The sequence below is a fragment of the Pseudomonas sp. NFPP07 genome (assembly GCF_900115645.1).
GTDB classification, from domain to species: Bacteria; Pseudomonadota; Gammaproteobacteria; order Pseudomonadales; family Pseudomonadaceae; genus Aquipseudomonas; species Aquipseudomonas chlororaphis.
In genome coordinates, this window is sequence record NZ_FOXG01000006.1 from 283,925 (window position 1) to 399,267 (window position 115,343).

The following is a 115,343-nucleotide window of genomic DNA, read 5'->3' on the forward strand; positions in this document are numbered from 1 at the left end:
GACCAGTAGATGGCACGGTTTTCGGCAGCGGTCAGGCTCAGCGCCTCGCGGTTCATCCAGGCCATCATCAGCACGCGCCCGGTCTTGTGATCCTGGGCGATGGCTGGCACCAGGCCGTCAGCGTCCCATTTGATCTCGTCCAGCCAATCTTTCATCTTCGACTCCGACAACAGGGCTCGACGCGCTCGTCGAGCCTCGGCGATGGGAAACAGTGTGCCAGCCGCTAGCCCGGCTGGCTATCGGCGCACGACCAGATACAAGCCCACGGCAATCATGATCCCAGCCGGCCAGTGACCCAGCCCGTTCAGCGGTCCGCCGGCCGCGAGGATCGCCCCACCGCCCAGGTGTGCCGCGCCGAGAAGACGCAGGAACCAGTCGTCCTTGCGCCGTTTCCAGGGGGGAGAAGGGTCCTGGGCATGGGGCTGGGACATGCGCTCGAGCAGGTCGCGGGTCATGTTGGCCAGGTGCGGCAGTTGCTCGACCTGGCTATGCAGGTTGCCCAGCAGGGCTTTGGGGCTGACGCGCTCGCGCATCCAGCGTTCGAGGAACGGCTGGGCGGTGTTCCACAGGTCCAGCTCCGGGTACAGCTGGCGGCCCAGGCCTTCGATGTTCAGCAGGGTCTTTTGCAGCAGCACCAGCTGCGGCTGCACTTCCATGTTGAAGCGGCGAGCGGTCTGGAACAGGCGCATCAGCACCTGGCCGAAGGAAATATCCTTTAACGGTTTTTCGAAGATCGGCTCGCACACGGTACGGATCGCCGCTTCGAATTCGTTGAGTTTGGTCTCTGCCGGCACCCAGCCCGAATCGATGTGCAACTGCGCCACGCGCCGGTAATCGCGCTTGAAGAACGCGAACAGGTTGCGGGCCAGGTAGTCCTGGTCTTCCGGGGTCAGGCTGCCGACGATGCCGCAGTCGATGGCAATGTACTGCGGGCTCCAGGGTTGCACGGTGCTGACGAAGATGTTGCCCGGGTGCATGTCGGCGTGGAAGAAACTGTCGCGGAACACCTGGGTGAAGAAGATCTCCACGCCGCGCTCGGCGAGCATTTTCATGTCGGTGCGCTGGTCGGCGAGGGTGGCCAGGTCGGTCACCTGGATCCCGTAGATGCGTTCCATGACCAGCACTTTCGGCCGGCACCAGTCCCAGTAGACCTGCGGCACGTAGAGCAGTGGCGAGCCTTCGAAGTTGCGCTTGAGCTGGCTGGCGTTGGCCGCTTCGCGCAACAGGTCGAGTTCGTCGTAGATGGTCTTCTCGTAATCGCTGACCACGTCCACCGGGTGCAGCAGGCGGGCGTCGGCCGAGACCTTCTCGGCGGCGCGGGCGAGGATGAACAGCCAGGCCAGATCCTGCGCGATGACCGGCTTGAGGCCCGGGCGGATGACCTTGACCACCACTTCTTCGCCGCTCTTGAGCTGGGCGGCATGGACTTGCGCCACCGAGGCGGAGGCCAGGGGCTCGATATCGAAGCGGCTGAACACCTCGCTGATTTTCTTGCCCAGTTGCTCCTCGATCAGCGCCACCGACTTCTTCGAGTCGAAGGGCGGTACGCGGTCCTGCAGCAGCATCAGCTCGTCGGCGATGTCTTCGGGCAGCAGGTCGCGGCGGGTCGAGAGAATCTGCCCGAACTTGATGAAGATCGGTCCCAGGTCCTGCAAGGCCAGGCGCAGGCGTGCGCCGCGGCTCAGTTCCAGCGGCTTGCGCGGGAACCAGCGCCAGGGCAAGGCGTAGCGCAGCGCCAGGAGGAACCAGGGCAGTGGCAGGGCGAACAGCAGGTCATCGAGGCGGTAGCGGATCACGACGCGCTGGATGCGCAACAAACGGCGGACGGCAAGCAGCTTCATGCGTTATCGCTTGGGTCAAGGGATCGGGAAAGGCGCTCGAAGCGCGCCTCGAGACGTTCCAGGTCGAGCTTGACCCGGTCCAGTTCGCTGAAACGGGCTTCGGCTTCGCGCTGGCCCACCAGGGTGCGCGACTCTTCGGCCAGGTATTCGGCAAGGTTCTGGTTCAGGCTGGCGAAACCCTGGCGGTACCAGCGCGCGCGGCTACGGATATGGCCGCTGAACAGCTGGGTGGCCACCGGGCCGAGCCAACGCGAGAGTTCGTATTCCCAGTCCAGCTCCAGGTCCTGGAGGACGGCCGCCAGTTCCAGCAGCACGCCGCTGTCGCCTTCCAGCTCGACCTCGGGACCGTGCAGCACCGCGGTCTTGTCCTGGCTCAGGGCCAGGCGCACCAGGCTCGAGGCCGGCGCCCGCAGGGTGCAGTCGGCGTCGGCGGCCCAATGCGCGGCGAGGGTCAGGCCCTCGTCGCCGGGAATGACGAACAACTGCACGCTCGGGCTGCGGCAATCGACGGCGATGACCTTGCCGTTCAAAGGCTGCAAGCGTGGCAAAGCCGTGCTGTCGAGACGCAGTACACGGTTGAGGCCGTGTTCGACGCTGGCGAGCAGGCCGCTGAACAACATCAGGGTTTGATGCCGCGGTGCAGGGCGACGATGCCCGCGGTCATGTTGTGGTAGGTCACGCGATCGAAACCGGCCTCGATCATCATCGACTTCAGGGTTTCCTGATTCGGGTGCATGCGGATCGATTCGGCCAGGTAGCGATAGCTTTCCGAGTCGTTGGTGATCAGCTTGCCGGCCAGTGGCATGAAGGCGAACGAGTAGGCGTCGTAGACCTTGGACATCAGGGCGTTGGTCGGCTTGGAGAATTCCAGCACCAGCAGGCGGCCACCGGGCTTGAGTACCCGCAGCATCGAGCGCAGGGCATCTTCCTTGTGGGTCACGTTGCGCAGGCCGAAGGCGATGGTCACGACGTCGAAATGGTTGTCCGGGAACGGCAGTTTCTCCGCGTCGGCCTGAACGAACTCGATGTTGCCGGCCACGCCCTTGTCGAGCAGGCGGTCGCGACCGACCTTGAGCATGGAAGCGTTGATGTCGGCCAGCACCACCTGGCCGGTAGGGCCCACCAGATGGGAAAACTTGCGGGTCAGGTCACCGGTGCCGCCGGCGATGTCCAGCACGCGATTGCCGGGGCGAACGCCGGACAATTCGATCGTGAAGCGTTTCCACAGGCGATGCATGCCACCGGACAGTACGTCGTTCATCAGGTCGTACTTGGCGGCTACCGAGTGGAACACCTCAGCGACTTTTTCCGCCTTCTGGCTTTCCGGAACGTTTTTGAAGCCGAAGTGAGTGGTGGGTTCGGCATCGCTGCCTTTGCGCTGATCAGTCATATCGCTGTCACCAAAAGAGAATGCGGGACATTCTAATCCCGGTGGCGGTCTTTGTCTTGGCAAGGCTGAATGTAAGATAGTGAAGCGCCGGGGCGTTTTGACGCAGCGCAGCTCAAGACGCTCAAGGCAAGTCCCGATAAATCAGGAGTCATTCAATGGCCCGTATAAGTGTTGAGCGTGCCCACGGCCTGGGTAAGGAGGCAGCCCGCGAAAAGGCTGACCAGTTGGCGCAGAAACTGGCCGATCAGTATGGCCTGGAGCCGCAATGGTCGGGCGATACCCTGAACCTCAAGCGTTCGGGGGTCAAAGGTGCGGTGCAGGTGGGCGACGATTCGATCAGGGTCGATGTCGAGCTGGGCCTGTTGATGTCCGCCATGAGCGGCATGATCAAGTCGGAAATCGAAAAGGCGCTGGATAAAGCCCTGGTCTGAGGCGCTTTCGCGGAAGTCGGCTTGCCGGCGATTTCGGGTGTTGTCATGACGCCTGGGAAAGCATCGCTGGCGAGCTGGTTTCTCCAATAATCGTCCACTCTTTTATGACATTGGTTAGGGTGCCGATTCTAATTTTTCTCACTACTTTGTGCCTGAGCCCACTTTCCTGCGGGCAGTTCCTCAAACCTTCTGCGCGTGAGGTGCACTATGGCCAAAGTAATTCTGAAGAAAAAAGTTGATGCCGCATCAACCACTCTGAGTGAAGTCAAATCCTATGCCCGCAAGATCTGGCTGGCAGGCCTGGGTGCCTACACCAAGGTTGGCCAGGAGGGCAGCGAGTACTTTCAAGAGCTCGTCAAAGCCGGTCAAACTATTGAAAAGAAAGGCAAAAAAGTTGTGACTGAACAACTTGAGGCCGCCAACAGTCAGATTGATAGCGTGAAGGGGGATGTCACCAGTCTCAGAGGCAAAGTCGAAGTGCAGCTGGATAAAGTCGAGAGGGCTTTTGACACGCGCGTCGCAAGTGCCTTGAATCGCATCGGCATTCCGTCTAAACATGACGTTGAGACACTCTCTGCTAAGCTCGATGAGCTGACGGCATTGCTCGAACGTGTCGCGCGTAAACATTAAGGAGAACGGGATGGCTGGTAAAAAGAATACTGAAAAAGAAGGCAGCTCGTGGATCGGGAAGGTCGAAGACTACTCCCGTAAAATCTGGCTTGCTGGTTTAGGCGTGTACTCGAAAATCGACACTGACGGCAGCAAGCTTTTCGAGTCGCTGGTCAAGGATGGCGAGAAAGCCGAGAAGCTCACCAAAAGCGCTGTCGGCAAGAAAGTCGACGCCGCCAAGGACTCCGCGAGCTCGGCAAAATCGCGCATCAGTGGCGTCAAGGACCGCGCGCTGGGCAAGTGGGACGAGCTGGAAGGTGCATTCGACAAACGCTTGAACAGTGCCATTTCGCGTCTGGGCGTGCCTAGCCGTAATGAAGTCAAGGCGCTGCACAGCAAGGTCGACACCCTGACCAAACAGATCGAAAAGCTCACAGGCGCCAAGGTGGCTCCGATCGCGGCCAAGACTGCAGCGGCCAAACCGGCGGCCAAGCCTCTGGCTAAAGCAGCGGCCAAGCCGGCAGCCAAGGCTCCGGCCAAGGCAGCAGCCAAGCCTGCGGCGAAACCGGCAGCCAAAACAGCGGCGGCCAAGCCGGCTGCAAAACCTGCCGCCAAGCCAGCGGCAAAACCAGCGGCCAAGCCCGCCGCGAAACCGGCAGCGAAAAAACCAGCAGTGAAGAAGCCGGCAGCACCCAAGGCCGCTGCACCGAAGCCTGCGGTTGCCGCCAAGCCGGCAGCACCGGTCAGCCCTGCGAATTCCGCAGTGGCGCCAACCCCTGCCGTCACCCCGACTGCCGCGCCAGCACCCGCGACGCCAACCAGTCAGTCCTGAGTTTTTCGGGGCATACAAAAACGCCCGGCCTGCAAAGGTCGGGCGTTTTTGTTCGTGGGGCTCTTGTGGCGCCGCTCAATCGTGCTCGTCGAGGTAGCGCAGGGCCATTTGCTCGGTGGCCAGTTTCGCCGGTGGCAGCAAGTGCGGCGCCACCAGCATCATGATCTGGTAGACCACCACCCGTACCTCGCCCTCGCGATCGAGAATGCGCTGATAGTCCAGCGAGAACAGCAGGGTCATGGTGATCTGTTCCACCAGTTGCCCCAGTGCCTGGGTATCGCTGACCAGTTGGCCCGAAGCCTTGAGCCTGGCCAGCAGCGAGGCCAGGGTGCGCTTCAGGGCGTTGAGCAGGTTGCGAATTCCCTTGGCCAGCTTCGGCAGGCGTCCGGCCAGGTTGGACAGGTCCTGGAACAGGAAGCGGTAGTGCGCCAGGCGCTCGACGATCAGGTGCAGGAACAGCCAGTAGTCTTCGGGAGCCAGGTGCACATCGGCGGGCGGATCGAGCAGGGGCGCCAGCTCATTCTGAAAGCGCTCGAACAACCCGAGGACCAGCGGCTCCTTGCCGTGAAAGTGGTAGTAGAGGTTGCCGGGGCTGATCCCCATTTCGTTGGCAACTTCCATGGTCGAGACATTGGGTTCGCCCTTGTGATTGAACAGCTGCAGGGCACATTCGAGTATCCGGTCGCGGGTTTTCATCCAGTCTTCTTGGTTGTTCAGTCAGGCCGCGACCCCTAGGGCCGCGGCGCGGGGAAATTCAGCGGACGCGCACGTAGGTGCCAGGCGCCGCCTCCATCGGTGGGTAGTTCTGGTTGCCCAGGGTCATCAGGGTTTCGCGCTGGGCGCCGGAACGCTGCTGGATCCACTCCAGCCATTGCGTCCACCAACTGCCGTCGACGTGCTTGGCGTCGTAGTACCAGGCCCGCGGGTCGCTGCTGAGCTTGCCGTTTTCGACGTAGTTGGCCTTGGGGTTGCTCGGCGGGTTGAGGATGCTCTGCACATGCCCGCTGTTGGACAGCACGAAGCGCTTGTCGCCGCCCAGCAGCAGGGTTGAGCGATACACCGCATCCCAAGGGGTGATGTGGTCGTTGATGCCGGCGACGCTGAAGCTGTCGACCGTGACCTTTTGCAGGTCGATTGGCGTGCCGCACACTTCCAGGCCCCCGGGATGAGTCATCGGGTTGTGCTTGAAGAAATCCAGCAGATCGCCATGAAAGGCAGCCGGCAGCCGGGTGTTGTCGTTGTTCCAGTAGAGGATGTCGAACGCGGGCGGCTCCTTGCCCAGCAAGTAGTTGTTGACCCAGTAATTCCAGATCAGGTCGTTGGGCCGCATCCAGGCGAACACCTTGGCCATGTCACGACCGTCAAGCACGCCGCGTTGATAGGAGCGGCGCTTGGCTGCCTCCAGGGTCTGTTCGTCGGCGAACAGGGTCGCCGGGCTGTCCAGCTGGCTATCCAGCAGGCTGACCAGGTAGGTGGAGCTGGCGACCCGGCGCAGTTGTCGCTTGGCTTGCAGGTGGCCTTGCAGGGCGGCAATGGTCAGGCCGCCGGCACAGGCACCCATCAGGTTCACGTCACGACTGCCGGTGATCGCCCGGCAGGCATTCATGGCTTCCTCCACGGCCTCGACATAGCTCGACAGGCCCCATTCACGATGCCGGACATCGGGGTTGCGCCAACTGATCATGAAGGTCTGCAGGCCGTTTTTCAGGGCGAACTGCACGAAGCTGTTGGTGGGGCTGAGGTCGAAGATATAGAACTTGTTGATCTGCGGCGGCACTACCAGCAGGGGCCGGGCGTACTGTTTTTCACTCATCGGCTTGTACTGGATCAGTTCCAGCAGCTCGTTGCGAAACACCACCGAACCGGGAGTGGTGGCCAGGCTCCTGCCGACCTCGAAGGCCTGTTTGGTGACCTGGCTGGGCAGGCCGTTGTTATGCAGCAGGTCGTCGACCAGATGACTGATGCCGCGGATCACGCTGTTGCCGCCGGAGTTGAAGATTTCCTTGATCGCCAGCGGATTGAGCAGGGTGTTGGACGGTGCCACCGCATCGTTGAGCAAGTTGAAGGCAAAGTGCGCGCGGGCCCGGTCGTCCGCGCTCATGCCGCTGTCGTCGATCCAGCTTTTGATCTGTTTCTGCCAGCTGAGATAGGCCTGCAGGCCGCGTCGGTAAAACGGGTTCAGGCTCCAGGTCGGATCGGAGAACCGGTTGTCCTGGGGGTTGGGTTTGTGCAGTGTTTCGCCCAGCAGTACACGGCCCAATTGGCCACCTAGCGCCAAGGCATGGCGCGCGCTGTGTACCGGGTTACGCAGGCCGTAAGTGGCCACGCTGCGCAGAGTCGACAACAAGTCACGGCCACGCAGGCCGGTGATGGCACTCTGGGCAGTGATGTAGGTGGCGGGCGTGGGCAACGAGCCCGCCGTTGGTTTGTCTCGCATGCTTCAACACTCCTTCGTCAAGCCATCAACAAGCACACCAAGACAAACACCATAGTCGGTCCTGAACCATCCTGCGCGCGCGACGATCCTGTCGGCAGACGCTTTTTGCTACGCACCGCTGAACGGCGTCGGATGCGGGTGCATCACTGCCCGTTGTCGTTCCTCCTCGAGGAATTTCATGATGATCGGCGCCACGGCCTCGGCCCGGGTAATCAGGAACAGATGCCCGTCGTCGATGATGTGTAGCTGGGCATTGGGAATTCGCCACGCCAGCATGCGCATGTTGATCAGTGGGATCAGCGGGTCGTCGTCGCCGGCCAGCACCAGGGTCGGCTGATGGATCTTGTGCAGCCAGTGGATGCTGGTCCAGCCGAGGCCGGCGAACAATTGCCAGTAGTAGCCCAGCTTGCCCGCCGAGCGGACCTTGCTGGCATGTTCGGCGGCGAGGTTGGGATCACGGCGGAACGAGCCGCCGTAGATCAGGGGGGCGATGCGGATCACATGGGAGGGCTGGATGTAGCGCCGTGGGCTGGCCATCATCCACAGCACCTTGGGTTTGCCCGGCACCATGAAGGCGCCCGCGGCGGTGGCGGCCAGCACCAGTTTCTTGCAGCGTTCGGGGTAGTCGTAGGCGAACTGCTGGGCCAGTGCCCCGCCCCAGGACACCCCGACCACATTGACCTGCCCATAGTCGAGGTAATCGAGCATGCGCGCGGTCAGCTTGGCCAGGCCGGGAAACCGGTAGGGGCGACTCGGCGTCGAGGAGCCACCAACGCCCGGTACGTCGAAGGCGATGACTTCCAGGTCCGGGTCCAGAGCCTGGACGAATGGAAACACCAGCTCCAGGTTGGCGCCGATACCATTGAAGATCAGCAAGGGTGTCAAGTGAGGCTTGCCTGGGCGTACCGCGGTGCGGATGGTCTGGCCATCCAGGTCGACGGTGCGAAAGATGAACGGTTGAGGCATGCCTTGGCCCTGTTGGTGGAATCGTTGCCTGTAGGGGGGAGTCGCTTGCGCAGCAGCATGCTCGCAAGCGGCTCGATCCTACAGGCTTGCTATCGGTTAACGTTCATGGACATAAGTACCCGGCGCCGCCTCGGCCGCTGGATACGCCTTGTTGCCGAGAATGCTCGGCGTCTTTTTCAGTTTGCCCGAACGCTCCGCCTGCCAGGCCTGCCAGTGCAGCCACCAGGAGTCGGTGTGCTTGGTCGAGTTTTCCTGCCAGGCGTCGGCGCTGGACGGCATCTCTTCGCTGGTCATGTAGCGCGACTTGGGGTTGCCCGGCGGATTCAGGATGCTCTGGATATGCCCGCTGCTGGAGAGGACGAATTCGACCTTGCCGCCGAACAGTTGGGCCGACTTGTAGCAGGACTTCCACGGGGTGATGTGGTCGTTGGTACCGGCCAGGGAGAAGATGTCGGTGGTGACCTGCTTCAGGTCGATCGGCGTGCCGCACACTTCCAGTGCATTGGGGCGGATCAGCGGATTGTTTTTGAACATTTCGATCAGGTCGCCGTGGAAGGCCGCGGGCAATCGGGTGGTGTCGTTGTTCCAGAACAGGATGTCGAACACCGGCGGCTCGTTGCCCAGCAGGTAGTTGTTCACCCAGTAGTTCCAGATCAAGTCGTTGGGCCGCATCCAGGCGAAGACCTTGGCCATGTCGCGGCCCTCCAGCACGCCGGCCTGATAGGAGTGACGCTTGGCGGCCTCCAGGGTCTGCTCGTCGACGAACAGCGCCACCTGGGTATCGAGGGTGGTATCGAGCACGCTGACCAGCAGGGTCAGGGCATTGACCTTCTTCTCGCCCAAGGCTGCGTAGTGCCCCAGCAGCGCGGTGCAGGTGATGCCGCCGGAGCAGGCACCGAGCATGTTCACGTCCTTGCTGCCGGTAATGGCAGTGACCACATCGACCGCTTCTTTCAGCGCTTCGATGTAGGTCGACAGGCCCCACTCGCGCTGCGCCTTGGTCGGGTTGCGCCAACTGACGATAAAGGTCTGCACGCCATTGCGCAGGCAGAAGCGCGCCAGGCTCTTGTCCGGGCTGAGGTCGAAGATATAGAACTTGTTGATCTGTGGCGGGACCACCAGCAGCGGGCGCTCGTGCACCTGTTCGGTTACCGGGCGGTACTGGATCAGTTCCAGCACGTCGTTGCGAAACACCACTGCGCCTTCACTGGTGCCCAGGTTCTTGCCGATCTCGAAGGCGTCCATGTTGACCTGGCTCGGCATGCCGCCGTTGTGCACCAGGTCCTTGGCCAGATGGGAGAGGCCATCGAGCAGGCTTTTACCGCCGGTTTCGAAGAAGCGCTTGACCGCCGCGGGGTTGGCGGCGGTGTTGGTCGGCGCCATGGCTTCGGTCATCAGGTTGATGACGAAGTGGCCGCGACTGATGTCCTGTTCGGAGAGGTTGCTCTGGCCGATCCAGTCGTGAAGCTCCTTGCGCCACGCCAGGTAGGTTTGCAGATAACGCTTGTACAGTGGGTTCTGGCTCCAGGCCGGATCGTTGAAGCGACGGTCATCGCTCTCCGGCTGCAGCGTCGATTTTCCGAATATCACGTTCTTCAATTCGACGCCGAAATGGGCCACATGTTTGGCGCTGTGCAGCGGTTGTCTGATGGCCTGGGTCAGCACCATACGAGCAGAGGTAAGCAGATCTTTCCGACGTAAACCGATGACAGGATTCAGGCCCAGAGTGTTTTCCGAGGCTTGGCGTTTCAGGTCATCGTTATTCTTGTTACTCATCTACGACGCTCCATTGTCCTGAGACGAGTACCGGACCTGCTGTGTAGTCACACAGCAAAAATGCCAGGTACTACTGCTCGGGTGACCGTTGATTCTGCATTACTGCTTTTTTGTTCAGAGAACACTGCAGGGAACTTGCCAGCTCCATTGGTTACCCGAGTTTAATTTTTTTCGCAAGCAGGCCAATCGTTGGCCATGCAGCCCAGCATTCAAACAGATGAATCTAGAAAATGCCCTCTAAAGCTTCAGAGGTCTGATCTAGAGCATCAGCTTGACGATAGACTCATTTGGATCGCGGGACTTTCCGGCTGCTTGAAGTTCGGCAAGATAATCCTTCCACAGATCGTCCTGACGCACCGCCAACTGGTACAGGTAGTCCCAGGTGAACAGGCCGCTGTCATGCCCGTCGTCGAAGGTCAATTTCAGTGCGTACTGACCGGCCGGTTCGACCTTGGTCAGGCCGACGCCCATCTTGCCAAATTGCAGGATGGGTTTGCCGTGGCCCTGGACCTCGGCGGAGGGGGAGTGCACCCGCAGGAATTCGGCGGGCAGGTGATAGACCTCGTCTGGCGCGTAGGTCAGCGTCAGGGTCTTCGAGGCTTTGTGCAGGTTGATGGCGGTGGGAAGTCGAGTGGTCATGGGGCAGCCTGCGGTCCGTCTGTACAAGGAATCCCCGCGGCAGCGAGCTTGCTCGCTGCCGCGGGAACGTGCTCGTTACAGGATATAACGGGACAGGTCTTCGTTCTGCGCCAATTCGCCCAGGTGGCTGTTGACGTAGGCGGCGTCGATGCGGATCGGCTCTTCGTTGTGGGCGCTGGCCAGGTCGCCGGCGCTGAACGACACCTCTTCGAGCAAGCGCTCGAGCAGGGTGTGCAGGCGACGGGCACCAATGTTCTCGGTCTTCTCGTTGACCTGCCAGGCGATCTCCGCCAGGCGCTTGATACCGTCCGCCTGGAACTCGATGACCAAGCCTTCGGTTTTCAGCAGCTCGCGGTATTGCTCGGTCAGGGAGGCGTGAGGCTCGCTGAGAATCCGCTCGAAGTCTTCCGGCGACAGCGCCTTGAGCTCGACGCGGATCGGCAGGCGGCCTTGCAGCTCGGGCACCAGGTCGCTTGGCTTGCTCAGGTGGAACGCGCCGGAAGCGATGAACAGGATGTGGTCGGTCTTGACCATGCCCAGCTTGGTGTTGACGGTGCAGCCCTCGATCAGCGGCAGCAGGTCGCGCTGGACGCCTTCGCGAGAGACGTCGACGCCACCGGAGTTACCGCGCTTGGCAACCTTGTCGATTTCGTCGATGAACACGATGCCGTGCTGTTCGACCGCTTCAAGGGCCTTGGCCTTGAGTTCTTCATCGTTGACCAGGCGGCTGGCTTCTTCGTCGCGGATCAGCTTGAGCGCGTCCTTGATCTTGAGCTTGCGGTTCTTGCGCTGGCCCTTGCCCATGTTGGCGAAGAGGCTCTGCAGCTGGTTGGTCATCTCTTCCATGCCCGGTGGCGCGGAAATGTCGACGCCGCTGACTTCAGCCACTTCGATCTCGATTTCCTTGTCGTCCAGCTGGCCTTCACGCAAGCGCTTGCGGAACAGCTGGCGGGTGTTGGAGTCCTGGGCCGGGGCGGCGTCCTCGTTGCTGAAGCCCATGCGCGCCGGCGGCAGCAGGGCATCGAGGATGCGTTCTTCGGCGGCGTCTTCGGCGCGATGGCGCACGCGGGTCATTTCCTGTTCGCGGAACAGTTTGATCGCGGCATCGGCCAGGTCGCGGATGATCGATTCAACGTCACGGCCGACATAACCGACTTCGGTGAACTTGGTCGCTTCGACCTTGATGAACGGAGCGTTAGCCAGCTTGGCCAGGCGCCGGGCGATCTCGGTCTTGCCGACGCCAGTCGGGCCGATCATCAGGATGTTCTTCGGGGTCACTTCGACACGCAGCTCTTCAGGCAGCTGCATGCGGCGCCAGCGGTTACGCAGCGCGATGGCGACGGCGCGCTTGGCATCGTCCTGGCCGATGATATGGCGGTTGAGTTCGTGGACGATTTCGCGGGGGGTCATGGGCATAGTAATTGGCGGTCCTCAAGCAAGAATGAATGCCGTGGCGCGATGGCCGAAACAGGCTTATTCCGCGAGATCCTGCTCCTCAATGGTCTGGGTGTGGTTGGTGAATACGCAGATGTCGCCGGCGATGCCCAAGGCGGTTTCGACGATTTCGCGGGCCGACAGGTCGGTTTTCTTCAGCAGGGCGCTGGCCGCGGCCTGGGCGTAGGCGCCGCCGGAGCCCATGGCGATCAGGCCGTCTTCCGGCTCGACCACGTCACCGTTGCCGGTGATGATCAAGGAGGCGTCCTTGTTGGCGACCGCGAGCATGGCTTCGAGGCGGCTGAGGGAGCGATCGGTACGCCATTCCTTGGCCAGTTCGACGGCGGCGCGTACCAGATGCCCCTGATGCTTCTCAAGCTGGCCTTCGAAGCGTTCGAACAGGGTGAAGGCGTCAGCGGTGGCCCCGGCAAAGCCGGCGATGACCTGGCCGTGATACAGGCGACGAACCTTTTTTGCGTTGCCTTTCATCACGGTGTTGCCGAGGGAAACCTGGCCGTCGCCGCCCATGACGACTTTGCCGTGGCGGCGGACTGAAACGATGGTGGTCAAGGGGAGAGTCTCCACGCTGCGGGGCGAAAATGCCCTGATGGGAACTCATATGGGGGTGACGCGGGTTTTTTCAACTGCGCTGGGGGTTGTGGGACGAGCGGTCTTTGCTGCTGGGGGAGGCGGTGTCAATGAGGACGTCATCGCGAGCAAGCTCGCTCCTACAGGTTTGACGCAGGCCTTGTAGGAGCGAGCTTGCTCGCGATCGGTCGTTTTAGCGGCTCTGGCGCTGTTGTAACAGCAGGTTGCTGAAGCCGGCGCCGGCCAGTTGCTTCTGCGCGGTGGTCAGCTGTTCGCGGTTGCTGAACGGGCCGACCAGTACGCGGTACCAGGTCTCGTCCTTGACGGTGCCGGACTCGACGGACACCGATTGCCCCAGCAGGATGATCTGCGCGCGGACCTTGTCGGCATCGGTCTGCTTGCGGAACGAACCGGCCTGCAGGAAGAACCTGGTCACCGGCGCGGCCTTCGCTACCTGCGCCACCGGTGGTGCGGGCGGCGGGGTGATGCCGGCCAGGGCCGCCTGGGCCCGCGCGGTGTCGATCTTCGCCGCTTCCGCCGGGGTTACCGGCGTGGTCGGAACCACCGGCGCGGTCTGCGGCGTTGGCAGGGTTTTTTCCGGCACCGCTTCCGGCGGCACTATCACTTCCGATTCCGGCAGCAGGGTGTAGAAGTCGTACTTCGGCTTCACCGGTTGCTGCGGGCTCGGCGGGGTCTTGTTGGCCTCGGCGATCTTGGTGGTTTTCTGTTGCTCCAGCCGCTCGCGCTTGACGCTGTCACCGCCCTTGCCCGGCTCCAGCTTCATCAGGAACACGATGAAGGCGCCCACGGCCAGGCCGATGGCCATCCACAACCAACCCGGGATCGGTTGCTTCGCAGGAGCTTGGTAACGGCTGGCGCCACGCTTGGGTGCAGGTTTTTTCTTGGCAGCCAACTTACATTTGCTCCAGAACTTTCAGGCCCAGCAATTCCAGACCTTGCTTGAGGGTACGACGGGTCAGCTCGGTGAGGCGCAAGCGACTCTGCATCTGCGTCGGCGATTCGGCACTGAGGATCGGGCAGTTCTCGTAGAAGCTGGAGAACAGCCCGGCCACGTCGTACAGGTAAGTGCACAGGATGTGCGGCGTACCCTTGTCGGCCACGTTGTTCAGCACTTCGCCGAACTGCGCCAGCTTGGCCGCCAGCTCCAGTTCCTGGGCGGCTTCGAGGGTGATCTGGCCCTGCACTTCGCTGAAGTCCTTGCCCAGCTTGCGGAACACACCGGCGGCGCGGGTGTAGGCGTACAGCAGGTAAGGCGCGGTGTTGCCTTCGAAGTTCAGCATCAGGTCGAAGTTGAAGCTGTAGTCGCTGGTGCGGTGCTTGGACAGGTCGGCGTATTTCACCGAGTCGATGCCCACCACCTTGGCGATGTTGCGCAGATCGGCCTCGGCCAGCTCCGGGTTCTTTTCCTTGACCAGGCTGTAGGCGCGCTCTTCGGCTTCGGTCAGCAGGTCGATCAGCTTCACGGTGCCGCCGTCGCGGGTCTTGAACGGACGGCCGTCGGCGCCGTTCATGGTGCCGAAGCCCATGTGCTCCATGTCCATCGGGTGGGTCACGAAGCCGGCCTTGCGGGCCACCGCGAACACTTGCTGGAAGTGCAGGGCCTGGCGCTGGTCGACGAAGTACAGCGCGCGGTCGGCCTTGAGCTTGCCGCTACGGTAGCGCACGGCCGCCAGGTCGGTGGTGGCGTACAGGTAGCCGCCGTCGGCCTTGACGATGATCACCGGCAGCGGCTCGCCTTCGGCGTTCTTGAACTCGTCGAGGAACACGCACTGGGCGCCGTTGCTCTCGACCAGCATGCCCTTGGCCTTGAGGTCGTTGACCACGTTGATCAGGTCGTCGTTGTAGGCGCTTTCGCCCATCACGTCGGCCATGGTCAGTTTGACGTTCAGCAGTTCGTAGATCTTCTGGCAGTGGGACAGGGAGATGTCCTTGAACTTGGTCCACAGCTCCAGGCAGTCCGCGTCACCGGCCTGCAGCTTGACCACCAGGCCGCGGGCACGGTCGGCGAACTCTTCGGATTCGTCGAAGCGCTGCTTGGCGGCGCGGTAGAAGTTTTCCAGGTCCGACAGCTCGTCGCTGTTGATCGGGTTTTCCTGCAGGTAGGCCATCAGCATGCCGAACTGGGTACCCCAGTCGCCCACATGGTTCTGGCGGATCACGGTATCGCCGAGAAACTCCAGGACCCGCGCCACGCCGTCGCCAATGATGGTCGAGCGCAGGTGGCCGACGTGCATCTCTTTGGCCAGGTTCGGTGCCGACAGGTCGACCACGGTGCGCTGCAACGCGCCGGCCTTGCGCACGCCGAGGTGGGCGTCGGCGAGGGCGGCATCCAGGCGGGTGGCCAGGGCCTGGGTGTTCTGGAAGAAGTTGATGAATCCGGGGCCAGCGATCTCGGCCTTGCTGACCTGTTCGTCGGCGGGCAGGGCGGCGATGATTTTTTCCGCCAGGTCGCGTGGTTTCATGCCGGCCGGCTTGGCCAGCATCATGGCGATGTTGCTGGCGAAGTCGCCGTGGGTCTTGTCGCGGGAGTTTTCTACCTGGATCGCCGGCGTCAGGCCTTCTGGCAACACACCTTCGGTGACGAGTTGGGTGATGGCTTGCTGGATGAGCTGGCGAATGGTGTCTTTCATGGTCTTCTCTTTCAACCGCTGGCGCGGCGGCGCTTCGATGCGCAGGTGGAAAAACTGGGCATTATCCGTTGCGAAGACGGGCTTGCCAACTATAGCGGGCCGCTTGTGGATATGCGGTGGCTATTCGGGCCACATCGCGGGCAAGCCTCGCTTACAGAGGTGTGCTTGCCTGAGATGGCCGTTCTTCTATCAATACAGGTCCACAGGGTCAACATCCAGCGACCAGCGTACCTGGCGCCCGCTGGGCATCTGTTCCAGCACCAGCAGCCAGTGACTCAACAGCTTGTGCAGCGGCGCCCGCGCATTGGCCTGTAACAGCAGTTGCGCGCGATAACGCCCGGCGCGGCGCTCCATGGGCGCCGGTACCGGCCCCAGCAATTCGATACCGCCCAGGTTCATCTCGGCTAGCAAGCGCTCGGCCTCGCTGCAGGCTTCGTCGAGGAAGCCTTCGGCCTGTCCCGGCTTGTGCGCCTCGGCGCGCAGCAGCGCCAGATGGGCGAACGGCGGCAGGCCGGCGGCGCGGCGTTCGCTCAAGGCCTGTTCGGCAAAGGCGAAGTAACCCTGCTCGGTCAGCTGCACCAGCAGCGGATGGTCGGCCAGGTGGGTCTGAATGATCACCTTGCCCGGCTCTTCGGCCCGCCCGGCCCGTCCGGCGACCTGGACGATCAGCTGCGCCATGCGTTCGCTGGCGCGGAAGTCGCCGGAGAACAGGCCGCCGTCGGCATCGAGGATCGAGACCAGGGTCACCCGCGGGAAGTGGTGCCCCTTGGCGAGCATCTGGGTGCCCACGAGGATGCAGGGCTGGCCCTTCTGGATAGTGGCGAACAACTGGTTCATTGCGTCCTTGCGCGAGGTGCTATCACGATCGACCCGCAGCACCGGGTAGTCCGGGAACAGGATTGCCAGCCGCTCCTCGGCGCGCTCGGTGCCGGCGCCGACCGGGCGCAGGTCGACCTTGCCGCATTTCGGGCAATGTCGCGGCACGCGCTCGGAGTGACCACAGTGGTGGCAGCGCAGCTCGCCGTAGCGCTGGTGCACGGTCATCCGCGCGTCGCAGCGTTCGCACTCGGACATCCAGCCGCAGTCGTGGCACAGCAGGGTCGGCGCGAAACCACGGCGATTGAGGAACACCAGCACCTGCTGGCCTGCCGCCAGGGTCTGGCCGATGGCTTGTTGCATGGGGCCGGAAATGCCACTGTCCAGCGGCCGGCTCTTCACATCCAGGCGCAGGAAGCGCGGCTGCTTGGCGCCGCCGGCCCGCTCGTTCAGCCGCAGCAGGCCATAACGGCCGGTGTAGGCGTTGTGCAGGCTTTCCATCGACGGGGTGGCGGAGCCCAGCACGATAGGAATGTTTTCCTGGCGGGCGCGGACCAGGGCCAGGTCGCGGGCGTGGTAGCGCAGGCCTTCCTGCTGTTTATAGGAGCCGTCGTGTTCTTCATCGATGATGATCAGCCCGGGGTTCTTCATCGGCGTGAACAGTGCCGAGCGGGTGCCGATAATAATGTCGGCCTCGCCGTCGCGGGCCGCCAGCCAGGCATCCAGGCGCTCGCGGTCGTTGACCGCCGAGTGCAGCAGGGCGATGCGGGCGTTGAAACGTTGTTCGAAGCGCGCCAGGGTCTGCGGGCCGAGGTTGATTTCCGGGATCAGCACCAGCGCCTGCTTGCCGGCTTCCAGGGTTTCGTGGATCAGCTGCAGATAGACTTCGGTCTTGCCGCTGCCGGTGACCCCGGCCAGCAGGAAGGCGTGATAGCTGTCGAAGCCGGAGCGGATGGCCTCATAGGCGGCGCGCTGTTCGCTGTTGAGCGGCAGTTCCGGCTGGGCCAGCCAATGTTCATGGCGTTCGCCCGGGGCGTGCCGACGGACTTCCACCTGCACTAGCTCCTTGGCCAGCAACAGGTCCAGGCTGTCTTTGCTCAGCATCAGCTTGCTCAGCAATTGGTGGGCGACGCCGTGAGGGTGCTGGGCCAGGGTCGCCAGGGCTTCGCGCTGGCGTGGGGCGCGGGCGATGCGTGGGTCGTCGAGACTGGCGCCGGGGCTGACCGACCAGAAGCGTTCCTGCCGGGCCTCGGCCGGCTCGCCCTGGCGCAGCAGGACCGGCAGCGCCCAGCTCAGGGTGTCGCCGAGGCTGTGCTGGTAGTACTGCGCGGTCCACAGGCACAGCTTGAACAGCGCGGGCGGCAGCGGCGGGGTGGCGTCCAGCAGGGCCAGTGCCGGTTTGAGTTTCTCGGCCGGGACTTCGCTGCTGTCCGTGACCTCGACCAGGATGCCGATCATTTCCCGGCGACCGAACGGCACTCGCAGGCGCATGCCCGGATGCAGCTGGGTGCGCAGTACGCCGGCAGGGGCCCGGTAATCGAACAGGCGGCGCAGGGGGGAGGGCAGGGCGAGGCGCAAAATGGCGTCGGGCACGCGGGGAAATCTCATTGAACGGGCGGTGAAGAAGGCCCGGAGCCTAGCAGACGGTCGGTGCAAGGGACAGCTTGCGTGATCGCAAAGGTCTGGTAGAATCCGCGGCCTAATTACGTGCGGTATTCAACAATAGTGTTGGGTGGCGGCACGCTAGCCTGAGGAAGACACCATGAAAGCCGATATCCATCCAGAATACCCAGCAGTTGCCGTAACCTGCAGCTGCGGCAACAAGTTCGAAACTCGTTCGACCTTCGCTAAGCCGCTGGCGATCGACGTTTGCAACGAATGCCACCCGTTCTACACCGGTAAGCAGAAGACTCTGGATACCGGCGGCCGCGTTCAGAAGTTCGCCGACCGTTTCGGCGCTTTCGGCGCGAAAAAGGCCTAAGGCTGATCAGTCTGGAAAGCTGTTTCAGCTTCTCCTCGCTGATGAAAAAGGCGTCCCTTGCGGGCGCCTTTTTTGTGTCCGCGATTTGGCTCTCCAGCGCCCAGGCGTTCTGCCCGGCGCCGGTCGGGCTGGCCTCTGTGCAGGTCCAGCGGGTGGTCGATGGAGACACCTTGCGTCTCGTCGATGGCCGCAGCGTGCGCATGATCGGCCTCAATGCGCCGGAACTGGGTAAGAAAGGCCGCACCGACGAGCCCTTCGCGGTTGCCGCCCGCCAGCGCCTGCAGGCGTTGGTGAAGGCCAGCAACGGTCGGGTCGGCCTGCTTCCCGGTCGGGAAAGCAGGGATCACTATGGGCGGACCCTGGCCCATGTCTATGGTGCCGATGGCGCCAACCTTGAGGCGCAATTGCTTGCCGAAGGCCTGGGCTACCAGGTGGCGGTTGCGCCGAACGTCGATTTGTTCAGCTGCCAGCAAGCCGCCGAGCGTAGCGCCCGGCAGGCCCGGCTGGGGCTGTGGCGGCAATCGTCTGTACTGAAAGCGGATCAGATAAAGGCCTCCGGATTTGCGCTGCTCAGTGGTCGGGTGAGCAAGGTGCAACGCAATCGGGGCGGTGTCTGGATCGAATTGCAGGATTCGGTTGTATTGCGCATTGCACCCAATCTGCTTGGCCAATTCGCTGGCGTGCAGCTGGATCGCCTGCCGGGGCGGCAGATCGAGGCGCGCGGCTGGGTGCTCGATCGTTCACGCAAGGGTGGCTTGAAATCGGGTCAGGCGCGCTGGATGTTGCCGTTGACCCATCCCGGAATGTTCCAGCTGGTTCAATAAATAAAAAATTGTAGACATTTTTTATTTCGATTGTGAACAGTCTATCCCTTGTGTTCCGTGGCTCTTGGCCCAAAGTCGTAGCCTGCGGGCCTTGACAGGGGTGACTGGTCAGTCTTGTAGGGACTTTGCGACACGCGTATCCTCGGCGGTCCGTCTGTCCAACAGTAAAAAGCGGAATGCCCACATGTCTGATTTGAAAACTGCCGCTCTCGAATATCACGCCAATCCCCGTCCAGGGAAACTGAGTGTCGAGCTCACCAAGGCCACCGCTACCGCCCGCGACCTGTCGCTGGCCTACAGCCCCGGCGTAGCCGAACCAGTACGCGAAATCGCCCGCGATCCTGAGCTGGCCTACAAATACACCGGCAAGGGCAACCTGGTTGCAGTCATTTCCGATGGCACCGCGATTCTCGGCCTGGGTAACCTCGGCCCGCTGGCCTCCAAGCCGGTGATGGAAGGCAAGGGCGTGCTGTTCAAGCGCTTCGCCGGCATCGACGTATTCGACATCGAAGTCGACTCCGAAAGCCCGCAAGCCTTCATCGACACCGTCAAGCGCATCTCCATCACCTTCGGTGGCATCAACCTGGAAGACATCAAGGCGCCAGAGTGCTTCGAGATCGAGCGCGCCCTGATCGAGCAGTGCGACATTCCGGTATTCCACGATGACCAGCACGGCACCGCTATCGTGACCGCAGCCGGCATGATCAACGCCCTGGAAATCGCTGGCAAAACCCTGCCGGACGCGAAGATCGTCTGCCTGGGCGCCGGTGCCGCCGCCATCTCCTGCATGAAGCTGCTGGTGAGCATGGGCGCCCAGATCGAAAACATCTTCATGGTCGACCGTACCGGCGTGATCCACTCCGAGCGCGACGACCTGAACCAGTACAAGGCGGTCTTCGCCCACACGACCGACAAGCGCACCCTGGCTGACGCCCTCAAAGGTGCCGACGTGTTCGTTGGCCTGTCCGGCCCGAACCTGCTGAGCGCCGAAGGCCTGAGCTCCATGGCTGCCAACCCGATCGTGTTCGCCTGCTCGAACCCTGATCCGGAAATCGCCCCGGAACTGGCGCACGCCACCCGTAGCGACGTGATCATGGCCACCGGCCGTTCGGACTATCCGAACCAGGTCAACAACGTGCTGGGCTTCCCGTTCATCTTCCGTGGTGCCCTGGACGTTCGCGCCAAGCGCATCAACGAAGAAATGAAAGTGGCCGCGGCCAACGCCCTGCGCGAACTGGCCAAGCTGCCGGTGCCTCAGGAAGTGTGCGACGCCTACGGCGGCATCAAGCTGGAATTCGGTCGTGAGTACATCATTCCGAAGCCAATGGATGCCCGTCTGATCACCGTGATCTCCGATGCCGTGGCCAAGGCCGCGATCGAGACCGGCGTGGCGACCCTGCCGTATCCGAAGAACTACCCGCTCAAAAGCGTGGATGACGTGTTCAACGGCTAAGCCGAAGACGTGTTGAAAAAAAGCCCCGGCTCGCGAGAGTCGGGGCTTTTTTGTGGGTGTCGTTTTGGATCGGGGGAGATCCGTGGCGGCTTTGCCGCGGGTAGGCCTCGTTCCAGTGGAGAGGCCTGCCCGCGAGGGCGGTCAGAACAGATCGATCGGCGCCGACTCGTCCGCCGGCAGCGGGCTGCCAGGAGCGTAGCCATTGCCCAGTTCGTTGACCGAAGGCGGGGTGTCTTCGCTCTTGAACAGCTCGAAGTAGGCGTTCGGCGTGCCCGGTGTCGCGGCGCGGCCGCTGACCGGATCGACCCGCAGGCTGAGAATGCCTTCCGGTTCGGCCTGGGTATGGGCCGGCTTGTCCTTGAGGGCGGCGCCCATGTAGTTCATCCAGATCGGCAGGGCCACGGTGCCGCCGTACTCGCGGCGTCCCAGGCTTTCCGGCTGGTCGAAACCGGTCCAGACCGTGGTCACGTAGTCGGCGTTGTAGCCGGAGAACCAGGCGTCCTTGGATTCGTTGGTGGTCCCGGTCTTGCCGGCCAGGTCGGTGCGGCCCAGGGCCAGGGCGCGTCGCCCGGTGCCGAGTTTGATCACGTCTTCCAGCATGCTGTTGAGGATGTAGGTGGTGCGGCCATCGATGATGCGTTCGGCCACCGCAGGTGCCTGTACAGGGGCCTGGCTCGGGGTTTCGCCAGGAACGTTGTTCACCGTGAAGCTTTGCTCTGTCGGTGCCGCGATCCCGCTGCTGGCCGTGTCGCCAGCCGGTACGCTCGGCGGGTTGGCGGTGAACAGGGTTTCGCCGTTGCGGCTTTCGATCTTGTCGATGATGTACGGCGTGACCTTGTAGCCGCCGTTGGCGAACACGCTCCAGCCGGTGGCGATCTCCATCGGGGTCAGGGTCGCGGTGCCCAGGGCCAGCGACAGGTTGCGCGGCAGGTCCTGTTTGTTGAAGCCGAACTTGCTGATGTAGTCGATGGTGCGGTCCACGCCCAGGCTTTGCAGGAGGCGGATCGAAACCAGGTTGCGCGACTTGTACAGCGCCTCGCGCATGCGGATCGGGCCGAGGAAGGTATTGGTGTCGTTTTTCGGACGCCAGACCTTGTCCAGGTACTCGTCGACGAACACGATCGGCGCATCGTTCACCAGGCTGGCGGCGGTGTAGCCATTGTCCAGCGCGGCGCTATAGACGAACGGCTTGAAGCTGGAACCGGGTTGGCGCTTGGCCTGCAGCGCCCGGTTGTAGTTGCTCTGCTCGAAGGCGAAGCCGCCCACCAGCGAGCGAATGGCGCCGTTTTGCGGATCGAGGGACACCAGCGCGCCCTGAACGACCGGGATCTGGCGGAACTTGAGCGAGTTGTCTGCCTGGCGCTGCACGCGAATCAGGTCGCCGACCTGGGCGACATCGCTCGGCTGCTTGGGAGCGGCGCCCATGCTGTTGGTGTTCAGGAACGGGCGCGCCCATTTCATGCTGTCCCAACCTACGTGCTCTTCGCCGGTGCGGGTCAGTACCTGCAGGCCGTTCTTGTCGACCTGGGTGACGATCGCCGGTTCCAGGCCGCTGATGCTGCGTTGCTTGGTCAGTTCCTGGGCCCAGGCGGCGTGGGTCTTGCCGGGCAGGCGCGACTCGGGGCCGCGATAGCCATGGCGCTGGTCGTAGGTGATCAGGCCTTCATGGACGGCGGTGTTGGCCAGTTCTTGCAGATCGCTCGGCACCGTGGTGGTGACGCGGAAACCTTCGGTATAGGCGTCGCTGCCGTAACGACCGACCATCTCGGCGCGAGCCATTTCGGCGATGTACGGTGCGTTCACTTCCGGCGTCGGCACGTGATAGCTGGCGTTCAGCGGCTCGTTGATCGCCGCGGTGTAGTCCGCCTCGCTGATCTTGCCGAGCTTGTACATGCGCCCGAGGATCCAGTCGCGACGCTCTTTACTGCGCGCCGGGTTGGCCAGCGGGTTGAAGCGCGACGGGGCTTTCGGCAGGCCGGCGATCATCGCCATCTGCGCCAGGCTGACATCGCGAATCGACTTGCCGTAATACACCTGGGCCGCGGCCTCGATGCCGTAGGCGCGGTTACCCAGGTAGATCTTGTTGACGTACAGCTCGAGGATCTCGTCCTTGGTCAGTTGGCGCTCGATTTGCAGGGCCAGGAGGATCTCGGTGGTCTTGCGCGAGAAGCTGCGTTCGCTGCTCAGGAAGAAGTTCTTCGCCACCTGCATGGTGATGGTGCTGCCGCCGGACTGGATGTGCCCGCTCTTGACCAGCTGAGTTGCGGCACGCATCAGGCTGCTGGGGTCGACGCCGTAGTGGTTGGCGAAATTGTCGTCTTCAGCACTTAGTAACGCATTAATGAAGTTGGGGGGAATGTCGGCGAAACGGATTGGAGTGCGGCGCATTTCGCCGAATTCTGCAATCAACTTGCCGTCGCTGCTGTACACCCGCAGGGGAATCTGCAACTGGATACTTCTGAGCGCCTCTACCGACGGTAACCCAGGACTAAGATAGAGAAACGCGCCGGAGAGAGCGAGGAGCAGCCCGCAGAACACAGCGACGATGGACCACCCGAAAAACTTCAGCAGACGAATCAAGGCTTTTGGATTTCCAGAGAAAGGAATGAATTGGGCGTCAGGTATTCACAGTCAGGAATCGGCTCACGCAGCAGATAAATCGCGGAAAAATCGCTGGGCATTATAAGCATTTTTCCGCCAAGGGCGTCATTTGCCCGTCTGTCAAGACGTGGTGATTGAACGCAATGGACATTCCAGAGTCCGTAAGTCACGGATAGTCATAGGGAATTGGTAGTGCTAGGACTCTTCAGTAAAAAGGCGAGTTCCCTTCTGGGGATCGATATCAGCTCCACCTCGGTCAAGCTTCTTGAATTGAGCCGTGTCGGTGGCCGCTTTCGGGTCGAGGCCTATGGCGTGGAGCCGTTGCCGGCCAACGCCGTGGTCGAAAAAAACATCGTCGAGCCTGAAGGGGTCGGGCATGCCCTGTCTCGCCTGCTGGCCAGGGCCCGGCCGGGTGCGAAGCACGCGGCACTGGCGATGGCCGGCTCGGCGGTGATCAGCAAGGTCATCGAGATGGAGGCCGGGCTGTCCGACGACGATCGGGAAAGCCAGCTCAAGGTCGACGCCGACCAGTACATTCCCTACCCGCTGGACGAGGCCGCCATCGATTTCGACGTCCTCGGCTATTCGGCCCGCAATCCCGAACGCGTCGATGTGCTGTTGGCGGCCTGCCGCAAGGAGCACATCGAAGTTCGCGAGACGGCGCTCGAACTTGCGGGCCTGACTGCGCGGGTGGTGGACCTGGAAGTCTGCGCGCTGGAGCGCTCGTTCGCCCTGGCGGCCGGCTCGCCGCCTGCCCGGACTGTGGCGCTGGTCGATATCGGCGCCACCCTGACCACCCTGAGCGTCGTGCATGAAGGGCAGATCGTCTATTCCCGTGAGCAGTTGTTCGGCGGACACCAACTGACCGAACACATCCAGCGCCGCTACGGGCTGTCGAAAGAAGAGGCCGGCCAGGCAAAAAAGCAGGGCGGCCTGCCGGACGATTACGCCAGTGAGGTGCTGCAACCCTTTCAGGAGGCGGTTGTGCAACAGGTTTCGCGCTCGTTGCAGTTTTTCCAGGCCTCCGCCCCGCAACACCGGGTCGATTCCATCCTGTTGGCGGGTGGCAGCGCCTCGGTTCCGGGGCTTGTCCCGTTGATCGAGCAGCGCCTGGGCTTGCCTGCGCTGATCGCCAACCCCTTCGTTGGCATGAGCATCGGCGCCAGGGTCGACGCCGCGGCCCTGGCCAGCGAGGCCCCATCCTTGATGATCGCCTGCGGGCTGGCCTTGCGGAGTTTCGACTGATGGCGCGGATCAATCTTCTTCCCTGGCGCGAGGCGCGGCGCGAACAGCGGCGTCGCCACTTTTTCCTGGCCCTGGCGGCGGCTGCGGCGGTGGCCCTGGGTGTGTTGTTCGCGGGCGACAGGATCATCGACCGGGCGATCGACAGGCAACTGGCGCGCAACAATCACGTCGGCGCTCAAATCACCTTGCTCGATCAACGGATCGCCAAGATCGGTGAGCTGAAGCTGCATCGCGAGCAACTGGTGGAACGGATGAAGATCATCCAGGACCTGCAAGGCAATCGCTCCACCAGTGCGCGGGTGTTCGACCAATTGGTCCGCACCCTGCCGGACGGGGTGTATTTCACCGATGTCAGGATGAGCGGGCAGACTCTTTCCATCACCGGGGCGGCCGAATCGAACCATCGTGTTTCGGACCTGATGCGCAACCTGGACGCCTCGGACTGGTTCGATGCGCCGAGCCTGACAGAGGTCAAGGCCGCCGGGGCGGACAACGCCGATCAGGTCAATGTGTTTCAACTGACCGTTCATCAGACCCGGCCCGCCCTGGGCGAGGAAGGGCAATGAGCCTGTCCGGCGGGTGGGCGCAGATGCGCCGGATCGATCTCGGCGAGCTGGAAATGAGCAACATGGGGGCGTGGCCGACGCTGGTCAAAGGCGTGGTCGTGGCGCTGCTCATGCTGCTGGTACTGGCCCTCGGCTACAACCTGTACCTCAAGGACCTGTTGCTGCAACTCGACCAGCGCCGGGCGGACGAGGCCGTGCTGAAACAGCAGTTCGCCAGCAAGGCGCGCCTGGTGGCCAACCTCGGGCCTTATACCGAACAGATGAAGGCCATGGAAACCGCCTTTGACCTCATGCTGCGCCAGTTGCCCAGCGATACCGAGGTGCCGGGCCTGCTTGAAGACATCAGCCGCACCGGGCTTGGCAGCGGGCTGGAGTTCGAAGAGATCAAGCTGTTGCCGGAGGTGGTCCAGCCGTTTTACGTCGAATTGCCAATCCAGATCAGGGTTACCGGCGGCTATCACGCACTGGCGACTTTCGTCAGCGGCGTGGCCGGTTTGCCGCGAATCGTCACCCTGCATGATTTCGAGATCAAACCGGTCACGCCACAGGTCGGTTCGAAGCTGCGCATGAACATTCTGGCCAGGACTTACCGCTACAAGGGGCCACGCTCATGAAGCGCGTTCACGGCTTGTTGCTTGTGCTGGCATTTGTCGGGCTGGCTGGCTGTGGCAACGATGACGACTTCAATGATCTGGATGCCTACATGAACGAGGCGCGCTTGCAGTCGCCCGGCGAGATTGAACCAATGCCGGCATTCGGGTCTTACCCAACGTTCACCTATAACGCCGCACCCTTGCGCAGCCCGTTTCAGCCTGCGGTTCGGGTGGACCTGGCGGCACGTCGGGCAGGCTCGCCCGCGGTCAAGCCGGATCCGAACCGTAGCAAGCAGTATCTCGAGGGTTTCAGCATCGAACAGTTCGAGATGGTGGGCACCCTTTCCAATGCGTCCGGCTTCTTTGCGCTGTTGCGTGGTGCTGGTGGCGTGCATCGGCTGAAGGTCGGCGATTACCTGGGGCGTAACGACGGGCGGATTGTCGCGATCAGCGATTCACAGGTCGACGTGGTCGAGATTGTTCCCGATGGAGCGGGAGCGTGGCTGGAGCGACCACGGACCATTCCATTAAAAGAACACTCATAGTGGAACTCGCATCATGAACAGGATCTTTTCAGCCTTCGGTATTGCGCTATGGATGGCGTTGCTTTCACCGATGGCCATGGCGGCCAGCCTCAAGGCCCTGGATGTCGCGGCACTGCCGGGGGATCGCCTGGAGTTGAAGCTGACCTTCGATGGACCGGTGCCCGAGCCGCGCGGCTATACCACCGACCAGCCGGCGCGGATCGCCCTCGATCTGCCCGGTGTCGTCAGCCAGCTGGCAGACAAGAGCCGTGACCTGGGCAATGGCAATGCGCGCAGTGTGACGGTGGTCGAATCGGGGCAGCGTACCCGGGTTGTCGTCAATCTGGTCGCGCTGGCGCCCTACAGCACTCGGGTCGCTGGCAATCAGCTGTTTGTGGTGATTGGCCAAGGGGCGACGGCGGCGCTGAGTGCGCCGGGGCAGCCGGCTGTCGCGTCGGGGCGGGCCAAGGCCGTGGCTTCCGTGGGGCGGTCGATTCGCAGCGTGGATTTCCAGCGCGGCGAGCAGGGCGAGGGTAATGTACTGATCGACCTCTCAGACTCGGGAATGAGCCCGGACATACAGGAGCGCGACGGCAAGCTCGTCCTCACCTTCGCCAAGGCCCGCCTGCCCGAGCCCCTGCGGGTCAGGCTGGACGTCAAGGATTTCGCCACCCCCGTGCAGTTCGTCAACGCCCGGGCGGAGTCCGGCAAGGCCATCGTCACCATCGAGCCCGGTGGCACTTTCGATTACTCGACCTACCAGACGGACAACAAACTCACGGTGAGCGTCAGGCCGATGACCTCTGGCGACCTGCAGAAACGCAACGCCGAGCGCTCGGCCTACAACGGCGAAAAGCTCTCGCTGAATTTCCAGGACATCGAGGTCCGCTCGGTGCTGCAACTGATCGCCGACTTCACCAACCTCAACCTGGTGGCCAGCGATACGGTGCAGGGCGGCATTACCTTGCGCCTGCAGAATGTGCCGTGGGACCAGGCCCTCGATCTGGTGCTCAAGACCAAGGGGCTGGACAAGCGCAAGGTGGGCAACGTGTTGCTGGTGGCGCCGGCCGATGAAATCGCTGCCCGCGAACGCCAGGAACTGGAGTCGCAGAAGCAGATCGCCGACCTGGAACCATTGCGGCGCGAACTGCTGCAGGTCAACTACGCCAAGGCCGCGGAGATCGCCAAGTTGTTCCAGTCGGTCACCCGCGCCGAGGACAAGTCCGACGAACGCGGGTCGATCACTGTCGATGAGCGGACCAACAACATCATCGCCTACCAGACCCGGGAGCGCCTGGACGAGCTGCGGCGGATCGTCAGCCAGCTGGATATCCCGGTGCGCCAGGTGATGATCGAGGCGCGGATCGTCGAGGCCAACGTCGACTACGACAAAAGCCTGGGCGTGCGCTGGGGCGGTTCGATCCAGAATCAGGGCAACTGGAATGCCTCGGGGGTCAGCAACGGCACCAACGGTTCCTCCACCATAGGCACGCCGGGCAGCACCAGCAGCAACTCACCGTTCGTCGACTTGGGCACTACCGCCAATACCTCCGGCCTGGGTATCGCCTTCATCACCGACAATGTGTTGCTGGACCTTGAGCTGACAGCCATGGAAAAGACCGGTAACGGGGAAATCGTCTCCCAGCCCAAGGTCGTCACGTCCGACAAGGAGACGGCGAAGATCCTCAAGGGCACGGAAATCCCCTATCAGGAAGCCGCCTCCAGCGGGGCGACCTCGGTGTCGTTCAAGGAGGCTTCGCTGTCCCTGGAGGTGACGCCACAGATCACCCCGGATAACCGCATCATCATGGAGGTCAAGGTCACCAAGGACGAGCCGGACTACCTGAACAAAGTCCAGGACGTGCCGCCGATCAAGAAGAACGAGGTCAACGCCAAGGTCCTGATCAACGATGGAGAGACCATCGTCATCGGTGGAGTTTTCTCTAATACGCAAAGCAAGGTTGTAGATAAGGTGCCATTTCTCGGCGATGTGCCGTATCTTGGCCGCCTTTTCCGGCGTGACGTGGTGTCGGAGAAAAAATCCGAGCTGCTGGTATTTCTCACTCCGCGTATCATGAACAACCAGGCGATTGCTGTGAGTCGTTGATTCTGTGCGAAATTTGATTCTTGTTGGGCCAATGGGGGCTGGAAAAAGCACCATTGGTCGCTTGCTGGCCAAAGAGCTGCGCCTGCCATTCAAAGATTCCGATAAGGAAATTGAGTTGCGCACGGGTGCCAATATCCCGTGGATCTTCGATAAAGAAGGTGAGCCGGGCTTTCGTGATCGGGAACAGGCCATGATCGCCGAGCTGTGCTCCGCCGATGGCGTGGTCCTGGCGACCGGCGGCGGCGCGGTGATGCGCGAAGCCAACCGTCTGGCGCTGCATGCCGGGGGGCGTGTGGTCTATCTGCATGCGTCGGTGGAGCAGCAGGTCGGTCGCACTGCACGGGATCGCAATCGACCGCTGCTGCGCACGGCCGATCCGGCGAAGACCCTGCGGGACCTGTTGGCGATTCGCGATCCGCTTTATCGGGAAATCGCCGACCTGGTGGTTGAAACCGATGAACGGCCACCGCGCATGGTGGTGCTGGATATACTGGACCGCCTGCAGCAACTGCCTCCCCGTTAATGCGCAGCGTGAAATGCGCTATCCTCGGCGCCTTGCCATGATCGCTCGCGGTTGTGGCGCATGGCTATTGCGCGGCGTCATAAAGCCAGGCGATGCCAGTCGTTAATGCAAGGCAGGACACCAGCTTCCATCTTCACTGTGGGGACACATGCAGACACTTAAGGTCGATCTAGGCGAGCGCAGCTACCCGATTCATATTGGCGAAGGTTTGTTGGACCGGCCCGAGTTGCTGGCTCCGCACATCGCCGGGCGACAAGTGGCGATCGTTTCCAATGAAACCGTAGCGCCGCTGTACCTTGAGCGTCTGAAACGCAGCCTCGCCCAGTTCTCGGTGATCTCGGTGGTTCTTCCCGACGGCGAAGCGTTCAAGAACTGGGAAACCCTGCAACTGATTTTCGATGGCCTGCTGACCGCACGCCACGACCGCCGCACCACGATCATCGCCCTCGGCGGCGGGGTGATCGGCGACATGGCCGGCTTTGCCGCCGCCTGCTACCAGCGTGGCGTCGATTTCATCCAGATTCCTACCACCTTGCTGTCCCAGGTCGACTCGTCGGTCGGGGGCAAGACCGGTATCAACCATCCGCTGGGCAAGAACATGGTCGGCGCCTTCTATCAGCCGAACGTGGTGCTGATCGATACCACCTCGCTCAATACCCTGCCGCCTCGCGAGCTGTCGGCCGGCCTGGCGGAAGTCATCAAATACGGTCTGATCTGCGACGAGCCCTTCCTTACCTGGCTCGAAGACAACGTCGACCGCTTGCGAGCCCTGGACCAGCAGGCGCTGACCTATGCCATCGAACGCTCCTGCGCGGCCAAGGCGGCTGTGGTGGGCGCCGACGAGCGTGAGTCCGGCGTGCGCGCCACGCTGAACCTGGGGCATACCTTCGGCCACGCCATCGAAACCCACATGGGCTATGGTGTCTGGCTGCATGGTGAAGCGGTCGCCGCTGGCACCGTAATGGCACTGGAGATGTCCGCACGCCTTGGCTGGATCACCGCCGAGGAGCGTGACCGCGGCATTCGCCTGTTCCAGCGCGCAGGCTTGCCGGTCATTCCGCCCGAGGAAATGACCGAAGCGGATTTTCTCGAACACATGGCAATTGACAAGAAAGTGATCGATGGTCGTTTGCGTCTGGTGCTGTTGCGCCGCATGGGCGAAGCCGTAGTGACCGACGATTATCCGAAAGAGGTTTTACAGGCCACGCTGGGAGCGGATTACCGCGCCCTGGCTCAGCTTAAAGGTTAATAAGATCCCCATGACTAGTTTGCATGCCGACGAGGCTTTCCTCGGCCACTATCAATTGAGCCATGACCCTTTCGCTCCACGGGTGCCTGGCTTCAAGTTTTTCCCCGCCCAGCGCAAGCCGGTGCTGGGGCAGCTGCATCACCTGGCGCGCTACAGCCAACTGCTGCTGGTCGTGACCGGCCCGCAGGGCAGCGGCAAGACGCTGCTGCGTCAGGCGCTGGTAGCCAGCACCAACAAGCAGTCGGTACAGAGCGTGGTGGTTTCCGCCCGTGGTGCCGGCGACGCGGCGGGCGTGCTGCGGCAGGTGGCCCAGGCGCTGAACGTCGAGCAGGCCGAAATCGGCCCGATCCTGGCGCAAGTGGTGCAACTGGCCCTGACCGGCCAGGAAGTCTATCTGCTGGTGGATGACGCCGAGCAGCTCGACGAGTCGGCGCTCGAGGCACTGCTGGCGCTCGCCGCCGGCGCACCGGAAGGTCGTCCGCATGTGTTCCTGTTCGGCGAGTCGTCGCTGATTGCCGGCCTGGAGCAGCTGAGCGCGGAAGAAGAGCGCTTCCATGTCATCGAACTGCAGCCTTACACCGAAGAAGAAACCCGCGAATACCTGGCGCAGCGTCTCGAAGGCGCAGGACGGGGTATCGAACTTTTCTCCGCGGATCAGATCAGTGATATTCACGAAGGCTCCGATGGCTGGCCTGGCAACATCAACCAGGTCGCCCGGGATGCAATGATCGAAGCCATGATTGCCAGCCGCTCAGCGGTCAAGCGTCCAAGTATGGGGTTCAACATGCCGAAGAAACACGTATTGGCGATATCCGCAGTCGTAGTGGTGGCCGTTGCCGCTGCCTGGCTGATGCCGGGTCGCAGCAAGGCACCAAGTACTGCTGGTGCGCCAGCCAACGAACAGGCTCAGCTGCCGCTGGGCCAGACGCCACAACCGAACGGCAATGGCAGCCCGGCTGTCGAGTTCGCCGGTTCTTCCCAGCCAATGCCGCTGCCATTGGTCGGCCAGTCGCAACCGGTGATGCGCGGCCCTCTGGCCGAAGCCGCCGGCGGGATCACCGAGGGGGACGATGGCGTGCCGGTGGAAGGCTCCAGCGCCACGCCGCCGACCGTGACTACCATTGCACCGCCAGCCGGCGTGCCGGCCGGTCCGGCGCCGACGCCTGAAGCCCGTCCGACCCCGGCACCGACCCAGGTCGCTGCCGCCAAGCCGGCTCCGGTGGTCAAGCCTGCGCCTGCTCCGGTCAGCAAGCCGGCTGCACCGGCCGCCAAGCCAGCCGAGAAACCTGTCACCGTAGCCAAGGCCGCCACCGGCGGTAGCTGGTACGCCGGTCAGGCGCCAGGCAACTACGTCGTACAGATCCTGGGCACCAGTTCCGAAGCCGCGGCGCAGAGCTTCGTCAAGGAGCAGGGCGCTCAGTACCGTTATTTCAAGAAAGTCCTCAACGGCAAGCCGCTGTATGTGATCACTTACGGCAGCTTCAGCAGCCGTGATGCAGCCGTTACCGCTATCAAGGCCTTGCCAGCGAAGGTTCAGGCTGGTAAACCTTGGCCTCGCACTGTCGCCAGCGTCCAACAGGAACTGGCAGCAACTCGCTGAAGATTCGGCGGCCTTACCCAGGCCGCCTCTCCCAGCACCTCAAAAAAAACCGCATGCGCATGCTGCCTTCAAGGCCGCGTGCCTTGTGGTGTCTGCGTCACAGTAGCTTTTGAGTCGTCGCGGTCCGAACTAAAAAAGTTTTGACTAGCACAGCATATCGCTTTAAACCTTTCATAAATGCGACATAGATTTGCGACATTTCGTCGCCAAATTTGTGAGCGTCTGTGTCGGTGTGTACAATGACCTCCCTTTTGCCCCCGCAAAGCCGGCGTACGTTCGGCGTGGATGGTAACTGGTTGAATTGAAAAGAAATTTGTCTCGATAAGAGGCAGCCTGGTGAGAAAGTGTCTATGAAAGCAGGTCTGTACCAACCAGATGAATTCAAGGATAACTGCGGTTTCGGCCTGATAGCCCATATGCAGGGCGAACCCAGTCATACCCTTTTGCAAACGGCCATCGAGGCCCTGACCTGCATGACCCACCGCGGTGGGATCAACGCGGACGGCAAGACCGGCGACGGTTGCGGTCTGCTGATTCAGAAACCTGACGCGTTCCTGCGAGCCATTGCCCAGGAAACCTTCAGTGTCGAATTGCCCAAGCAATATGCCGTGGGCATGGTCTTCTTCAACCAGGATCCGGCCAAGGCCGAAGCCGCTCGCGAGAACATGAACCGCGAGATCCTGGCCGAAGGCCTGCAACTGATCGGCTGGCGCAAAGTGCCGATCGATACCAGCGTTCTCGGCCGTCTGGCCCTGGAGCGCCTGCCGCAGATCGAACAGGTCTACATCGGCGGCGAAGGCCTGAGCGACCAGGACATGGCGGTCAAGCTGTTCAGTGCCCGTCGTCGTTCGTCGGTAGCCAACGCCGCCGATACCGACCACTACATCTGCAGCTTTTCCCACAAGACCATCATTTATAAAGGCCTGATGATGCCGGCGGACCTCGCCGCCTTCTATCCGGACCTGGGTGACCCGCGCCTGCAAACCGCGATCTGCGTGTTCCACCAGCGCTTCTCCACCAACACCCTGCCGAAATGGCCGCTGGCGCAGCCGTTCCGCTTCCTCGCCCACAACGGCGAGATCAACACCATCACCGGCAACCGCAACTGGGCCCAGGCCCGGCGTACCAAGTTCACCAACGACCTGATGGATCTGGAAGAACTCGGCCCGCTGGTCAACCGCGTGGGTTCCGACTCCTCGAGCATGGACAACATGCTGGAGCTGATGGTCACCGGCGGCATCGACCTGTTCCGTGGCGTGCGGATGATCATTCCGCCTGCGTGGCAGAACGTCGAGACCATGGACGCCGACCTGCGTGCGTTCTATGAATACAACTCCATGCACATGGAACCGTGGGACGGCCCCGCGGGCGTGGTCATGACCGACGGCCGCTACGCCGTCTGCCTGCTCGACCGTAACGGCCTGCGCCCGGCGCGCTGGGTCACCACCAAGAACGGTTTCATCACCCTGGCTTCGGAAATCGGCGTCTGGAACTACCAGCCCGAAGACGTGATCGCCAAGGGCCGAGTCGGCCCGGGCCAGATCTTCGCCGTGGACACCGAAACCGGGCAGATCCTCGACACCGACGCTATCGACAACCGCCTGAAGTCCCGTCATCCGTACAAGCAATGGCTGCGCAAGAATGCCCTGCGCATCCAGGCGACCATGGAAGACAACGACCACGGTTCGGCGTTCTACGACGTCGACCAGCTCAAGCAGTACATGAAGATGTACCAGGTCACCTTCGAGGAGCGTGATCAGGTGCTGCGTCCCTTGGGCGAGCAAGGCTATGAGGCGGTCGGCTCCATGGGCGACGACACGCCGATGGCCGTGCTGTCCCAGCGTGTGCGCACGCCTTACGACTACTTCCGCCAGCAGTTCGCCCAGGTCACCAACCCGCCGATCGACCCGCTGCGCGAAGCCATCGTCATGTCGCTGGAGATCTGCCTCGGTGCCGAGCGCAACATCTTCCAGGAATCGCCTGAGCACGCTTCCCGCGTGATCCTCAGCTCGCCGGTGATCTCGCCGGCCAAGTGGCGCTCGCTGATGAACCTCGACCGTCCGGGCTTCGAGCGTCAGGTCATCGACCTGAACTACGAGGAAAGCCTCGGCCTGGAAGCGGCGATCCGCAACGTTGCCGACCAGGCCGAAGAAGCCGTGCGCGCCGGTCGTACCCAGATCGTCCTCAGCGACCGCCATATCGCCCCGGGCAAGTTGCCGATCCACGCGTCCCTGGCCACCGGCGCGGTGCACCACCGCCTGACCGAGAAGGGCCTGCGCTGCGACTCCAACATCCTGGTGGAAACCGCCACCGCGCGCGATCCGCACCATTTCGCGGTGCTGATCGGTTTCGGCGCCTCGGCGGTCTATCCGTTCCTGGCCTACGAAGTGCTGGGCGACCTGATCCGTACCGGTGAAGTGCTGGGCGACCTCTACGAGGTGTTCAAGAACTACCGCAAGGGCATCACCAAGGGCCTGCTGAAGATCCTGTCGAAGATGGGTATCTCGACCATCGCGTCCTACCGCGGTGCGCAGCTATTCGAGGCCATCGGCCTGTCCGAGGAAGTCTGCGAGCTGAGCTTCCGTGGCGTGCCGAGCCGCATCAAGGGCGCGCGTTTCGTCGACATCGAAGCCGAGCAGAAAGCCCTGGCTGCCGAAGCCTGGAGCCCGCGCAAGCCGATCCAGCAAGGCGGCCTGCTGAAGTTCGTCCATGGTGGCGAATACCACGCCTACAACCCGGACGTGGTCAACACCCTGCAAGCCGCCGTGCAGCAGGGCGACTACGCCAAGTTCAAGGAATACACCGCGCTGGTGGACAACCGCCCGGTGTCGATGATCCGCGACCTGTTCAAGGTGAAGACCCTGGACACGCCGATGGACATCAGCGAAGTCGAGCCGCTGGAATCGATCCTCAAGCGTTTCGACTCCGCCGGCATCTCCCTGGGCGCGCTGTCGCCGGAGGCCCACGAAGCCCTGGCCGAAGCCATGAACCGCCTGGGTGCGCGTTCCAACTCCGGTGAGGGCGGCGAAGACCCGGCGCGCTATGGCACCATCAAGAGCTCGAAGATCAAGCAGGTGGCCACCGGCCGTTTCGGCGTGACCCCGGAATACCTGGTCAATGCCGAAGTGCTGCAGATCAAGGTGGCCCAGGGCGCCAAGCCCGGCGAAGGCGGCCAGCTGCCGGGCGGCAAGGTCAACGGCCTGATCGCCAAGCTGCGTTACGCGGTACCTGGCGTGACCCTGATTTCGCCACCGCCGCATCACGACATCTATTCCATCGAAGACTTGTCGCAGTTGATCTTCGACTTGAAGCAGGTCAACCCGCAGGCGCTGGTTTCGGTGAAACTGGTGGCGGAAGCCGGCGTCGGCACCATTGCCGCTGGTGTGGCCAAGGCCTACGCCGACCTGATCACCATCTCCGGCTACGACGGTGGCACCGGCGCCTCGCCGCTGACCTCGATCAAGTACGCCGGTGCGCCGTGGGAACTGGGCCTGGCGGAAACCCACCAGACCCTGCGCGGCAACGACCTGCGCGGCAAGGTCCGGGTGCAGACCGACGGCGGCCTGAAAACCGGCCTCGACGTGATCAAGGCGGCGATCCTCGGCGCCGAAAGCTTCGGCTTCGGCACCGCGCCGATGATCGCCCTGGGTTGCAAATACCTGCGTATCTGCCACCTGAACAACTGCGCCACCGGCGTCGCCACGCAAAACGAGAAGCTGCGCAAGGACCACTACATCGGCACCGTGGAGATGGTGGTGAACTTCTTCACCTATGTCGCCGAGGAAACCCGTGAGTGGCTGGCCAAGCTGGGCGTGCGTTCGCTGGAAGAGCTGATCGGTCGTACCGATCTGCTGGAAATCCTCGAAGGCCAGACCGCCAAGCAGCATCACCTGGACCTGACCCCGCTGCTGGGCAGCGACCATATCCCGGCGGACAAGCCGCAGTTCTGCCAGGTCGATCGCAACCCGCCGTTCGACCAGGGCCTGCTGGCCGAGAAAATGGTCGCCATGGCCAAGCCTGCGATCAACGACCTCAGCGGTGCCGAGTTCGCGCTCGACATCTGCAACTGCGACCGTTCCATCGGTGCGCGGATCTCCGGCGAAATTGCCAAGGTCCACGGCAACCAGGGCATGGCCAAGGCGCCGATCACCTTCCGCTTCAAGGGCACTGCCGGTCAGAGCTTCGGGGTGTGGAACGCCGGCGGCCTGAACCTGTACCTCGAAGGCGACGCCAACGACTACGTCGGCAAGGGCATGACCGGCGGCAAGCTGGTGATCGTTCCGCCCAAAGGCAGCGCCTACAAGACTCAGGACAGCGCGATTATCGGCAACACCTGCCTGTACGGCGCTACCGGCGGCAAGCTGTTCGCCGCCGGCACCGCGGGCGAGCGTTTCGCCGTGCGCAACTCCGGTGCCCACACCGTGGTGGAAGGCACTGGCGATCACTGCTGCGAATACATGACCGGTGGTTTTGTCTGCGTGCTGGGCAAGACCGGTTACAACTTCGGCTCAGGCATGACCGGCGGTTTCGCCTACGTGCTCGACCAGGACAACACCTTCGTTGACCGGGTCAACCACGAGCTGGTGGAAATCCAGCGGATCAGCGGCGAAGCGATGGAAGCCTATCGCAGCCACCTGCAGCGCGTGCTGGACGAATACGTCGAGGAAACCGGTAGCGAGTGGGGCCGTAACCTGGCCGAGAACCTCGATGACTACCTGCGTCGCTTCTGGTTGGTCAAGCCGAAGGCTGCCAGCTTGAAATCGTTGCTTTCCAGCACCCGTGCCAACCCGCAGTGATATGCGCCTGAAGAGTTTGATGAGGTTTTAACTATGGCTGAACGTCTGAATAATGACTTCCAGTTCATCGAGGTCGGGCGCAAGGATCCGAAGAAGAAACTGTTGCGTCAACGCAAGAAAGAGTTCGTGGAGATCTACGAGCCCTTCAAACCCCAGCAGTCGGCCGACCAGGCCCACCGTTGCCTGGGTTGCGGTAACCCGTACTGCGAATGGAAGTGCCCGGTGCACAACTTCATTCCCAACTGGCTCAAGCTGGTGGCCGAGGGCAACATCCTCGCCGCCGCCGAGCTGTCGCACCAGACCAACACCCTGCCGGAAGTCTGCGGCCGGGTGTGCCCGCAGGACCGTCTGTGCGAGGGTGCCTGCACCCTCAACGACGGCTTCGGCGCGGTGACCATCGGTTCGGTGGAGAAGTACATCACCGACACCGCCTTCGCCATGGGCTGGCGCCCGGACATGTCCAAGGTCAAGCCGACCGGCAAGCGGGTCGCGGTGATCGGCGCGGGCCCGGCGGGCCTGGGCTGTGCCGACGTGCTGGTACGCGGTGGCGTGACCCCGGTGGTGTTCGACAAGAACCCGGAAATCGGTGGCCTGCTGACCTTCGGCATCCCCGAGTTCAAGCTGGAAAAGACCGTGCTGAGCAATCGTCGCGAAGTCTTCAGCGGTATGGGCATCGAGTTCCGCCTCAACACTGAGGTGGGCAAGGACGTGACCATGGAGCAACTGCTCGAAGAATACGATGCGGTATTCATGGGCATGGGCACCTACACCTACATGAAGGGCGGCTTTGCCGGTGAGGACCTGCCGGGCGTGCACGACGCGCTGGACTTCCTGATCGCCAACGTCAACCGCAACCTGGGCTTTGAAAAGTCGCCGGAAGACTTCGTCGACATGAAGGGCAAGAAGGTCGTGGTCCTCGGTGGCGGCGACACGGCGATGGACTGCAACCGCACGTCGATCCGCCAGGGCGCCAAGGCGGTGACCTGTGCCTATCGTCGTGACGAAGCGAACATGCCCGGCTCGCGCAAAGAGGTGAAGAACGCCAAGGAAGAAGGCGTGAAGTTCCTCTACAACCGCCAGCCGATCGCCATCGTCGGCGAAGACAAGGTCGAAGGCGTGAAGGTGGTCGAGACCCGTCTCGGCGAGCCGGACGCCCGTGGCCGTCGCAGCCCCGAGCCGATCCCGGGTTCCGAAGAGATCATCCCGGCCGACGCCGTGGTCATCGCCTTCGGTTTCCGCCCGAGCCCGGCGCCGTGGTTCGAGCAGTTCAGCATCCAGACCGACAGCCAGGGCCGCGTCGTGGCGCCGGAACAGGGCCAGTACAAGCACCAGACCAGCAACCCGAAGATCTTCGCCGGTGGCGACATGGTGCGCGGTTCCGACCTGGTGGTGACGGCGATCTTCGAGGGCCGCAACGCCGCCGAAGGGATCCTGGATTACCTGGGCGTCTGATGACGCCAGCGACAAGCTTCAAGCTATTAGCTGCAAGCTCAAAGCCACGGCTCTTGGGGCTTGCAGCTTGAAACTTGGCGCTGCTCTCCCTGCGACCAATTGACCCGATAGATAAAAGGCACGGCTCTCGCCGTGCCTTTTGCGTCGCGCTCTGAGAAAATGCCCGCACTTTTTTTCCGGATGCCGACATGACTGCCCTGAAGAACGACCGTTTCCTTCGTGCCCTGCTCAAGCAACCCGTAGACGTCACCCCGGTGTGGATGATGCGTCAGGCTGGGCGCTACCTGCCTGAATACCGCGCCAGCCGTGCCAACGCCGGTGACTTCATGAGCCTGTGCATGAACCCGGAGTTCGCCTGCGAAGTCACGCTGCAACCGCTGGACCGCTATCCACAACTGGATGCGGCCATCCTCTTCTCCGACATCCTGACCATCCCTGACGCCATGGGCCAGGGCCTGTACTTCGAAACCGGCGAAGGCCCGCGTTTCAAGAAGGTCGTCAGCACCCTGGCCGATATCGAGGCCCTGCCGATCCCGGATCCGCACAAGGACCTGGGCTACGTGATGGACGCGGTCAGCACCATCCGCCGCGAGCTCAACGGCCGCGTGCCGTTGATCGGCTTCTCCGGCAGCCCCTGGACCCTGGCCACATACATGGTCGAGGGCGGCTCGTCGAAAGACTTCCGCAAGACCAAGGCGATGCTCTACGACAACCCGCAAGCCATGCACCTGCTGCTGGACAAGCTGGCGCAGTCGGTCGTCAGCTACCTCAACGGCCAGATCAAGGCCGGCGCGCAAGCGGTACAAATCTTCGACACCTGGGGCGGCAACCTGTCGGCGGCGGCTTATCAGGAGTTCTCCCTGGCCTATATGCGCAAGATCGTCAGCGGCCTGATCCGCGAGCACGAAGGGCGCAAGGTGCCGGTGATCCTGTTCACCAAGAACGGCGGCCTGTGGCTGGAAAGCATCGCCGACGCGGGTGCCGACGCCTTGGGCCTGGACTGGACCTGCGACCTCGGCGAAGCGCGCCGGCGGGTCGGCAGCAAGGTCGCCCTGCAAGGCAACATGGACCCGACCGTGCTCTACGCCAAGCCGGAGGCGATCCGTGCCGAAGTCGGGCGCATCCTCGCCAGCTACGGCAAGGGCAGTGGCCATGTGTTCAACCTCGGCCATGGCATCACCCCGGAAGTCGACCCAGAACATGCCGGCGCCTTCCTGCGCGCGGTGCACGAACTGTCGGCGCAATATCACCAATGATCGCGACCCGATAACCAGGCCCGGCATTTGCCGGGCCTTTTTTTTGCGCCCGGGAAACGGCCTGGCGGATTAAGTTTCAATTCAGTCTGACTGGTTAATCTGGCGCTATCGAAACCCACATTGGATCACTGCCATGAAAACCCGTTACCTCGTTCTATTGCTCGCTCCGCTGTTCAGCACTGCTGCCCTGGCTGTCGGCTACACCGGTCCTGGCGCCCAAGCCGTCACCAGCGTCGCGGCGGCCAACGATGCCGCGGACGATACGCCGGTGGTGTTGCAGGGCCATGTGGTCAAGAAGCTGAACAATGACGACAAGTACGAATTCAAGGATGCCAGCGGCACCATCACCGTCGAGATCGACGACGAAGACCTGCCGCCAGTGGCGTTCAACGAGAAGACCCAGGTCAGGCTGACCGGTGAGGTCGAGAAGGGGCTGATGAAGCGCGAGATCGACGTCGACCTGGTGGAGATCGTCAGGTAAGCCGATCGACCGCCTCGGTTATCGCTCATGCCGGCGACCGGCCCCCGCACATGGATCGCGGGGGTTGGTCGCCGGCATGTTCGTTTGGCGACTACCGAGTGGCCAGCGGCGGCAGCTTGGCCAGCTTCAACGCCACCAGCAGCGCCACCACCAGCAGGGCGCTGATAAACAGGCCGATGCCGTTCCACCCGGCCATGTGCCAGAACACCCCGCCCGCCGTCCCGGCGATGCTCGAACCGGCGTAATAGCTGAACAGGTACAGCGATGAGGCCTGGCCTTTGGCCTTGAGGGCGCGCCGGCCGATCCAGCTGCTGGCGACCGAGTGGGCGCCGAAGAAGCCGAACGTGAAGATCAGCATGCCGATGATCACCACCGGCAACGGGCTGAGCATGGTCAGGGCGAGGCCGGCGAGCATCAGCGAGATGGTGGCCCAGAGCATTTTGCGCCGCCCCAGGCGGTCGGCCAGGGCGCCGATTTTCGCCGAGCTGTAGATCCCCGACAGGTACACCACCGACAGCAGGCCGACGAAGGCCTGATCCATGTGGTACGGCGCGGCCAGCAGGCGATAGCCGATGTAGTTGAACAGCGTGACGAACGCGCCCATCAGCACGAAGGCTTCGAGGAACAGCAGCGGCAGGCCGGCGTCGCGAAAGTGCATGACGAAGCCGTCCAGCAGGCTGCGCGGGTGCAGCGAGCGGGTGCGGAAGTTGCGCGATTCGGGGAGGATTCTCCAGAACACCGCCGCCGCGATCAGTGCCAGGCCACCGATCACCAGCATCGCCGTGTGCCAGCTGACGAAGTCGATCAGCACCCCGGTGATCAGGCGTCCACTCATGCCGCCAATGGCGTTGCCACCGATGTACAGGCCCATGGCCAGGCCGATGTGCTGCGGATGGATCTCTTCGCTCAGGTAAGTCATCGCCACCGCCGCCAGGCCGCTCAGGGACAGCCCTACCAGCGCGCGCATCAGCAGCACCCCGTGCCAGCTCGGCACCAGGGCGCTGGCAATGGTGCACAGCGCGGCGGCGAACAGGGCGGCCACCATCACCGGCTTGCGGCCGATGCAGTCGGAAATCGGCCCGGTGACCAGCAGACCGATGGCCAGCAGGCCGGTGGCGACCGAGAGGATCAGGCTGCTTTGCGCGGCGTTGATGGAAAATTCCCGGGACAGCAGCGGCATCATCGGTTGTACGCAGTAGAGCAGGGCGAAGGTGGCGAAACCGCCGCTGAACAGCGCCAGCACCGTGCGCATGAACATCGGCGTGCCTTTTTCGATGTAGACCTCGTTCAGTTGCGCGACCACCCCATCGAGGGCGGTGGGAGGGAGTTCGTGGGCGAGTGGAGCGACAGCGGTTTTCACGGGGGACCTCGGGGGGAGCGCGGCCGGTCAGGCAATGGAAAAAAGCATATAGCTGGCTAATGTTTCTTTCCAATATATTGTTCGACCTGATTGATATGTTCTACGACCTAATGAGGCGATCATGGAATTGCGTCACCTGCGTTACTTCATCGCGGTGGCCGAAGAGCTGCATTTCGGCCGCGCCGCCCAGGTCCTGGGCATCTCCCAGCCGCCCTTGAGCCAGCAGATCCAGGTGCTGGAGCAGGAGGTCGGCGCGCGTTTGTTCGAGCGTACCAATCGTCGGGTCGAGCTCAGCGAGGCCGGCAGGCTGTTCCTCGATGAGGCACGACAGGTGCTGGCCCAGGTCGACAAGGCCGCGGATGTGGCCCGCCGGGCGCAACGTGGGGAGCTGGGCGAGCTGAAGATCGGTTTCACCTCCTCGGCGCCCTTCAACTCAAGCATTCCCCAGGCGATATTCGCCTTTCGCCAGCGTTTTCCCGACGTGCACCTGAAGCTACGCGAGATGAGCAGCACCCAGGTGGCCGAGGCGCTGCTGGACGAGTCGATCCAGGTCGGGATCATGCGGCCGTTGCCGCTGCCGGATTCCCTGAGCGTGGTGGAGTTGCTGCGCGAACCGCTGGTGGCGGTGCTGGGCTCCAAGCACCCGCTGGTGGCCGGCAGCGAAGCCGGCCTGGCGCTGTCGGCCCTGGCCCACGAGCCCTTCGTGTTCTTCCCGCGCAGCTACGGCAGCGGCCTGTATGCGCAGTTGCTGACCCTGGCCCGGGATGTCGGCTTCACTCCGCACTTTGCCCAGGAAGCGGGCGAGGCCATGACCATCATCGGCCTGGTGGCGGCGGGGCTGGGTGTCTCGGTGTTGCCGGCGTCCTACCAGCGCATGCGCATCGACGGCGTGGTCTACCGACCGCTGCTCGACCCCGAGGCGGTCTCGGCGGTGTGGCTGGCGCAGCGTACCGACCAGCGTTCGCCAATGGCCAAGGCCTTTGTCGAACTGCTGACCCGCAAGGCGGAGTTGTAAGTGAAAGGGCGCCGAAAGGCGCCCTTTGTCGTTTCCGGGGGATGGAAACTGTGGATCAGGTCATGCCGATTTCATCGACAGGCGCCTTACTCCACCTTCGCCAGATCGCCGCGCAGCGCGACGCCTGCCATCAGGGCGCCCGCGTGGCATTCGTAGGTTTTCGCGTCCTTGCGCTCGTTGCTCTTGTAGAAGCTGGCGATGTCGGTCACGGCATTGGCGCCGACTTTCTTGGCTGCCTGGTGCAGGGTGATAAGCGCCGATTGCAGGACCCATTCGCAGGCCACTTCGTCGCTCTTGTTGAAGGCGTTGGTCTTCTTGTTGGTGACCGCACCGGCGCTGACCACCGTGACCTTGCCGGCTGGCTTGTTGCCGGCCAGGTAGAACTTCACGCTGCCGTCGATCTTGCCGGTGCTGATGGCTTCGGCGACGACCTTGTCGAACGGCAGGTACAGCGCGGTATCACGGGCCTGGCTGACGCCGGGCAGGGTGCAGAGCAGCAGGGTGGCGGCAGCGGCCAGGGTCTTCAGTTGCATGGTGGTCTCCTTGACGTAGAAAAGGGGGCGGCTGGCGCTCAATTAGGCGCGGCAATCGCCTGGGCCGAGCTGGACAGCTGTTGCGCGGTCCGCTCGTTCTGGTTGTCCTTCAGCTCGCGCAGGATGCCCTTGTCCAGCAGGCGCACCCAGCGGATGTAGTTCTTGTGGATCTTGCCGTCCGCGTAGTTCATGCCACGGCTGTCGCGGTAGAGGATCTTGTAGTGGGTCGGTGTGTACTGGATGTCGATTTCCACGTGGTACTGCTCGCGCACGGTGATCTCGGCCTGGATCAGCTCCGGGCTGATCCGCTGCACGGTCCACTTGCGGGCGACCAGGTTTTTCAGGATCGCCTGTTTCATTTCCTCGTGGTCGGCCTTGAGGGTGGGGGGCAGGACCCGGTCCGGGGTGTACATGCGCTTGCTGGTGCACGAGACACAGGTCAACAGGGCCAGCACGATCAGGCAGGCGCGAAGCAGGGAAGACATTCCATTTTCTCCGGGGGGTAACGTCATTGAGGCCAGCGGCGGAAAATCAGCGAAGTGTTGACGCCGCCAAAGGCAAAGTTGTTGTTCATCACGTATTCGCAGCTCATCTGCCGGAATTCGCCGCGCAGGTAATCCAGCTCGCCGCAACGCGGGTCCACCGTGTCGAGGTTGAGGGTGTGCACGTAGAGGTCGCGGTTGAGCATCTCGATGCTGAACCAGGACTCCAGCGCGCCACAGGCTCCCAGGGTGTGGCCGAGGAAACTCTTCTGCGAACTGATGGGCATCCGGCTGCCGAACAGGCTGCTGGTAGCCAGTGTTTCGGCAATGTCGCCCTGTTCTGTAGCGGTGCCGTGGCCGTTGACGTAACCGATGGCCGAAGGCTCGAGGCTGGCGTCTTCCAGGGCCAGCTCCATGGCCCGGCGCATGGTGGCCTGCTCCGGACGGGTGGTGTGCTGGCCGTCGGCGTTGCTGCCGAAGCCGACGATCTCGGCATGGATATGCGCACCACGGGCCAGGGCGTGCTCCAGCTCTTCGAGCACCAGCATGCCGCCGCCCTCGCCGATCACCAGGCCGTCGCGGTCGCTGTCGTAGGGCCGCGGGCTGGTGTGCGGGGCATCGTTTTTCAAGCTGGTGGCGTAGAGCGCGTCGAACACCATGGCTTCGGTCGGGCACAGCTCTTCGGCGCCGCCGGCGAGCATCAGCGGCAGGCGGCCGAACTTGATCGCCTCATAGGCGTAGCCGATGCCCTGGCTGCCGCTGGTGCAGGCGCTGGACGTCGGGATCAGCCGGCCGGTGAGGCCGAAGAAGATGCTGATATTGGCCGCGGTGGTGTGCGGCATCATGCGCACGTAGGAGTTGGCGTTGAGGCCTTCGGCCACCGAGTTCAGCAACATGTTGCCGAACGCCTTGATCTCGTCGGTGCTGCCGGTGGACGAACCACAGGCCACGCCCATGCGCCCATCCTTGATCGACTCGTCGCCCAGCAGGCCGGCATCGGCCAGGGCTTGCTCGGCGGCCCCCACCGCGAGCCGCGACACCCGGCCCATGCTGCGCAGCTGCTTGCGGGTCCAGTGCGCCGGTACCTTGAAGTCGTCCACGGGGCCGGCCAGGCGGGTATTGAGCTCGCTGAAGCGATCCCATTCGTCCATCCGGCGAATGCCGCTGCGGTTGGCGCCGAAGTTGGCGACGATGGTGTCCCAGTCGCTGCCCAGCGAAGTGATGCCGGCCATGCCGGTGACGACCACACGTTTCATCAGACCAGGCCTCCGTTGACCGCCAGCACCTGACGGGTGATGTAGGCGGCCTCGGCGGACATCAGGAAGTTCACCGCGCCGGCGACTTCCTCCGGGGTGCCCATGCGCTGGGCCGGGATCATCTTCAGCAACTCGTCCACCGGCACGTTCTCGTCGAGCATGGCGGTGTCGATCAAGCCTGGCGCCACGCAGTTGACGGTGATCTTGCGTTTGCCCAGCTCGATGGCCAGGGCCTTGGCGGCGCCGATCAGGCCGGCCTTGGAAGCGCTGTAGTTGACCTGGCCACGGTTGCCGACCTGCCCGGACACCGAGGCGATGCAGACGATGCGCCCGGCCGCGCGGCGCCGGATCATCGGCATGATCAGCGGGTGCAGCACGTTATAGAAACCGTCGAGGTTGGTACGCAGCACGGTGTCCCAGTCGTCTTCGCTCAGGGCCGGGAACGCGCCGTCGCGGGTCAGGCCGGCGTTGAGCACCACGCCGTAGTAGGCGCCATGGGCTTCCACGTCGGCTTCGAGAACGGCCTTGCAGCTGGCGCGGTCGGTCACATCGAATTGCAGGATGCGCGCCTGGCGTCCCAGGGCCTCGACTTCGGCCTGCACGGCCTCGGCTTCGCCGCGACCACTGCGGCAATGCAGGATCAGGTCATAGCCGGCCTGGGCCAGGCGCAGGGCGATGGCACGGCCGATACCACGGCTGGAGCCGGTGACCAATATGGATTCAGTCATGGCTGGACTCCTGTTGATAAAACGGGTGATTCGTTCAGGTAGCTGTCCGCCTGGGGCGGACAGAACACGTTGAGGCGGGCGACGGCCTGAATGCCGGGGGCACTCAGGTGGCATTCGAATACGCCCATGCCGTTGTCGTCTTGCAGGGAGCGCAAGGCGTGAATCTGCAGTTCGCTGCCGACGGGGAAGTGTTCCACATTGCATTCGAACTTGCGCGTGCCGAGCAGGAACCCCAGCTCGACGGCCTGGCCTTTCTGGCGCGCATGGCAACCGGCGTAGGCGGCGACGCTCTGGGCCATCAGTTCGATGCCGACCCAGGCTGGCAGGCTGCCGTCGGCACGGTTGAACAGGCCATCGGGCTTGACGGTGAGGCGGGTGCGGATCTGCTCTTCATCGAACCCCAGGACCTGATCGATCAGGATCATGTCGCCCGCGTGGGGCAGCAGTTCGGCGAGCGGCCAGTCAATCATGGGGCGTCTCCGATAATCAGGCTGACGTTGTTGCCGCCGAAGGCAAAGGAGTTGCTCATCAGGCAGCGCGGAGCGTTCTGCTCCAGACGTGTGGTGGCGGTGACCCAATGCAGCGGCGGCAGTTGCGGGTCGGCCTGGGCGTCCCAGACATGGGGCGGCAGGGCGTGCGCGGCGTTGTCGCTGGACAGGCTCAGCCAGCAGAACGCCGCTTCCAGGGCACCGGCGGCGCCCAGGGTATGGCCGCTCATGGGTTTGGTCGACGAGCAAGGCACGCCGGCCGGGAACAACTGGTCGACCGCCAGGCTTTCCATGGCGTCGTTGTGCTGGGTGGCCGTGCCATGCAGGTTCAGGTAGCCGATCTGTGCGGCGTGCAGGCCGGCGTTGTGCAAAGCCTTCTGCATCGCTTGCAGGGCGCCGCGGCCACTGGGTTCGGGGGCGGAAATATGGTGCGCGTCGGAGCTGGCGCCGCCGCCGAGCAAGGCGATCGGTTGCGCGCCGAGGGTTTCCTTGCTCATCAGGAACAGCACGGCGGCTTCGCCGATATTGATGCCGTCGCGGTTGACCGAGAACGGATTGCAGCGCTGCTCGGACACCGCTTCCAGGGCCGAGAAACCGTTGAGGGTCAGCTTGCACAGGCTGTCGACGCCGCCGCACAGCACCGCGTCGCACAGGCCCAGGTCAAGCAGGCGGCGGGCGCTCATCAGGGCGCGGGCGCTGGAGGTGCAGGCGGTGGAAATCACATAGGCCGGGCCGCTGAGGTCGAGCCAGTCGGCGAGAAAGTTCGCCGGCGCGCCGAGTTCCTGCTGCCGGTAGTCGTAATCGGCCGGGAAGTGCCGGTCGCGCAGGTAATGGGCGATGCCGCGGCTGGCTTCGTCGATGCCCGAGGTGCTGGTGCCGAGGACGATGCCGATGCGGCTGTGGCCGTAGCGGGCGATGGCCCGGTCGATGTCGCCACGGATCTGCAGGGCGGCCTCCAGCAGCAGCTGGTTGTTGCGGCTGCCCTGTTGCCTCAGCGGCGGCATGCTCGCCAACGGCCCCTGGACGGCGGCCACGGGCACGCTGCGTTCCGGCACCCAGCCGGCTGCGGCGCGCATGCCGGAGCAGTCGCCGGCAAACAGGCTGCGGGCCACTTGCTGCTTGTCGCGCCCAAGGGCACAGATCACCCCGAGGGCATTCAGGTAGGCCGTCATGAGGCGTTCTCGGCGGTCAGCGGGCTGATGTGGTAGTGCAAGCCACGAGGCAACTCCAGACGGAAGTCCAGAGCCTGGCGATAGCGGACCTGCCAGTGCGGGGCGAGGTCACGCTGCGCGCCGTGCTGCCGGGCGGCTGGATAATTATCTCGCAGTTCGCCCGCGGGCGTCAGGGCGAACAGCAATGCGGCGAACAGTTCGCGGGCCTCCGGGTTCGGCGGCAACAGGCCGTCGGCCTGCCAGCGACCGGCGATCAGTTGCTGGCGCGCCAGGGGAATGCCCAGCGGGTCAATCAGCGACCAACGGATGCCCGGCCCTTCGGCCTGGATCACCAGCAGCCAGTCCTGGCGCTGCCCGGCCTGTTGCCGCTCGACGTGCAGTTGCAGCGGCAGGGCCAGGCTCGGGGTTTTCTCGGGCAGCGGCGGCTGGCTGGCGCAGGCGCTCAGCAACAGCAGGCAGCCGACGAGCAGGGCACGGATCATCCAGCGGCACCTTCGTGCAGGGGTTTGCGGGCAACCACATTGACCAGGGTTTCTTCCCGTTGGCCAAAGGGTTTCGGGCGGCGCAGGCCGAAGCGTTCGAGCAGCCCGAAATCCTTGGCACGGCTCCACCACAGATAGGGATAAGACACATTGCGCGGGGTGAATGCAAAACCCTGTCGACGGATCATTTCCAGGTACTGCGCGGCGTTTTTCTGCACATGCATCGGGTGGCGGAACAGCCAGCGGATCACCCAGGTGTCGATATAGGCCTCGGTGGATTCGGCGAACAGCAGGTAACCGCCCGGCTTGAGCACGCGGTAGAACTCGGCCAGGGCTTTTTCCTGTTCCACCAGGTGGTGAAAGGTCTGGTGGCAGAACAGCAGGTCGACGCTGGCATCGGCCACGTCCAGGGTCGCGCAGTCGCTGCCGATCAGCTCGACCTGCAAGCCCTGGCGCGCCGCTTCTTCACTGCTGAGCCTGAGGCTGTGCGGGTCGGCGTCCAGGCCGATCAGGCGCCGCGGGGCGAACACCTGGCGCAGGTACTGGAACGACTTGCCCTGGCCGCAGCCGGCATCCAGCAGCACCGGGTTGCTCGGCGGCTGGTTGTCGAACAGGCGGCGCAGGTCGTTGATCGCCACCCGCAGCACATGGTGCTGCCAGGTATGGCTGCGCAGGAACCAGAAGCCGAAGCGGGTTTCCTCGACGTAGCTGGCGCTCAGGTACTGCGGCTGGGCGTCGTTCATGGAGCCTCCATGGCGCAGATTTCCGAGAGCATGCGCAGGCGGCGCTTGGGTTCGCTGACGAACGGGTTGCGTTCGTCCCAGGCATACCCGGCGAGGATCGAACTGATCATCCGGCGAATCTCCGGCGAGCTGCCGGGGTGGTAGATCACGTCCTGGAAGGTGCCGGCGTACCAGCCTTCGACGTAGCAGCGGAAGGTGTCGACGCCGCGCTTGAGAGGGATGGCGAATTCGCTTTCCCAATCCACGCTTTCGCCCTGCAACTGCCGATGCAGTACGGCGGCGGCCATGCTCGCCGAACGCATGGCGATGGTCACGCCGGAGGAGAACACCGGGTCGAGGAATTCCGCGGCGTTGCCCAGCAGCGCGAAGCCCGGGCCGTGCAGGCTCTTGACGTTGGCCGAGTAGCCGCCGATGGCCCGCGCCGGGGTGTCCCAGACGGCGTTGTGCAGGACCTTGGCCAGGCTCGGGGTTTCCTCGATGAAACCGCGCAGGCACTGGTCCAGGTCGTCGCCACGGCCGTCGAAATGCTCCTTGGCCGCCACCACGCCGACCGAGCAGCGCCCGTTGCTGAACGGGATGGTCCAGAACCACACGTCGCGTTTGCTGGGGTGAGTGGTGATGAGGATCTTTTCCCGCTCAAAGGCCGGGCTGTCGATACGGTCTTCAACATGGGTGAACACCGCCTGGCGGACCGGGAAGTTCGAGGGCGCCTCCAGGTCCAGCAGGCGTGGCAGCACGCGGCCGTAGCCACTGGCGTCGAGGACGAAGTCCGCTTCCACGCGGTACTCGCTGCCGTCTTCGCGCAGCACCTGCAGCTGTGGCCTGGCCAGGTTGAAGTCGGCGCTGACGATGGCCTCGCCATAACGCACTTCAACGCCTTGCAGGGCGGCCTGATCGGCCAGCAGCTTGTCGAAGTCGGCGCGTTGCACCTGAAAGGTGGTGGGCTTGCCTTCGCTGAAGGTGTCGCCGAAATCAAAAGCGCTGTAGCGCTCGCCCCAGGCGAACGCGGCGCCGTTCTTACGCTGGAAGCCCGCAGCCTTGACCGCCTCGAGCATGCCGGCCTCTTCGACGAAATCCAGGCAGTGGGACAGCAGGCTTTCACCGATCGAAAACCGTGGGAAATGCTGGCGCTCGACGATCAGCACGTCGTGGCCTTTGCCCTTGAGCAGCGCGGCGGCAATGGCGCCCGATGGGCCAGCGCCGATCACCACAATCTGGCGGCGTTCCATTTCAACTGTTGGCACTGGGGCTCCTTGCCGGTTCGGCGATGTTCGGGTTCAAAGGGACCAAAGGTGTTCGGTGCAGCCCGGCCAGGGCCGGCATCAGGGTGGCGATCAGGCCCATGAGCATCAGCGCGAAGTACAGCGCCGGGCTGATCAGCTGTTGTTGCAGCAGCAGGTTGAGAAAGACGATCTCGCTCAGCCCGCGAATGTTCAGCAGCAGGCTTTCCCGCCAGCGGCTGGCGCCCTTGAAGGAGGCGCCGGCCCAGCCCAGGCCGAGCCAGTTGCCGAGCAGCTTGCTGGCAATCGGCAACAGCAGCAAGGCCCCCAGCTGCACCCAGCCGAGGCTGTCCATGGCGCTGTGCACGTTGATCTGCACGATGCCGAACGTAAGGATCAGCGGGATGGCGATAAAGGTCTGCAAACGGCTCATCCAGGCTGCCTTTAACGGCAGCACCAGCGGCACCTTGAGGGCGGCCATGCACAGCAGGTAGCCGATACCGAAAATCAGCGCGTTGAGCTTGTAGTGCTCGGCCACCACCAACAGGCCGAAGAAACCCAGGCTGTGCAGCAGCGGCTGGCGCAGGCCGAGGCCGCGCAGGAGCAGCGGCAGGCAGGCTGCGGCCAGTGGTAGCAGCAGGCTGCTCAGGTGCAGGCTGCCCTGGGCGACGCCGAACAGGGTCCAGCAACTGAGGTCGATGAGGATCGCGGTCTGTACCAGGCGCCGCGTGGCCAGCGGCGGGTAGTCGATGTGCCGCAGGTACAGGTACAGCACCGGAATCGCGGTAATGGCGAACAGCAGGCCGACCGCCAGGGAGCTCAGCCAGGGTTGCGCCGGCAACAGCCAGACCGCCGTGGCCAGGCCGCAGGCGAAGGGAATGGCGAAGCTCGGCAGGGCGATCTTCAGGCTCTGGCGGTCCAGGCGCAGGTCGATCACGTCGCTGAGGATATGCCCCAGCAGCAGGGCGAAACTCAAGCCGTACAGGTTCTTCAGCCAGGTCGGCGAGACCAGTTGGGCGCCACTTAGCTGCCAGTGCGGTTCGATCCAGAACAGCATCAGCAGCGGCAGGCCGAAGGTCGCCAGCAGCAACTGGCTGACGATCGGGATCAGGCCAAAACGGCTGCCGATACGGGTGGCGAGCGCAAACAGCAGCAGCGCCATGAGCCAGAACAGGGCGGTCATCACAGGACGGGCTCCGTAACGGGCTGGCGATGGCGCTGGCGACCGGCCCAGGGCGCCAGGATAAAACTGAAGGCCAGGCCCAGGCTCACCGACAGGCCGAAGTTGCTGACCGCCGGGGTGCTGGAAATCGCCAGCAGGCCGAACGACAGCCAGGTGGTCAGCGCTGCAAGTAAGGTGCCGAGCAGGCTCACGGCGGCCCCGCCGACCTGTTCACGCATGAGGATGGCGTAGTCGACGCTGATGGCGGTCACCAGCAACAGGCCGAACAGGCTGAACAGGGTCAGCGGTTGCCCCAGCCAACCCAGGCTGGCGAGGCTGCACAGGGCTGCCAGCAGCGGCAGGGCGACGAGGCGCAGGGCGCCACCGAGGCCGAACGGCAGGATCAGCAGCACAACGATCAGCACGCAGGAAGCGAGCTTGAGCTCGGCGGCGCTGACCTGGGTGGCGGCGAACACTTGGTTCAGGTCGCCCAGGCGGTCCACCAGTTGCACCCCCGGCAGATCCTGCGCCTGTATCCGCAGCAACTGTGGGTTGTTCAGCCCCTGCAGGCTGACCATCGCCGCCACGCCGTTATCGGTGGGGCCCAGCCACAGGGTGCGGTAAGGCTCGGCCAGCGGGCCTTGCAGGGCCGCGTCGATGTCTTCGCTGGGCAGCGCGCGCAATTGCGCGAGTTCCGCGTTCAGGGCCGCCACCGGTACTCCGAGATCCAGCAGCGGCTGCCAGTGCCGCGGCAGCTCGTCCAGGGCCTGGCGCAGGCGCTGTTGCTCGCTGGGCAGGCTCACCAGCTGGTTGAGCGATAGATAGCCCTGGAGTTTCTCCAGGTTGACCAGTTGCTCCAGGCGCTCGCTCAGGGCGCCGAGGCGTTCGAGCAGCTGTGGCTGATCGGCGCCGCGCACCAGGAAGAACTGGCTGGTGGGCTGGTAGCCGGTGATCCGCGCGATGGCCTGGGCTTCGTTGAGCAGTTGTGGCGGCGCGCCGATCCACTGGCGGATATCGTTTTTGCTCTCCAGCTGCCACAGGCCGCCGGCGCAGAAGGCGATCACCAGCGCCAGCAGCCAGGGGCTGGACACGCGCTTGAGCAACTGGGTGCGCAGGTTCAGCAACCACTCGGCTACCCGCAGCGGCCATTGCGCCGGTTGCAGCTCGACGCCGCGCAGCAGCGCCGGCAACAGGCAGACCGCGCTCAGATAAGCACCCAGCAACCCGGCGGCGGAGAACACGGCGATCTGGGTCAGGGCCGGGAACGGTGTCCAGGCCAATGCCAGGTAGCCGATGCAACTGGTGGCCAGGCTCAGGCTCAGCCCCGGCAGGGTCAGGCGCAGCGCCGGCCAGCTGTGCCAGGGGCGCAGGCTCCAGCTCTTGGACAGGTAGTGCAGTGGGTAGTCGACGGCGACGCCGATCAGGCTCGAACCCAGCACCAGGGTCATCACGTGCATATGGCCGAAGAGGGCGACGCAGGCCACCGCGCCGAACAGCATGCCCACCAGCACCGGCACGAACGCCAGCAACACCCGCCAGCGCCGGAAAGCCAGCAACAGCAGCAGGAGGATGCCGACGGTAGCGCCGCCGCCGACCCAGGTGATCTCGCGGGAGGCCTGTTGCTGGCCGTTGGCGGCGTAGAGCAGGCCGCTGGCGGCCAGCAACTGGACGTCGGCCTGGGCGGCCTGTTCGCGGCTGTGCTGGAGCAGGGCCGCCACCTGCAGCGGCAGCTGCATGTCGAAGGCGTTGCCGGTGGTGCGCGCCCGCAGCAGCACCCAGTTCTTGCCATCGGCATCGGCGACCAGGGTGCCGCTGCCGATGTCCAGTTGCACCGCACCATGTTGCGGCTGGCTGTTCTGGATGCGTCCGGTCAGGCCCAGCCAGTCGTCCTGGCTCGGAACCAGGCTGAAACTGCTGAAGGGGTCGAACAGCGCCTGGACGCGTTGCTGGATAAAGGCGTCGGGGTGCTCGATCAACTGCTGGCGGTCGGCGGCGCCAAGCATTGCCAGGCGCCCTTGCAGCAATTGCGTGCGCAGCGCCGGCAGGTCGGCCTGTAGGTTCCACTGGACCTTCTCGAACAGCCCGCTGGCCTGCCATTGCTCACCCAGGCGCTGGGCCATGGCGATGGCCTGCTGGCGCTCGGCGTGGCCCACCAGCACCAGCATTTCGCGGTTCAGCGGCTCCTGCATGCGCTGCTCGGCCTTGAGCTCCAGGGCATCGGGGTCGGTGCCCGGCACCAACTCCATGAGGTTGGCCGACAGCGGCGCGCCATGACGCCATTGCCAGCCGGCCAGGGCCAGCACGGCCACCAGCAGGAGCAGGAACAGCCGTGGCCACCAGCGTTCACTCGGCAAAGTCATGTTGCTCCGCGTCGCTCAAAGGCTGGTTGCTGATGCTGTCGTGCATCTTCAGCACAGTGCTGTCGCCCTGGGTTTCCAGCAGCTCGATGCGCTGCACCAGTTCGCCACCGTCGATGTTGATCTGGTTGAATACCTGCTTGAGCAGCAGCGAACGTGGGGTCAGGGTCAGTTTCCAGGCCTTGGCGTCGCCGGCCAGGGCCAGCTCGAAGTCGCGTTGCAGGCCGCTGCTGTCGCCTTGCAGCACGGCGAGGAACAGGCGGTTCTGTTCGGCCCCGGCGCTCTTGTTCGGCAACATTTGCCAGCCGCTGCCGTCCCGGCGGGCGATGCCTTGGGCGGTGATGCGGTAGTCCTGTTGCAGCGGTGTTTTCAGCAGCCACAGCAGGCCATGGTTTTTCGCCAGGACGAAGCTGCCCTTGCTGGTCAGTGGCTGGGGCAGGGCGCGCAGGTGTTTCTCCTGGACGAAGCTGCCGTGGATCACCTCGGGCTTGGCCAGCTGGTCGCTGAGCTGTTGCAGGTCGAAAGCATTGGCCAGGCCCGGCATCCCCAACAGCACGAACACTGTAGGAGCGAGCTTGCTCGCGAAAGAACGCAGGGCGCCGCGGGGTGTCAGGTAATGTGCGTAAGGATTGACGATTTTCGCGAGCAAGCTCGCTCCTACAGGAAGCGGACGCGTCATGGCAGCGATCTCTCGACGGCATCGGTGAACACCTTGGGCGAGGCCAGTTGCATCTCGCGGCTGGCGATCTCCACCGCCACCTGCACCGAGCTGGCGCGGGTCAGGCGTTCGCCGGTTTCCAGGTCGCTGATCAGGTAGTTGATCTTCAGGCGGTTTTCCCATTCCACCAGGCTGGCGCGGACCTTGAGCTTCTGGCCGAATACCGCACCGCGCACATAGCGCAGTTGCAGGTCGATCACCGGCCAGGCGTAGCCGGATTCGAGCATCTGGTTGTAGTTGTGGCCGAGCTTGTCGAGCAGGGCGCAGCGCGCCACTTCCAGGTACTTCACGTAGTGCCCGTGCCAGACCACATGCATGGTGTCGACGTCGAAAAACGGCACCTGGATCTCGGTGTCCGCGTGCAGCACGCCCCGACTACGCATGCAGCCTCCAGTGTTGCTCGGCAATGCGTTGCAGGCACAGGCGCAGTTCGCCTTCCAGGGCGCGGTCCTCGATCACCGGTGGGAAGTCCTTGGCCAGCTCGCCGTGCATGGCCGCCAGGGCCGGCGGCAACGGCCGCGCGTCCTCGGCTCGGCCACGCAGCCAGACGCCTTGGTTGGCGGCCAGCAAGGTAGCGGCGGCGACCTGTTCGGTCAGCTCCAGCACGCGGATCGCATCGCGGGCGGCGATGGTGCCCATGCTCACCTTGTCCTGGTTGTGGCATTCGGTGGAGCGCGAGAACACGCTGGCCGGCATAGTGTTTTTCAGCGCTTCGGCGGTCCAGGCGCTGGTGCCGATCTGCACCGCCTTGAAGCCGTGGTTGATCATGGCGCGGTCCGCCGGGGCGCCGGACAGGTTGCTCGGCAGGCCGTGGTTGTAGCGCTCGTCCACCAGCAGCGCGAGCTGGCGGTCCAGCAGGTCGGCGACGTTGGCCAGCAGGTTCTTCAGGCTGTCCATGGCGAAGGCGATATGCCCGCCGTAGAAGTGCCCGCCGTGCAGCACGCGTTCGGCTTCGGCGTCGATGATCGGGTTGTCGTTGGCGCTGTTCAGCTCGGTCTCGATGAAGCCGCGCAGCCAGCCCAGGCTGTCGGCCAGCACGCCCAGCACATGGGGTGCGCAACGCAGCGAGTAGCGGTCCTGCAGGCGGTGCAACGGCGCGGTCGGCGCGTCGATGGCCAGGTCCTGGCGCAGCCAGGCGGCGACTTGCATCTGCCCCGGGTGCGGCTTGGCGGCGAACAGGCGCTCGTCGAAGTGCTCCGGGTTGCCCTGCAAGGCGACCACGTTCAGCGCGGTGATGCGCGTGGCCAGTTGCAGCAGGTAGTCGGCGCGGGCGAAGGCCAGGCAGGCCAGGCCGGTCATCACTGCGGTGCCGTTCATCAGTGCCAGGGCTTCTTTCGGCCGCAGCACCAGCGGCTCCCAGCCCAGCTCGCGGTGTACCTCGGCCGAGGTCCGGCGCTCGCCGCGGAATATCACCTCACGCTCGCCGGACAGGGTCGCGGCCACGTAGGACAACGGCGTCAGGTCGCCGCTGGCGCCCACCGAACCCTCTTCGGGGATCAGCGGCAGGATGTCGTGTTCGAGGAACGCCTGCAGGCGCTCCAGCAGTTCCACGCGCACCCCGGACACGCCATGGCACAGCGACTGCAAGCGCGCCGCCAGTACCGCGCGGGTGGCTTGCGCGTCCAGCAGCTTGCCCAGGCCACAGCCGTGGAAGGTGTACAGATGACGGGGCAGCGCCTCGACGTGCTGCAGCGGCACCGCGACCACGCAGGAGTCGCCGTAGCCGGTGGTCACGCCGTAGATCACACCTTCCTTGTCCAGCAGCGAATCGAGGAATTGCGCGCCCTTGGCGATGCGCTGGCGGAATGCGCTGTCGCCTTGCAGTCGGGTCGGCGCCTGACGGTTGGCCAGGGCCAGCACGTCTTCGATGCGCAAAGGGAGTTCGCCGAAGGTTACCGGCTCAAGCGGATGCGTCGTCATCGGTCTTCCAGAAAGGGTAAAAGTTGAACCATTGTTGGGGCGCTTCGAGGCAGTACTGGCCCAGGCGCTCGGCGTAGCGGGCAGTCCACTGGGCGATGACCTGTTCGCGGTCGCTGCGCTTCCACGCCACGGCCTCGGTGAAGGGTTCGAGGAACACTCGATAGCGGCCATTGTTTTTCAGGCACAGCAGCAGGTTGACCGGGCATTTCAGCAGGCCCGCCAGCAGCCACGGCCCTTGTGGGAAAGGGGCCGGATGGCCGAGGAAATCCACCCGCACGTTGCGCCCGCCATGCAGCGGTACACGGTCGCCGGCAATCGCCAGCCATTCGCCGCGATCCAGGCGCTGGCTCAGTTGCAGCATGACCGCCGGATCCAGCTCGCTGACCTGGACCAGCCGCAGGTTGGTGGCTCCGGCCTCGCCCAGCAGGCGATTGAAACGCTCGGCGTGCTTGGTGTGCACCAGCACGTTCATGGTGACCTTCTCGCCCAGCTCGGCCAGGGCGCGGCAGACTTCCAGGTTGCCCAGGTGCGCGCCCACCAGCATCTGTCCGCGGGTGCCGCGCAACTGGTCGCGCAGCCGGGCCGGGTCGACGATCTCGATCTGTTCCAGGCGCAGCTTGCCGTTCCACACGTCGAGCTTGTCCAGCAGGGAGTCGGCGAATGCCATGAACTGGCCGAATACCCGCCAGTGGCTGGGACGCAGTTCGGCCTTGCCGCTCCAGTCGGCCAGGCGCTGCTGGTACAACCAGGCGCTGCGGCGGGCACCGCGGCCGAACAGGAAGAAATAGAACACGATGATGTACAGCACCGGGCTCAACACCCGGCGGCCGAGCACGCGCACGCCGAAGGCGGTGAGCTTCATCAGCCAGAAGCTGCCGCGCTCTTTGTGCTCGGCCCAATGTTGCTTGTCCTGCTTGTCGTGTAGCGCCGTCATGCTTGCCACCGTCGCCAGAGGATCAGCGGCGCGCGCAGCAACATGCCGAAGAACAGCCGGGCGTGCATGCTGGAAATCAGCAGGTTGTCGTGGAACAGGCGAAAGTGCGAAAGGCCATCCGCCGGGTAACGGACCTGGGTCGGCAACCAGCGCATCGGCTGGTTGCGCCAGGCCAGGCGCACCAGGATATCGGTGTCGAAATCCATGCGCTGGCCGATCTTCACCGAGTCGATCAGCGCCAGGATGGGCGGCAGGGGGTAGACCCGGAAGCCGCACATGGAGTCGGGGATCTGCAACGACAGGGTATTGATCCAGACCCAGACGTGGGTCAGGTAGCGCGCGTAAAAACGGCCCTTGGGCACGCTGGCGTCGTACTGTGGATAACCGCAAACCAGCGCTTCGGGGTGGGTGCGGGAGGTGGCGATAAAGTTATCCACATCGCGCAGGTCGTGCTGGCCGTCGGCGTCCACTTGCAGGGCGTGGCTGAAACCCAGGCGCGAGGCTTCGCGCAGCCCGGCCATGACCGCGCCGCCCTTGCCCTGGTTGACCGCAAGCTTGACCAGGAATACCTGTTCGCGCTCGGCCAGTTGCTCCAGCACGGCGGCGCAGGCCGGGCTGCTGGCGTCGTCCACCAGCACACAGGGCAGGCCGCTGGCGAGCAGGGCCTCGACCACCGCCGGCACGGCGGCTTCATGGTTGTAGACCGGGATGACGGCGCAAGGGTTATGCATGGGCGTTGCCTCCCGGGCGTCCGCTGCGCGGCCGATCGCAGCCTTCGGCAGCGACTACAAAAAGCCGCTGGGGGCTGCGCTCGCCTGGCGCCCATAACTTATCCACAGGCGTTCTCCAGCAGGATGCGGCCGCTGGAGCAGGCGGCGGTGTCATTGCGATAGGCGAAGTAGAGTTTGCCGCGCTCATGATCGAAGCGCAGGTGCAATTGCACCTGGTCGCCGGGGCGCACCAGTTGCTGGAACTTCAGCACTTCCATGCCGGCAAAGCGCCCCGGCAGATCGAGCAACTGCTGGCCCAGCGCCAATGCCCAGTCCACCTGGACCACGCCCGGCAGCACCGGGGTCTGGGGGAAGTGGCCACTGAAGTAGGCCAGGTCCGGTGGGATCGCCAGTTGCAGGCTCCATTCGCCGTCGGCCTCGAGCTGTTCCAGCACTTCCGGCGCCCGTGGGCGCGGGGCCAGCAGCAGGGCTTCGATGTCGGCCTGGGGCAGCTTGCCCTGGCTGTTCAGGGGCAACTGGCGCAGCAGGCGCCAGCGGCGCGGCAGCGCCAGGGCCTCGCAATGCTGGCTCAGGTGCTGGCGCAGCGCTTGGGTGAGGGCCCTGCGACCCTGATTGCGCAAGGCGTGCAGGCCTTGTTCGCTGAGGACCAGCAGCGCGCCGAGGGAAGCGCGGTTTTCCCGGACCACCCCAAGGCGCGCTTCGGCGACCCAGGCATGCTCGGCCAGGGCCTGTTCCAGCATCGGCAGGGAAATGCGTTTTTCTTCCAGCTTGACGATCCGGTCCAGACGCCCGAGCAGCTCGAAACGCCCATCGGCGGCGATGCGCGCGGCATCGGCGGTGTGTTCGACATGCCCGGTCGGCAGGTAGGGCGAGGCGATCAGCAGGGCGCCGTCGCTGTCCTGGCTCAGCTCGACCCCGGCGAAGGCTTGCCACAGGCTGTCGCCCTGGCGCCAGGCGATGCCGCCGGTTTCCGAGCTACCGAGGATTTCCGTTGGCCATTGTCCAAGACGCTGGTGCAGGCCTTGCGCGGCGTCGGCAGGCAGCGCGCCGCCAGAGGAAAACACCCGGCGCACCGGGCTCAGGGCCGGCCAGTCGAGGTTGTCGCCCATGCGCTTGAGCAAGGCCGGGCTGGCGACCCAGGCAAAGGCCGGGTGTTCGCGGCTGGCGCGCTGCAGGTCTTCCGGGAACGGCAATTGCCGACGGACGAAGGTGCGCCCGGCGCAGAGCGGCCAGAGCACACGGAACAGCAGGCCGTAGATATGTTGGGTGGCGACGCTGCCGATGATGCAGGCCTGGCCCAATCCCTCGCCCCACAGTTGCTCCAGGGCCTCGACTTCGTTGGCCAGCTGGCGCAGGGATTTGTCGATGCGCTTGGGTTCGCCGCTGGAGCCGGAGGTGCACAGGCTCAGGCGGCAGCCGTCGAGATCAAGTTCGACGGCGGGCAATGGCGGCTGGTCGAAGTCGGCCAAGTGGGCATCGCCCGGCTGGTCGGTCAGCCACAGATCGACCTGGGTCGCCCAGCGTTGCCGGGTCTGCGGTTGCAGGTCGGCGGGCAGCAGTACGCTGACCCCGGCGCGCCAGGCACCGAGCAGGGCGATGGCCAGTTCGGCTGCATCTTCCAGGTGCAGGGCCAGGCGCTGTACGCCCCTGGCCTGCAAACCCGCGGCCAGGCTCAGGGCCTGGTGCCGCAGGTGGCTGTGATCGAGTGCCGGTTCGAGCGTGACGGCCCGTTCCGGCAACGACTTGAGCAGCAGTTGCTCAAGCTTTATCCAATTCATGCGCGGCCTCGTACGCGTTGTCGTAACAGCCATTCAATGGCAAACAGCAAACCCATCAACCCGTAGGAGATCAGGCCGTTGTACAACGTCCACCAGCTCAGCGGCGCCCATAGGGTCAGGGCCGCGGCGAGCAATCCGTTACAGAGGAAAAACACACTCCAGGCGACAGTCACCTGGCGGGTATAGCGAATCGCCTTTTCCGGCAGCGCAGGCTCGCTGAGGCGAGCCAGGCGTTCAGCCACCGGCGGGCCGTATTTCAGGCTCAGGCCGAACAGCGTGAGCATGAAGCCGCTGATCAGCACCGGGTACCAGCGCAGCAACAGCGGGTTATCGAATAGCGCCAGCAGCAGGCAGAAGACCAGGGCGGCGCCCGCCATCCACAGGCTGCCGGGACGCCGTTCGCCGGTCAGCGCCCGGGCCAGCCACAGGCCGCCGAGCAATAGGCCGAACTGCCAGGGAGCGAAATGCTCCATGCCGAAATACACCGCAAAGGGATACAACAGGCCCGCCAGCAGCAGGCCAAGGCCGATCAGCCGGCTCATGCGGCCGGCTGGACCAGACGGTATACCGCCTCGACCACGTCATTGACGGTACGCACCGACTTGAATTCCTCGGCGGCGATTTTCTTGCCGGTCTTGCGCTTGATGTGATCGATCAGGTCGACGGCGTCGATGCTGTCGATTTCCAGGTCCTGATACAGATTGGATTCCAGGCTTACGCGTTCCGGTTCCAGTTCGAAGAGTTCCACCAGGGCATCACGCAGGGTGTTGAAGATGTCGTCACGAGTTTGCATGGTCCGGTCTCAAGCTGCCTGTTTTGCAGTGACGAACGCCGCAAGGCTCGCCACGTTGGTGAAGTGATTGCGGGTGTCCTTGGCGTCGGCGTCGATCTTGATGCCGTAGCGTTTCTGGATCGCCAGGCCCAGCTCCAGGGCGTCGACCGAGTCCAGGCCCAGGCCTTCACCGAAGAGCGTCTGCTCGTTGCCGATGTCTTGCACGCTGATGTCTTCGAGGCCCAGGGCATCGATGATCAGCATTTTAATTTCCTGGTGCAGATCGCTCATCTTCGGCGAGCTCCTTAATGAAGTAGTGATGCAAATAATCGTTGAGCTTGCGCGAGGCCTGCGGCGCGGGGCCTTGGGCGGCAAAGGCATACGGGTCTATATCGGCTCCGACGCGAAAACTGAAGTGCACGCGGCGCATCGGGATGCGATACCAGGGTTCGGCCTTGGTCAGGGTGGTCGGGCTGACCTTGATCACCACCGGGGTGATGATTCTCGCACCCCGCAAGGCGATTGCCGCGCCCCCCCGATGAAAGGCCGGCGCCTGGCCCGGCTGGGTTCGGGTGCCCTCGGGGAAGATCACCAGGGTCTGGCCGTTGCGCAGGGCTTCGCCGGCGGCGTCGAGCATGTCCATGCTGCCGTCGTTGCTGATGTATTCGGCTTCGCGTATCGGGCCGCGAGTGAACGGGTTCTGCCACAGGCTCTGCTTGACCACGCAGTTGGCGTTGCGCACCAGGCCGATGAGAAAGACCACGTCGATCAGCGATGGGTGGTTGGCAATGATCATTTGTCCGGGGCGGCCGAGCTTTTGTGCGCCTTCGACTTCATAGGTCAGCACGCCGCTGCGGGCCATGAAACGGATGAACAGCCAGAACAGCCGGCCGATGGTACGACGCGCGCGCTGGCGATGCGCTTCGGCGTCGCCGGGCAGGCAGGCGAGCAGCGGGAAAATCACCAGGCGCAGGCACAGGCCACCGAGGCCGAACAAGGCGAAGCTTGCCGCGGTGGCGATCAGACGCCAGTAGTAGGCGTCGCGGGGCTTTGTATTTACAGGTTGCGTTGCCAGTTCCATACACGGTTCTTCCAGGCATGTTGGCAAAAGGTTTGCTCGCCGAGCAGGGTACGCAAGAGATTCAGGGCATGGGGCCACTCGGCGCGCGGCGCTCCCTCGGTGGCGGTGCCGAGCGTCAGTTGCCACTGCTGGCCGGGGGTCAGCAACAGGCCGACCGCATAGGGGAAGGGCACGTCGTCGATCCAGGTGGCATAGGCGGCGGGCGGCTGCTCTTCGGTGACCACCAGCAGCACCGCCGGGGCGCCTTCCTCAAGCAGCGCCGCGGCCTCTAGCATGCCGTGTTCGAGGCCGTCGCCGGCAGCGGCGAGGGCGGTCATTTCGCTGGTTTCGCCACGCATGATCGACCACAGGCCGATCACCGCGTTGTGCACCGAGAGGCTGAACTGGGTCGGGGACAACGGCTGGTCGGCCGCCAGGTCGCTGAGGATGTCGAAGGTGCGCGGCGTTTCGCCATGCCGGGAAATAAAGACCAACGGTAGCTGTTCCAGGCCTTCGGCCAGCGGCCAGCCCACGCTGAAGGCCATGCGCGCCAGACGGCTGAGGCGCCGGCGCTGCATGGCCGGTAGAAACGACACGTCCGGGGCCGCATCACTGCTCTGGAGCACGACCGGTTGTCGGCTCCAGGCCTGCCAATCGTCCACGCTTTCGAGCCCAGGGGCCCACGCGCGCCATTGGGCGATGTTGAAGTTGATCACTTGAAAATTCATCCCGCCCCTGCGGGCTTACTTGACGTGGTCAGGCGTTTCGATCGCAGACTCACCTGGCACGGAGCTACAGCCGAGTGGCGCGCATTATCCCGGTGTGACTGGCTTGTAGCAAACATTGGTTATGTTTTGTCCAGTGAAAGTGACAAATCTGATAGCTGGAAAATGACAAATCCGACAGATGAAAAGTGTCATTTGGCCATTATCGGAGAGTGCAGGTCGGGAGCACGGAGACTTTACAAGAAAGCCTAGGCCGATTCTGGCCGCTGGAACTGGTTTGGCGGTCTGCCGTCAGCGAGGTAGCGAAGCGGCGGTACTGGCTACTACACTCGGTGATCTTTGATGCAGGGAGGTTCTGACATGCGGCGCGTGGTGTTCAATCAGAAAGGGGGAGTCGGCAAGTCGAGCATTGCCTGCAATCTGGCGGCCGTAAGCGCCAGCGAGGGGTATCGCACGTTGCTGGTGGACCTGGATGCCCAGGCCAACTCCACTCAATACCTCACCGGCCTGACCGGCGACGACATCCCCATGGGGATCGCCGACTTCTTCAAGCAGACCCTGTCTTCCGGACCGTTCTCGAAGAAGAACCAGGTCGATATCTACGAAACGCCGTTCGACAACCTGCATGTGGTGACGGCCACCGCCGAGCTGGCGGATCTGCAGCCCAAGCTTGAGGCGAAGCACAAGATCAACAAGCTGCGCAAACTGCTGGACGAGTTGGCCGAGGACTACGACCGGATCTACCTGGACACCCCGCCAGCCTTGAATTTCTATGCGGTTTCGGCGCTGATTGCCGCCGATCGCGTATTGATTCCTTTCGACTGCGACAGCTTTTCCCGTCAGGCGCTGTACGGCCTGCTGGCGGAAATCGAAGAACTCAGGGACGACCATAACGAGGATTTGCAGGTCGAAGGCATCGTGGTCAACCAGTTCCAGGCTCGCGCCAGCCTGCCCCAGCAAATGCTCGATGAACTGATCGCCGAGGGCCTGCCGGTATTGCCGGTGTACCTGGCCAGTTCGGTGCGCATGCGCGAATCCCACCAGGCCAGCCTGCCGCTGATCCACCTCGACCCCCGGCACAAGCTGACCCAGCAGTTCGTCGACCTACACAACCTGCTGGAAAGCGCCTGACCTTCTTCCTAGGGTTCAAGGCACTTTTGAAATAGCGGTCAGATGCCCTGGCTGCGCAGCCAGCTCATCAGTTGCGGTAACGGGAAGGCGCCACTCTGGCGTGCCACTTCCCGTCCGTTCTTGAACAGAATCAGGCTCGGGATCGAGCGAATTCCCAACTGCGCCGACAATTGCTGGTTGGCCTCACTGTCGAGCTTGGCCAGCCGGCACTTGCCTGCCAATTGCGCCGCCGCCTGCTCGAACACCGGCGCGAAGGATTTGCACGGCCCGCACCAATCCGCCCAGACATCCACCAGCAACGGCAGGTCGCCCTTGATCTGGCTGGAATAGTCGCCTTGTTTCAGCTCGAAAGGCTGGTTCAGCAATACCTGGCCTTTGCAGCGTCCGCATTTGGGCTGGTCGCCCAGGCGCTCGGCGGGGATGCGGTTGAGGCCGTTGCAGTGAGGGCAGGGGATTAGCAGTGGATCGGACATGAGGGGGCTCCAGGAGAGTGGGCGATGGGCGTTATCTGGAGTCTGGCGCGGGGTTTATCAAGCGAGGGGCGGGTCTGTTGCATTCCTTCATACATCTTTGAGCTGCGTGGCGGCTGGCGAATCTAGGCTGAAACGGAGCCGCGGGTTTATGCCGTTGGTCTGTTCAGGCGCATAGCAACTTGCTATGGCGCGCTTCCGACACTACCGTCTATAGCAATATGCGATAGGGACATTGCATGCATATCATCACCGCCAAACGAATCTGGGAGGCCAAGAGCCGCTGGCCACAATCGGCCAATGCTCTGGAAACCTGGTACAGAAAAGTCAAAAGCCTCAATCCGGTCGATTTTGCAGCCATCAAGGCGGTATTTCCGGCCACCGACAAAGTGGGGGCGTTTCACGTCTTCGATATTGGTGGCAACAAGTTACGAATCATCGCCGTGGTGCGTTATGAAGTACGACGTCTCTATATCAGGCACGTGCTGGACCATCACGAATACGACAAAGGCAGGTGGAAGGAGGAAACCAGATGAACGTTCTGGTGAAGCAGGCGGCGGATCATTGGCATTTCGTGGCGCCTGTGTTGCGTAAACCCAAGACCGAAGCCGATTACGATGCATTGGTCGCGGCGCTGGATGAACTGCTGGATCTCATGGGAGAGGACGAGAACCATCCAGTGACTTCGTTGGTGGACATCATCGGCGACTGGATCGAAGCCTACGACGAAGAGCATCGACCGATGCCGATAGCCAGTGGTGTTGACGTCTTGCGCTCCCTGATGCGCGAACATGGCCTGACCCAGAGCGATCTGCCAGGCGTAGGCGCGCAGTCGGTGGTTTCCGAAGTGCTGAGCGGCAAGCGCCAGCTCAACCTGCGGCAGATCCGCTGGCTGGCCGAGCGCTTCGGTGTTTCGGCCGAGGTCTTTATCTGAGGGTCAGGACGAGCAACTGATTTCCAGGTGCTTGCCCCATTCGGGCGGTCGTTCGGCGTAGCTGTCCATGCCGGCCTGTTGTTCGAACGGCTTGCTCAGTACCGCGTGCAGGCGGCGCACCTCGGAGTAATCCCCTTGTTCGGCGGCGTCGATAGCCTTCTGTGCCAGGTAATTGCGCAGGATGTACAGCGGGTTGACGGCGTGCATGCGTTCCCGGCGCAACTCCTGACCCTGGACCGGATCACGGGCGACCCGGGCCTTGTACAGATCGGCCCAGGCATCGAAGCCCTGGCGGTCGACGAAGTCGTCGCGCAGCCGGGCCACGGCCAGTTCCGTCGACTCATCCCCCAGGTGGCGGAAGAACAGGCTGTAGTCAACACCGCTGCCCTGCATCAGTTGCAGCAGCCGTTCCACCAGCTTCTGATCCTCGTCTTCGGCGCTGGTCAGGCCGAGGCGGCGGCGCATCAGGTCCAGGTAATGGGCCTGGAACAACGGCAGGAACAGGCCGAGGGTTTCCCGCAGGGCCTCGACACTGATGAAAGGCGTCAGCGCCTGGGCCAGGGCGCTGAGGTTCCACTGGCCGATCGGCACCTGGTTGCTGAACGAGTAGCGCCCCTGGTCATCGGAATGGTTGCAGATGAAATGCGCATCGAAATCGTCGAGGAAGGCGAATGGCCCGAAGTCGAAGGTCACGCCGAGGATCGACATGTTGTCGGTGTTCATCACCCCGTGGCAGAAACCGTAGGCCTGCCATTTGGCGATCAGTTCGGCATTGCGCTCGACCACTTCGCGGAACATCGCCAGGTAAGGTTCCGGCTGCTCCAGGCACGCGGGAAAGTGCATGGCCAGCACGTGCTCGCCCAGCTGTTTCTGCTGCTCGGGGCGTTTTGTGTAATAGAAGTATTCGAAGTGGCCGAAGCGGACATGGCTGGGCGACATGCGCAGCAGCATCGCCGCGCGCTCCTGTTTCTCGCGCCAGACCGGGGTGTCGGAGCCGATCACGCACAGCGCCCGGGTGGTTGGAATACCCAGGGCGTGCAGCGCCTCGGAAGCCAGGAACTCGCGGATCGACGAACGCAGTACGGCGCGGCCATCGCCCATGCGCGAGTAGGGGGTCTGGCCGGCGCCCTTGAGGTGCAGGTCCCAGTGCTCGCCGGCGGCGTTGTACACCTCGCCCAGCAGCAAGCCGCGACCATCGCCCAACTGAGGGTTATAGGAGCCGAACTGATGCCCGGAATAAACCATCGCCCGGGGCTCCGCTTCGGCCCACAGCTTGTGCCCGCCGAACAGTTCGGCGAACACCGGGCTTTGCGCGACCTCGGGGTCCAGGTCCAGCAGCGCCATGGCCGCCGGGCTGGCCACCACCAGGCGTGGGCGGTCGATCGGCTCGGGCAGTACATGGGTTGAGAACGCATCGCCCAGGCGGGCGAAGCGATTGTCGAAGGTCAGTTCGTCGAGGGCTTTCAACGGCCATCTCCAGCAGAATGTCCGAGCATTCTGCTAGGGATAGCGTCCTTAGTCGAGCCTGCTGGGAGGCGGTTCCTGCAGCGGTTTGCCGTCGGGCAGCGGAACAATGGTCTTGGTCTCCGGCTCGATGGGCACCATCTTGTATTCCTGGCCATGGAGGTTCTTCAGGTAGACCTCCATCTGGCGGAACGAGATGTTGATGTGCTGCTTCTTGAACTCGCGGTTGATGAAGCGGTTGACCTCGTCGAGCACCGGGTTGCGGTCCCCCAGCTCGCGCACATGCATGCGCAGTTCGTGGTCCAGGGTGCTTTCGCCGAAGTTGAGGAAGTACACATGGGGCTCGGGTTCTTTCAGTACCCGCGGGTTATCGCGGGCCGCCTTGAGCAGCAGTTCCTTGACCAGGTCCAGGTCCGAGCCATAGTCGACGCCGAGCTTGAGGGTCACCCGGGTGACGGTGTCGGTCAGCGACCAGTTGATCAGTTGCCCGGTGATGAAGGTCTGGTTCGGGACGATGATGTCCTTGCGATCGAAGTCGGTGATGGTGGTGGCGCGGATGCGGATCTTGCTCACCGTGCCCGACAGGTTGCCAATGGTGATGGTGTCGCCGATGCGCACCGGCCGCTCGAACAGGATGATGATGCCGGAGATGAAGTTGGCGAAGATCGCCTGCATGCCGAAGCCCAGGCCCACCGACAGCGCAGCCACCAGCCACTGCAACTTGTCCCAGCTGACGCCGAGGGTCGACAGGGTCGAGACGAAGCCGACGCCGGCAATCACATAGGACAGCAGCGTGGTGGTCGCGTAGGCGCTGCCCTGGGCCAGGTTCAGCCTGGACAGCACCAGCACCTCCAGCAGCCCCGGCAGGTTGCGCGCCAGGGCGAAGGTGATGCCGACGATGATCAGCGCGCCGAGCATGTCGCCGATGCTGATGGGCACCATGCTCATGTTGGCGCCGGTGCCGCTGGTGTATTCGTAGAGGGTGATGTTGTCCAGGTAGGAGAACACGCTGATCAGGTCGGACCAGACCCAGTACAGCCCGGCGATGAAACCACCGAGCAGGGCCAGGCGGATCAGGCGCAGGGACTGTTCGTTGACCTTCTCGATGTCCAGGGTCGGCTCTTCGACCACCGCTTCGCCGTCGCCGCTTTCCTTGGCGGCCTGGCGTTTGGCCAGGGCACGCTGGTAGGCCAGGCGCCGGGCGGCGACGCTCAGTCCGCGGACGAAAGTGGCTTCGATCACCAGCCAGAACATCAGCAGGTACAGGGTATTGATCAGGCGGTCGCTGAGCTTCAGCGCGGTGTAGTAGTAGCCGAAGCACACCGCGATGAACAAGGCGATCGGCAGCGCGGTGAAGAGCACCGCCACCGCCTTGCGGAACAGCGAGGCGTTCTGGTGCGTCGGACTGCTCAGCAGCAGGCGGCTGAGCAGCCAGGCCATCAGGGCGTAGCAGGTCAGGACTACGGCGATGCCGAGCACGTCATCGGCCAGCGCCGCCGGTTGATGTTCGGCCACGGCGACCACGGCCACCAGGGCCATGACCACCAGCCCGAGGCGGCGGATCCAGCCCTGGAGGAACTCGACCTGGGGCTTTTCCCAGCGAAAGTGCAGTTCCGCCACGCCGCCGGGGGCGAGGATCCGGTAGGCGGTATAGAACACCAGCCAGGCCTGGGCCATCTGCAACAGCGCCGCGCCGAGGTTGGCGTTCTGTCCGCGGGCGTCGATCTGCAAGGCCAGGCCGCACAGCGCCAGGCCGAGGGCGACCGGCATCGCCAGCAGGATGTTGACCAGGATCGCCTGCGGCGTGTGCCATTGGCTGTCGCGCTTGAAGTGACCGATGTCCTTGTGAACCTTGGTCAGGCGCAGGTACAGGTTCTTGCGCCGCCACAGCAGGGCCGCGATCAGGAGCAGCAATGGCAGGAACAGCAGCGGCCGTTGCGCCAGGCCGTCGGCCAGCTCGCTCAGGCTGGACGACCAGGGCAGGGTGGTGACCTGTTTTTCCAGGCGCAGCGGTATGGTTTGCAGCCATTCGGCATCCAGCGGCTTGTTGCTGGGAATCCAGAACATCTGTTCGTCGAGGGTCGCGCGCAGGCTTTGCGAGGTGCTCAGCAGTTGCTTCTGATTGAGCTGCAGGGTGATGGATTCGTTGAGCAGGGCGCTCAGCTCGCGGCTCAGGCGTTCCAGCAGGTCGGCACGGGTGATGGCCAGGTCCAGCAGGGTTTTGCGCAGCTGCGGGGTGATTTGCTCGGACGGCTGGGTGGCCAGCAGGTTATCGACATAGCCGCTGGGGCTGCTGATCAGCTCGCGTTGCTGGTTGACCTCGAACTGATACAGGCGGATGTCGGCGATCTGGTCCGCCAGGTCGCGGTCGAGCCGCAGGTGCGGCAGCGCCTGCTTCTGTTTATAGAGGATCTTCGACAGCAGCAGGCTGCCCTTGAGCACGCTGATCTGCTCGTCCAGCGCGGCATCGCTCTGGGTCACGCTGTCGAGTTGCTGCTTGGTCTGCAGGTTCTGCTGGGTCAGCTCATTGAGGCGGTCGGTGCTTTTGAGCAGGTAGTCGGAGAGCTTCAGGTTGGCCGCGCTTTCAGTGGCCAGGAGGCTGCTGCTGCCGGCCTTTTGCGCTTCGATCGATTGCTGGGTGACGGTTTCCTGGGACTGGGCCAGGCGCTTCTGGTTGATCAGGGTCTGCAGGTCCTGGATTTCCTGCTCCAGGCGCGCGGTCTTTTCCATCAGCAGGTCGTGCTGGCTGTTGCCCAGGTCCTGCAGTTGGCTGTTGCCGGCCAGCTCCTGGCGGCGCAACGGGATCAGCGCGTTGATCGCCGCCAGTTCGGCATTGAGCTGATTGCGCTGGTCGGCGTTGATCGGCTTGCCGGAGTCCTTGCCGTTCTTGAGGATCGTATTGATCTGCTGGGTGCGGGTCTGGCTGCTGCTGATCTCGGCCTGGGCGCGTTCGGGGCGGGTCTGCGCGGTAATGGCCAGGCTGTTGGCCTCGGCCAGGGCTTTCTGCATGTCACCCTGCTGGGTGGTGCGTTCGGTCAGCAGTTGTTCGAGCTGCGACACCGGCAGGTTGGCGTAGCGCTGGGCCACCGGCACCACCTTGGTGGCTTTCAGGCGGGTCAGCTCGCGCTGGTTTTCGCTGGTCTGGCGCGGGGCATTGCTCAGCTGCTGCTTGAGGTCGTTCAGGCGCTGTTCGTAATCCTGCTTGTTCGACAGCAGGGTCAGCGTCTGTTGCAGCACCGCTTGCAGGGCCTTTTGATCGGCCTCAGGCAATTTGCGCTCGGCGATTTTATCCAGGCTCTGCTGGACGGACTCGGCACTGGGCGGCTCGGCCGCTTGCAGTGGGCCGACAGAAAGGCTCAGGCCCAGCAGGGCAATGGCGAAAAGGGTACGCAGGGTTGGCATAGAGACCGGTCAAGCTGGATGAGAAGTTAGGCAGTTTAGAGGAAGAGTCCGGGGCCCGGGCGACTTCCTTCGGGGAATCTGACGCCCACTTTGCTGATCTTGTTCCCCTCCATCACGGCAACCGTCCAGATGGTGTTGTTCCATTCCACCTGGTCACCGACCACTGGAGCACCCCCCACTTTCTGGGTGATGAAGCGGCTCAACGGCATGTCCGGATCGAGCCCTTCGAGCTTGAGCCCGTACAGCGCCGAAACCGCGCCCAGCTGGGCGTCGCCTTCGAGAACGAAGTCGCCGAAGAAGCGCAGATCGAGGCCCCGTTGCGGCGCCTGGCTGAAGAGTTTTCCAAGGGCCGGCAGGTTGTGTTCATGGCCGATGACGCAGAGCAAATCGTCGGCTTCCAGCACCGTACTACCCGACGGATGGAGCAGTTGCTGGTGACGAAACAGGGCAGCGATACGGGTGCCTTCGGGCATTTTCAGCTCGCGCAACGCCGCGCCGATGCACCATTTTTCCGCGCCGAGGCGGTAGACGAACAGCTCCCATTCGCTGGTGACATGCACCTCCAGGGCGGCGCGGGAGATCGGCGCCGGCTCCGGTGGCACCGTGACTTTCAGCAGCTTGGCGACCCACGGCAGGCTGGTGCCTTGCACCAGCAGGGACACCAGCACGATAAAGAAGGCCAGGTTGAAGTACAGCTGGGCCTCGGGCAGCCCGGCCATCAACGGGAACACCGCGAGAATGATCGGTACCGCGCCGCGCAGGCCGACCCAGGAAATAAAGGCTTTCTCACGGCCGTGGAAGGCCTTGAACGGCAACAGGCCGACCATCACCGACAGCGGGCGGGCGAACAGGATCATCCACAGCGCCAGGCCCAGCGCCGGCAGGGCGATGGGCAACAGGTCGTGGGGCGTGACCAGCAGGCCCAGCACCAGGAACATGCCGATCTGCGACAGCCAGGCCATGCCGTCGAGCATATGCAGGATGCCGTGCCGGCTGCGCACCGGGCGGTTGCCGATCACCAGGCCGCACAGGTACACCGCGAGGAACCCGCTGCCGTGCAGGGCGTTGGTCAGGGCGAAGACCACCAGGCCGCCGGCGATCACCAGGATCGGGTACAGGCCGGTGGCCAGGTTGATGCGGTTCACCAGTTGCAGCATCAGCCAGCCGCCGCTCAGGCCGATCAGGCCGCCGATGCCGAACTCGCGCAGCAGATGCCCCAGCAGGCTCCAGTGCAGGCCGGTCTGGCCGCTGGCGAGCATGTCGATCAGGGTCACGGTGAGGAACACCGCCATCGGATCGTTACTGCCCGACTCGATCTCCAGGCTGGCGGTGACCCGTTCGTTCAGGCCCTTGCCGCCCAGCAGCGAGAACACCGCCGCGGCGTCGGTGGAGCCGACGATGGCGCCGATCAGCAGGCCCTGGATCAGGTTCAGGTCGAACAGCCAGGCGGCCGCCATGCCGGTCAGGCCGGTGGTGATCATCACGCCGACGGTGGCCAGCGACAAGGCGGGCCACAAGGCCACGCGAAAGCTCGAGACCCGGGTGCGCAGGCCGCCGTCGAGAAGGATCACCGCGAGTGCGAGGTTACCCACCAGGTAAGCCGTCGGATAGTTGTTGAAGATGATGCCGCCACCGTCGACGCCGGCGGCCATGCCCACGGCCAGGATGATCACCAGGATCGGGATACCGAGGCGGGACGAAAGGGAACTCACCAGAATGCTCGCACCTACCAGCAACGCGCCGATCAAGAACAGGCTGTTGATGGTCGTCGCATTCAAAGGCAGTACTCCAGAAGCAGAAAGGCGGGCACAAACTGACCATGCAGTCTGCGTGCCAGCGATTCTAACCTGTTGAAATACGATGCTGTCAAAAAGCTTTTGCGCTTGTTTACAGGCGGCGGAAAAGCGTCGCCTGGCACCGGCCACCGACGGACTTCATGGCGTTCCGTAGTGGCTGGCGCAGGTGGCGATCAGCGCTATTGGCGGCTTATTACAGGGTGAACCGCGCCACCATGCCGTTCAGGTCCACGGCCAGGCGTGACAGCTCGTGGCTGGCATCGCTGGTCTGGTTGGCGCCGGTGGCCGATTGCACCGACAGGTCGCGGATGTTCACCAGGTTGCGGTCCACTTCGCGGGCCACCAGGGCCTGCTCCTCGGCGGCGCTGGCGATGACCAGGTTGCGCTCGTTGATTTCGTTGACCGCGGTGTTGATGGTGTCCAGGGCACCGCCGGCGCCGCGGGCGATGCTCAGGGTCGAGTCGGCGCGCTCGGTGCTGGTGCGCATCGACTCGACGGCGTGCTCGGTGCCGCTCTGGATGCTGCCGATCATGCGCTCGATTTCGCTGGTGGACTGCTGGGTGCGGTGGGCCAGGGCACGCACTTCATCGGCGACCACGGCGAACCCGCGTCCGGCATCGCCGGCCCGGGCGGCTTCTATCGCGGCGTTCAAGGCCAGCAGGTTGGTCTGGTCGGCCAGGCCGCGGATCACGTCCAGCACCTTGCCGATGTCGCGCGATTCCTCGGCCAGTTCGCTGATCCTGTTGGCCGAACTCTGCACTTCGCTGCTCATCAGCTCTATGGCGCTGACGGTCTCGCGCACCAGGTTGCGGCCTTCGCTGGCCGACTGGGTGGCGTCGTTCGAGGCCTCGGCGGTGCTCACGGCGTTGCGCGCGACTTCCTCGACGGCGCAGGTCATCTCGTTCACGGCGGTGGCGGCCTGTTCGATTTCGTTGTTCTGCTGGGTCAGGCCGCGGGCACTTTCGTCGGTGACGCTGTTCAGTTCTTCCGCGGCGGAAGCCAACTGGCTGGCGGAGCCGGAAATATGCAACAAGGTCTGGCGCAGTTTTTCCTGCATGCTCGCCATGGCCTGCAGCAGGCGTCCGGGTTCGTCGCGCCCGTTGACCCGGATGCTTTGGGTGAGGTCGCCTTCGGCGATGTGTTCCGCGGCATGCAAGGCGCTGGCGATGGGTTGGGTAATGCTGCGGGTCAGCAACCAGGCAAACACCACGGTCAGGGTGGTGGACAGAACCAGCAGGGCGACTACCAGGTTGAATGCCGAAGCGTATTCCTCGGCGGCCTGCTCGTTGGCGTCCTTGGAGCGCTGGCTGTTGATCTGTACCAGCAGGTTCAGAACCTTGTTGATCTGCTGCGAGTTCTTCATCAACTCGTTGTTCAGCACCTCTTGCAGCTCACCCAGCTGGTTGTTGCGCGACAGCTCTTTGATGCGCTCTTCGAGCTTGCGGTATTCGGCCAGCAGCTTGAGGTAGTGGTCGTAGGCCTCGCTTTCCTCCGGGCTGCTGACCAGCTTTTCATAGGTGGTGCGGATCTTTTCGATCTGCTGGTTGCCGAGTTCGAGCGACTCGCGGGTCTTGGCTTGCACCTCGGGACCGCGGTTGATCACCAGGCGATAGGACAGCACCTGCAGCCGCAGCATTTGCTGGGTGAACTCATCGATGCTCTGGATGCTAGGCATGTTGTCGGTGGAAATGGTGACGGTCGCCGCGCGAATCTTGCTCATCTGGTTCAGGGCGAAGATGCCCAGGAACAGCATCAGGCAGCCGATGAATGCAAAGCCGAGAAATGCCCTCGGTGCAATGTTCATGTTGCGAAGAGACATGGGGATCTACCTCGAGAATGCGCAATCCATGCCGCGGTGGTTGATAGGGCTCCCCAGACCTATCGCGCGGAAAAATGGATTCTTGAAGCAGGAGCGAGAGTTTCAGAAAGATCTGATGGGCGACGAAGTGTCAGGAACCAGATGGGGGAATGACAGTCTTTAAAGTTCGCAGGCAAGGTCACCTGCCAGGCAAATCAAGGCGTTGCGCCGGGAAAATCTGGCATCCGGGGTGACTTTTCTTTATCGTACGCGCCCTTTGAAAAATGCTCGGAAAATCAAAATGTTGGAAGCATCCCTAAGCCAATTGGAACAGCTTGTCAGTGACCTGGTGCAACAGAACCAGGAACTGTCGGGCACGAACGAAACCCTCAAGGCAGAACTGGCCCAGGCCAAGGATGAGAACGAAAGCCTGCAACTGAGCCTGATGGAACAGGAAGAGAAGCAAGGCGCCACCGCGGCCCGCATCCAGGCCCTGGTCGAGCGCGTCAGCGCCGGTCCTGTCAGCGCATGAGGCAGGGTGCCGACGGGGTAAAAGTCGTCTCGATTCTCGGTGAGGACTACTCGATCAAGGCGCCGGCCGGGGAAGAGCAGACCCTGCTGGACGCCGCGTTGATGTTGAAGGCCACCCTGGCCGAGACCAAGAAGAAATACCCGACGCTGATCGGTGACCGCTTGCTGGTGCTGGCGGCGATGAACCTGTGCTCCCAGCAGCTCGAGATGCAAAAGCGTCATCAGCAGGAGCTCGACCGTTACCAAGAGCAAGTCAGCGCCACGGTCGAAGTGATCTCCAAGACCATCAGCCAGAACTGATAGGTTTACCCACAACCTGCAACGCCGTTGCGGTTGTGTCGGACTGATTGTTTTCGCGAGCAGCCGGGCGGCGCTCGATTGCTCGCGATGCTTTTAGCACTTCAGAACCACTCGTCCTGCATGCCTAGGCAGGTATCGTCCCGCGCTTCCAGCAAGGCCAGCTCGTGATGACAGGCCGGCACTTCCCAGGTCAGGAAGTAACGCGCCGCCTGCAGCTTGCCCTTGTAGAAACCCACATCCGCCGGGTTGCCCCTGGCCAGGCCTTCCTGCGCGCGAATCGCCTGTTCCAGCCAGCGCCAGCCGATCACCGCATGACCGAAGGCTTTCAGGTACAGCGCCGAGTTGGCCAGGCTGCTGTTGACCTTGCCCTGGGCCAGGTCGCTGAGCAGGCCCAGGGTCACGCTTTGCAGGCGCGCCACCAGCTTTTCCAGCGGTTGGCGCAGCGCCGTCAGGGCGTCGTGGGCCTGGGCCCGCTCGCTGGTGTCGGCGATCAGGCGGATCAGTTGTTTCAGGCCCGCACCGCCGTTCTGCGCCAGCTTGCGCCCCAGGAGGTCCAGTGACTGGATGCCGTGGGTGCCTTCATGGATCGGGTTCAGGCGGTTGTCGCGGTAGTACTGTTCCACCGGGTATTCACGGGTGTAGCCGTGGCCGCCGAGGATCTGGATCGCCAGTTCGTTGGCCTTCAGGCAGAACTCCGAGGGCCAGGATTTGACGATGGGCGTCAGCAGGTCCAGCAGTTCGTGGGCCTGCTTGCGCTGGTCTTCGCTGGCCAGGGTGGTGGTGTCGTCGAACAGCCGCGCGGCGTACAGGCCGAGGTCGAAAGCGCCTTCGACATAGGCCTTCTGGGTCAGCAGCATACGCTTGACGTCGGCGTGCTGGATGATCGACACCGGCGCGGTATGCGGGTCCTTGCTGTCCGGCAGGCGACCTTGCGGGCGTTCGCGGGCGTATTCCAGGGAGTACAGGTAGCCGGCGTAGCCGAGCATCACCGCGCCCATGCCGACGCCGATCCGCGCCTCGTTCATCATCTGGAACATGTAGCTCAGGCCGTGGTGCGGCTTGCCCACCAGATAGCCGACACACTCACCGTTATCGCCGAAGTTCAGCGCCGTGGAGGTGGTGCCGCGCCAGCCCATCTTGTGGAACAGCCCGGCCAGCAGCACGTCGTTGCGCGGGCCCAAGCTGCCGTCGTCGTTGACCAGGAACTTGGGCACGATGAACAGCGAGATGCCTTTCACCCCAGCCGGCGCGTCCGGCAGCTTGGCCAGCACCATGTGCACGATGTTTTCTGACAGTGGGTGATCGCCGCCGGAGATGAAGATCTTGTTGCCCTTGAGCCGGTAGGTGCCGTCCGCCGCCGGTTCGGCGCGGGTGCGGATATCCGCCAGCGACGAGCCGGCATGGGGTTCGGTCAGGGCCATGGTGCCGAAGAAGCGCCCGTCGATCATCGGCTGCAGGAAGCGTTGCTTCTGCTCCTCAGTGCCGAAGCTTTCGATCAGGTTGGCCGCACCCATGGTCAGGAACGGGTAGGAGGTGGAGGCTGCGTTGGCCGCCTGGAAGTGTGCGAAGCAGGCTTGGGACAACAGCGTCGGCAACTGCATGCCGCCGGCCTCGAAGCTGCGCGCGGCGTTGAGGAAGCCAGCTTCGAGAAAGGCATCGACCGCGGGTTTGACTTCCGGAATCAGAATCGCCTTGCCGTCTTCATAACGCGGCTCGTTTTCGTCGCCCTTGCGGTTGTGCGGGGCAAAGAATTTCTCGGCGATGCTGCGCGCGGTGCCGAGGGCGGCGTCGAAGGTTTCCCGGTTGTGCTCGGCGAATCGCTCGCGCTGGGTCAGGCCCTCGGCATCGAGGACTTCATACAGCTCGAAAGCCAGATTGCGGGAACTGAGCAACGTCTCGGACATGGCGGCCTACCTGCTTTATAGGGAATGCGCCGAGTCTAGGCGGGTGAATAAACACTGAACAGCAAGATTGATGCGGGTGATAAAGATGCCAAACAGGCACAGCCCCTGTAGCCGCTGCCGAAGGCTGCGATCGGTCGGAACGGCCGTAGCGATTTCATTGTCGCCGAAGTCCCTGCGGGACTTATCGCAGCCTGCGGCAGCGGCTACAGGGGATTGCATCGGGCAAAAAAAAGGGCGCCGGTGAGGGCGCCCTTTTTCATGCCGCTGACTATCGGCTTCAGCCGATGGTCATCAGGCTGGCGTTACCGCCGGCCGCCGCGGTGTTGACGCTCAAGGCGCGCTCGATCACCAGGCGTTCCAGGGCAATCGAGGTTTCGCCTTGCGACAGGCCGTGAACCCCGACGATGGCGCCGGCACGCTTGGCCACTTGCTGGCAGACCGCGCGCAGCTGGTCGGAGTCGCCGTGATGCAGGACCGCATCGAACACCACGTCGTCCTTGGTCCAGTCGGCCACGCGCTGGATGCGCGCTTGCACCTCCGCAGGCAGGCGGGCGTAGAGCGCCTTGCCTGGTTCGCCTTCCGGCCAGACCGCCGAACCACCCACGGCCAGGACCGCAGCCAGTTGAGTCAGCAGGTCTCCTTCGACTTCCGCCAGGCACAGCACGTGTTCACGCGGCAGGATGGCGTAGCTGTTGCGTTCGCCGGTCGGGCCCGCCAGCACGCGGGTGACACCGCTCTGCGACTGCGCCGCGAACTGTACGCACAGGGCGCTGAGGTCCGCCAGTTTGTTGCTGTCGGCCCAGGCTTGCAGAGCGTTCAGCGGCTTGCTCATGGCATCGCGCAGGCGCACGTCCGGGGCGTTCAGGGCGTCGCCACGGGCGAACGACTGCTCGATGGCGTCGGTCGGACGGGTCGACAGCAGGCGGTACAGGTACAGCGGGCCGCCGGCTTTCGGGCCGGTGCCCGACAGGCCTTCGCCGCCGAATGGCTGCACGCCGACCACGGCACCGACGATGTTGCGGTTGACGTAGACGTTACCGGCGTTGACGTTGTCGATCACCTTGGCGATGGTCTCGTCGATGCGGGTGTGCACACCCAGGGTCAGGCCGTAGCCGGAAGCGTTGATCTGCGCGATCAGCTGGTCGATGTCCTTGCGCTTGTAGCGCACCACGTGCAGCACCGGGCCGAAGATCTCCCGTTGCAGCTCGTCGAAGCTTTCCAGCTCGATCAGGGTCGGCATCACGAAGGTGCCGCGCTTGACCTCTTCGCCATCGGCGATCGCTACCTGATACACGCTGCGGCCTTTATCGCGCATGGCCTGGATGTGTTTCTCGATGCCGGCCTTGGCTTCGGCGTCGATCACCGGGCCGATGTCCACGGACAGGCGCTCCGGGTTGCCCAGGCGACTTTCCGCCATGGCGCCCTTGAGCATTTCGATCACGCGGTCGGCGGAGTCTTCCTGCAGGCACAGCACGCGCAGGGCCGAGCAACGCTGGCCGGCGCTGTCGAAGGCCGAGGAGACGACGTCGATCACCACTTGTTCGGTCAGGGCCGAGGAGTCGACGATCATCGCGTTCTGGCCACCGGTTTCGGCGATCAGCGGGATCGGCCGGCCCTGGGCGTCCAGGCGGCCGGCGACGTTGCGTTGCAGCAGGCGCGCGACTTCGGTGGAACCGGTAAACATCACGCCCTTGACCCGATCGTCGCCGACCAGGCGGGCACCGACGGTTTCGCCACGGCCCGGCAGCAGTTGCAGCACGCCTTCCGGAATGCCGGCTTCGAGCATCAGGCGCACCGCTTGTGCGGCGACCAGTGGCGTCTGTTCGGCCGGCTTGGCCAGTACCGGGTTACCGGCGGCCAGGGCGGCGGCGACCTGGCCGCTGAAGATCGCCAGCGGGAAGTTCCACGGGCTGATGCAGACCACCGGACCCAGTGGGCGGTGCGCGTCGTTGCTGAAGTCGTTGCGCGCCTGCACCGCGTAGTAGCGCAGGAAGTCCACGGCTTCGCGCACTTCGGCGATGGCGTTGGCGAAAGTCTTGCCGGCTTCGCGGGCCAGCAGGCCCATCAACGGCTGGATCTCGCCTTCCATCAGGTCGGCGGCGCGTTCAAGGATCGCGGCGCGCTCGGCCGGCGGCGTGGCCTGCCAGATCGGCGCGGCGTTCAGCGCGCACTGGATGGCGTTGTCGACGTCTTCGACCGTGGCTTCCTGTACGTGGCCGACCACGTCGCGGTGATCGGACGGGTTCAAGACCGGCGCCGGGGTTTCGCTGCTGGAGGCGCAACCGAGCATCGGCGCGGCTTTCCAGTGGTTGTGAGCGGTGGCCAGCAGGGCGCAGGACAGCGACGCCAGACGGTGTTCGTTGGCCATGTCGATGCCGGCGGAGTTGGCGCGCTCGCTGCCGTACAGGTCGCGCGGCAATGGAATGCGTGGATGCGGCAGGCCGAAGCCGCCTTCCAGGGTCGCCATCTGCTCGATCTGGCTGACCGGGTCGGCCACCAGTTCCTGGATGGAGATCGACTGGTCGGCGATGCGGTTGACGAACGAGGTGTTGGCGCCGTTTTCCAGCAGGCGGCGTACCAGGTAGGCCAGCAGGGTTTCGTGGGTGCCGACCGGGGCGTACACGCGGCACGGACGGTTCAGCTTGCCATCGGCAACCTTGCCTACTACCTGTTCGTACAGCGGTTCGCCCATGCCGTGCAGGCACTGGAATTCGTACTGGCCCGGGTAATAGTTCTGACCGGCAATGTGGTAGATGGCCGACAGGGTGTGGGCGTTGTGGGTGGCGAACTGCGGGTAGATGACTTCCGGTACCGACAGCAGCTTGCGGGCGCAGGCGATATAGGACACGTCGGTGTACACCTTGCGGGTGTAGACCGGATAGCCTTCCAGGCCTTCGACCTGGGCGCGCTTGATCTCGCTGTCCCAGTAGGCGCCTTTCACCAGGCGGATCATCAGGCGGTGACGGCTGCGGCGCGCCAGGTCGATCACATAGTCGATCACGTACGGGCAGCGCTTCTGGTAGGCCTGGATCACGAAGCCGATGCCGTTCCAGCCGGTCAGCTGCGGTTCGAAGCACAGGCGTTCGAGCAGATCCAGCGACAGCTCCAGGCGGTCGGCTTCTTCGGCGTCGATGTTCAGGCCGATGTCGTATTGCTTGGCCAGCAGGGTCAGCGACAGCAGGCGCGGGTACAGCTCGTCCATCACGCGCTCGTACTGGGCGCGGCTGTAGCGCGGGTGCAGGGCCGAGAGCTTGATCGAGATGCCCGGGCCTTCATAGATGCCACGACCGTGGGACGCCTTGCCGATCGAATGGATGGCCTGCTCGTAGGACGCCAGGTATTTCTGCGCGTCGTGCTCGGTCAGTGCCGCTTCGCCGAGCATGTCGTAGGAGTAACGGAAGCCCTTGGCTTCGAACTTGCTCGCATTGGCCAGGGCTTCGGCGATGGTTTCGCCGGTGACGAACTGCTCGCCCATCAGGCGCATGGCCATGTCGACGCCCTTGCGGATCATCGGCTCGCCGCTCTTGCCGATGATGCGGCTCAGGGACGAGGTCAGGCCGGCTTCGTTGTGGGTGGCGACCAGCTTGCCGGTCAGCAGCAGGCCCCAGGTGGCCGCGTTGACGAACAGCGACGGGCTATTGCCCAGGTGCGGCTGCCAGTTGCCGGTGCTGATCTTGTCGCGGATCAGCGCGTCACGGGTGCCTTTGTCCGGGATGCGCAGCAGGGCTTCGGCCAGGCACATCAGGGCCACGCCTTCCTGGGACGACAGGGAGAATTCCTGCAGCAGGCCCTGGACGATACCGGCACGGCCGCCGGCGCTCTTCTGGTTGCGCAGTTTTTCGGCGATGGTCGCGGCCAGCTTGTTGGTGGCTTCGGCCATGGTGGCCGGCAGGCGCGCCTGCTCCAGCAGCATCGGCACCACTTCCGGTTCCGGGCGGCGATAAGCAGCGGTGATCGAAGCGCGCAGCACCGATTGCGGCAGGATGCTTTCGGCGAATTCGAGGAAGCACTGGTGAGCGTGGTCGGTCTGCACTTCGCCAGCGTCATCGCCGTCGGTGCGGGTCGAACCGCTCAGCTCGGTCAGGGTTGCACCACCCTCGAGTTTTTCCAGGTAATTGAAAATTGCCTGCTTGATCAGCCAGTGCGGCGTGCGATCGATCGAGGTCGCGGCAGCCTTCAGGCGTTCGCGGGTCGGGTCGTCGAGTTTGACCCCAAGGGTGGTGGTAGCCATATTTTTATCCTCATGTTTACCACGGTTGCGTGGCATCAGCTGGCGGCAAGATTAGCCGTGAGCCGAGAGAGGTGCAACCGGGTGCAACCTGTTTTTTATCGGAATAATTGGCAGCTCATCAGGAATTAATTTCCGGTCCCTGGGCGGCGCTTCTGCTTGGTGCTTTTAATTCTGTCGCGATGGGTTTTTGCTCCAAAAAGGAGCAAAAACGCGGCGTTCGCCGGAAAAATCGCTTGGGTGCAACTTATTCTCGCGAAACAGGTTGCACCTTCTTTGAGTTGTTGAATAGCATTCGCGCCCAAGGTGCAACCGGCCCTCGCGACCGGTTCATCGGCTGATGGCTTTCCTGGGGAAACATCAGTCATAAATGCGCGGAGTACCCAGCCGTCTCTCAAACGTAGCCGTTTGAAAGCGGTGGTGCTGACCGCCGCTACATAAAAACAAAGCCAGGGCGTAACTCAATGAGTGCAAGCAATCCAACCTTGATCACGTTCGTGATCTACATCGCAGCTATGGTGCTGATCGGCTTCATGGCCTATCGCTCTACCAACAACCTTTCGGACTACATCCTCGGTGGCCGCAGCCTGGGTAGCGTGGTGACCGCGCTTTCCGCCGGTGCTTCCGACATGAGCGGCTGGTTGCTGATGGGCCTGCCGGGCGCCATCTACATGTCCGGCCTGTCCGAGAGCTGGATCGCCATCGGCCTGATCGTCGGTGCCTACCTGAACTGGCTGTTCGTCGCCGGTCGTCTGCGAGTACAAACCGAACACAACGGCGATGCATTGACGCTGCCGGACTATTTCTCCAGCCGCTTCGAGGACAAGAGCGGGCTGCTGCGGATCATCTCCGCGATCGTGATCCTGGTGTTCTTCACCATTTACTGCGCTTCCGGCATCGTCGCCGGTGCCCGTCTGTTCGAAAGCACCTTCGGCATGCCTTACGAGACCGCCCTGTGGGCCGGTGCCGCGGCGACCATCGCCTACACCTTCGTTGGTGGTTTCCTGGCAGTGAGCTGGACCGACACCGTACAAGCCACTCTGATGATCTTCGCCCTGCTGCTGACGCCGATCATCGTGCTGCTGGCCACCGGTGGCGTCGACACCACCTTCCTGGCGATCGAAGCCCAGGACCCAAGCAACTTCGACATGCTGAAAAACACCACCTTCATCGGCATCATCTCGCTGATGGGCTGGGGCCTGGGCTACTTCGGCCAGCCGCACATCCTGGCGCGCTTCATGGCCGCGGATTCGGTCAAGTCGATCGCCAACGCCCGTCGCATCTCCATGACCTGGATGATCCTGTGCCTGGGCGGCACCGTGGCCGTGGGCTTCTTCGGTATCGCCTACTTCTCGGCGCACCCGGAAGTGGCCGGTCCCGTGACCGAGAACCACGAGCGTGTGTTCATCGAACTGGCCAAGCTGCTGTTCAACCCATGGATCGCCGGTGTGCTGCTGTCGGCCATCCTGGCGGCGGTGATGAGCACCCTGAGCTGCCAGTTGCTGGTGTGCTCCAGTGCCCTGACCGAAGACTTCTACAAAGCCTTCCTGCGTAAACATGCTTCCCAGCTGGAGCTGGTGTGGGTCGGTCGCGCCATGGTGCTGCTGGTTGCCCTGGTCGCCATCGCCATGGCCGCCAACCCGGAAAACCGCGTACTGGGCCTGGTCAGCTACGCCTGGGCCGGTTTCGGCGCGGCCTTCGGTCCTGTGGTGCTGATCTCGGTACTGTGGAAAGGCATGACTCGCGACGGCGCGCTGGCCGGCATCATCGTCGGCGCCGTGACCGTGATCCTGTGGAAGCACTTCAATGTGCTGGGCCTGTACGAAATCATCCCGGGCTTCATCTTCGCCAGCCTGGCCATCCTGCTGGTGAGCAAGATGAGCGCACCGAGCGCCGGCATGGTCCAGCGTTTCGAGGCGGCCGAGAAAGACTACAAGCTCAACCACTGATCGGGAGCCGTTGAGGCGCTAACCCAGCAGTGATTCGAAAAGCCCGCATTCCCTGGGATGCGGGCTTTTTTATGGGCGTGTCCGCGCCGTGGAAGCTCCCGACACGACCTGACGCCGGCCGTGGCACAGGGTAAACTTCGCCCCCTGCGCAGGAGCAACCATGAACTATCGTCACGCCTTCCACGCCGGCAACCACGCCGACGTCTTCAAACACCTGACCCTGACCCGCCTCATCGCCCTGATGTCGCGCAAGGAGCAGCCGTTCGCCTACCTCGACAGTCATGCCGGCATCGGCCTGTACGACCTCCAGGGCGATCAGGCCAACCGCACCGGCGAGTACCTGGAAGGCATCGCGCGCCTGTGGGGCGAGCAGGACTTGCCAGCGCTGACCGCCGACTACATGGCGGTGCTGCACAAGATGAACCCCGATGGCGAACTGCGTTATTACCCGGGCTCGCCCGAGCTGGCGCGGCGCCTGACCCGTTCCCAGGACCGGGTGCTGCTCAACGAGAAGCATCCGGAAGACGGGTTGCTGCTCAAGGAAAACATGAAGGGCGATCGCCGGGTGGCGGTCCACCTGGGCGAGGGCTGGCATGTGGCGCGAGCGCTGCTGCCGGTGGCCGAGAAGCGCGCGGTGATGCTGATCGACCCGCCGTTCGAACAGCTCGACGAGATGCAGCGTTGCGCCGCGTCGTTGAAAGAAGCCATCGGCCGGATGCGCCAGACCGTGGCGGCCATCTGGTACCCGGTCAAGGATCAGCGGGCGCTGCGCCGCTTCTACCAGGACCTGGCCGGTACCGGCGCGCCGAAGCTGCTGCGTGTGGAACTGCTGGTGCATCCCCTGGATACGCCCAACAGCCTGAACGGCTCGGGCCTGGCGATTGCCAACCCACCGTGGGGGCTGGAAGAGGAATTGCGCGAGCTGCTGCCGTGGCTGGCGCAGAAACTGGGCCAGACCCAGGGCGGCTGGCAGATGGATTGGCTGATCGCCGAATAATGTGAGGGTGTAGCCGCTGCCGAGGCACGAGGCTGCGATGGGCAGCGAAGCGGCCCCCGAGGGCGCTCCTGCGGACCGCATCGCAGCCTCGTACCTCGTCAGCGGCTACCGGTCAGATCGGGCAGGTCACGCCAGTGCCGCCGATTCCGCAGTAGCCTTCCGGATTCTTCGCCAGGTACTGCTGGTGGTAGGCCTCGGCGTAATAGAAGGTCGGGGCTTCTTCGATTTCCGTGGTGATGGCGCCCAGCCCGGCCTTGGTCAGCTCGGCCTGGAACACTTTTTCGCTGGCCTTGGCCTGCTCCAGCTGGGTTGGATTGGTGGCATAGATCACCGAGCGGTACTGGGTGCCGATGTCGTTGCCCTGGCGCATGCCCTGGGTCGGGTTATGCAGTTCCCAGAACATCGCCAGCAGTTCCTGGTAGCTGACTTTCTCCGGCTCGTAGACCACCAGCACCACTTCGCTATGGCCGGTCAGGCCCGAGCAGACTTCTTCGTAGGTCGGGTTCGGGGTAAAGCCGCCGGCGTAGCCCACCGACGTGCTGAACACGCCCTCGCGCTGCCAGAACTTGCGTTCCGCGCCCCAGAAGCAACCCAGGCCGAAGATGGCGAATTCCACGTTGCCCGGGAACGGGCCCAGCAGCGGGTTACCGTTGACGTAGTGTTCGGCTGGCACGGTCATCGGGGTTTCGCGGCCAGGCAGGGCTTGTTCTTTGGTAGGTAGCACGTTTTTGTTCACCAGAATTTCCGAGCGCAGAACCATGATCAGTCCTCTCAGTCAGGGTGGGATTGAGTAATTAACCAGACACGCAGTTTGCCCGAGTGTTACAGCGCTGTCAGGCGATTGGGCCGCGCGGATAACGTTTGAGCTTGTCGATCAGCTCCGAGCCGGGGATCGGCCGGTCGAACAGGTAGCCTTGGCCGACATCGCAACGGTGGCGACGCAGGAAGGACAGCTGCTCCGCGGTTTCGATGCCCTCGGCCACCACCTGGATTTTCAGGTTGTGGGCCATGGCGATCACCGCCGAGGTGATTTCCATGTCGTCCTGGTTGGCGGGGATTTCATGGATGAAGCTGCGATCGATCTTGATGATGTCGATCGGGAATTTCTTCAAGTAGCTCAGCGACGAATAGCCTGTGCCGAAGTCGTCCATGGCCAGGGTCAGGCCGAGCTTTTTCAGCTGGTCGAGTTGCTGGTGGGTGTCTTCGGTGGCTTCCAGCAGCAGGCCTTCGGTCAGTTCCAGCTCCAGCAGCGAGGCGGGCAGCTGTTCTTCCTTGAGGATGCTGGCGATGGAGGCCACCAGGTCCGGGTCGGAAAACTGCTTGGGCGACAGGTTGATCGCCACCTGCAGATTGCCCAGGCCGGCGGCGGTGAGCTGCTTGCTCATGCGACAGGCCTGGCGTGCGATCCATTTGCCGATCGGGATGATCAGGCCGGTCTCTTCGGCGACGCTGATGAACTGGTCCGGGCGGATCATGCCCTTTTCCGGATGGTTCCAGCGCAGCAGCGCCTCCAGGCCCAGCAGGCGTCCACTGCGCAGGCACAGCTTGGGCTGGTAGAACACGTCCAGCTCGTTCTGGGTCAGGGCGCGGCGCAGGTTGTTTTCCACGAACAGCTTGTAGCTGGCTTCGGCGTTCAGGGCCTCGGTAAACACCTGCACCTGATGTTTGCCGTTGGCCTTGGCCTTGTGCAGCGCCAGGCCGGCGTTGCGCATCAGGGTCTGCGGGTCGCGGCCGTGCAGCGGTGCGCAGGCCAGGCCCACGGAGCCGGTGACGCTGATGAGTTGGTTGTCGACAAACATCGGCTTGTCGAGGGTCATCAGCAACTGGCTGGCGATCTGTTGGCCGGCCTCCAGGTCGGTGTCGTCCAGCAGCACGGCGAACTCGTTACTGGCGAAACGCGCCAGGCTGCCGCTCGGGCTCAGGCTGTTGCGCAGGCGCCGGGCCAGGCTGATCAGCAGCTTGTCGCCGGTCTGGTGGCCGAGGCTGTCGTTGATCCGCTTGAAGTTGTCGATGTCCACCAGCAGCAGGCTGATAGGGCTGTCGCTGTCGCGGGCGAAGCGTTCGTCGAGGTTGCGGATGAAGGCGGGGCGGTTGCCCAGGTTGGTCAGGTTGTCGGTGTAGGCCAGGCGCTCGATGCGTTGCTGGGCGAGCTTGGTCTGGGTGATGTCTTCGTAGATGCCGATGTAGTGGGTCAGTTCGCGGTTGTCGCCATAGACCTTGGATATCGACAGCTGGCCCCAGTACGGCTCCAGGTTCTTGCGCCGGCTCTTGAACTCGCCTTGCCAACTGTTGCTCTTGGCCAGGCTGGAGGGCGCGTCGAACAGCAGTTCGCTGAGGTTCTCCAGCGCCGGCAGTTCCGCCAGCCGATGGCCGTGGACTTCCTCGGTGCTGTACTGGGTGATCGCCGTGAAGCTCGGGTTGACGTACTCCACCACGCCGTCGCAGTTGACCAGCAGAAAGGCATTGGCGCTTTGCTCGACCGCGCGCTGGAACAGGTGCAGGGCGCTGGTGGCGGTACGGCGGTTGTGGTTATTGATGACCTGGGCGAACTGGTCGGCCAGTTCGCCGGCAAAGGCGATTTCATCGGATTGCCAGGCGCGGGTGTTGCCCACTTGTTCCAGGCACAGCACGCCGACCACCTGGCCGTCGATGCGGATGCTGGCATCGAGCATGGCGTTGATGTTGCGCGGGCGCAGGCTTTCGGCCATTTCCCGGGTGCGCGGGTCGCGCATGGCATTGTGCGCATCGATGGCCCGGCTGGTGTGCAGGGCTTCGAGGTAGTCGGGGAAGTCGCTGACGTCGATCGCCTCCGGCAGGATGTATTCCTGCAGGTCGCGGTGATAGGCGCAGATGGGCACCAGCAACTGGCCTTCCAGGTTCCAGATGCTGGCACAGTCGATTTCGTAGATGTCGCAGGCGCTGCGGGTAATCAGCTCGGCGGCTTCCAGCAGGGAGTTGTTGGCGCTGTAGCGCTGGCGGGCCAGGAGCAGGATCAGGTCTTGCTGGGCGCGCACCCGTTCGAGGTGCTGGAGTTGTTCCAGCTGGGCTCGCTGGTTGAGTTCCAGGGCGATTTGCAGGCGACTGTTCTGGGTTTCCAGGTCAGGCGCGGAGAGCGGCTGATCGTTGTCGAGCAGGCCGTCGACCACCAGGAAATAACCACGCAGCAGGTGTCGATTGTGCTGTTTGTAGGCTTCGCCGAGTTCCAGCAGGCTGAGTGAGCCCTTGGCGGTGTGCAGGGTGTAGCGAATCAGGTAATGCGGGCTGTGGGTCAGTTGCTGCTGGATCGCATCGTGCAGCTGATAACGGGCTTCGGGCTCCATCAGGCTGGCATAGGGCGAGCCGACCAGGGCGCAGAGCTCGACGGCGGGCAGGCCGAATTGGCGTTCACAGTTTGGATCGAGAAACAGCAGGGCCCAGCTCGCTTCATTCAGCCGTTCGAAACGCAGCATGCCGAGCCGCGAGGGCACGGGCAACTGCGTCACTACCTCGGCCACCATACGGCTGGCGGCATCGGGTTGGCTTTTCATGGGGAAACTCGCTTGGTAAATGCTGATCGCGCCGGGCTCGCGCCCTCTTTACTGTTGCCTGCGGCAAGGTTGCATCATGCGGCACTGACTGACAAGTGAGATGAAGGCTAAGTGCTATAAGAATCTATCGGCAGAACAGAAGATTTCTGAACGCTAATCTTTCCTGGTGTTTTAGCGGGCTTTGGCGGCTGGTTACGGCGATTTTTCGGCAAAAAAAAGCCCCGCCAAATCGACGGGGTTGAGGTACGAGCGTGGCGCTCGAAAAGGGTGCAACAGCCGGCTTCCCCATGACAGGGAAGCCGGCCGAGTCTTACAGCAGGATGGTGCGGATATCCGCCAGCAGATCGCTCAGACGCTTGGTGAAGCGTGCAGCAGCGGCGCCGTTGATCACGCGGTGATCGTAGGACAGCGACAGCGGCAGCATCAGCTTCGGCTGGAAGGCTTTACCGTCCCAGACTGGCTGGATGGTGGCCTTGGAAACGCCGAGGATCGCCACTTCCGGTGCGTTGACGATCGGCGTGAAGCCGGTGCCGCCAATGTGACCGAGGCTGGAGATGGTGAAGCAGGCGCCCTGCATGTCGTCCGCCGAGAGCTTCTTGGTCCGGGCCTTTTCAGCCAGGGAAGCGGCTTCGGCAGCCAGTTGCAGCAGGCTCTTCTGATCGACGTTCTTGATCACCGGTACCAGCAGGCCATCCGGGGTGTCGACCGCGAAGCCGATGTTCACGTACTTCTTGCGGATGATCGCTTTACCGCTAGGCGCCAGCGAACTGTTGAAGTCCGGCAGTTCCTTGAGCAGGTGCGCGCAGGATTTCAGCAGCAGCGGCAGGATGGTCAGCTTGACGCCGGCCTTCTCTGCAACGGCTTTCTGGGCGATCCGGAAGGCTTCCAGCTCGGTGATATCGGCCGAGTCGAACTGGGTGACGTGGGGCACGTTCAGCCAGCTGCGATGCAGGTTCGATGCGCCAGCCTGCATCAGGCGGGTCATCGGCACTTCTTCGATCTCGCCGAAGCGGCTGAAGTCCACTACCGGAATCGGCGGGATGCCCGCGCCACCGGTTGCGCCGCCAGCAGCTGGCGCCTCCTTGGCCTTTTGCATCATCGCTTTGACGTAAACCTGCACGTCTTCCTTGAGGATGCGACCGTGCGGACCGCTGGCGCCAACAGCGCTCAGCTCGACGCCGAACTCACGGGCCAGTTGGCGCACCGCAGGACCTGCGTGAACTTTGGCGCCAGGCTTGGCAGGTGCAGCGGCCGGTGCGGCAGCAGGTGCAGCGGCAGCCGGAGCAGCAGCGGCAGGTGCCGGAGCGCTTGGCGCAGCCGCGGCAGCTGGAGCCGGGGCAGCAGCAGGTGCCGCGCCTTTGACTTTCAGCTTGAGGATCAGGTCGCCGGTACCGACTTCGTCGTCCAGCTTGATCGCAACGCTTTCCACGATGCCGGCGGCTGGCGATGGGATTTCCATGCTGGCCTTGTCGGACTCGAGGGTGATCAGCGACTGGTCGGCTTCAACGCTGTCGCCAGCCTTGACCAGCACTTCGATGATCTTGGCCTTGCCGGCCGAACCGATGTCCGGGACGTGGATGTCCTGGACGCTGTCGGCCACTGGGGCAGCCGGAGCTGCCGCAGGAGCAGGCGCAGCGGCAGGTGCCGGAGCAGCCGCCTGGGCCGGAGCGGCCGCAGCAGGGGCCGCAGCACCTGCCACTTCCAGATCCAGAATCAGGTCGCCGGTGCCGACTTCGTCGTTGAGCTTGACGCTGATGGCCTTGACCACGCCAGCGGCTGGCGAAGGGATTTCCATGCTCGCCTTGTCGGATTCCAGGGTGATCAACGATTGATCAGCCTCGACCTTGTCGCCGACCTTGACCTGGATCTCGATGATCTGGGCCTTGCCCGACGAACCGATGTCCGGCACGTGCACTTGCTGAACCGAAGCGGCAGCAGGAGCAGCTGGCGCGGCAGCTGGCGCGGCAGCAGGAGCGGCAGCCGGTTTGGCCTCGGCTTTGGCAGCCGGTGCAGCGGCAGGCGCAGGCGCCGCTTGCGCGGCACCCTCGACTTCCAGTTCCAGCAGCTCGTCGCCTTCTTTCAGGCGATCGCCCAGCTTCACTTTCAGGCTCTTGATGACGCCGGCTTTGGGTGCCGGCACTTCCATGCTCGCCTTGTCCGATTCCAGCGTCAGGATGCTCTGGTCGGCTTCGATACGGTCGCCGACCTTCACAAACAGTTCGATTACTTCACCTTCACCGCTGCCGATGTCAGGTACGCGAATGAGTTCGCTCACAAAAAATCTCCTCAGCAGTCCAGTGGGTTGCGTTTTTCCGGGTTGATGCCGAACTTGGTGATGGCCTCGGCCACGACCTTAGGTTCGATGTCACCACGGTCAGCCAAGGCTTCCAGGGCTGCCAACACCACGAAATGACGGTCGACTTCGAAGAAGTGACGCAGCTTCTTGCGGCTGTCACTGCGGCCGAAACCGTCGGTGCCCAGGACTTTGAACTCCTTGGACGGGACCCACTGACGAATCTGTTCGGCGAACAGCTTCATGTAGTCGGTAGAGGCGATGACCGGACCTTTACGGCCGCTCAGGCACTCTTCGACATAGCTCAGCTTAGGCTTCTGGCCCGGGTGCAGACGGTTGCTGCGCTCGACTGCCAGGCCATCGCGACGCAGTTCGTTGAAGCTGGTAACGCTCCAGACGTCCGCGCCCACGTTGAATTCTTCACGCAGGATCTTCGCCGCTTCACGGACTTCGCGCAGGATGGTGCCGGAGCCCATCAGCTGTACGTGGTGCGCCGCTTCGCGGGTGTCTTCCTCGAGCAGGTACATGCCCTTGATGATGCCTTCCTCTACACCGGCCGGCATGGCTGGCTGCTGGTAGGACTCGTTCATCACGGTGATGTAGTAGAAGACGTCCTGTTGCTCTTCGGTCATCTTCTTCATGCCGTCCTGGATGATCACCGCCAGCTCGTAGCCATAGGTCGGATCGAAGGTGCGGCAGTTCGGGATGGTGCCCGCCAGCATGTGGCTGTGACCGTCTTCGTGCTGCAGGCCTTCACCGTTGAGGGTGGTACGGCCGGCAGTACCGCCGATCAGGAAACCACGGGTACGGCTGTCGCCAGCGGCCCAGGCCAGGTCGCCGATACGCTGGAAGCCGAACATCGAATAGAAGATGTAGAACGGCAGCATCGGCTGGTTGTGGCTGGAGTACGAGGTACCGGCTGCAATGAAGGAGCTCATGGCGCCCGCTTCGTTGATGCCTTCCTCGAGGATCTGGCCCTTCTTGTCTTCGCGGTAGAACATCACCTGGTCTTTATCGACTGGCTCGTAGAGCTGGCCGACGGACGAGTAGATGCCCAACTGACGGAACATGCCTTCCATACCGAAGGTACGGGCTTCGTCGGGGATGATCGGCACGATGCGCTGGCCGATTTCCTTGTCCTTGACCAGCTGCGCGAGGATCCGCACGAAGGCCATGGTGGTGGAGATTTCGCGGTCGCCCGAACCGTCGAGGATGGCCTTGAGGGTATCCAGTGGCGGGGTCGGGATGTTGAAGCTCTTGGCGCGACGCTGAGGCACGAAACCGCCCAGCGCGGCACGACGCTCGCTCAGGTAACGGGCTTCGGCACTGCCTTCTTCCGGCTTGAAGAACGGCAGGTTTTCGATTTCTTCGTCCTTGACCGGAATGTCGAAGCGGTCGCGGAACAACTTCAGGCTGTCGACATCGACTTTCTTGGTGTTGTGCGCGGTGTTCTTCGCTTCGCCGGCGCCGGTGCCATAACCCTTGATGGTCTTGGCCAGGATGACGGTCGGTTGCTCTTTGTGGTTGACCGCCTCGTGGTAGGCCGCATAGACCTTGTACGGGTCGTGGCCGCCACGGTTGAGTTTCCAGATTTCGTCGTCGGACAGGTCTTCGACCATCGCCTTGAGTTCTGGCGTGTTGAAGAAGTGCTCACGCACGAAGGCGCCGTCTTTGGCCTTGTAGTTCTGGTACTCGCCGTCGATGACTTCGTCCATGCGGCGTTGCAGGATGCCGTCGGTGTCCTTGGCCAGCAGTGGGTCCCAGAAGCGGCCCCAGATGACCTTGTTCACATTCCACTGGGCGCCACGGAACACGCCTTCGAGTTCCTGGATGATCTTGCCGTTGCCGCGAACCGGGCCGTCGAGGCGCTGCAGGTTGCAGTTGATGACGAAGATCAGGTTGTCCAGCTTCTCGCGGCCAGCCAAAGAGATTGCGCCCAGGGATTCCGGCTCGTCGCACTCGCCGTCGCCCATGAAGCACCAGACTTTCTGCTTGCCTGGCTGGATGAAGCCGCGGGCTTCCAGGTACTTCATGAAGCGCGCCTGGTAGATCGCCTGGATCGGACCCAGACCCATGGAGACGGTCGGAAACTGCCAGAAGTCAGGCATCAGCCATGGGTGCGGGTAGGAGGACAGGCCGTTGCCGTCCACTTCCTGGCGGAAGTTGTTCATCTGGTCTTCGCTGATGCGGCCTTCCATGAAAGCGCGAGCGTAGACGCCAGGGGAGGCGTGGCCCTGGAAGTAGATCAGGTCGCCACCATGTTCTTCGGTTGGCGCCTGGAAGAAGTAGTTGAAGCCGATGTCATACAGCGTCGCACTGGAAGCGAAGCTGGAGATGTGACCGCCCAGGTCAGAATCTTTCAGGTTCGTACGCATGACCATGGCCAACGCGTTCCAACGTACCAGCGAGCGAATGCGGCGTTCCATGAACAGGTCGCCAGGCATGCGTGCTTCGTGGGTGACGGGAATCGTGTTGCGGTACGGCGTGGTGATGGCGTAGGGCAGTTGCGAGCCGCTGCGGGTCGCGAGTTCGCCCATACGGGTCATCAGGTAGTGAGCACGGTCTTCGCCTTCTTTGTCGAGAACCGATTCCAGGGCGTCCAGCCATTCCTGGGTTTCGACGGGATCGAGGTCTTGCATGGCTTGCTCCAGGGCGGAAAGGCTTCCAGAATCGGTTGCCTGAGTTTGCGACTGGCCTTGTGGGCAGACGATAAAATTCTTGGATTGCCGGAGGTTGATACGGCGGCGTGTAGTTTTACTACAAATCGTCGGCCATTTCAGCCTTTCGAATGTATAGACGAGTAGTAAAACTACAGAAGATTGGCTTGTGGCCTCCTGCTGCGTTGTGAGAATAATCGTTACTGTTGGTCGATTTCCAACACCAATGGGTAAGAATTTGATGCTGGCTGCCAAAATAATAAAAAATTCAGCTATTTCTAACTTTTGTTCGACAGTCCTTCAAGGGCCGCGCCCGCAGAATTTGCCCCGACCGCCCCTTTCTACGCCGATCAAGGATAGCCCATGAGCCTGCCCGCGCTTGCCGAACTCCCAGCGACTCTCCTGCCTTTTGTCAGCCGTGCGGAGCAGTCGTTCCGTAGTGCCGTGGCGACCCTGGACGACGATCACGGGCTCGCCGCCTGGACCCCCGAGCGCTGGGCCGAGTTCGCCCGGGTGAGCGCCGCCAGCGACTTTTTCATTGAACAGAGCCTTCGTGACCCTTTGATGTTGCTGGAGCTGGTGCGCGGCGGCGAACTCGACCGCGGCTTCGGCCCGGGCGAGCTGTGCGCGCAGATCGCCGCGGCGGTGCAGCAGGCCACCAGCGAAGACGAGTTGGGGCGGGTGCTGCGGCGTCAGCGCAATCGTCATCAGGTGCGGATCATCTGGCGCGACCTGACACGCCAGGCGGATCTGGTGCAGACCTGTCGCGACCTGTCGGACATGGCCGACGCCTGCATCGACCAGGCCTATCAATGGTTGTACCAGCGCCACTGCGAGCAGTTCGGTGTTCCCACCGGCCGGCGCAGCGGCGAGCCGCAGCAGATGGTCATCCTCGGCATGGGGAAGCTGGGCGCCGTCGAACTGAACCTGTCGTCGGACATCGACCTGATCTTCGCCTACCCCGAAGGCGGGGAAACTGTAGGCGTGAAGCGTGCGCTGGATAACCAGGAGTTTTTCATCCGCCTGGGGCAGCGCCTGATCAAGGCGCTGGACCCGATGACCGTCGACGGTTTCGTGTTCCGCGTCGACATGCGTCTGCGGCCCTACGGTTCGGCGGGCGCCCTGGTGCTGAGCTTCAATGCGCTGGAGCAGTACTACCAGGATCAAGGTCGCGACTGGGAGCGCTACGCGATGATCAAGGCGCGGGTGGTGGCGGGCGACCAGGTCGCCGGCGCGCAGTTGCTCGACATGCTGCGGCCTTTTGTCTATCGGCGTTACCTGGACTTCTCGGCGATCGAAGCGCTGCGCACCATGAAGCAGCTGATCCAGCAGGAAGTGCGGCGCAAGGGCATGGCCGACAATATCAAGCTGGGCTCCGGCGGGATTCGTGAAGTCGAGTTCATCGCCCAGGCTTTCCAGCTGATCCACGGCGGGCGCGACCTGAGCCTGCAGCAGCGTCCTCTATTAAAGGTGCTGACCACCCTGGAGGGGCAGGGTTACCTGCCGCCCGCGGTGATCGCCGAGCTGCGGGAAGGTTACGAATTCCTGCGTTACACCGAGCACGCGATCCAGGCGATCGCCGACCGGCAGACGCAGATGTTGCCGGACAATCCACAGGATCAGGCGCGTATTGCCTTCATGCTGGGTTTTGCCGACTGGGCGGCGTTCCATGAGCGGCTGATGTACTGGCGCGGTCGGGTGGAATGGCACTTCCGTCAGGTGATCGCCGACCCGGATGAAGACGAAGGCAGCGAATGCGAAGTGGTGGTCGGCGGTGAATGGCTGCCGCTGTGGGAAGAAGCCCAGGACGAGGAAGCTGCCTGCCGGCAGTTGCAGGAAGGCGGTTTCAATGACGCGCCCAAGGCGCTCAGGGCGCTGGCCGGCCTGCGTGGCAGCCCGCAATTGCGAGCCATGCAGCGTTTGGGGCGCGAACGCCTAGATGCCTTTATTCCGCGCCTGCTGGCCCAGGCGGTGGAGCATGCCGATCCGGATTTGGTGCTGGAGCGGGTGTTGCCGCTGGTCGAGGCGGTGGCGCGGCGTTCGGCCTATCTGGTGTTGCTCACTGAGAATCCCGGGGCCTTGCGCCGTCTGCTGACCCTGTGTGCCGCCAGCCCGTGGATCGCCGAACAGATCACCCGCTTCCCGCTGCTGCTCGATGAGTTGCTCAACGAAGGCCGGCTGTTCAAGCCGCCATTGGCGCCGGAACTGGCCGCCGAGTTGCGCGAGCGCCTGACGCGCATCCCCGAGGACGATCTGGAACAGCAGATGGAGGCGCTGCGTCACTTCAAGCTGGCCCACCGCCTGCGGGTGGCAGCCTCGGAAATCGCCGGCAGCCTGCCGTTGATGAAGGTCAGCGATTACCTGACCTGGCTGGCCGAGGCGATCCTAGAACAGGTGCTGGCCCTGGCCTGGCGCCAGACGGTGGCCAAATACGGCGCTCCGCAGCGCACCGATGGCACCTTGTGCGATCCCGGCTTCATTATTGTCGGTTATGGGAAAGTCGGCGGCCTGGAACTCGGGCATGGTTCCGACCTGGACCTGGTGTTCATCCATGACGGCGATCCGCAGGCGGAAACCGATGGCCCGAAACCGATCGACGGCGCGCAGTTCTTCACCCGCCTGGGCCAGCGGATCATTCACCTGCTGACCACCCAGACCAACTCCGGCCAGCTGTACGAAGTGGACATGCGTCTGCGGCCGTCCGGGGCGTCGGGCCTGCTGGTGAGTTCGCTGGGGGCTTTCGCCCGTTACCAGGAGAACGAAGCCTGGACCTGGGAGCATCAGGCGCTGGTGCGTGCCCGGGTGCTGGTGGGTAGCCAGGATGTCGGCCAGGCCTTCGAGAAAGTGCGGGCGGCGGTGCTGGGTCGTGCCCGTGATCTGCCCAAGTTGCAGCAGGAGGTCAGCGAGATGCGGGCCAAGATGCGCGACAACCTGGGGACCAGGGCGACGGCTGCCGGAACCGCGGCAAATGCCTTCGAGGCCACGGCGCCGTTCGACCTCAAGCAGGACGCCGGAGGTATCGTCGACATCGAATTTATGGTGCAATACGCGGCCCTGGCGTGGTCGCAAGAGCACCCGTCATTGCTGCGCTACACCGACAATATCCGCATTCTGGAAGGTCTGGAGGAAGTCGGGCTGATGCCCGCGACCGACGCCAGTCTGTTGCGCGAGGTCTATAAGGCCTACCGCTCCGCGGCTCACCGCCAGGCCTTGCAGAACGAGGCCGGGGTCATCGCCGGCGACCAGTTCGCCAGCGAGCGACGGGAGGTATTGCGGATTTGGCGCGAGCTGGGGCTAAGCTAGGCAGCGTGCGCTGCGTTGCCACAAATGTATCCGGCGAGCCCTGTTGCGGCTCGTCCACAATGAGCCGGCGGTGAATGCCGCAGGGCTGGATTCTCGAGGCGGGGAGGCGTAAGCCTCCCCGGTTCGTTTTTGGAAACCACATGAATATTCTGATCGTTGGGCCCAGTTGGGTCGGTGACATGGTGATGGCGCAGACACTCTTCCAGTGCCTGAAACAGCGCCATCCTCAATGCGAGATCGACGTGCTGGCCCCCGAGTGGAGCCGGCCGATCCTGGAGCGCATGCCGCAAGTGCGGCGGGCCTTGAGCTTCCCGCTCGGCCACGGCGTGCTGGAACTGGCGACTCGCCGGCGCATCGGCAAATCCCTGGTCGGCCAGTACGACCAGGCCATCCTGCTGCCCAACTCGTTGAAGTCGGCGCTGGTGCCGTTTTTTGCCGGCATCGCGCAACGCACCGGCTGGCGTGGCGAGTTCCGCTACGGCCTGCTCAACGACGTGCGCACGCTGGACAAAGAACGTTATCCGCTGATGATCGAGCGCTTCATGGCCCTGGCTTACGAACCGGGCGCCGAGCTGCCCAAGCCTTATCCGCGTCCCGACCTGCAGATCGATCCGGCCAGCCGCGAAGCGGCGCTGGCCAAGTTCGGCCTGACCCTGGATCGCCCGGTGCTGGCGCTGTGTCCGGGAGCCGAATTCGGCGAAGCCAAGCGCTGGCCGTCCGAGCATTACGCCAAGGTTGCCGAGCTGAAGATCCGCGAGGGCTGGCAGGTCTGGCTGTTCGGTTCGAAGAACGATCACGTGGTCGGCGAAGACATTCGCGCCCGGCTGATTCCTGGGCTGCGCGAAGAGTCGGTCAACCTCTGCGGCGGCACCTCCCTGGCCGAGGCCATCGACCTGCTGTCCTGCGCCGACTCCGTGGTGTCCAACGACTCCGGGTTGATGCACGTGGCGGCGGCGCTGAATCGCCCGCTGGTGGCGGTGTACGGCTCGACATCGCCGGGTTTCACCCCGCCCTTGGCCGACCAGGTCGAGGTCGTGCGCCTGGGCATCGAGTGCAGCCCGTGCTTCGATCGCACCTGTCGCTTTGGCCATTACAACTGCCTGCGCCAGCTGTTGCCCGACTCGGTGGACCAGGCCTTGCAGCGGTTGCAAGGCACTGCGGTCGAGGTTCGGTAAGTGCGGGTACTGTTGATCAAGACCTCTTCCCTGGGCGACGTGATTCATGCGCTGCCGGCGCTGACCGATGCGGCGCGGGCGATCCCGGGGATCAAGTTCGACTGGGTGGTGGAAGAGGGGTTCGCGGAAATCCCGACCTGGCACCCGGCTGTGGATAAAGTGATCCCGGTGGCGATTCGCCGCTGGCGCAAAAACATCTGGCAGACCATCAAGAGTGGCGAGTGGCGGCGCTTCAAGCAGAGCGTGCGTGCGACTAAATACGACTTGGTGATCGACGCCCAGGGCTTGCTGAAAAGCGCCTGGCTGACGCGCTACGTCAAGGCGCCGGTGGCCGGCCTGGACAAGCAGTCGGCACGCGAGCCCCTGGCGGCGCGTTTCTATTCGCGGCGCCTGGCCGTCGCCCGCGGCCAGCATGCCGTGGAGCGTGTGCGCCAGCTGTTCGCCGTGGCCCTGGGGTATGACTTGCCCCAAGGCCTGGGCGACTACGGCCTGAACGTCGAGAAACTGGTGGAGTTGCCGCGGCCCAAGCCGTTCGTGGTGTTCCTGCACGGCACCACCTGGGACACCAAACACTGGCCGGAAGCCTATTGGCGCGAGCTGGCCGAACGCATGGGCCAGTTGGGCGTCGAGGTCAGGCTGCCGTGGGGCAACCCGGCGGAGAAGGCCCGGGCCGAGCGTATTGCCAAGGGCCTGAGCAACGCCACGGTGCTGCCGAAGCTGAACCTGGCGGGCGTCGCCAAGGTGCTGGCGCAAGCCCGGGCCTGCGTCGCGGTGGATACCGGGCTTGGCCATCTCGCGGCGGCGCTGGATGTGCCGACCATTTCCCTGTTCGGCCCGACCAACCCGGGCCTGACCGGTGCCTATGGCAAGGCGCAGATCCATATGGCCAGCGACTTCCCCTGCGCGCCGTGCCTGCAGAAAAAATGCACCTATCAACCGACGGCTGAAGATCAGCGGCGGTTCGACCTGAAACGCGAGTGGCCGCTGTGCTTCACGCGTCTGAATCCTGAGCGTGTCGCCAGCCGGCTGAGCAGGTTGTTACTGGCTGAGGAGCTGCGCTGATGCAATTGGCTTTTGTCCTTTATAAATACTTCCCGTTCGGCGGCCTGCAACGGGACTTCATGCGCATCGCCCTGGAGTGCCAGAAACGCGGGCACCAGATTCGCGTCTATACGCTGATCTGGGAAGGCGATGTGCCGCCGGGTTTCGAGGTGCTGGTGGCGCCGGTCAAGGCGTTCTTCAACCATCGTCGTAACGAGAAGCTCAGCGCCTGGATGGAGGCCGACCTGGCCAAGCGTCCGGTGGACCGCCTGATCGGCTTCAACAAGATGCCCGGCCTGGACGTGTACTACGCCGCCGACGGCTGCTTCGAAGACAAGGCGCAGAACCTGCGCCATTCGCTGTACCGCCGCTGGGGCCGCTACCGGCACTTCGCCGAATACGAGCGCGCGGTGTTCGCACGGGACGCCAAGACCGAAGTGCTGATGATTTCCGAGGTCCAGCAGCCGCTGTTCATCAAGCATTACGACACCCCGGTGGAGCGTTTCCACCTGCTGCCGCCAGGCATCGCCCAGGACCGTCGCGCGCCGGCCAATGCGGCCGAGATCCGCGCCGAATTCCGTCGTGAGTTCGCCCTGAAAGACGATGATTTGCTGCTGGTGCAGATCGGCTCCGGGTTCAAGACCAAGGGCGTGGATCGCAGCCTCAAGGCCGTGGCCGCCTTGCCGCCGGAGCTGAAGAAACGCACCCGGCTATTTGTAATTGGCCAGGACGACCCCAAAGTATTCCAATTGCAGAGCGCGGCATTGGGCCTGGGCGAGCATGTGCAGTTCCTCAAGGGGCGCAGCGATATCCCGCGTTTCCTGCTGGGCGCCGACCTGTTGATCCACCCGGCGTACAACGAAAACACCGGCACTGTGTTGCTGGAGGCGCTGGTGGCCGGCTTGCCGGTGCTGGTCAGCGCGGTCTGCGGTTATGCCCATTACATCGCCGAGGCCGACAGCGGCCTGGTGCTGGACGAGCCGTTGGAGCAGGCGCAGCTCAATCAATACCTGAACACCATGTTGACCGACGACGCTGCACGCGCGACCTGGAGCCGTAATGGCCTGGCGTTCGCCGAGACGGCCGACCTCTATAGCATGCCGCAGCACGCTGCGGATGTGATTCTGGCGGAGCAACACTGATGAAGTTGATTCTTGCCGAACCGTTCAAGACCCTCTGGGCCGGACGCGATGCGTTCGCCGAAGTCGAGCGTCTGGACGGCCAGGTCTATCGTGAACTGGAAGCCCGCCGTACCTTGCGTACCGAGGTGGCTGGCGAAGGGTTCTTCGTAAAGATTCACCGCGGTATCGGTTGGGGCGAGATCTTCAAGAACCTGCTCACCGCCAAGCTGCCGGTGCTCGGCGCGGGCCAGGAATGGCAGGCCATCCAGCGCCTGCAGGAAGCCGGCGTGCCGACCATGACCGCCGTCGCCTATGGCGAGCGCGGCAGCAACCCGGCCAACCAGCATTCGTTCATCGTCACCGAGGAGCTGGCGCCGACCATCAGCCTCGAAGACTTCAGCATCGACTGGGTCAAGCAGCCGCCGCAGCCCAGGCTCAAGCGTGCGCTGATCGCCGAAGTGGCGCGCATGACCGGCATGATGCACCGCGCCGGGGTCAACCATCGCGACTGCTACATCTGCCACTTCCTGCTGCACACCGACAAGCCGGTGACACCCGATGATTTCAAGCTCTCGGTGATCGACCTGCACCGCGCCCAGACTCGTCCGGCCATCACCCGGCGCTGGCGCGACAAGGACCTGGCGGCGCTGTATTTCTCGGCACTGGATATCGGCCTGACCCGGCGCGACAAGCTGCGCTTCCTCAAGGGCTATTTCCAGCAGCCGTTGCGCCAGATCCTGAGCGACGAAGCGCCTCTGCTGGCCTGGCTGGAGGGCAAGGCCAGCAAGCTCTACGCACGCAAGCAGCGATACGGAGATGCGCTCTGATGGCGGGTTGGAACCTTGAACCTGGATATCGGGAGCTGGCGCAGGACTTCGGCAGTCTGGATGCGGTATTTGCCCTCGAGGGCGAACACCTGACCCGCGACCCGCTGTCGGAGGTCATCCGGGTCGAACGCAACGGCATCAACTATTACGTCAAGCGCTACACCGGCGCCGGCAAGAACCTGCGGCGCTATCTGGGCAAGCCGCGGGTCAAGTCCGAGTGGCAGAACCTCAAGCGTTTCGCCAAGTGGGGCATTCCCACTGCCGAGGTGGTGGCCTGGGGCCTGGAGCGCCGTGGCCTGGCGTACGACCGTGGGGCGATGATCACCCGCGAGTTGCCACGCACCGAAGACCTGTCGGTCCTGGCAGAGCGCAACGACCCGCTGCTGGCCGATCGGGCCTGGGTGGACCGGGTCAGCCAGCAGCTGGCGCGCTACACGCGGATCATGCATGAGCATCGCTTTACCCATAACGACTTGAAGTGGCGCAACCTGCTGATCGACGACGATGCGCGGCTGTACCTGATCGATTGTCCCAATGGCGATTTCTGGCGCGGTTTCTGGCTCAAGTACCGGATCACCAAGGACCTGGCGTGCCTGGACAAGGTGGCCAAGTATCATTTATCCGCCACCCAGCGCCTGCGCTTCTACTTGCAGTACCGCCAGCGCACCCGGCTGAATGCCGCGGACAAGTGCCGCATCCGGCACGTGCTGAGATTTTTCGAGGGACGCGAATGACCGATTTCCTGGCGGCTCAGGACCGTGCGTTGCTGGAGCGCCACGGCCTCGACAGCTTCGACGCGTTGTGGGCCAAGCAACTTGAAGCGGTGGACGAGCCCAACACCGATGGCGGGGGCTGGAGCAGCGTGTATCGCCTCGACCTGGAAGGCCACGGCTACTACCTCAAGCGCCAGAGCAACTACCTGACGCGGACCCTGCACCGGCCGTTCGGCGAGCCGAGTTTCGCCCGCGAGTTTCGCAATATCAGCCGCTACCAGCAGTTGGGCATTCCAGCGCTGCAGGCAGCTTTCTTTGGCGAGCGCAAGGTGGCTGGCGAAACCCGGGCGATCCTGCTGACCCGGGCGCTGGATGGTTGGAACGACCTGGACTCGCTGCTGCAGCAGTGGGCGCAGCTCAGCCCGGACCAGCACGCGGCAATCCTGCGGGCCTGTGGCCTGCTGGCGCGTCAGTTGCACGCGGTGCGCCAGGTGCACGGCTGCTTTTATCCCAAGCATATTTTCCTGCGGGCCACCGGCGACGGTTACCAGGCGCAATTGATCGACCTAGAAAAGACCCGTCCGCTGTTGTTCGGCCAGCGTGACCGGGTCAAGGACCTGGAGCCGCTGTTGCGTCGCGCCCCGGTCTGGAGTGAGAGCGATGTGCGCGCCTTGCTTGCGACCTATCTGGATCAGCCGCGGGACAGCTCGCTGGTCGATGCCTGGCTGAACCGCCTGAGTGCGCGCCGCAGCCACAAGGAGACTCGTTGATGCGTCTGTCCGAACTTGAGCGGGCCGGCCGCGCGCCAAGCCTGCCGTTGAGCCTGGAGCTGGCCGACGCTGCCGGACCGGCCACGCTGCAGTTGCTCAGCCTGCTGCGGGTGCTACCGGGGCAGCGCTACGTCGGCGCCGGTGTATGGCGCGGGCGTCCGGTGCTGGCCAAGTTACTGGTGGGGCCCAAGGCGGCGCGGCATTTCCAGCGCGAACGGCAGGGCGTGCGCTTGCTTGAAGAGCAGGGCATGACCACGCCATTGCTGCTGGCAGACGGCCTGAAGGAAGGCGAGGGCGGCTGGCTGCTGTTCGAGTTCCTGGAAGGCTCCGAGAGCCTGGGCGATGCCTGGAAACAAGTGGAATCGTTGCCGGCGTTGGCCGATGAGCAGCAGGCGGTACTCGCCGAGGCCCTGGCTGCCATTGCCGAACTGCATGGCAAGGGCCTGTGGCAGGAAGACCTGCATCTGGACAACTTGCTGCGTCATCAGGGCAAGCTGTACCTGATCGACGGTGCCGGGATCTGCGTGGAACAGGCGGGCAAACCGCTGTCCCGGCAGAAAGTCCTGGAAAACCTCGGGGTGTTTTTCGCCCAGTTGCCCAAGAGCCTGGAGCCCTTCACCGAAGAGCTGCTGGTGCATTACCTGCTGAACAATGCCGAGCATGCCTTGCCGCTGGAAGCCTTGCAGAAGCAGGTGGACAAGGTGCGCAGCTGGCGCTTGAAGGATTTCCTCAACAAGGTCGGTCGCGAGTGCACCCTGTTCAGCGTGCTGCGCGGGCCCTTCGCCTTGCGGGCAATTCGGCGCGAGGAAGAGGCGGCAATGCTGCCGGTGCTGGAGCAGGCCGACGCGCTGCTGGATCGGGGGCACCTGTACAAGACCGGTGGCGCCGCCAGCGTCGGCCGGGTCGAAGTGGCGGGCCGCACCCTGGTGGTCAAGCGCTACAACATCAAGGGTTTTGCCCATTGGCTCAAGCGCTTCTGGCGCCCCAGCCGGGCCTGGCATTCGTGGCAGGAGGGCAATCGCCTGGCATTCCTCGGCATTGCCACGCCCAAGCCGCTGGCCTTGCTGGAGAAGCGTTTTCTCTGGCTGCGCAGTCGGGCCTATCTGGTGACCGAATACCTGGCGGGGCCGGACATTATCGAACGCTTCGCGCCCTATATCGACAGCGGCGCGGCTCCGGAAGCGGAGTTGCAGGCGCTGGACCGGCTGTTTGCCGAGTTGATCCGCGAACGCATCAGCCATGGCGACTTCAAGGGGCACAACCTGTTCTGGCAAGAGGACCGCTGGGCGCTGATCGACCTGGACTCGATGTGCCAGCACCACAGCCTCGGCAGCTTCGCCCCGGCCTACGCCCGCGACCGTGCGCGCTTCATGCGTAACTGGCCAGAAAGCAGCGCGCTGTATCAGGTCATCGACCAGCGCCTGCCTAAAACCGCCGAATCGTCCATGGGCTGACCTGCGACTTGTAGCCGCTGCCACAGGTTGCGATCGACTCCGCAGGAGGTGCTGCTTTTGAGGCCCTCGGAAGGCCCTGCGGGCCTTATCGCAGCCTGCGGCAGCGGCTACAGGGAGTGAGGCGCTTCAGCCTTGGCGCTTGTCGCTAGAGGCTTGCCCCTTCTTTTACGTTATAATCCCGCCCTTTCGTTGTTTCTCGCCCCTTGCGAGCACACATCATTTTCAAGGCGCATCGCGCCCGCATGCAGACTAAACGAGGCTAGACCCCTGTGGCATTGACGATTCTTGGCCTGTCCGGCGCCCTTAGCCATGATCCTTCCGCAGCGCTGTACATCGACGGCAAGCTGGTGGCGGCTGCTGAAGAAGAGCGCTTCGTACGCGATAAACATGCAAAGAACCGCATGCCCTACGAATCGGCGAAGTTCTGTCTGGAACAGGCCGGCATCAAGCCTTCCGACGTTGACGTGGTGGCGATTCCGTTCGCCCCGATCAGCCTGTTCGGCAAGGCCCGCTGGCACTACGCCAAGCGTTACTGGTACGCCCCGGACCGCGCCCTCGACGCGATCCTGATGGGCAACCGTCGCTACAAGCGTTATCGCAACAAGATCGTCTGGTGCCTCGAGCAACTGGGCTTCGATCCGAAGAAGATCAAGATCGAGCCGGTCGAGCACCACCTGGCCCACGCTTCCAGCGCCTACCACTGCTCCGGCTTCAAGGAGAAAACCGCGATCCTCGGGATCGACGGCAAGGGCGAGTACGCCACGACCTTCTTCGGCTACGGCGAAAACGGCAAGATCCACAAGATCAAGGAATTCTACGACCCGGACTCCCTCGGCGGCCTGTACGGCGCGATCACCGAGTTCCTTGGCTTCGAAATGCTCGATGGCGAGTTCAAGGTCATGGGCATGGCACCGTACGGCGATGCCAGCAAGTACGATTTCTCCCGCCTGGCCAGCTTTGAAAACGGCGAACTGGTGATCAACACCGATTACGCCAACGTCATCGGCCTGCGCCGTTATAAAGAGAAGGGCAAGGGTTTCTACTTCTCGCCGAAACTGATCGAGTGGCTGGGTCCGAAGCGCGAAGGCGACATCGCCGACGAGCCGTACATCCACTACGCGGCCAGCATGCAGGCGCTGTTCGAGAAGCTGGCGCTGCAGATGATCGACCACTACCTGGGCGACATCCTCAAGGAAACCGGCAAGCTGGCCTTTGCCGGCGGCTGTGCGCTGAACGTCAAGCTGAACCAGAAGATCATCGCCCGTCCGGAAGTCAAAGAGTTGTTCGTGCAGCCGGCGTCCGGCGATGCCGGTACCGCGGTCGGTGCCGCGGCCTATGTTTCCCACGCTCGAGGCGTGCCGGTGGAGAAGATGGAACACGTCTATCTCGGCCCGTCCTACAGCAACGAAGACGTGATCGCCGCCTGTGCCCGCCACCCGAACAAGCCGGCCTGGCGCCAGATCGACAACACCCCCGAGCGTATCGCCAAGATCATGGTCGACGGCAACCCGGTGGCCTGGTTCCAGGGCCGCATGGAATTCGGTCCGCGTGCCCTGGGCGGTCGTTCGATCATCGGTTGCCCGAGCGCCACCGGCGTGGCCGACCGCATCAACGAGCAGATCAAGTTCCGCGAGCGCTGGAGGCCTTTCTGCCCGTCGATGCTCGACACCGTCGGTCCGCAGATGATCAAGGTCGATCACCCGGCGCCATTCATGACCTTCACCTTCGAAGTGGCGGAAGAGTGGAAGACCCGTGTGCCGGAAGTAGTCCATGAAGACGGCACTTCCCGGGCCCAGGTGCTCAAGCGCGAATACAACCCGCGCTACTACGACATGATGAAGGCCCTGGAAGTCCTGACCGGCAACGGCGTGTCGCTGAACACCTCGCTCAACCGCCGCGGCGAGCCGATGATCTGCTCGCCGACCGACGCCCTGAACATGTTCTTCGGCTCCGATCTGCAGTACCTGATCATGGAAGACATCCTGGTGGTCAAAGACGGCGTGGATCCTTATGACACGCTCGGCTGAGCGCCACGTCCTGCAGTTCTGCCACGGCTATGACGGGCCGTTCCTCGACTGTGCCCGGCAATACGCCAGCCTGTTCGCGGGCAGCGGCTATCGCGTGACCACGGTGTTCCTCACCGGGGTTGCCGATGCCGAGGTGGCCGATGCCTGTGCCAGCGACGAAGTGCTGTTCATGGAATACAGCTCCAAGGCCATTCGTGGCCTGAAGCTGGGGGCGATACGCGACCTGCGCAAGATCGCCGCGTCGCGCAACTTCAGCTTCTGCATCGCCCACCGTTTCAAGCCGATCTACATCGCGTTGCTGGGCACCGCGTTGCCGGTGATCGGCGTGCATCACGCGTTTGGCGATTACCAGCGCGGCAGTCGCCGCCTGTTCGCCAACCTGTTCCGCAAGCGCCTGAGCCTGCTCGGCGTGTCCGACGCGGTGCGCGATGACATGCGCAGTTGCCTGCCACAATGGCCGGCGGCGCGGATTCAAACGCTGTACAACCGGATCGACGTCGAAGCCTTGCAGGCGACCCAACTGCCCAAGGCCGAAGCGCGCCAGGAGCTGGGGCTGTCGTCTTCGGCCTGGATCGTCGGCAATGTCGGGCGTCTGCATCCGGACAAGGACCAGGCCACCCTGCTACGCGGGTTTGCCGCGGCATTGCCGGGGCTGCCTCGGGAAAGCCAGCTGGCGATTCTCGGCAGCGGGCGCCTGGAGCAGAACCTCAAGGACCTTTCCCGCGAGCTGGGCATCGCCGACCGCGTGCTGTTCCTCGGCCAGGTCCCGGAAGCCCGGCGTTATTTCCGTGCTTTCGATGCCTTTGCCCTGAGTTCCGACCACGAGCCATTCGGCATGGTGCTGTTGGAGGCCATGGCCGCTGGCGTGCCTTTGCTGGCGACGGCCTGTGGCGGTGCCAAGGAAGTGGTCGAAGGGGTCGGCATCCTGTTCCCGCTGGGCGATGCCGAGCATATGGCCCAGGGTCTGCAACACCTGGCCGGGATGGATGAGAACCAGCGCTTGCTGTGCGCCGAGTTGATGTTCGAGCGCCTGCGCGAGCGCTTCTCCGACCGTGCTGTACGCGACGCCTTCTGGCGTCTGCCGCAAGTTACCGATCTGACCGCGAGGCCCTGATGCTCAATCGATTCCAAGGCTGGCGCGAGCGTGGCTGGTCGGTCGTCGACGCCTCGACTTATGCCGCCGCCTGGCAGCGTTTTGGCGGCAGCGTCGCCACCCATCCGCTGGTGGTGGAGCGCCTGGCGAACCTGGCGGGCATCCCGGTCCGCTACCTGGCCTGGGAACACGCCGGCGAACTGCGGGCGGCGATCCCGACCTGGGGGCGCGACCTGGCGCTGTCCAAGGACGTGCTCAAGCGCCGTGGCAAGAAAGGCCTGTTCGACCTGGGCAACGCCGAGTTGATCCTGCCGGCGGCGCCTGAGACCCAGGCCCCGCTGCGTCATCGTGGCCGTTACCTGTCGGCCTTGAACCAGGGCCGGTTCAGCACCCTCAAGCTCCAGGCCGAGCAATTGGCCATGGCCCGCACGCCTGAAGAGCTGTCGAAGAAGTTTCGCTACAACCAGCGCCGCGAACTGCGCCTGCTGGAAGAGGCGGGCGGCGTGGTGCGCCCGGTCAGCGAGTTCTCCAGCCAGGAGCTGGCGGCCATCTACTGCGATCTGTTCCAGCGGCGCTGGGGGTTCCCGGCCACCGGTGCCGAGCGCATGGCCGACGTCATCGAGTTGCTGCGCGAGTTGCTGATCGGTTCGGTGATTTTCCTCAACGATGCGCCGATCGCCATTCAGCTGGTGTACCGGGTCGAAGCGCCGGAGTGGATCAGCGTCGAATACATCAACGGTGGCGTCGATCCTGAAACCCGCGAGTTCAGCCCCGGCAGCGTGTTGAGTTTCCTCAATACGCAAAGCGCCTGGGAGCAGGCACGGGCCATCGACAAGCCGCTGCGTTTCTCCTTCGGTCGCGCCGATCGCGAGTACAAGGATCGCTGGTGCAACCCCGTTCCGGTGTTCACGGTATGAATCAGCCGCCGAGTCGCAAGCAACAGTTGCTCAAACGTCATCGCCGGCAGAAGCGCCTGGGCCTGCTGATCGGCCTGCTGGTACTGGTGGCTATCGGTGTGCTGGTGGCCTGGTGGCTGCCGCTGCTGCTCGCGGTGCTGGCCTGGGTGGCCCATGAGGCCTGGTTCGCCGACCACCTGTTTTATTCGCCCCGGGACGATTATCAGTACAGCTTTCCGTTCGGCACCGAGCAGCCCAAGGTCCACCTGGACAAGCAGCGCTTGGTGCTGGACCAGGCGATCGACCTGGCGGGGGACGAAACCCTGATCCTCGCGGTAAAGGTCAGCAGCAGCTGGCTGGGGCGCTTTTTCGACCCCTCCGTCTCCTTGGCGGGGCAGGATCGGCAGACGTTCGAGCGTGGCGTGAACGGCCTGCGTTATCTCAATCTCAGTGGGCTGGCACGACCTCTGGCCAGCGGCGAGCTGCAATTGCGCGGACGTTTCTGTCGGGTGCATGGCGAACCGCTGTTGTCGGTGTTCCGCGAGCCGGACTATCGCCACCAGCGGGTGATGGTCATCGCCCCCCACGCCGACGATGCCGAACTGGCGGCCTTCGGCCTGTACAGCCAGGCTGACGAAGCCTGGATCGTCACGTTGACCGCGGGCGAGATCGAAGCCGAGCATTACCGGCAGATGGGCATGAACGCTGCGGATGCGGCGCGGATCAAGGGGCGTCTGCGGGCCTGGGACAGCATTGCGGTGCCGCGTTGGGCCGGGGTCGCCGAAGAACGTTGTGTGCAGCTGGGGTATTTCTGCCTGCAACTGCCGGCCATGCAGGCGGCGCCGAACCGGCCTGTGGCGTCCCGCGAGGCCGAACTGTCGGATATCCGCCTGTTCCGCCAGTTCAACCCGTTCCCGCTGCCGGCGGATGCCGATGGCGCGCCGACCTGGAACAATCTCTTGGCCGACCTGCGGGCGCTGCTGCTCAAGGCGCGTCCCGAGGTGATCGTGCTGCCGCATCCGACCCTCGATCCGCATCCGGACCACATCTGCGCCCAGCAGGCGGTACTGGAAGCGTTGCAGGGGCTGGACTGGCAGCCGACCACCTTGCTCGGTTATGCCAACCATTTGCATGACAACGACCGCTGGCCGATGGGCGATTCAGGGGCGGGCATTGCCCTGCCGCCGGTGTTCGACTCGGCCCAGGTGCTCAGGCCCTGCTGCTTGCAGCTATCGATCGAGCAGCAACGGGACAAGGCGATGGCCCTGGGCATGATGCACGACCTGCAGCCGCGAGCGCCGTTCAAGCGTCGTCTGCGTCGGGCCTTGCAGCGTGTATTGGCCGGTCGCGGCGGTTCGTTTTATGGCGAGAACGAGTTTTTCCGCAAGGCGGTACGCCGGCATGAGCTGTTCTGGCGTTTGTAAATTGATATTGCATGACACCCTTTTGCCTGTCGGCCAGGGTAGTTTCGCTCTTTTGTCGGGTTGCTCACGGCTGCAAGGAAGATGATGAAGGTTCTATTTCTGGTGCAGAAAGAACAGCGGGCCATTCTGGACCGCCTGTACGAAGGCGTTGCCGCCCATTGCGAATGCGACCTGCGGTGGTTGAGCAGCGACGAGCAGCGCAACCTGCGTGGCTATTTCCGCCGTGAGGTGGATGTATCGCGCTACGACCGCATCGTGTTCTTCCTGCGTTTCAAGCAGGAAATCCGCCAGGCGAGCTTCATCCGCAGCATTCCCAACCTGGTGATCCTCGAGCACGACGCCTACCAGAACTACATCCCCTGCAAGTACACCGGCAAGTTCAGCGCGCACTACCGCCGCCTGCCGTGGGCACGGGTGATCAGTTCGGGGTTCATGGTCAGCGAGCGCCTGCGCGAGGAAGGTTTCGACGCGGTATTCGTGCCCAAGGGCTACGACCAGACCCTGCTGCAGGATCAGGGCCGTGAGCGGGATATCGAACTGGCATTCGTCGGCAGCACCAACAGCGTGGCCTACAGCGGGCGCAAGGCGCTGCTCGATGAGCTCGGCCAGGTCGAACCCTTGGTGGTGACGCGGACCAAATCGGGCGAAGAGTATTGCGACACGCTCAACCGTATCCGCTTTTTCGTCAGTGCCGACGTTGGCATGGGCGAATACATGATCAAGAATTTCGAGGCCATGGCCTGCGGCTGTGTGTTGCTGGCATTCGACCAGGGCGAGGCGGAAAACCGCGCGCTGGGTTTGCAGGACCTGCACAACGTGGTCTTTTATCAGAGCATCCCGCAATTGCAGGAAAAGCTCGCCATGTTGCGCGCCGACCCGGCCCTGGCGCAGAGCATCGCGCGAAACGGACGCGATCTGGCGGTCTCTCGGTTCAGCTTCGCCCGTATCGGTCAGCGTATCGTCGAGGAACTCCAGCCCGCATTGCGGCCTCGTGCACCCTTGAGCTTTATCGAGCGCGTACGCTCGAAACTGGGTGTTTGACAGCGGTCACCGAGCCCTTAATAGTGATCGCACTTTGTCGTAGGTGAGAATCAAGTGCAGTTTAGTCAAGAGAGTGACATCACATTGGTGGTCACCAGTTGCGGTCGCCTGGACCTGCTCAAGCTCACGCTGGAGAGTTTCGATCGCTTCAACAGTGCGCCGATCCGCGAAGTCTTCATCACCGAAGATGCGGGCGACGAGCGGGTGCGCACGGCTGTGCCCGCCCACTGGAAAGATCACTGTACCTTCTTCGTCAACCGGCCGAAGCTCGGGCAGTTGGCGTCGATCGACCTGGCCTACGAGCAGGTCAAGACCCCCTATATCTTCCATTGCGAAGACGACTGGGAGTTCTACCGCCCGGGTTTCGTCGAGGATTCGAAAGCGATTCTCGAGCAACGCCAGGACATTCTGCAGGTCTGGTTGCGCAGTTATGCCCACGACCTGCGAGTCCATAGCCCTTACATCCACTTGGGGGCTCGCGAGGTGATCGGCGGTGTGCCCTGTTATCCGCTGATCTCCGACAAACCCGAGTGGCAGAGCTTTTCCCTGAACCCGGGCCTGCGCCGGATGGCGCAATATCGGCTGTGCGCGCCTTTCGCCGGGCACGGTGGCGAGAAAGCGCTGTCCAAGCGCTATGCTGAGCTGAACCTGACGGCTGTCAGCCTGGAAGGCGATGCGGTGTTGCATACAGGTTTCGGTCTGCATGTGGAGACTGCCGCCGAGCGGCAGCGTAAGGCTCGGCGCAGTCGTCGCGAGCAAATCAAGCTTGTTTTAGTCCTGTTGGCTGGAGTCGGTATTGGCTGGTTTATCCATTAGTTCTACCGGTTTCACTTTCCCGAATACCGCGAAAGGGCTGTGCGCCCAATGAGCATCCTCAACGTCATGTGGGCAGGCGGCAGTGCGTTTGCCTCCGTTCACAAGGTTCACCAGCAAATCCTCTCTCAGGCCGAGCCAGATACTGTGGTCAAGACCTGGCTGCTGCAAGGCTCGTCCACCGGATGCGTTGCCGAAGTGGGGGAGTGCCGGGAGTGGAACCTGTCGTCGGCGCGGCTGAAGGGCAAGCATTTCTGGCGCTTGCTCAAACCCTGGTTGCGGGCCAGTTTTCGCAAGGCGTTGCAGGAGAGCGACGCCCAAGTGCTGTTGCTCGATGGCCTGGGAGTGGCGCGTACCTTGTTGCCGGTCCTCAAGTCATTACCGCACATGCGTGCGGTGGTGGTGATCCACGGCTCCACGCGCTTGCACCGCGAGGATCAACAGCTGTTCCGGCAGTTCCCGGCCTCGCAGCTGACTCTCGCGGCTGTTTCGCAGACCCTGGCTTCATCCCTCGAAGACGATTTGCAGATGCCGGTGACGGCCTTGCGCAGCGCGTTCAATCCGCACGAGTTCAACGCAAGGCTGCTACCGCGTGCCGAGGCCCGGGCAACCCTTGGCCTGCCCGCGGACGATGCTCCGGTATTCGGCGCGGTCGGGCGTCTGGTGGACGATAAGGGTTTTGCTTGCCTTCTGGAGGCCTTCGCCAAAGCCCTGGCGAGCCGGCCGGAGATGCGTCTGGTGATTATCGGCGAGGGTTCGAATCGCGCAGCGCTCGAGGCCCGCATCAACCGGCTGGGCCTGCAAGACAAGGTTTCGCTGCCTGGGCATCTGAAGCATGCGGCGATGCTTTACAAGGCATTCGACTGGGTAGCCATCCCGTCGCTGGACGAGGGCCTGGGCCTGATCCTGCAGGAGGCGGTGATGTCCGGTGTACCGGTGCTGACCAGCGATTTGCCGGTCTTTCGTGAGCAGTTGGCTGAAACCGGGCGTTATGCGCCGGTGAATGACATCGACGCCTGGCAGGAGGCCATCCTTCAAGCTCTTGGCCTGCCCGCCCAGGGCATCGCGGCGGATCAGTACGCTGCTCTGGCCCCCGACCTGGCCTGGCAGCGCTTCAGTCAGGCGGCTACTACCCTGCTGTCATGCCGAAAGTAGGGCCTGTTCCAATGCTTGCAGCGGAAAGCTCCCATTCAGCTTCTCCCGGGCAATATAGCGGGCGAAGTGTTGCAGGTTGCGTTTGATCAAATGGCGCGGCAATGGCCCGCGGAAGAAGCGCATATCGGCCACGTCGATCAGGCCGAAGCGGTTATCCGGGGTGATGACGATGTTGCCCAGGTGCAGCGAGCGAAAGTAAATCCCCGAGGTATGCAGGCTACGAATCAGCTCGACCAAGGCCGGCAAGGTCTGTTGCCAGTCGAAACCTTCCTTGCTGGCGACCTGGCGCAGGGTTTCGCCTGGCAGCGGTTGGTAAAGCACCGCAGTCATGCCGGGTTGTTCCAGGCGGTAGAAGTCCAGAACCTGCAGCGTGGGAACGCCGAGTTGTTCCAGGCGTGCAGCGTTGTCGATGAAACGCTTCGAATAGGGCCGAAACAGGGCGGATGAAAAAAGACGCTTGCGCCGGAACAGTTTCAGAATATTCCCATCCTGCAACAGGTAGACTTTCGGGCCGTAACTGTCGGCCTCCAGAATTCTGGCGCCTTCAATCATCTGATTCAAAGTGGCTTGGGGAAGCCGGGAGCATTGCATCGTAGGAAGCCTTGTCGAAGTGGCGGGCACAGTGACGGGCAATGATGCCGAAAAGTTGTTGTTTTAACCATGCCGGGTTGGCTGGGTGATCCATTTAGGAGCGAGTAGATGCAGGCCACACGTTGGGCGCAAGTATGGATGACAGTCGGGTTGCTATGGTTTTTGCTAGCCATCGCACTGGCGCCCACCAATAAGATCTACCAGCAGGGGCTGGTGGCCTTCTTGTGGTTGCCGGCAATGATTCTGGCCTGGTCCGCGCGTGATCGCCTGATTGAGTGGTGGCGTGCTCAGCGCTGGCTTGGCCTGGCATTGCTGGGGCTGGCGATATGGGGGCTGATCAGCCTGACATGGACGCAAGCGGCGGACCCGTCACGCGAGGCCAAGCGCTTGCTGTACATCGCGGTGTTCCTGCTGTTCTTCCCGATTTTCGCCAATGCCCGCCCGGAGCGGGTGATTACTGTCATGCAGTGGGGCGGCATAGGGCTCGCGGTGACGGCTTTACTGTCCATTATCCAGTTCTACTGGATTCATGGAAATGTCTGGTGGGGACGCCTGGAAGGGCTGGGTGAGTTGGGTCATCCGATCCTGGGCGGTTATGTCATTGGCCTCACTGCTATCTGGTTGCTGCATTGGATGCCGCGCACTCGTTCTCTTCAAACGGTATGGCTGGTAGCGTTGGCGCTGCTCGGCGCGTTCGTCGTGTTGTGCCAGAGCCGCGGTGCTGCCCTGGCTCTGTTCCTGACCGTGTTGGCGATGCCGATCTGGTGCCGCGACCGACTCAGCCGTATGTTCGCGGCCGCGGCATTGTTGCTGGCGATGCTGGCGTTCTGGTTTCTCGAACCTTTGGTCATGGCACGTGGCGTTTCCTTCCGCCCGCAGATTCTGATGGCCAGTCTGCAGATGATCGCCGAACATCCATGGACAGGCCTCGGCCTGGGCTCGAGTTATGACGTGCTGGTCGACGGTTTGACATTCGACCATGCCCACAACCTGTTCACCCACATTGCCATTGAACTGGGTATCCCCGGGCTGTTGCTCTGGGTCGTGGCCTGGTTTGCCGTCCTGCGCGAAGCCTGGCGCGCCCGTGAAACACTGTATGGCCGGGGCGTCATCGGGATCTGGCTGTTCTCCTTCCTGGCCATGCAGTTCGATGCCGCCAGCCTGACCGGAACCCCTCGCGCCGAATGGTTCATCAGTTGGCTGCCGATCGGTCTGGCCACTGTTTTGGTCTGGGCACGGGGCGGTCACACAGGCTGTGATAAAATCCCGCGTTCCTCCTAAACAGTGAGCTCGACGATGAGTGATGCACCGCTCAAAGCGGAACAGGATTCCAGCCTGAAAATCTATTTTCGGCTCTTGGGGTATGTAAAACCCTACATAGGCATTTTCCTGCTGAGTATCGTGGGCTTCGTGATATTTGCATCCACCCAGCCGATGCTGGCGGGCATTCTCAAATATTTCGTCGACGGCTTGAGCAATCCCGAAGCGGTGCTCTTCCCCAACGTTCCCTATCTGCGCGACTTGCAACTATTGATGGCGGTGCCGCTGCTGATCATCCTGATCGCGGCGTGGCAGGGGCTCGGCTCTTTCCTCGGCAACTACTACTTGGCGAAGGTTTCCCTGGGGCTGGTGCATGACCTGCGGGTCGAGCTGTTCAACAAACTGCTGGTCCTGCCGAACCGCTATTTCGATACCCATAACTCCGGGCATCTGATTTCCCGCATCACCTTCAACGTCACCATGGTCACCGGTGCCGCCACCGACGCCATCAAGGTGGTGATTCGCGAAGGCCTGACGGTAGTGTTCCTGTTCGTCTACCTGTTGTGGATGAACTGGAAGCTGACCCTGGTGATGCTGGCGATCCTGCCGTTGATTGCGGTCATGGTTGGCAGCACCAGCAAGAAATTCCGCAAGCAGAGCAAGAAGATCCAGGTGGCGATGGGCGATGTGACCCATGTGGCCTCCGAGACCATTCAAGGCTATCGCGTGGTTCGCAGCTTCGGTGGCGAAAGCTACGAGCAGCAGCGTTTCGTCGACGCCAGCCAGAGCAACACCGACAAACAGCTGCGCATGACCAAGACCGGTGCGGTCTACACGCCGATGCTGCAGTTGGTGATCTACTCCGCCATGGCGGTGCTGATGTTCCTGGTGCTGTTCCTGCGTGGCGATGCCACCGCGGGCGACCTGGTGGCCTATATCACCGCGGCGGGCCTGCTGCCCAAGCCGATTCGCCAGCTCTCGGAAGTCAGTTCGACCATCCAGAAAGGCGTGGCGGGCGCGGAAAGCATCTTCGAACAGCTGGACGTCGAGCCTGAAGTCGATCGGGGACAGATCGAGCGTGAACGCATCGAGGGTCGCCTGGACGTGCGCAACCTGAGCTTCACCTATCCGGGCACCGACCGGGAAGTGCTGAAGGACATCAGCTTCTGCGCGGCTCCCGGGCAGATGATCGCGCTGGTCGGCCGCTCCGGCAGCGGCAAGTCGACCCTGGCCAGCCTGATTCCGCGCTTCTATCACCACGAAACGGGGCAGATTCTCCTCGATGACGTGGAGATCGAGGATTACCGCCTGCGCAACCTGCGCCGGCATGTGGCCCAGGTGACCCAGCATGTGACCCTGTTCAACGACAGCGTGGCCGCCAACATTGCCTATGGCGACCTGGCCGGGGCGCCGCGGGAAGACATCGAGAAGGCGGCGACGGATGCCTATGCCATGGACTTCATTTCGCAGTTGCCCGAAGGCCTGGACACCCAGGTCGGCGAGAACGGCGTGCTGCTCTCCGGCGGTCAGCGTCAGCGTCTGGCGATTGCCCGGGCCCTGTTGAAGAATGCGCCGTTGCTGATTCTCGACGAAGCCACCTCGGCCCTGGATACCGAGTCCGAGCGGCATATCCAGGCGGCCCTGGACAAGGTGATGAAGGGGCGCACCACCCTGGTGATCGCACACCGCCTGTCGACCATCGAGAAAGCCGACCTGATTCTGGTCATGGATCAGGGGCGGATTGTCGAGCGCGGTACTCATGTCGACCTGCTGGCGCAGAACGGCTACTACTCGCGCCTGCATGCCATGGGCCTGGACGAGCCTGCTTCCGAAGGCATTGCCTGAGCCAACGCCAGGGTGGGCACTGCCCACCCTGGAACGGCCCCGGCGTGCAATGCGCCGGCGGTCTTTGTATCCCGCCCCTTATAGTCTTGACCAAGCCTAAGTAATCCAGCACCTCGTGCTTGTTATGGTTCCAGCCTCAATCGTCGACTGAATCGAGGTCTCTATCAGGCGGCGAGCGAAGGTCATATCCGGGACTTCACCGGGCTCGACAGCCCCTATGAAGCGCCATTGGATCCTGACTGCGAGATCGATACCGAAACGGTTGGATTGGCCTGCGCGACAGACCGGCTCATGGCGCTTTTGCTCAATAAATGAACAGTTTGGGTCGATCGCGAATACTCGTGCAGCGGTAGAACTAGGCAGCGTTCACCCTGTGTTAATATCGCGCCCCTGTTCATTTTGTATGTGGGTTGCTCCATGAAGTTGTCCATGCCGCGATTCGATCAAGCCCCTGTCTTGGTGGTCGGCGATGTCATGCTCGACCGTTACTGGCATGGTGGTACCTCACGGATTTCCCCTGAGGCGCCGGTACCGGTAGTCAAGGTCGAGCAAATCGAGGACCGCCCGGGCGGTGCCGCGAACGTTGCCTTGAACATTGCCGCGCTCGGCGCACCGGCCTCGCTGGTCGGCGTCACCGGCGACGATGAGGCTGCCAACAGTCTCTCCAACAGTCTTGAGGGGGCGGGCGTACGCGCCTTGTTCCAACGCATTGCCCACCAGCCGACCATCGTCAAGCTGCGGGTCATGAGCCGGCACCAGCAACTGCTGCGTATCGATTTCGAAGAACCTTTCGCCACCGACGCCCTGGCGTTGGGCGCTGAAGTCGACCGGTTGCTGGACGGCATCAAGGTGTTGGTGTTGTCCGATTACGGCAAGGGAGCCCTGAGGAATCATCAGGCGCTGATCCAGGCCGCACGTGCCCGTGGCATCCCGGTGCTGGCGGACCCGAAAGGCAAGGACTTTTCGATTTACCGCGGCGCCAGCCTGATCACCCCGAACCTCAGCGAGTTCGAAACCATAGTCGGCGGTTGCGTCGACGAGCACGACCTGGTCAGCAAAGGCGCGAAGCTGATGCACGACCTGGAGCTGGGTGCCTTGCTGGTGACCCGTGGCGAACACGGCATGACCCTGCTGCGTCCCGATCACCCGGCGCTGCACCTCCCGGCCCGGGCCCGTGAAGTGTTCGATGTCACCGGTGCCGGCGATACCGTGATTTCCACCCTGGCGGCGGCAATCGCGGCGGGTGAAGAGCTGCCGCACGCGGTGGCCCTGGCCAACCTGGCCGCCGGCATCGTGGTCGGCAAGCTGGGTACCGCAGCCATCAGCGCACCGGAGCTGCGTCGCGCGATCCAGCGTGAAGAAGGCTCCGAGCGCGGTGTGTTGAGCCTCGACCAGCTGCTGTTGGCGATCGACGATGCGCGTGCGCACAAAGAGAAGATCGTCTTCACCAACGGCTGTTTCGACATCCTCCACGCCGGCCATGTGACCTACCTCGAGCAGGCGCGGGCGCAAGGCGATCGCCTGATCGTGGCGATCAACGACGATGCCTCGGTCAGCCGCCTGAAAGGGCCTGGCCGTCCGATCAACAGCGTCGACCGGCGCATGGCGGTACTGGCCGGCCTGGGCGCGGTGGATTGGGTCATCAGTTTCCCCGAGGGTACTCCGGAAAACCTGCTGGCCCAGGTCAAGCCGGACGTGTTGGTCAAAGGCGGGGATTACTCGGTCGACCAGGTGGTCGGTGCCGATATCGTCAAGGCTTATGGCGGTGTGGTGAAGGTGCTGGGCCTGGTGGAGAACAGTTCCACCACGGCCATAGTCGAGAAGATCCGCAAGACCGAGTAAGGCTTGCCGCCAACCCGCCCGCTCCCGCGAAAGCTGGAGTGGGCGGTGAGGCGCTCAACGTTGCCGGCTGGTCTTGGTCGGTACCATCTTGCGCAATATCTGCCGTGCCTTGCCGGTAAGGCGCTGGAGTTTGGAGTCCTTCTCCGGCGCGCTCAATCCCTGCTGCTTCAGCCAGTCCTTCCAGCGAATCCGCTCGTCACGCACCAGCCAGCCTTGCTGCCGGGCGAAGCTTTCGGCCAGATACAGGCCGCGGGTGCTCGCCGGGTGCAACTGA

Annotated in this window: 95 protein-coding genes and 1 pseudogene (2 of these 96 running past the window's edge); 45 read left to right on the top strand and 51 right to left on the bottom strand. The window is 63.4% G+C overall.

The annotated features are described in order from the left end of the window. The 4 genes from hisI to ubiE all read right to left on the bottom strand — a co-directional run. On the bottom strand, positions 1-155 hold the 5' portion of the coding sequence (hisI, locus tag BM019_RS17220) for a phosphoribosyl-AMP cyclohydrolase (RefSeq protein ID WP_007925882.1). The gene continues 238 nt to the left of window position 1, outside the view; only the first 155 of its 393 coding nucleotides appear in the window; the start codon lies at positions 153-155; its stop codon lies beyond the left edge, outside the window. A gap of 81 nt (positions 156-236) precedes the next feature. Continuing rightward, positions 237-1,841, bottom strand: coding sequence for a ubiquinone biosynthesis regulatory protein kinase UbiB (gene ubiB, locus BM019_RS17225; RefSeq protein ID WP_009041806.1), 1,605 nt, complete (start codon positions 1,839-1,841; stop codon positions 237-239). Continuing rightward, positions 1,838-2,461, bottom strand: a complete 624-nt coding sequence (locus BM019_RS17230) for a ubiquinone biosynthesis accessory factor UbiJ (RefSeq protein WP_009041807.1) — start codon at positions 2,459-2,461, stop codon at positions 1,838-1,840. Before BM019_RS17230 ends, ubiB begins: the two co-directional genes overlap by 4 nt. Next, the gene (gene ubiE, locus BM019_RS17235; RefSeq protein ID WP_009041808.1) at positions 2,461-3,231 is read right to left on the bottom strand and encodes a bifunctional demethylmenaquinone methyltransferase/2-methoxy-6-polyprenyl-1,4-benzoquinol methylase UbiE; all 771 of its coding nucleotides are present in this window, start codon (positions 3,229-3,231) and stop codon (positions 2,461-2,463) included. Before ubiE ends, BM019_RS17230 begins: the two co-directional genes overlap by 1 nt. Positions 3,232-3,386: 155 nt before the next feature. On the opposite strand from ubiE, the gene BM019_RS17240 reads away from it, so the two are divergent. The 3 genes from BM019_RS17240 to BM019_RS17250 all read left to right on the top strand — a co-directional run bounded on the left by BM019_RS17240 (position 3,387) and on the right by BM019_RS17250 (position 5,103). Further along, positions 3,387-3,662, top strand: coding sequence for a polyhydroxyalkanoic acid system family protein (locus BM019_RS17240; protein ID WP_007925878.1), 276 nt, complete (start codon positions 3,387-3,389; stop codon positions 3,660-3,662). Positions 3,663-3,869: 207 nt separating this feature from the next. Then, positions 3,870-4,292 carry a phasin family protein gene (locus BM019_RS17245; RefSeq protein ID WP_009041809.1) on the top strand — a complete coding sequence of 141 codons (423 nt, stop codon included), beginning with the start codon at positions 3,870-3,872 and terminating at the stop codon, positions 4,290-4,292. Between the two features lie 10 nt (positions 4,293-4,302). After that, the gene (locus BM019_RS17250; RefSeq protein WP_062823915.1) at positions 4,303-5,103 is read left to right on the top strand and encodes a phasin family protein; all 801 of its coding nucleotides are present in this window, start codon (positions 4,303-4,305) and stop codon (positions 5,101-5,103) included. 75 nt (positions 5,104-5,178) lie between these two features. Here BM019_RS17250 and BM019_RS17255 read toward each other — a convergent pair whose 3' ends face one another. The 10 genes from BM019_RS17255 to BM019_RS17300 form a co-directional block, all read right to left on the bottom strand. Next, positions 5,179-5,799, bottom strand: coding sequence for a TetR/AcrR family transcriptional regulator (locus BM019_RS17255; RefSeq protein WP_009041811.1), 621 nt, complete (start codon positions 5,797-5,799; stop codon positions 5,179-5,181). 58 nt (positions 5,800-5,857) lie between these two features. Continuing rightward, positions 5,858-7,540 carry a class II poly(R)-hydroxyalkanoic acid synthase gene (phaC, locus tag BM019_RS17260; protein WP_009041812.1) on the bottom strand — a complete coding sequence of 561 codons (1,683 nt, stop codon included), beginning with the start codon at positions 7,538-7,540 and terminating at the stop codon, positions 5,858-5,860. A 108-nt stretch (positions 7,541-7,648) separates the two neighbouring features. Next, entirely contained in the window at positions 7,649-8,506 is an 858-nt protein-coding gene (gene phaZ / locus BM019_RS17265; RefSeq protein WP_092419002.1) for a poly(3-hydroxyalkanoate) depolymerase, read from the bottom strand. A gap of 96 nt (positions 8,507-8,602) precedes the next feature. After that, a complete protein-coding gene (gene phaC, locus BM019_RS17270; RefSeq protein ID WP_009041813.1) occupies positions 8,603-10,282 on the bottom strand; it encodes a class II poly(R)-hydroxyalkanoic acid synthase in 1,680 nt (559 codons plus the stop codon). Positions 10,283-10,540: 258 nt separating this feature from the next. Further along, the gene (locus BM019_RS17275; protein WP_092419004.1) at positions 10,541-10,921 is read right to left on the bottom strand and encodes a gamma-butyrobetaine hydroxylase family protein; all 381 of its coding nucleotides are present in this window, start codon (positions 10,919-10,921) and stop codon (positions 10,541-10,543) included. A gap of 75 nt (positions 10,922-10,996) precedes the next feature. After that, positions 10,997-12,337, bottom strand: coding sequence for an ATP-dependent protease ATPase subunit HslU (hslU, locus tag BM019_RS17280; protein WP_007925868.1), 1,341 nt, complete (start codon positions 12,335-12,337; stop codon positions 10,997-10,999). Between the two features lie 57 nt (positions 12,338-12,394). Further along, on the bottom strand, positions 12,395-12,925 hold the full coding sequence (gene hslV, locus BM019_RS17285; RefSeq protein ID WP_003186641.1) for an ATP-dependent protease subunit HslV: 531 nt from the start codon (positions 12,923-12,925) through the stop codon (positions 12,395-12,397). Positions 12,926-13,136: 211 nt separating this feature from the next. After that, entirely contained in the window at positions 13,137-13,856 is a 720-nt protein-coding gene (locus tag BM019_RS17290; RefSeq protein ID WP_007925864.1) for an SPOR domain-containing protein, read from the bottom strand. 1 nt (position 13,857) lies between these two features. Then, the gene (gene argS / locus BM019_RS17295) at positions 13,858-15,594 is read right to left on the bottom strand and encodes an arginine--tRNA ligase (protein ID WP_092419006.1); all 1,737 of its coding nucleotides are present in this window, start codon (positions 15,592-15,594) and stop codon (positions 13,858-13,860) included. Between the two features lie 189 nt (positions 15,595-15,783). Beyond that, entirely contained in the window at positions 15,784-18,003 is a 2,220-nt protein-coding gene (locus BM019_RS17300) for a primosomal protein N' (protein ID WP_092419008.1), read from the bottom strand. A 169-nt stretch (positions 18,004-18,172) separates the two neighbouring features. Here BM019_RS17300 and rpmE point away from each other — a divergent pair, with 169 nt between their 5' ends. The 3 genes from rpmE (at position 18,173) to BM019_RS17315 (ending at position 20,668) form a co-directional block, all read left to right on the top strand. Continuing rightward, positions 18,173-18,391, top strand: a complete 219-nt coding sequence (gene rpmE, locus BM019_RS17305; protein ID WP_007925855.1) for a 50S ribosomal protein L31 — start codon at positions 18,173-18,175, stop codon at positions 18,389-18,391. A gap of 41 nt (positions 18,392-18,432) precedes the next feature. Further along, a complete protein-coding gene (locus BM019_RS17310) occupies positions 18,433-19,215 on the top strand; it encodes a thermonuclease family protein (protein WP_092419010.1) in 783 nt (260 codons plus the stop codon). Between the two features lie 184 nt (positions 19,216-19,399). Further along, positions 19,400-20,668, top strand: a complete 1,269-nt coding sequence (locus tag BM019_RS17315; protein WP_009046595.1) for a malic enzyme-like NAD(P)-binding protein — start codon at positions 19,400-19,402, stop codon at positions 20,666-20,668. A 141-nt stretch (positions 20,669-20,809) separates the two neighbouring features. On the opposite strand, the gene BM019_RS17320 is transcribed toward BM019_RS17315, so the two are convergent. Then, entirely contained in the window at positions 20,810-23,245 is a 2,436-nt protein-coding gene (locus BM019_RS17320) for a penicillin-binding protein 1A (RefSeq protein ID WP_175510678.1), read from the bottom strand. 216 nt (positions 23,246-23,461) lie between these two features. Here BM019_RS17320 and BM019_RS17325 point away from each other — a divergent pair, with 216 nt between their 5' ends. The 12 genes from BM019_RS17325 to BM019_RS17385 all read left to right on the top strand — a co-directional run bounded on the left by BM019_RS17325 (position 23,462) and on the right by BM019_RS17385 (position 39,661). Continuing rightward, on the top strand, positions 23,462-24,514 hold the full coding sequence (locus tag BM019_RS17325; protein WP_092419014.1) for a pilus assembly protein PilM: 1,053 nt from the start codon (positions 23,462-23,464) through the stop codon (positions 24,512-24,514). Further along, complete coding sequence (locus BM019_RS17330) at positions 24,514-25,080, top strand: PilN domain-containing protein (protein WP_009041820.1); 567 nt, start codon at positions 24,514-24,516, stop codon at positions 25,078-25,080. Before BM019_RS17325 ends, BM019_RS17330 begins: the two co-directional genes overlap by 1 nt. After that, entirely contained in the window at positions 25,077-25,694 is a 618-nt protein-coding gene (gene pilO, locus BM019_RS17335) for a type IV pilus inner membrane component PilO (protein WP_092419016.1), read from the top strand. Before BM019_RS17330 ends, pilO begins: the two co-directional genes overlap by 4 nt. Beyond that, positions 25,691-26,218 (top strand): pilus assembly protein PilP, encoded by a 528-nt coding sequence (locus BM019_RS17340; protein ID WP_092419018.1) that lies wholly within the window; start codon positions 25,691-25,693, stop codon positions 26,216-26,218. The genes pilO and BM019_RS17340 overlap by 4 nt, the downstream gene beginning before the upstream one ends. 13 nt (positions 26,219-26,231) lie before the next feature. Continuing rightward, entirely contained in the window at positions 26,232-28,304 is a 2,073-nt protein-coding gene (locus tag BM019_RS17345; protein ID WP_092419021.1) for a type IV pilus secretin PilQ, read from the top strand. Positions 28,305-28,308: 4 nt separating this feature from the next. Continuing rightward, on the top strand, positions 28,309-28,827 hold the full coding sequence (gene aroK / locus BM019_RS17350; protein WP_009041824.1) for a shikimate kinase AroK: 519 nt from the start codon (positions 28,309-28,311) through the stop codon (positions 28,825-28,827). Positions 28,828-28,975: 148 nt separating this feature from the next. Beyond that, a complete protein-coding gene (gene aroB / locus BM019_RS17355) occupies positions 28,976-30,076 on the top strand; it encodes a 3-dehydroquinate synthase (protein WP_092419023.1) in 1,101 nt (366 codons plus the stop codon). Between the two features lie 10 nt (positions 30,077-30,086). Beyond that, the gene (locus BM019_RS17360) at positions 30,087-31,676 is read left to right on the top strand and encodes an SPOR domain-containing protein (protein ID WP_092419025.1); all 1,590 of its coding nucleotides are present in this window, start codon (positions 30,087-30,089) and stop codon (positions 31,674-31,676) included. Positions 31,677-32,026: 350 nt separating this feature from the next. Continuing rightward, a complete protein-coding gene (gene gltB / locus BM019_RS17370; protein WP_009041827.1) occupies positions 32,027-36,472 on the top strand; it encodes a glutamate synthase large subunit in 4,446 nt (1,481 codons plus the stop codon). Positions 36,473-36,505: 33 nt separating this feature from the next. Further along, complete coding sequence (locus BM019_RS17375) at positions 36,506-37,924, top strand: FAD-dependent oxidoreductase (protein ID WP_009041828.1); 1,419 nt, start codon at positions 36,506-36,508, stop codon at positions 37,922-37,924. Positions 37,925-38,112: 188 nt separating this feature from the next. After that, positions 38,113-39,180 carry a uroporphyrinogen decarboxylase gene (hemE, locus tag BM019_RS17380; RefSeq protein WP_009041829.1) on the top strand — a complete coding sequence of 356 codons (1,068 nt, stop codon included), beginning with the start codon at positions 38,113-38,115 and terminating at the stop codon, positions 39,178-39,180. Between the two features lie 133 nt (positions 39,181-39,313). Next, complete coding sequence (locus BM019_RS17385) at positions 39,314-39,661, top strand: YgiW/YdeI family stress tolerance OB fold protein (RefSeq protein WP_062823899.1); 348 nt, start codon at positions 39,314-39,316, stop codon at positions 39,659-39,661. Between the two features lie 91 nt (positions 39,662-39,752). On the opposite strand, the gene BM019_RS17390 is transcribed toward BM019_RS17385, so the two are convergent. Then, positions 39,753-41,021 carry an MFS transporter gene (locus tag BM019_RS17390; protein ID WP_092419027.1) on the bottom strand — a complete coding sequence of 423 codons (1,269 nt, stop codon included), beginning with the start codon at positions 41,019-41,021 and terminating at the stop codon, positions 39,753-39,755. Between the two features lie 121 nt (positions 41,022-41,142). Here BM019_RS17390 and BM019_RS17395 point away from each other — a divergent pair, with 121 nt between their 5' ends. Next, positions 41,143-42,036, top strand: a complete 894-nt coding sequence (locus BM019_RS17395; RefSeq protein ID WP_007925832.1) for a LysR family transcriptional regulator — start codon at positions 41,143-41,145, stop codon at positions 42,034-42,036. An 86-nt stretch (positions 42,037-42,122) separates the two neighbouring features. Here BM019_RS17395 and BM019_RS17400 read toward each other — a convergent pair whose 3' ends face one another. From BM019_RS17400 to BM019_RS17505, 22 genes are all read right to left on the bottom strand, one after another. Beyond that, positions 42,123-42,569, bottom strand: coding sequence for a hypothetical protein (locus tag BM019_RS17400; RefSeq protein WP_007925830.1), 447 nt, complete (start codon positions 42,567-42,569; stop codon positions 42,123-42,125). Positions 42,570-42,607: 38 nt separating this feature from the next. Further along, the gene (locus tag BM019_RS17405; RefSeq protein WP_085533536.1) at positions 42,608-43,054 is read right to left on the bottom strand and encodes a hypothetical protein; all 447 of its coding nucleotides are present in this window, start codon (positions 43,052-43,054) and stop codon (positions 42,608-42,610) included. Positions 43,055-43,077: 23 nt separating this feature from the next. Beyond that, a complete protein-coding gene (locus BM019_RS17410; protein ID WP_009041833.1) occupies positions 43,078-44,307 on the bottom strand; it encodes a beta-ketoacyl-ACP synthase in 1,230 nt (409 codons plus the stop codon). Further along, positions 44,307-45,035 (bottom strand): 3-oxoacyl-ACP reductase FabG, encoded by a 729-nt coding sequence (gene fabG, locus BM019_RS17415; protein WP_009041834.1) that lies wholly within the window; start codon positions 45,033-45,035, stop codon positions 44,307-44,309. Before fabG ends, BM019_RS17410 begins: the two co-directional genes overlap by 1 nt. Next, entirely contained in the window at positions 45,032-45,505 is a 474-nt protein-coding gene (locus BM019_RS17420; protein ID WP_092419029.1) for a hotdog family protein, read from the bottom strand. Before BM019_RS17420 ends, fabG begins: the two co-directional genes overlap by 4 nt. Beyond that, complete coding sequence (locus BM019_RS17425; protein WP_092419031.1) at positions 45,502-46,695, bottom strand: beta-ketoacyl-[acyl-carrier-protein] synthase family protein; 1,194 nt, start codon at positions 46,693-46,695, stop codon at positions 45,502-45,504. The genes BM019_RS17420 and BM019_RS17425 overlap by 4 nt, the downstream gene beginning before the upstream one ends. Beyond that, positions 46,692-47,177 (bottom strand): DUF3261 domain-containing protein, encoded by a 486-nt coding sequence (locus BM019_RS17430; protein WP_009041837.1) that lies wholly within the window; start codon positions 47,175-47,177, stop codon positions 46,692-46,694. The genes BM019_RS17425 and BM019_RS17430 overlap by 4 nt, the downstream gene beginning before the upstream one ends. Then, positions 47,174-47,920, bottom strand: coding sequence for a class I SAM-dependent methyltransferase (locus BM019_RS17435; protein ID WP_092419033.1), 747 nt, complete (start codon positions 47,918-47,920; stop codon positions 47,174-47,176). The genes BM019_RS17430 and BM019_RS17435 overlap by 4 nt, the downstream gene beginning before the upstream one ends. After that, positions 47,917-49,164: an NAD(P)/FAD-dependent oxidoreductase gene (locus BM019_RS17440; protein WP_092419035.1), complete on the bottom strand. Its 1,248-nt coding sequence runs from the start codon at positions 49,162-49,164 to the stop codon at positions 47,917-47,919. Before BM019_RS17440 ends, BM019_RS17435 begins: the two co-directional genes overlap by 4 nt. Further along, positions 49,151-50,326, bottom strand: coding sequence for a cation:proton antiporter (locus BM019_RS17445; RefSeq protein ID WP_062823892.1), 1,176 nt, complete (start codon positions 50,324-50,326; stop codon positions 49,151-49,153). Before BM019_RS17445 ends, BM019_RS17440 begins: the two co-directional genes overlap by 14 nt. Then, positions 50,323-52,662 carry an MMPL family transporter gene (locus BM019_RS17450; protein ID WP_092419037.1) on the bottom strand — a complete coding sequence of 780 codons (2,340 nt, stop codon included), beginning with the start codon at positions 52,660-52,662 and terminating at the stop codon, positions 50,323-50,325. The genes BM019_RS17445 and BM019_RS17450 overlap by 4 nt, the downstream gene beginning before the upstream one ends. Then, positions 52,646-53,338: an outer membrane lipoprotein carrier protein LolA gene (locus tag BM019_RS17455; RefSeq protein WP_092419039.1), complete on the bottom strand. Its 693-nt coding sequence runs from the start codon at positions 53,336-53,338 to the stop codon at positions 52,646-52,648. Before BM019_RS17455 ends, BM019_RS17450 begins: the two co-directional genes overlap by 17 nt. Further along, positions 53,335-53,760 (bottom strand): acyl-CoA thioesterase, encoded by a 426-nt coding sequence (locus tag BM019_RS17460; protein ID WP_009041843.1) that lies wholly within the window; start codon positions 53,758-53,760, stop codon positions 53,335-53,337. The genes BM019_RS17455 and BM019_RS17460 overlap by 4 nt, the downstream gene beginning before the upstream one ends. After that, positions 53,753-55,297: an HAL/PAL/TAL family ammonia-lyase gene (locus BM019_RS17465; protein ID WP_092419041.1), complete on the bottom strand. Its 1,545-nt coding sequence runs from the start codon at positions 55,295-55,297 to the stop codon at positions 53,753-53,755. Before BM019_RS17465 ends, BM019_RS17460 begins: the two co-directional genes overlap by 8 nt. Continuing rightward, positions 55,278-56,231, bottom strand: a complete 954-nt coding sequence (locus tag BM019_RS17470) for an LpxL/LpxP family acyltransferase (RefSeq protein ID WP_009041845.1) — start codon at positions 56,229-56,231, stop codon at positions 55,278-55,280. The genes BM019_RS17465 and BM019_RS17470 overlap by 20 nt, the downstream gene beginning before the upstream one ends. After that, positions 56,228-56,962, bottom strand: coding sequence for a glycosyltransferase family 2 protein (locus BM019_RS17475; protein ID WP_085533558.1), 735 nt, complete (start codon positions 56,960-56,962; stop codon positions 56,228-56,230). The genes BM019_RS17470 and BM019_RS17475 overlap by 4 nt, the downstream gene beginning before the upstream one ends. Before the next feature lie 98 nt (positions 56,963-57,060). Continuing rightward, a complete protein-coding gene (locus BM019_RS17480) occupies positions 57,061-58,740 on the bottom strand; it encodes an acyl-CoA synthetase family protein (protein WP_092419043.1) in 1,680 nt (559 codons plus the stop codon). After that, positions 58,737-59,282, bottom strand: coding sequence for a COG4648 family protein (locus tag BM019_RS17485; protein WP_062823888.1), 546 nt, complete (start codon positions 59,280-59,282; stop codon positions 58,737-58,739). The genes BM019_RS17480 and BM019_RS17485 overlap by 4 nt, the downstream gene beginning before the upstream one ends. Further along, positions 59,279-59,533 carry an acyl carrier protein gene (locus BM019_RS17490; protein ID WP_007926835.1) on the bottom strand — a complete coding sequence of 85 codons (255 nt, stop codon included), beginning with the start codon at positions 59,531-59,533 and terminating at the stop codon, positions 59,279-59,281. Before BM019_RS17490 ends, BM019_RS17485 begins: the two co-directional genes overlap by 4 nt. A gap of 9 nt (positions 59,534-59,542) precedes the next feature. Then, positions 59,543-59,803, bottom strand: coding sequence for a phosphopantetheine-binding protein (locus BM019_RS17495; RefSeq protein ID WP_007926834.1), 261 nt, complete (start codon positions 59,801-59,803; stop codon positions 59,543-59,545). Further along, positions 59,778-60,593, bottom strand: coding sequence for a lysophospholipid acyltransferase family protein (locus BM019_RS17500; RefSeq protein ID WP_062823887.1), 816 nt, complete (start codon positions 60,591-60,593; stop codon positions 59,778-59,780). The genes BM019_RS17495 and BM019_RS17500 overlap by 26 nt, the downstream gene beginning before the upstream one ends. Then, positions 60,569-61,300, bottom strand: a complete 732-nt coding sequence (locus BM019_RS17505; RefSeq protein ID WP_037004440.1) for a beta-ketoacyl synthase chain length factor — start codon at positions 61,298-61,300, stop codon at positions 60,569-60,571. The genes BM019_RS17500 and BM019_RS17505 overlap by 25 nt, the downstream gene beginning before the upstream one ends. Before the next feature lie 357 nt (positions 61,301-61,657). Here BM019_RS17505 and BM019_RS17510 point away from each other — a divergent pair, with 357 nt between their 5' ends. Further along, entirely contained in the window at positions 61,658-62,428 is a 771-nt protein-coding gene (locus tag BM019_RS17510; RefSeq protein ID WP_009041850.1) for a ParA family protein, read from the top strand. Positions 62,429-62,466: 38 nt separating this feature from the next. Here the strand turns inward: BM019_RS17510 and trxC are convergent, their stop codons facing one another. Continuing rightward, positions 62,467-62,901: a thioredoxin TrxC gene (trxC, locus tag BM019_RS17515; protein ID WP_062823885.1), complete on the bottom strand. Its 435-nt coding sequence runs from the start codon at positions 62,899-62,901 to the stop codon at positions 62,467-62,469. Positions 62,902-63,137: 236 nt separating this feature from the next. Here trxC and BM019_RS17520 point away from each other — a divergent pair, with 236 nt between their 5' ends. Both BM019_RS17520 and BM019_RS17525 read left to right on the top strand, forming a co-directional pair. Beyond that, positions 63,138-63,434 carry a type II toxin-antitoxin system HigB family toxin gene (locus BM019_RS17520; protein ID WP_092419045.1) on the top strand — a complete coding sequence of 99 codons (297 nt, stop codon included), beginning with the start codon at positions 63,138-63,140 and terminating at the stop codon, positions 63,432-63,434. Continuing rightward, positions 63,431-63,832 (top strand): helix-turn-helix domain-containing protein, encoded by a 402-nt coding sequence (locus tag BM019_RS17525; RefSeq protein ID WP_009041852.1) that lies wholly within the window; start codon positions 63,431-63,433, stop codon positions 63,830-63,832. The genes BM019_RS17520 and BM019_RS17525 overlap by 4 nt, the downstream gene beginning before the upstream one ends. Before the next feature lie 3 nt (positions 63,833-63,835). On the opposite strand, the gene BM019_RS17530 is transcribed toward BM019_RS17525, so the two are convergent. From BM019_RS17530 to BM019_RS17545, 4 genes are all read right to left on the bottom strand, one after another. After that, positions 63,836-65,299: a protein adenylyltransferase SelO gene (locus tag BM019_RS17530; RefSeq protein WP_092419047.1), complete on the bottom strand. Its 1,464-nt coding sequence runs from the start codon at positions 65,297-65,299 to the stop codon at positions 63,836-63,838. Between the two features lie 48 nt (positions 65,300-65,347). Then, a complete protein-coding gene (mscK, locus tag BM019_RS17535) occupies positions 65,348-68,698 on the bottom strand; it encodes a mechanosensitive channel MscK (RefSeq protein ID WP_092419049.1) in 3,351 nt (1,116 codons plus the stop codon). A gap of 35 nt (positions 68,699-68,733) precedes the next feature. Beyond that, the gene (locus BM019_RS17540; protein WP_007926822.1) at positions 68,734-70,476 is read right to left on the bottom strand and encodes a potassium/proton antiporter; all 1,743 of its coding nucleotides are present in this window, start codon (positions 70,474-70,476) and stop codon (positions 68,734-68,736) included. Positions 70,477-70,687: 211 nt separating this feature from the next. Beyond that, positions 70,688-72,313 (bottom strand): methyl-accepting chemotaxis protein, encoded by a 1,626-nt coding sequence (locus tag BM019_RS17545; protein WP_009041855.1) that lies wholly within the window; start codon positions 72,311-72,313, stop codon positions 70,688-70,690. A gap of 280 nt (positions 72,314-72,593) precedes the next feature. On the opposite strand from BM019_RS17545, the gene BM019_RS17550 reads away from it, so the two are divergent. Both BM019_RS17550 and BM019_RS17555 read left to right on the top strand, forming a co-directional pair. Beyond that, positions 72,594-72,824: a hypothetical protein gene (locus BM019_RS17550; protein ID WP_007926810.1), complete on the top strand. Its 231-nt coding sequence runs from the start codon at positions 72,594-72,596 to the stop codon at positions 72,822-72,824. Further along, entirely contained in the window at positions 72,821-73,123 is a 303-nt protein-coding gene (locus BM019_RS17555) for a cell division protein ZapA (RefSeq protein WP_009041856.1), read from the top strand. Before BM019_RS17550 ends, BM019_RS17555 begins: the two co-directional genes overlap by 4 nt. Before the next feature lie 101 nt (positions 73,124-73,224). On the opposite strand, the gene BM019_RS17560 is transcribed toward BM019_RS17555, so the two are convergent. Together BM019_RS17560 and putA are read right to left on the bottom strand one after the other, a co-directional pair. Then, positions 73,225-75,027 (bottom strand): acyl-CoA dehydrogenase, encoded by a 1,803-nt coding sequence (locus tag BM019_RS17560; protein WP_092419051.1) that lies wholly within the window; start codon positions 75,025-75,027, stop codon positions 73,225-73,227. 277 nt (positions 75,028-75,304) lie between these two features. Further along, positions 75,305-79,258, bottom strand: a complete 3,954-nt coding sequence (gene putA, locus BM019_RS17565; RefSeq protein ID WP_092419053.1) for a trifunctional transcriptional regulator/proline dehydrogenase/L-glutamate gamma-semialdehyde dehydrogenase — start codon at positions 79,256-79,258, stop codon at positions 75,305-75,307. Positions 79,259-79,719: 461 nt separating this feature from the next. Here putA and putP point away from each other — a divergent pair, with 461 nt between their 5' ends. Both putP and rlmJ read left to right on the top strand, forming a co-directional pair. Next, positions 79,720-81,204 (top strand): sodium/proline symporter PutP, encoded by a 1,485-nt coding sequence (gene putP, locus BM019_RS17570; protein WP_009041859.1) that lies wholly within the window; start codon positions 79,720-79,722, stop codon positions 81,202-81,204. 160 nt (positions 81,205-81,364) lie between these two features. Then, complete coding sequence (rlmJ, locus tag BM019_RS17575; RefSeq protein WP_007926805.1) at positions 81,365-82,201, top strand: 23S rRNA (adenine(2030)-N(6))-methyltransferase RlmJ; 837 nt, start codon at positions 81,365-81,367, stop codon at positions 82,199-82,201. Between the two features lie 112 nt (positions 82,202-82,313). Here the strand turns inward: rlmJ and msrA are convergent, their stop codons facing one another. The 4 genes from msrA to aceE form a co-directional block, all read right to left on the bottom strand. Continuing rightward, positions 82,314-82,961 carry a peptide-methionine (S)-S-oxide reductase MsrA gene (msrA, locus tag BM019_RS17580; protein WP_092419055.1) on the bottom strand — a complete coding sequence of 216 codons (648 nt, stop codon included), beginning with the start codon at positions 82,959-82,961 and terminating at the stop codon, positions 82,314-82,316. A 73-nt stretch (positions 82,962-83,034) separates the two neighbouring features. Further along, positions 83,035-85,728, bottom strand: coding sequence for a putative bifunctional diguanylate cyclase/phosphodiesterase (locus BM019_RS17585; protein ID WP_009041860.1), 2,694 nt, complete (start codon positions 85,726-85,728; stop codon positions 83,035-83,037). Positions 85,729-86,038: 310 nt separating this feature from the next. After that, positions 86,039-88,003 (bottom strand): dihydrolipoyllysine-residue acetyltransferase, encoded by a 1,965-nt coding sequence (aceF, locus tag BM019_RS17590; protein WP_092419057.1) that lies wholly within the window; start codon positions 88,001-88,003, stop codon positions 86,039-86,041. Between the two features lie 11 nt (positions 88,004-88,014). Continuing rightward, positions 88,015-90,660 (bottom strand): pyruvate dehydrogenase (acetyl-transferring), homodimeric type, encoded by a 2,646-nt coding sequence (gene aceE / locus BM019_RS17595; protein WP_007926801.1) that lies wholly within the window; start codon positions 90,658-90,660, stop codon positions 88,015-88,017. Between the two features lie 381 nt (positions 90,661-91,041). Between aceE and glnE the strand changes: the two genes are divergently transcribed. The 15 genes from glnE (at position 91,042) to BM019_RS17670 (ending at position 109,531) form a co-directional block, all read left to right on the top strand. Next, positions 91,042-93,981, top strand: a complete 2,940-nt coding sequence (gene glnE, locus BM019_RS17600; protein ID WP_092419059.1) for a bifunctional [glutamate--ammonia ligase]-adenylyl-L-tyrosine phosphorylase/[glutamate--ammonia-ligase] adenylyltransferase — start codon at positions 91,042-91,044, stop codon at positions 93,979-93,981. Positions 93,982-94,121: 140 nt separating this feature from the next. Further along, positions 94,122-95,156: a lipopolysaccharide heptosyltransferase II gene (gene waaF, locus BM019_RS17605; protein ID WP_007926799.1), complete on the top strand. Its 1,035-nt coding sequence runs from the start codon at positions 94,122-94,124 to the stop codon at positions 95,154-95,156. Then, on the top strand, positions 95,157-96,218 hold the full coding sequence (gene waaC / locus BM019_RS17610) for a lipopolysaccharide heptosyltransferase I (RefSeq protein ID WP_062823875.1): 1,062 nt from the start codon (positions 95,157-95,159) through the stop codon (positions 96,216-96,218). Next, a complete protein-coding gene (locus BM019_RS17615) occupies positions 96,218-97,339 on the top strand; it encodes a glycosyltransferase family 4 protein (protein WP_092419061.1) in 1,122 nt (373 codons plus the stop codon). The genes waaC and BM019_RS17615 overlap by 1 nt, the downstream gene beginning before the upstream one ends. Beyond that, complete coding sequence (gene rfaP / locus BM019_RS17620) at positions 97,339-98,145, top strand: lipopolysaccharide core heptose(I) kinase RfaP (RefSeq protein WP_009041866.1); 807 nt, start codon at positions 97,339-97,341, stop codon at positions 98,143-98,145. Before BM019_RS17615 ends, rfaP begins: the two co-directional genes overlap by 1 nt. Continuing rightward, the gene (locus BM019_RS17625) at positions 98,145-98,879 is read left to right on the top strand and encodes a lipopolysaccharide kinase InaA family protein (protein WP_092419063.1); all 735 of its coding nucleotides are present in this window, start codon (positions 98,145-98,147) and stop codon (positions 98,877-98,879) included. Before rfaP ends, BM019_RS17625 begins: the two co-directional genes overlap by 1 nt. Next, a complete protein-coding gene (locus tag BM019_RS17630) occupies positions 98,876-99,628 on the top strand; it encodes a lipopolysaccharide kinase InaA family protein (protein WP_007926794.1) in 753 nt (250 codons plus the stop codon). Before BM019_RS17625 ends, BM019_RS17630 begins: the two co-directional genes overlap by 4 nt. After that, a complete protein-coding gene (locus BM019_RS17635) occupies positions 99,628-101,082 on the top strand; it encodes a lipopolysaccharide kinase InaA family protein (protein WP_092419065.1) in 1,455 nt (484 codons plus the stop codon). Before BM019_RS17630 ends, BM019_RS17635 begins: the two co-directional genes overlap by 1 nt. A 269-nt stretch (positions 101,083-101,351) precedes the next feature. Next, entirely contained in the window at positions 101,352-103,109 is a 1,758-nt protein-coding gene (locus BM019_RS17640; RefSeq protein WP_009041869.1) for a carbamoyltransferase family protein, read from the top strand. Continuing rightward, positions 103,093-104,223, top strand: coding sequence for a glycosyltransferase (locus BM019_RS17645; RefSeq protein ID WP_085533588.1), 1,131 nt, complete (start codon positions 103,093-103,095; stop codon positions 104,221-104,223). Before BM019_RS17640 ends, BM019_RS17645 begins: the two co-directional genes overlap by 17 nt. After that, complete coding sequence (locus BM019_RS17650) at positions 104,223-105,119, top strand: antimicrobial resistance protein Mig-14 (RefSeq protein WP_053259394.1); 897 nt, start codon at positions 104,223-104,225, stop codon at positions 105,117-105,119. The genes BM019_RS17645 and BM019_RS17650 overlap by 1 nt, the downstream gene beginning before the upstream one ends. After that, positions 105,116-106,522, top strand: a complete 1,407-nt coding sequence (locus tag BM019_RS17655; RefSeq protein WP_092419067.1) for a PIG-L deacetylase family protein — start codon at positions 105,116-105,118, stop codon at positions 106,520-106,522. The genes BM019_RS17650 and BM019_RS17655 overlap by 4 nt, the downstream gene beginning before the upstream one ends. Before the next feature lie 84 nt (positions 106,523-106,606). Next, positions 106,607-107,563 carry a glycosyltransferase family protein gene (locus BM019_RS17660; RefSeq protein ID WP_062823866.1) on the top strand — a complete coding sequence of 319 codons (957 nt, stop codon included), beginning with the start codon at positions 106,607-106,609 and terminating at the stop codon, positions 107,561-107,563. Between the two features lie 54 nt (positions 107,564-107,617). Then, the gene (locus tag BM019_RS17665; protein WP_009041874.1) at positions 107,618-108,379 is read left to right on the top strand and encodes a glycosyltransferase family protein; all 762 of its coding nucleotides are present in this window, start codon (positions 107,618-107,620) and stop codon (positions 108,377-108,379) included. Positions 108,380-108,427: 48 nt separating this feature from the next. Then, positions 108,428-109,531, top strand: coding sequence for a glycosyltransferase (locus BM019_RS17670; RefSeq protein ID WP_092419069.1), 1,104 nt, complete (start codon positions 108,428-108,430; stop codon positions 109,529-109,531). Here BM019_RS17670 and BM019_RS17675 read toward each other — a convergent pair. Next, positions 109,517-110,122, bottom strand: coding sequence for a BUD32 family EKC/KEOPS complex subunit (locus BM019_RS17675; protein ID WP_085533594.1), 606 nt, complete (start codon positions 110,120-110,122; stop codon positions 109,517-109,519). The two genes, BM019_RS17670 and BM019_RS17675, sit on opposite strands and share 15 nt — an antisense overlap. A gap of 108 nt (positions 110,123-110,230) precedes the next feature. Here BM019_RS17675 and BM019_RS17680 point away from each other — a divergent pair, with 108 nt between their 5' ends. The 4 genes and pseudogenes from BM019_RS17680 (at position 110,231) to hldE (ending at position 115,069) form a co-directional block, all read left to right on the top strand. Then, entirely contained in the window at positions 110,231-111,403 is a 1,173-nt protein-coding gene (locus BM019_RS17680) for an O-antigen ligase family protein (protein ID WP_092419071.1), read from the top strand. Positions 111,404-111,418: 15 nt separating this feature from the next. Further along, entirely contained in the window at positions 111,419-113,227 is a 1,809-nt protein-coding gene (msbA, locus tag BM019_RS17685; protein WP_009041878.1) for a lipid A export permease/ATP-binding protein MsbA, read from the top strand. 141 nt (positions 113,228-113,368) lie between these two features. After that, positions 113,369-113,542 (top strand): annotated as a pseudogene (locus BM019_RS17690) (adenylyl-sulfate kinase); the annotation flags it as partial. 102 nt (positions 113,543-113,644) lie between these two features. Continuing rightward, complete coding sequence (gene hldE, locus BM019_RS17695) at positions 113,645-115,069, top strand: bifunctional D-glycero-beta-D-manno-heptose-7-phosphate kinase/D-glycero-beta-D-manno-heptose 1-phosphate adenylyltransferase HldE (protein WP_092419073.1); 1,425 nt, start codon at positions 113,645-113,647, stop codon at positions 115,067-115,069. A 54-nt stretch (positions 115,070-115,123) separates the two neighbouring features. Here hldE and BM019_RS17700 read toward each other — a convergent pair whose 3' ends face one another. Next, positions 115,124-115,343: the end of a hypothetical protein gene (locus BM019_RS17700; RefSeq protein ID WP_009041879.1), read on the bottom strand. Its footprint extends 752 nt past the window's final position; 220 of the gene's 972 nt are visible here — the last part of the coding sequence; the start codon falls outside the window, past its right edge; its stop codon occupies positions 115,124-115,126.

Excerpts from the sequence above, each read along its gene's own strand:
- fabG (WP_009041834.1), bottom strand. The coding sequence starts at position 45,035 with ATGACTGAATCCATATTGGTCACCGGCTCCAGCCGTGGTATCGGCCGT.
- BM019_RS17345 (WP_092419021.1), top strand. The coding sequence starts at position 26,232 with ATGAACAGGATCTTTTCAGCCTTCGGTATTGCGCTATGGATGGCGTTG.
- BM019_RS17510 (WP_009041850.1), top strand. The coding sequence starts at position 61,658 with ATGCGGCGCGTGGTGTTCAATCAGAAAGGGGGAGTCGGCAAGTCGAGC.
- phaZ (WP_092419002.1), bottom strand. The coding sequence starts at position 8,506 with ATGCCTCAACCGTTCATCTTTCGCACCGTCGACCTGGATGGCCAGACC.
- BM019_RS17585 (WP_009041860.1), bottom strand. The coding sequence starts at position 85,728 with ATGAAAAGCCAACCCGATGCCGCCAGCCGTATGGTGGCCGAGGTAGTG.
- BM019_RS17395 (WP_007925832.1), top strand. The coding sequence starts at position 41,143 with ATGGAATTGCGTCACCTGCGTTACTTCATCGCGGTGGCCGAAGAGCTG.
- BM019_RS17400 (WP_007925830.1), bottom strand. The coding sequence starts at position 42,569 with ATGCAACTGAAGACCCTGGCCGCTGCCGCCACCCTGCTGCTCTGCACC.
- phaC (WP_009041813.1), bottom strand. The coding sequence starts at position 10,282 with ATGAGTAACAAGAATAACGATGACCTGAAACGCCAAGCCTCGGAAAAC.
- BM019_RS17240 (WP_007925878.1), top strand. The coding sequence starts at position 3,387 with ATGGCCCGTATAAGTGTTGAGCGTGCCCACGGCCTGGGTAAGGAGGCA.
- BM019_RS17635 (WP_092419065.1), top strand. The coding sequence starts at position 99,628 with ATGCGTCTGTCCGAACTTGAGCGGGCCGGCCGCGCGCCAAGCCTGCCG.
- BM019_RS17275 (WP_092419004.1), bottom strand. The coding sequence starts at position 10,921 with ATGACCACTCGACTTCCCACCGCCATCAACCTGCACAAAGCCTCGAAG.
- BM019_RS17430 (WP_009041837.1), bottom strand. The coding sequence starts at position 47,177 with ATGATCCGTGCCCTGCTCGTCGGCTGCCTGCTGTTGCTGAGCGCCTGC.
- BM019_RS17630 (WP_007926794.1), top strand. The coding sequence starts at position 98,876 with ATGACCGATTTCCTGGCGGCTCAGGACCGTGCGTTGCTGGAGCGCCAC.
- BM019_RS17330 (WP_009041820.1), top strand. The coding sequence starts at position 24,514 with ATGGCGCGGATCAATCTTCTTCCCTGGCGCGAGGCGCGGCGCGAACAG.
- ubiB (WP_009041806.1), bottom strand. The coding sequence starts at position 1,841 with ATGAAGCTGCTTGCCGTCCGCCGTTTGTTGCGCATCCAGCGCGTCGTG.
- BM019_RS17375 (WP_009041828.1), top strand. The coding sequence starts at position 36,506 with ATGGCTGAACGTCTGAATAATGACTTCCAGTTCATCGAGGTCGGGCGC.
- BM019_RS17250 (WP_062823915.1), top strand. The coding sequence starts at position 4,303 with ATGGCTGGTAAAAAGAATACTGAAAAAGAAGGCAGCTCGTGGATCGGG.
- mscK (WP_092419049.1), bottom strand. The coding sequence starts at position 68,698 with ATGCCAACCCTGCGTACCCTTTTCGCCATTGCCCTGCTGGGCCTGAGC.
- BM019_RS17645 (WP_085533588.1), top strand. The coding sequence starts at position 103,093 with ATGACACGCTCGGCTGAGCGCCACGTCCTGCAGTTCTGCCACGGCTAT.
- BM019_RS17675 (WP_085533594.1), bottom strand. The coding sequence starts at position 110,122 with ATGCAATGCTCCCGGCTTCCCCAAGCCACTTTGAATCAGATGATTGAA.
- hemE (WP_009041829.1), top strand. The coding sequence starts at position 38,113 with ATGACTGCCCTGAAGAACGACCGTTTCCTTCGTGCCCTGCTCAAGCAA.
- argS (WP_092419006.1), bottom strand. The coding sequence starts at position 15,594 with ATGAAAGACACCATTCGCCAGCTCATCCAGCAAGCCATCACCCAACTC.
- BM019_RS17455 (WP_092419039.1), bottom strand. The coding sequence starts at position 53,338 with ATGACGCGTCCGCTTCCTGTAGGAGCGAGCTTGCTCGCGAAAATCGTC.
- BM019_RS17625 (WP_092419063.1), top strand. The coding sequence starts at position 98,145 with ATGGCGGGTTGGAACCTTGAACCTGGATATCGGGAGCTGGCGCAGGAC.
- BM019_RS17550 (WP_007926810.1), top strand. The coding sequence starts at position 72,594 with ATGTTGGAAGCATCCCTAAGCCAATTGGAACAGCTTGTCAGTGACCTG.
- glnE (WP_092419059.1), top strand. The coding sequence starts at position 91,042 with ATGAGCCTGCCCGCGCTTGCCGAACTCCCAGCGACTCTCCTGCCTTTT.
- BM019_RS17460 (WP_009041843.1), bottom strand. The coding sequence starts at position 53,760 with ATGCGTAGTCGGGGCGTGCTGCACGCGGACACCGAGATCCAGGTGCCG.
- BM019_RS17360 (WP_092419025.1), top strand. The coding sequence starts at position 30,087 with ATGACTAGTTTGCATGCCGACGAGGCTTTCCTCGGCCACTATCAATTG.
- BM019_RS17650 (WP_053259394.1), top strand. The coding sequence starts at position 104,223 with ATGCTCAATCGATTCCAAGGCTGGCGCGAGCGTGGCTGGTCGGTCGTC.
- putA (WP_092419053.1), bottom strand. The coding sequence starts at position 79,258 with ATGGCTACCACCACCCTTGGGGTCAAACTCGACGACCCGACCCGCGAA.
- BM019_RS17475 (WP_085533558.1), bottom strand. The coding sequence starts at position 56,962 with ATGCATAACCCTTGCGCCGTCATCCCGGTCTACAACCATGAAGCCGCC.
- waaF (WP_007926799.1), top strand. The coding sequence starts at position 94,122 with ATGAATATTCTGATCGTTGGGCCCAGTTGGGTCGGTGACATGGTGATG.
- BM019_RS17425 (WP_092419031.1), bottom strand. The coding sequence starts at position 46,695 with ATGACGGCCTACCTGAATGCCCTCGGGGTGATCTGTGCCCTTGGGCGC.
- BM019_RS17340 (WP_092419018.1), top strand. The coding sequence starts at position 25,691 with ATGAAGCGCGTTCACGGCTTGTTGCTTGTGCTGGCATTTGTCGGGCTG.
- putP (WP_009041859.1), top strand. The coding sequence starts at position 79,720 with ATGAGTGCAAGCAATCCAACCTTGATCACGTTCGTGATCTACATCGCA.
- pilO (WP_092419016.1), top strand. The coding sequence starts at position 25,077 with ATGAGCCTGTCCGGCGGGTGGGCGCAGATGCGCCGGATCGATCTCGGC.
- BM019_RS17500 (WP_062823887.1), bottom strand. The coding sequence starts at position 60,593 with ATGGAACTGGCAACGCAACCTGTAAATACAAAGCCCCGCGACGCCTAC.
- BM019_RS17555 (WP_009041856.1), top strand. The coding sequence starts at position 72,821 with ATGAGGCAGGGTGCCGACGGGGTAAAAGTCGTCTCGATTCTCGGTGAG.
- BM019_RS17245 (WP_009041809.1), top strand. The coding sequence starts at position 3,870 with ATGGCCAAAGTAATTCTGAAGAAAAAAGTTGATGCCGCATCAACCACT.
- BM019_RS17525 (WP_009041852.1), top strand. The coding sequence starts at position 63,431 with ATGAACGTTCTGGTGAAGCAGGCGGCGGATCATTGGCATTTCGTGGCG.
- BM019_RS17385 (WP_062823899.1), top strand. The coding sequence starts at position 39,314 with ATGAAAACCCGTTACCTCGTTCTATTGCTCGCTCCGCTGTTCAGCACT.
- BM019_RS17560 (WP_092419051.1), bottom strand. The coding sequence starts at position 75,027 with ATGTCCGAGACGTTGCTCAGTTCCCGCAATCTGGCTTTCGAGCTGTAT.
- BM019_RS17485 (WP_062823888.1), bottom strand. The coding sequence starts at position 59,282 with ATGAGCCGGCTGATCGGCCTTGGCCTGCTGCTGGCGGGCCTGTTGTAT.
- hldE (WP_092419073.1), top strand. The coding sequence starts at position 113,645 with ATGAAGTTGTCCATGCCGCGATTCGATCAAGCCCCTGTCTTGGTGGTC.
- rfaP (WP_009041866.1), top strand. The coding sequence starts at position 97,339 with ATGAAGTTGATTCTTGCCGAACCGTTCAAGACCCTCTGGGCCGGACGC.
- hslU (WP_007925868.1), bottom strand. The coding sequence starts at position 12,337 with ATGCCCATGACCCCCCGCGAAATCGTCCACGAACTCAACCGCCATATC.
- BM019_RS17465 (WP_092419041.1), bottom strand. The coding sequence starts at position 55,297 with ATGACGACGCATCCGCTTGAGCCGGTAACCTTCGGCGAACTCCCTTTG.
- BM019_RS17495 (WP_007926834.1), bottom strand. The coding sequence starts at position 59,803 with ATGAGCGATCTGCACCAGGAAATTAAAATGCTGATCATCGATGCCCTG.
- BM019_RS17410 (WP_009041833.1), bottom strand. The coding sequence starts at position 44,307 with ATGAAACGTGTGGTCGTCACCGGCATGGCCGGCATCACTTCGCTGGGC.
- BM019_RS17310 (WP_092419010.1), top strand. The coding sequence starts at position 18,433 with ATGAAAAAGGCGTCCCTTGCGGGCGCCTTTTTTGTGTCCGCGATTTGG.
- BM019_RS17405 (WP_085533536.1), bottom strand. The coding sequence starts at position 43,054 with ATGTCTTCCCTGCTTCGCGCCTGCCTGATCGTGCTGGCCCTGTTGACC.
- BM019_RS17435 (WP_092419033.1), bottom strand. The coding sequence starts at position 47,920 with ATGAACGACGCCCAGCCGCAGTACCTGAGCGCCAGCTACGTCGAGGAA.
- BM019_RS17255 (WP_009041811.1), bottom strand. The coding sequence starts at position 5,799 with ATGAAAACCCGCGACCGGATACTCGAATGTGCCCTGCAGCTGTTCAAT.
- BM019_RS17230 (WP_009041807.1), bottom strand. The coding sequence starts at position 2,461 with ATGTTGTTCAGCGGCCTGCTCGCCAGCGTCGAACACGGCCTCAACCGT.
- rlmJ (WP_007926805.1), top strand. The coding sequence starts at position 81,365 with ATGAACTATCGTCACGCCTTCCACGCCGGCAACCACGCCGACGTCTTC.
- msbA (WP_009041878.1), top strand. The coding sequence starts at position 111,419 with ATGAGTGATGCACCGCTCAAAGCGGAACAGGATTCCAGCCTGAAAATC.
- BM019_RS17490 (WP_007926835.1), bottom strand. The coding sequence starts at position 59,533 with ATGCAAACTCGTGACGACATCTTCAACACCCTGCGTGATGCCCTGGTG.
- phaC (WP_009041812.1), bottom strand. The coding sequence starts at position 7,540 with ATGCGAGACAAACCAACGGCGGGCTCGTTGCCCACGCCCGCCACCTAC.
- BM019_RS17660 (WP_062823866.1), top strand. The coding sequence starts at position 106,607 with ATGAAGGTTCTATTTCTGGTGCAGAAAGAACAGCGGGCCATTCTGGAC.
- aroB (WP_092419023.1), top strand. The coding sequence starts at position 28,976 with ATGCAGACACTTAAGGTCGATCTAGGCGAGCGCAGCTACCCGATTCAT.
- BM019_RS17670 (WP_092419069.1), top strand. The coding sequence starts at position 108,428 with ATGAGCATCCTCAACGTCATGTGGGCAGGCGGCAGTGCGTTTGCCTCC.
- BM019_RS17615 (WP_092419061.1), top strand. The coding sequence starts at position 96,218 with ATGCAATTGGCTTTTGTCCTTTATAAATACTTCCCGTTCGGCGGCCTG.
- rpmE (WP_007925855.1), top strand. The coding sequence starts at position 18,173 with ATGAAAGCCGATATCCATCCAGAATACCCAGCAGTTGCCGTAACCTGC.
- BM019_RS17480 (WP_092419043.1), bottom strand. The coding sequence starts at position 58,740 with ATGAATTGGATAAAGCTTGAGCAACTGCTGCTCAAGTCGTTGCCGGAA.
- msrA (WP_092419055.1), bottom strand. The coding sequence starts at position 82,961 with ATGGTTCTGCGCTCGGAAATTCTGGTGAACAAAAACGTGCTACCTACC.
- BM019_RS17450 (WP_092419037.1), bottom strand. The coding sequence starts at position 52,662 with ATGACTTTGCCGAGTGAACGCTGGTGGCCACGGCTGTTCCTGCTCCTG.
- BM019_RS17655 (WP_092419067.1), top strand. The coding sequence starts at position 105,116 with ATGAATCAGCCGCCGAGTCGCAAGCAACAGTTGCTCAAACGTCATCGC.
- BM019_RS17420 (WP_092419029.1), bottom strand. The coding sequence starts at position 45,505 with ATGATTGACTGGCCGCTCGCCGAACTGCTGCCCCACGCGGGCGACATG.
- trxC (WP_062823885.1), bottom strand. The coding sequence starts at position 62,901 with ATGTCCGATCCACTGCTAATCCCCTGCCCTCACTGCAACGGCCTCAAC.
- BM019_RS17545 (WP_009041855.1), bottom strand. The coding sequence starts at position 72,313 with ATGTCTCTTCGCAACATGAACATTGCACCGAGGGCATTTCTCGGCTTT.
- BM019_RS17470 (WP_009041845.1), bottom strand. The coding sequence starts at position 56,231 with ATGACGGCGCTACACGACAAGCAGGACAAGCAACATTGGGCCGAGCAC.
- BM019_RS17315 (WP_009046595.1), top strand. The coding sequence starts at position 19,400 with ATGTCTGATTTGAAAACTGCCGCTCTCGAATATCACGCCAATCCCCGT.
- BM019_RS17680 (WP_092419071.1), top strand. The coding sequence starts at position 110,231 with ATGCAGGCCACACGTTGGGCGCAAGTATGGATGACAGTCGGGTTGCTA.
- BM019_RS17505 (WP_037004440.1), bottom strand. The coding sequence starts at position 61,300 with ATGAATTTTCAAGTGATCAACTTCAACATCGCCCAATGGCGCGCGTGG.
- ubiE (WP_009041808.1), bottom strand. The coding sequence starts at position 3,231 with ATGACTGATCAGCGCAAAGGCAGCGATGCCGAACCCACCACTCACTTC.
- BM019_RS17520 (WP_092419045.1), top strand. The coding sequence starts at position 63,138 with ATGCATATCATCACCGCCAAACGAATCTGGGAGGCCAAGAGCCGCTGG.
- aceE (WP_007926801.1), bottom strand. The coding sequence starts at position 90,660 with ATGCAAGACCTCGATCCCGTCGAAACCCAGGAATGGCTGGACGCCCTG.
- gltB (WP_009041827.1), top strand. The coding sequence starts at position 32,027 with ATGAAAGCAGGTCTGTACCAACCAGATGAATTCAAGGATAACTGCGGT.